The organism is Janthinobacterium sp. 35, from assembly GCF_002754575.1.
Classification (GTDB): Bacteria; Pseudomonadota; Gammaproteobacteria; order Burkholderiales; family Burkholderiaceae_D; genus Janthinobacterium; species Janthinobacterium tructae.
The window spans coordinates 1,374,087-1,489,429 of sequence record NZ_PEFN01000001.1; the positions used below are offsets into that span (position 1 = coordinate 1,374,087).

The following is a 115,343-nucleotide window of genomic DNA, read 5'->3' on the forward strand; positions in this document are numbered from 1 at the left end:
CCAGCTTTTCAAGCTTTGCTGCAACTCCTGCTGCGCTTCGTCCGCGTTCTCCAGCGCCTGATGCGTGGCAGCATAGCTGCCCAGCGAGCGAAACAATTCCAGACAGTTTTCCATCAGGCCCAGATATTCGCTGCGCGCCATGTGGCCACCATCGCCATTCAGCCGCTTCCAGGCCGAAATCAGCATGCCCTTGCCCGCGCGCATGGCCAGTTGCTCGTCGGTGCGCAGCTCGGCGCCCTCGCCGCGTGCTTCGCCTTGGCCATTGCGCCGGTCCTGCGTCAGCCATCCCAGGTTGAGCTGCGTGGAACCATGATCGCTGGCAATCTGGGCGTTGATTTGCCCATGCACATCGTCAAAGCGCAGCTGATTGCCTCGCGTGCCCTTGATCTCGCGGCTCTTGATGCCGGACAAATAGCGGTTACCCGGCAGGTCACCCGCCTTGCTCAAGGCAACCGGCTGCGCATTATGGTTGTACAACTGTCCCACGATGACAGGCCGATCCGGATCGCCGCCCAGGAAAGCCAGCAAGACTTCGCTGCCGATGCGGGGCAAGCCCAGGTAGCCGCATTGCTGCATGCTGCCAGGTCCGTTTCCCGCCCAGCTCGACGCGACACGCACCCAGGCCGAATCGGCATCCGAGTCGGAGGCGCCGGTGCCGCCTGCATGCTCATGGTCCAGCTTGCGCGTGGCGGGAAAGCGCACCTTGACCCGCCCCATCGCATCGCAATGGACTTCCCCATTCGCCGGCCCCACCACCATGGCGCTTTGCATGGTGACTGGCGGCAGGTCGATACGCGTGTCGTAGGCCGGCACGATGGCCACGCCGCGCCGCACTGCCGTCAGTTCAATATGCATGCGCAAGGGGCCACCGTCCACGGCAGCCGCCAGTTCGCGCTGCGGCAGCGATGCCTCATCGGCCAGCCAGCGGTTGCGCGCAAACAGGCGTGCCACCCGGGCGGCCAGCTCCCTGGGTAAATTATTTTGCGCTGCCACGTGCAGCGACGTGACGACAAAATCGCGCGCAGCCGCTGGCAAGGCGTCAATGTCCGGATGCTCGGCCAGCGTAAAATATTCACCCGGACACAGGTCGCGTACGCTGCCTTCGGCATGAAAGCAATGGCTCTCGTAAGCGTGCTGCTGCATGGCCAGCATGCCCAGCTGACACAAGGCATCATGATCCATGCCCGCGCGCGGCGGCAGCACGCGATAATCATCAAGGGTGGCGGCAATGGCATTGCCATGCATGCCTTGTGACCCCTGCCCCAACGCATCGGCGGTCATGAACGGCCGCGCGCGCGGATGTTCCTCGTTCCAGCTATGGCGCGTCACCTTGCCCGCCTGCAGCTTGCGCACTTCGTTCCACGACGTCAGGGTGTCGCGCTCTTCAGTTGCCCGGTCCGCGTGATAGCGCACGGTGTCCGCCATGTTTTTCCGCAAGCCATCGGCGTGGTTGAACAGCACCAGGGTATGCGCCGGCTCGGCATGTGCATTCGTATTGCCCTCGGCACGAAAAAACCAGGCGACGCCGCTGCGCTTGAGCAGGCGCCGTACGAAGGCCGCATCGGATTCATTGTGTTGCATGACAAACTCGCGCTGCGGATACGTCTGCGCCTCGAAGAAATCGGCAAACGCATACTGAAAGGCATGCGCCATTACCGTATTGCTGCGTATCCACTCATCGAGCAGGGTCTTGACGATTTCGATATCCGTGAGGCGCCGGAAGACGCGCGTATTGCAGCGTTTTTCCATGATGGCGAAGGCGTCCGTCAGCACCAGCTGGTAGCTGGCCAGCGCGCCATCGCTGTCACCGGCGCTCGCTTGCGTAACGAGGCCGCAGATACTGCGCAGCTGGCCCTGGTCAGTGACGATATCGAGTGCGGCGGGCAAGGCAATCAAACTACTGAGCGGCAAGTCGGCATGCGTCGAGACGCACAGCACGCGGTATTCGATGCCGCCGCAGATGGCCTCACTGCCGGCGATGCGCTGCGGTATCAACACACCGGCAGGCACCTTGGGCGAGATACCCAGGCGCAAGCGCAAGGGACGCTGGGTACCCGATATCAACTCGTCACCGTCCATGGCATTCTCCTCGTTCCTACATCAAGCTGGAGAACCGACAATGCCACGGGATGGCAGGGAAATACTTGATATTTAGTAAGAACCTGCCAAGGTTCCCATCACTTCCGTCAGCCTTTGCCGCCTGGCCAGCACGACGGGGCGCAATCGCTGCGCCCCCATTGCATAGGCTGCACATTCATCAACGCATCAGCGCTGGTAATGCTTGAAGAAGTTCCAGCTGATCACGGTGGCGTCCGGGCCCAGCTCATCGCTGAAGGGCCAGCCGGGAGGACCGCCGCTCCACGCGTGGTTCATGCCCTCGACCGTGTACTTTTGCGCGATGACGGCGCCGTTGTGCAGATACGTGTCGATGCTGTAACTGCGGCCGTACTGCACCGTCTGGCGCACGATGCTGTCGGCACGGTAGCGCACGCTGTCATTGTCGAGGCCATCGTCGCCAACATCGCTGGTCTGCAGGAATTGCTCGATGGTTTGCTCGCCGTTGACGGGGTTGACGACGATGTCGGCCGTGCCGTGGAACACCATCGTCGGCATCAGGCGGCGCGGCGAACCGGAGCAGCGCCAGGCATCCTTGCCGCGCACTTTCGGGTCGAACGCGCTGCCGTTGAACAGCGAATCGGCGGCCGTGAGCATGCCGATGGCGCCCTTGTACATGCCGCCCGAATGCACCATCACGGCGGCGAACACATCGGAATAACAGGCGGCCATGATGGAGGCCATGGCGCCGCCCGCCGAGATGCCCGTCACATACACGCGGCTGTCCTGCACCGCATACTTGCTCTTGACCTTGTTCAAGATGCCCATCAGCACGGCTGGCTCGCCCGTGCCCCGCTCCTGGTTCAGCGGCAACATGAAATTCCAGCAGCGCATGGGGTTGGCCGTGGCGTTCTGGCGCGGATAGACGACGATGAAGTTTTCGCTGTCGGCCAGCTGGTTGTAGCGGCTGACGGCGGCCATACTGTTGGGCTCGGAACCGCAGCCGTGCAGCATCAGTACCACGGGCAGCGGCGTGTTCGGATTGTAATTGCTCGGTAGCCAGACCTGGTATTCGCGCGAGCCCCACAGGCTCGCGTACAGGCCGAAATCCCACTGGCCAGCAAAGGCCGGCAGTGCAGCCAGCAAGCCGCAGGCGGCGATGATTGCGGATAAGAAGTGACGCAGTTGCTGATGCAGATGTGCCATGCCAGTCTCCTGATTCATTAAGGACAAAAACAGTGACAACGAACCGGCTTGACGCCGTCAAGCCGGCACTTCTGACCGGCGAGGCCCGACCCAACGGGTCCGGCCCCGGCAGTGAAGAACTTTAAAATTTATAGCCAGCCTTGGCGATGATCTGGCGCGGCGGGCCATAGAAACCGTCCAGGATGAAGACGGCGGGAATGTTGTAGCCATCCGTGCGGTAGCGCTTGTTGCCCAGGTTGCTGCCGTGCAGGCTGAAGGTCCAGTTCTTCGGCGCTTCCCACACGACGCCGGCCGTCCAGATGCTGTAGCCGCCTTGCGCCAGGGCTGGACTCAGGTCCGTGGTCGGGTAGACCTTGCTGCGGTAGCCGTAGCCGACCATGCTGCGCAAGGCGCCACCGAAGACGTCGCGGTCCGTGCGCGTCACATTCAAACCCACTTGCCGGGCTGGCGTATTGCTGAACTTTTGCGTATCCGCGATATTCTTGCCGCCGCTCATGAACTCGTCATAGCTGGCGTTCAGCAGCGCAAGGAAGCCGTTGACTTCCCACTGGCGGTTCGGCCGCCACGAGAATTCGAATTCCGCGCCTTTCACCGTCGCCTTGCCCGCATTCGTAAAATCTCCATAGAAGCCCGGCACGCCGCCCGGCTGCACATAGCTGGTAAACACGGACAACTGGATATCCTTGTAGCGGTTGGTGAACAGGGCCACGTTGGCGTCAAACGTGTCGTCGGGCGCCGCGTACTTCATGCCCACTTCCAGCGCGTCGAGTTTTTCATCCTTGTACGGCCGCGCCGAGTCTGGCACCACCAGATTGTTGGCGCGCACGTTGTAGCCGCCCGATTTAAAACCGCGCGACAGGTTGCTGTAGAAATTCGTCGTCTTCGACGCTTCGTAGCGCACGGAGATTTTCGGCGAGGTATTGCTGACCGACAAGGACTTGTCGAAGTCGGCCGCCGTCTGGATGGGCCGCGTAAAGCCCACGTCGGCAAAGGCGCGGTTGAGCACGATGGCGCGCTTTTCCTCGCGCGTGTGGCGCAAGCCCGCATTGATGCTCCACACCTTGCCCAGCGGCCAGGTCCAGTCCGTGTACAGCGCCGTGCTGTCCGTCTCCACCGTGCTGACGGCGGCCGTGAACTGGCGCCCCAGGAAGTTGTTGTAGATGCCGCCGCCGGCCGTGCCTTCGAAGCGGTACAGGCCGATCACGCCGGCGCCATAGTCGCCGCTGTACGAGGCCTGCAATTCCAGGCTTTTCTGTTCGTCGCGCGAGTCGCCGAACACGTCGGCAATCGGTTGCGGCAAACCGTCGAAGTCGATGGTTTGCTCGGACGTGCTGCGCCGCTTGGCGCCGATCACTTTCACGGACCACTCGTTCGACAGCGTGTAGTTGGCCACCAGCGAGCCGCCCCGGTTATGCGTGAAGTTGTTGCCCGGCATGCCGCTCTGGATGTCGTACGCATCCGTGCTGGCGGGCCGCTTGAGCGGGTCGAAGGCGCTCACGCCCATGCGCTGGAAGCCGCGCACGCCCGATTTGTCGTCCGTGGCGTCCAGGCTCAGCACGATGATAAGCGGAATATCTTGCGGAAAATAGCCGACGGACAGGCGCGCGGCAGTGCTGTCCTGGTCGCTGACCTGTTCGCCATTGAAGGTGTTGCGGCCGAAACCATCGCGGTCCAGCTTGGCGGCGGCCAGGCGCGCGCGCCAGGTGCCGCTCTCGTTGGCCAGGTTGAAGGCGGCCTTGAAGTTGCGCTGGTTGTAGTTGCCGATACCCACTTCCGCCGAGGCGCCGTTTTCCTTCGCCAAGGGGCGCGAAATATACTTGATGGCGCCGCCGATGGTGTTCTTGCCGTACAGGGTGCCTTGCGGGCCGCGCAGCACTTCGATGCGCTGAACGTCGAACACGTCGAGCAGCGCGCCTTGCGGCCTGGCCATGTAGACGTCGTCAAAATAAATGCCCACACCGGGGTCCACGCCCCAGACGGGGTCAGCCTGGCCCACGCCGCGAATGAAGGCCGTCAGGGTGGTATTCGTGCCGCGCGAAGCGTACACGGTCAGGTTCGGCACGCGCTCCTGCAAGTCGGCCAGGTTCTGGATATTCGCCCGTTCCAGGGCCTTGGCGGAAAACGCCGTGACGGCCAGCGGCACGTCCTGCAGCCGCTCTTCGCGGCGGCGGGCAGAGACCGTCACGGTTTCCATGCGTTCTTTCGCGTCGCTGGCTTCCTGGGCCGTGCTGGCAGCAGCGGGAGTGGCTTCCTGCGCCTGGGCCTGGGTGGCAAAGGCACCGGCAACGGCGAGGGCGGCGGGCATCAATTTCAAAGCAAGTTTCATAGCGTCTCCAATGTCAGGCTTGCTTACCACCAGGGAAAACGGCCGGATGCCAGGATCGCAAGACGTAACGGTACCGGCGCGCGCAATGCGAGCACCTGCCCTGCGATGACTGTTTCCCGGCCCTCGTCCCGTGCGGCGAGTGGCCTGTTTATTTTGAATGTGTGGCGAGGAAGGACTGCAACAAGGTATTCACACGCTGCGCCTGGTCCAGGGGCGTGGCGTGGCGCGAGTTCGCGATAATCTCGATCTCGCACTGCTGAAACTGTGCGGCAAAGGCCCGCTTGCTGGCGACGGGCGTGTAATCCTGGTCGGCCGCCATGATGAAGACGGGCATGGCCAGGGCCTGGAAGTGAATGTCGATATTCCAGTGGAAAATGGCGTCCAGCGCGGCCAGGTAGGCGCGCTTGTCCATGCCCGCCATCTGTGCGGCGAAGCGCTCCACGAGCGCTTGCTGTGCCGGATCGGGAAACAGCTTCTTGCCGATGATCTTGCCCATGGCTTTCAGGCCGAAGGTGGCAATCACGGTACGGCGCAGCCAGTAGGCAAACAGCAGCGCGGCCGGCTTGCGGCCCTGGAACGGCTGCGAGTTGATCAGGCACAAACTGGCCACCCGGCCGGGGGCGCGGTTGGCCATTTCCAGGCCCACCATGCCGCCCAGGGAAAAGCCGACGATGTGCGCTCGCGGCACGTCGAGCTGATCCATCAAGTTGAAGAGGTCGTTGGCGAAGTCGCCGATCTGCCAGTCGCCGTTGGGCGCGGGACTGCGGCCATGGCCGCGCAGGTCGGGCACGATCAGGCGATAGCTGCTGCCGAGGGCGTCGATTTGCGGGCGCCAGTCTTCGGCGCAGGAACCGAGGCCGTGCAACAAAAACACGGGCTCGCCCTGTCCCTTGCCCAGGTTGAGGTAATGCAATGGAACATCGGATGTCGTGTGACGCCGCATTCTGTCTCCTTGCTGTTGAACATGCTTTGTGTTCAGGTGCAGGAATATGTTTTCCTGCTGTTGGAAAACATAATACGGAATCCGAATTCCGATTTCAAGTTAAATCGCTAAATAGTTCAAGTCAGGTAATTTAAAGCAACACGCACCAGTTCATCTTCCAGTGCCGCGCCCGATAAAAAGGACAGCGAACCCGTCAAGGTGTGCTGGTTCAGGATGCCCAGCAGCACGGGCGGCACCACCATCATCGCCTGCGTGGGGTTCGGGTGGCGGATGCTGGCCGACTTGCTGGCCAGTACGGCGACCGTGCGTTGCGAGATCAAATGATTGATCTGGTGCACCCGGTCGCGAAATTGCGCATCCTGCGACGCGCGCGTGATCAAGGCCCGCAAGACGCCGCTGCGCCCGCCATTCACGGCCACGAACATGGCCACCATGGCGCGGATGAAGTCTTCCAGGCTGCGCCCTTCCCACTGGCGCAACTCCGTCAGGGTCTCGACCTTTTCCACCATATCGGAAAAAAAGCGCTGCAGCAGCAAGCGGCTCAGGGTGTCCTTGTCGCCCAACAAACGGTAAAAGGTGCCGACCGAGGTTTCCGCCAGCCTGGCCAGGTCGGCCACGCCGATTTCATCGAAACGGTTTTCCGCCAGCAACTGTTCGCCCACCAGCAGCAGGCGCTCGAACGCCTGCTTGCTGCGCGCCTGGGTGGGTTCCGGTGGAACGATCATCTGCGGGAAGGGCATCGGAAAAGAAGGCATGCGGCGTGGGCGTCTCGAATAGTGGAACCTGAGTTCCGTTATGGGTGCGCGTATTGTAACGCGGGAGACGGCCGATGGGGAGCGCCGCGTGGCGGCATCAAGTTCGCTACCGGCCCTGCCACTCCATGTAGACGTCGGCGCGCTGGTAATGGGCGTCGCCGGCGGGCCGCGCCACGTGGCTAAAACCGCTGCTTTCGTACAGGCGGATGGCGGGCGCCAGCTTGCTGTTCGACTCCAGGAACAACAGTTGCGCGCCGCTGGCCTCGAAGGCGTCGAAGGCCCGTTCGATCAGCCGGCGCGCGATGCCCAGGCCCTGGCATTCGGGCGTGACGGCCATCTTCGACAATTCGATGCTGGCGTCGCCGGCGCGGATCAGCGCGCAAGTGCCAACGATCTTGCCGTCCAGGCGCGCCAGGAAAATCTGTCCGCCGTCATCGAGGATCGAGCGTTGCGGATCGGACAGCACCTTGTCGTCCAGCGCCTCGACATAGAAATAGCGCTCCAGCCATGCGATATTCAGGCGCTTGAAGTCGGGTGCATATTGGGCGGCATAATCGATGATCTCCACGGCGGCCCGCTCGCGCTGGCGCCGGCAGGCGGCGATCGTCTCGCCAAAGCCTTGCGCCTGCAAACGCGCTTCCGCGCGGTCCAGGCTGGCCATCAGTTGCGGCGTGCCTTGCTCAAAGACCGTATCGACGGCCGCACGCACGTCATCCCACAGCGGCGCCATGGTGCGCAGCAAAGCGTGCCCGGCGTCGGACAGCGCCAGCAGGCGGCGCCGCTCATCCTTGGCGTCCGGCAGCTCCGCCACCATACCGGCGTCGAGCAGCTTGCGCCCCAGTTGCACCACCACCGGATGCGTCTGGCCGATCTGCGCGGCCAGGGCCGTGATCGCCGTGGGGCCGTTGTCGCGCAGCAGCAATAACAAGGGGAAACAGCGCGACGTCAGTTCGACGCCGGCCGCCAGATAACTGGTATCGACACCGGCATACAGTTGATCGGAAAGACGGCGCAGGCGGCTGGCCAGCATCAGGGAGCCGTAGGTTTGCAGGTTGGAGGACATGAGATCGGGATATATGTAAGTAGTTACGTATACCCTAACGTAAACCGGCTGTGCAGGTCAAGCGCGGGCTTACTTAGTCCTCATCATCGGCCAGCGCCTCCTGCAGCCTGGCCTGAAACACGGCCTCGACCACCTCCCCCAGCCCCGGCCACACCTGCGTCAGCCAGCGCTTGCCCTCCTCGCTCGGCGCCACATATGGCGCGTCGCGCGTGGCGCAGGCCAGGCCGATGGCGATGATCTGCGCAGCATCGTCCAGGCCACCCGCGATCATGGCGTCGATAGGCATGGCGATCAGCTCGGCGGTCAGATGCGGACGCAGCAGGCAAGCGGGCGCGATGATGGCGAACGATGCTTCCACGTAGCTCCAGCAATTGGTGGGCCAGTGGGCGTTTTTCACCTTGTCCAGGAAGGCAGCGTCACTGATTGCTTCAGGATGGGCTTGCGCCTGCGCATAGAAGGCGGCCAGGGCAACGAGTTGCGGCGGGGAAATCCAGGTGGGCATCAATCTTGATCCAGGCAAAGCCGCTCCACGCCGGCGGCAAAGGCGGACTGTAGCATGTTCAAGCGGCACGCTGAAACACGGCTGGGCCGGGCATACTGCCGGCATCGCTCTCGACCCTTTACTTGAGGAAATCCATGTCGGTCTACGCCGTTACCATTCCCTGCTTTGCACAGATGCTGCGCTCCCTGACGACGCTGTTAATTAAAGGCGAAGAACGCGCCCAGGCGCTGGGTTTCGATGCGCAACACCTGCTCGATGTGCGTTTGGCACCCGACATGCATACCTTGGCTGCACCCTGGCGCAGGAAGCCGTGCGTCGGCTGACGCAGCAAGCGCTACCCCAGCTCGTCACGCCCGCCAACCTGCGGCAAGCCGGGGCGCTATTTCCGGCGAAAAGCCTAAAAACGCTCGTCGCGCAGCGCCGGCATCACCAGTTCGCGCACGAACGAGGCATTCGACAGGCTCAGCAGCATGCGCACGACGGCAACGACGTCATGCACGGGGATCAGCTCGCCCTCGCCCCGTGCTGCGGCGTCCGCCAGCGGCACGGACAAGCCATCATAGGTATTCAGATAGCCCAGCTGCAACGCCGTCACGGCCAGTCCCTGCGCGCGGAAACCTTCGCGCAAGGCGTCGGCGATGCCGTTCAGGGCAAATTTCGAGGCGCTGAACGTCACTTCCGGGCGGCCGCTCTGGCGCAGGCCGGACGTGGACCCCGTGAGTATCAGCTGCGGCTTGCTGCTGGCCAGCAAGCGCGGCACCAGGCGCTTGAGCAGCAATATCGTCGCCGTGATGTTGGTATTGACCATGTCGACGATGGTCTCGTCCGCATCGCCGAGGAAAGCGTAGTCATCGCTGAAGGCCTTTTCTTCCCACACGCCCAGGTTGTAGATCACCGCGTCCAGCACGGCCGGCGCTACATGCGCGATGCGTTCGACAGCCTCGGCCGGTGCGGCCAGGTCCGCCGCGATCCATTGCAGCTGTGTGCCCTGGCCGGCAGGCAAGTCGGCGGGTTGCTGGCGCGATACGCCGATGACGGTATGTCCGTCAGCGAGCAAACCGTCCACCAGCGCGCGTCCCAGGCCCCGGCTGGCGCCCACGATCATGATGTGCATTGTGTGTCCTTTCCAATGAAGTCAACGCTGATGATAGCGGCGTTGTATTAAGCACAGCTGAGGCTGTTCCCCATACGCGCCGCATTTACTCACGCGACGGAAATGCGTATGCTAGATCTGGCAATCTCCGATAACACACAAGAACGAGACACATGCCTACTTCCAACACCGCCGCAATCAACGCCGCAAGCCGTCCCCTCACCAAGCAAGACTATAAAACCCTGTCGCTGGCCGCCCTCGGCGGCGCACTGGAATTCTACGATTTCATCATCTTCGTCTTCTTTGCCAACGCCATCGGCCAGCTGTTCTTCCCGCCGGAAATGCCGGAGTGGCTGCGTTTGCTGCAAACCTTCGGCATCTTCGCCGCCGGCTACGTGGTGCGTCCGCTGGGCGGCATCGTCATGGCCCACTTCGGCGACTTGCTGGGCCGCAAGCGCATGTTCACGCTGTCCATCCTGATGATGGCCGTGCCGACCCTGCTGATCGGCTTGCTGCCGACCTACGCCACCATCGGCCTGGCGGCACCGCTGCTGCTGCTCTTGATGCGCGTCTTCCAGGGCGCTGCCGTGGGCGGCGAAGTGCCGGGCGCCTGGGTGTTTGTGTCCGAACACGTGCCGAGCCGTTTCACGGGCTTTGCCTGCGGCGTGCTGACGGCCGGCCTGACTGTCGGTATTTTGTTGGGTTCGCTCGTCGCGACGGGCCTCAACACCGTCTACACACCAGCAGAAATCACCGATGGCGCCTGGCGCTATCCGTTCCTGCTGGGCGGCCTCTTCGGCTTTGGCGCCATGTATCTGCGCCGCTGGCTGCATGAAACGCCCGTGTTTGCGGAAATGCAGCAGCGCAAGGCGCTGGCCACGGAAATGCCCTTGAAATCCGTGCTGCGCAGCCACCGCGGCGCCGTCGCCGTGTCGATGCTGCTGACCTGGATGCTGTCGGCCGGCATCGTCGTCGTCATTTTGATGACGCCTGCCCTGCTGCAAAAGATCCACCACATTGCGCCGCGCACCACCCTGGTGGCCAATACCGTGGCCACGCTGTGCCTGGCCTTCGGCTGCATCATCGCCGGCATGCTGGCCGACCGCCTGGGCGGCAAGCGCGTGATCTTCACCGGCTCCGTGCTGCTGGCCATCAGTACATATATCTTCTACACCACCGTCGGCAGCCGCCCCGACCTGCTGCTGCCCCTGTACGCCATGACGGGCCTGTTCGTCGGCGTCGTCGGCGCCGTGCCCTACGTGCTGGTGCAAGCGTTCCCGGCCCAGGTGCGCTTCTCGGGACTGTCGTTTTCCTACAACTTGTCGTACGCGATTTTCGGCGGCCTGACGCCCGTGGTCGTGACCCTGATGCTGAAAAACAACGTGCTCGGTCCCGCCTATTACGTGATCGGCGTGTGCGTGGTGGGCATGCTGACGGCGCTGTTTATCAAGGATCAGCGGCAGACGGTAGGACGCTAGATTCGCGCAGCGCGCGGGGCCTGCCTCGTGCGCTGCAGCAGCTGCCCGGTAAGCGATCAAGAAAATAGCAACAGGAAGTCTTCAAAGGAGTTTGAAATCTTTCGCCAGTAATCATCGTCCCATACGATGACAGAAGGCGCACTCCGGGCGCCCCTGAAATCGAAACAGAATTGACTCCCGTCACCGGCCATGCCGAAACAAATGATTTCTGTAAAATCAACGATGTCCGAAATGGCTCCCGGGCCGGCACTGCCACTTCCAGGCTCTCCATAGCAGCCATCGCCGACGAAACACGCGCCAAGCTTCGCTGTCTGGGCAGTCAATTCGACGACATCCGTATAGATTTGAGCCAGTTCCGTCTGCAAGACGCCACCGAAAGAATCGAGCTCTTCTTTCAGTCTCAAATTACAAAATCCTTCCGCATCCCGATACCTTGCTGCAAAAGCAACATACTCGACGGGTAAATCCAAACCGTTCATCTGCATCGCTGACTTTACCTTTCACAATTGGATCATGATATTAAAACAAAATTGCTTCTACGCCACCTTCGGGTGGTTTTTTTCGTCCCGATATGTCGCGCTGCACCAAATTCTGAAAAGGCGTTTCACATCGCGAAATTTCAAACGGCGGACTCAGCCATTGTTGCTCTCACTTTTTGAAAATTCATTTCACATCCTGAAAAATCATAATTAAGCCATTGAAAAACAAAGACTTAATTTAAGTTATATGTCTTATATAAGACTTGAACATTGGCGCAAATCGGCCTACTATTTAGTCATGCAGTTTGCTTCGACAAGACGTTGTGGCGCACTCGGCGATTTTCTCAAACATAGCTTTTCTTTTTAGGAGATTCACATGTCCCAATATCAAGACGACATCAAAGCTGTTGCTGGTTTGAAAGAGCAACAAGGCAGCGCCTGGAACGCCATCAATCCCGAGTCCGCCGCCCGCATGCGCGCCCAGAACAAGTTCAAGACCGGCCTGGACATCGCCCGCTACACAGCCAAGATCATGCGCAACGACATGGCCGCCTACGATGCGGACCCATCCAAGTACACCCAGTCGCTCGGTTGCTGGCACGGTTTCATCGGTCAACAGAAGATGATCTCGATCAAGAAGCACTTCAACAGCACCGACCGCCGCTACCTCTACCTGTCGGGCTGGATGGTTGCCGCCCTGCGCTCCGAATTCGGCCCGCTGCCAGATCAGTCGATGCATGAAAAAACCGCCGTCACCAGCTTGATCCGCGAACTCTACACCTTCCTGCGCCAGGCCGATGCCCGCGAACTGGGCGGCCTGTTCCGCCAGTTGGACGCGGCCCAAGGTGCTGAGAAGCAAGCCATCCAGGCCAAGATCGACGGCCACATCACCCACGTCGTGCCCATCATCGCCGACATCGACGCCGGTTTCGGCAATGCGGAAGCGACCTATTTGCTGGCGAAACAGTTCATCGAAGCGGGCGCCTGCTGCATCCAGATCGAAAACCAGGTATCGGACGAGAAACAATGCGGCCACCAGGACGGTAAAGTCACGGTGCCACATGAAGACTTCCTGGCCAAGATCCGCGCCATCCGCTACGCCTTCCTGGAACTGGGCGTGGACGACGGCATCATCGTTGCCCGCACCGATTCGCTGGGCGCCGGCCTGACCAAGCAGATCGCCGTGACCAATGAACCAGGCGACCTGGGCGACCAATACAATTCCTTCCTCGACTGCGAAGAAGTATCGGCCGACGCGCTGGGCAATGGCGACGTCATCCTCAAGCGCGAAGGCAAGCTGCTGCGTCCAAAACGCCTGCCAAGCAACCTGTTCCAGTTCCGCGCCGGTTCCGGCGAAGAGCGTTGCGTGCTCGATTGCATCACCTCGCTGCAAAACGGCGCCGACCTGCTGTGGATCGAAACGGAAAAACCGCATATCGCGCAAATCGGCGGCATGGTCAGCGAAATCCGCAAGGTCATCCCGAACGCCAAGCTGGTGTACAACAACAGCCCATCGTTCAACTGGACCCTGAACTTCCGCCAGCAGGTATATGACATCATGAAGGCCGACGGCAAAGACGTGTCCGCCTACGAACGCGCCCAGCTGATGAGCGTGGAATACGACCAGACGGAATTGGCGATCACGGCCGACGAGAAAATCCGCACCTTCCAGGCCGACTCGGCCCGCGAAGCCGGCATCTTCCACCACCTGATCACCCTGCCGACCTACCACACGGCCGCCTTGTCGACCGACAACCTGGCCAAGGAATACTTCGGCGACCAGGGCATGCTGGGCTACGTTGCCGGCGTGCAGCGCAAGGAAATCCGCCAGGGCATCGCCTGCGTGAAACATCAAAACATGTCCGGCTCGGACATCGGCGACGATCACAAGGATTACTTCAGCGGCGAAGCGGCACTGAAAGCGGCTGGTAAAGACAACACCATGAACCAGTTCTAAGTTTTTGGTTTGGCTGTAGAGTGAGAAAACCCGCTTCGGCGGGTTTTTTTGCGTTTGCACGTTGCGTAGCGAGAGGGGGATTCGAATCGTTAATATAAATCAAGATACGCCCTACATTTTTCCTTACGAAGATTTATGTATGCCCCCAAACGTGCCCTGTGCAAAAGCCACTGCAGAATTTTTAAAATATAAAAGTTTAAGCAGGCAGCGAGGTCCACTGTCGCGCCGCCCCGGACGCCCCCCCCCAAAAAAACCAAAGGTACGTTACCTCAGCGTGCGAAGTACGCATTCGTGTTTTTGGCAAGGCAGGACCCGTGGTTATAACTGACGAACAGCCATTCGGATGAAGTCTGCCAACAATAATTTGGCAACCCAATCTTTTCCGTTCCAATCACCATGCAACTCGACAGTCCCGTCTAGAAAGCTCATCCGATCGGGCAGTGTCGCCATACCAAACGAGATGTGCTTCGCATGAATCAACTTGTTACACGCATCCCGAAAACGTAGACTCTTCTGCTCCTTGGCCCCTTCCCGTATAACTCCCACAGTGGTCTCAGGTCGATTATCAACTCGGGTCTCGTGAATGACATCCAACGGCCAATTGCCCCCGTCGAGAAGATTTCTCAAAACAACAGCAACCTCAATCAATAGCTTGCTTGCATGTGCAACCTCATGACGCACCCGAAGCTTGTCGAACTCGTCTCGATTATCTCCGGTCGATAGACGAGCGAGCCCCTCACTGCCGAAAACTACAGCGGCAAGGTCATAGAGCGACGAATAGATGAGCGGTCGCTCTATCAGCAGAGCAGTCGGGTAGGCTTGCATAGCTTTTTGATAGGCATTCTGCGTTTGGTCTAAGTTAATAAGCAGCTTTAAATGTCTTCGGGTGGCCGCAATCGGCGTATTAGTAAGGATACCATCTTACTAAAATGAAAAGCTCACCGTTTTCAACATCATTCGCTGGCTCGGAAGTGCGCTTAAGCGGGCTCCCCCTACGACCAGACTTGGCTCCAGGCTCGTTGCAGGGCTGCTTGCGTAGCGAATTCGTCTTGCGCAAGCCATCGGTAGCCGGTGGCTAGCTTGAGTTGCGGCTGCTCTTGGCGACATTCACTGATAGCGCCCCAGTTGTTCCAATCACGCCATTACGAGCCCCTCAAACTCCTCCCGTGTGAAGCCGGAGCGGCCGGGAGGGAATATTTTTTGTCGTAGCAATATTATGAAGTGTCCGCATCTATTCACAACCTTTTCATTGCAGCTAGGGCCTCTGCATATTTTTAACTATTTAAGCTTTAAGCTCAACGTCATATTTCCATAACCGCTTGAGTCCAATTGTCGTTTCTTGCGCGTAAGTGTCACATTCTGGTAGAAGCGGCGATACGGCTCCACGATACTGTCCTTCTAGAATCCAATACAATACAAAACCAAGTACCTGAACTTTAGTCGACAGTGGAGACAAGTAAATATTAGGTGGAGTGCCCGCTGAATCGAGACGTCTAACTATTTCAGACACAACCGTCGCAGTGGAAAATGGATTGTTGGCGGGCGCAAAAAATCTTTTCGTAATCCAAGCCTCATCAAGAGCCGGTGCAGCACTTCGAGCAGCCCTAACGGCACTTTGTTGAAACATATCGGGACTTAGTGATGGAAATCCTAACACCGGATATACTAACAAGTGTTCTTTATGATTGATTACCTCACTAATAAGCTTGTCATCGAATCCAACTCCAAGTATTAATGCATCAGGAGCTTGTTCATTTCTAGTTTGGCGCATTCCGAAAATAGTTCTTACAGTGCCTGATGTACTAGTGCTGAACTGAGTTGCTTCTTGCTTCGCGTAACTCTCAGGTTCAGAATACAGGACGGTAACTTGCGCTACACCGACTCGTGCGAGTCCTGACATTAATGAGATCAATACATGCCTCATAAATCCAGTGATGTCGACGCACAGAGTTTTTCCGTCCAAGGATCCTAAAGAAGCTAACAGCTCATATACCTGTTCAGCTTCGTTGTTGGCTTTTGGCACAACCATATCTTGATTTTTAGGCAATTGATCAGCGCTGTATCGATATTCAGGGTGGACCAACCATAATTTTCGATCAGCTGAAATCTGCTCATACACTTTTCGCACACGTGCACTAGAGTTGAATGCAGAAACAAAGATATCGTGGTGGGGAATGCCATCAATTTCGTCTGGCTGAAGCTCTTGCTGATAGTAAATTGAATAATCAATCATTTAGAATAACGCTGGTTGGCTGGTTTCCGTTCCAAGAGAGCGAATGACACTATTCCAGCGTAGATTCGCCGCCTTCAGAAGTGCGTCAAAGGACTCGCTCTTTCCCTCAATGAAAATGGCATCTAGCAGCTCTCGATTTAAGCTTATGTCCCCGCGGCGAACGACAGGAAGACGCCATCGAGGAGACAGCATTGCACTAAGTTGAATTTTTCTATTCAAAGTTTTAGTGTTTCTATCCGAGCGCCCGTCATGAACCTCATAAATAAGAGAGTAATTTAGTGCTGCATTCAAGACCTCGCGTGCACCCGGACTCAAGTCGTCCTCCGAAAAGCTGACTGCGAGGGGAGAAACTTCTGGGATACGTAGTGAAAAACGCGCAGTGCGCAAGAATTCCCCCAAACGCCTTGCAGCGTCTCTAGCTACATCAGACACACGACCGTAATTCGTATCGTTTTCGAAGGCGAAGCGTGCCGCTTCCACAGCTGCCTGAGTTTGGAGTTGGATAGAAAGAGGTCGACCATTGATAAAGTCGATTTCTTTAAATCGAGCTATTTCATATGCATGACCTAACACAATCAGTAAATTGCGAGGATTGCCCCACGACATACGAGTAAACACTTCAAATCCAGCGTACGGCACGCCAAGGGCGCGACGAGAGTCCCGACAAATTTGGGCAAAAAGATCGGCGGAGTAATGTCCGTACGCTGTTGCATAAGGACCTTTTGCTTGTCCACGGCTCTCAAAATACGCATCAGACATCTGCCTAATTGACTCTGCTAAGTGCGGTAGCCTGGTTCGCTTTGACAGTTTTTTACAGAATAGAACAATATTTAATTTTTGCAGCAGCGGCGGCAATCCCTGCGTCAACGTAGACGTAAGTTGCTGAGCCAAACCAGCCGTGTCAGCGTCTTTCAGCAAGGCGCGCAGCCCCTCGCTGAAGTTCTTCAGAGATAGTGGCACCGCGTCTGCGACACCAAGTAAATTGATGGCTTCGTTATAAAAGTTAGATTGATCTATCTCTTCAAAACATGATGCTGGCGAGAAATTTTCATTAGCAACGGCGCTCCCCATTCCGGCTAAAAGTAATCTCTTCCTAACGAACTTTGAACAAAATTCGGGATACTTCGAGTAATTCCTGAGTTTATCATCAAGGATTTCGGTCTTAAATTCCGCGTGCTCACGGTTCTCCTCACCGTCTGCTAATGTCGCCTTAGTCTTTCGAGCATAAAGCCGTCCGGTTACGCGAAATGTTGCTAAGCCTTCGCCATAGCGAATCAGCGTGTTAACCACCTGTTGCTGTGCTTCAGAGAAGTTTTCTATCTCATCAATTAGATATATTAAAGGGATATCTTCAAGTTTGACATGTAGTTTTCCCATTGCACGCGCAATCGGGATAGCGAACTTACCGATGGAGAACGGGACCCGAACATCTAACTTTCGCGTAAAGGCGGCGTTATTCACAGCATCGTCGACGCTACGTGTTTGCTCTAAAACCCAACGTTTAAGATCCACCACCGTCTTACAATTCGATAAATCTGCTCCTGCCAATTTAGTTTGGATCTCTTGAATGAACTCGACCTGATCGAACACTTCGCCCGGGGTACTGGCAATGACATCTGCTAAGGCATCGAGCACCGCCTGAGCTAAACAAAGCTCAAGATAAACGGAAAATAGCTGTTGCCATTGGAAAGTGTCAATGCCAGGGATTTCAAATCGAGGCGCATCAAGTCCTGATGCGCGAAGGAAAACAGCAAGGAATTTGCTCTCCGCGATAATGTCCAATCCTGATTTACTTTTTCCCCGCAGCTTTACGGCAGAGTATGAATAATATCGAAGGATATGTGTTTTTCCAGTTCCTTTTCCGCCCAAAATAAATTTTGATCTTGTCGAGGTCGGTTCAATAATGGAGTGAATCGCGAGGTGGCCGAGTTCTACCCAAAGATCGTTGATCAACTGATCCGTGATATCAGAAGCTTTTATAAGCGAAAATGGATTGGAATGTGCAATCATATTTTTTGATAATTCTTGGTATAGCGTAAGAAAACGGGAGCCCACTGCACATAGAAGTTTTCGTCCCAAAAAATAGGTGGAGCGTTGTCTGGAGTGTTGTGGGAAAAAGACAAGAGCAATTGACCATCTCTATATCCGAGTGGATCATGGACCGAAAGCTTTGCTCCATAGTGCTCAGCTATGCGCCGCATTATGTCGTGGTTAAACCATTTTGGAGGAGACTTGAAATAGCGTGAGGTTTTCTCAAAGGCCTTATAACTATCGTCTAAAAAGAACAGACACTGAGCGTTTCCGTTGAACAGATCTACTTCATTTGCTCTTTCCATCCCCTTTTTCGTTCCAAAAAGACACATGTAAATTAACTCGACGTCAGGAGCCTCCGCTCGTATACTTGGGAGGCAACCGCTTAAGTACTGACTAACCTGTGTACCTGATCCAACGAGATCATCAAAGAAAACATATCTTTTAATTTTTGTATCGCGCGGAACAAATCCAACGGTTTGCCCATTTCTCGCTTGGGGCTCGAAAGCAGAAGATAAGTCCGCGAATAAATTTTTCGACAACTGATTCTCTTGCCGAAAATAATAAAGCAAGTGCGCACCGCTCTCTGCCGGATTGCCGACCCCAAGAAATCGGGTCGAATGAAGCTCATCACGATAGAGATTGTCGAGCAGTAGAACATCCCTTGTATTATTATTGGCTCGCCGCAAACGCTGCTTCATAGGTGCTTCAAAATAATCTCTATAAAGCGAACGAAGCATTTCCCGAACGAGGCTGCGGCCAAAATACATAAATCGGCTCAGCGCATACAATGCATAAAGTTGCTCGTCCTCTCTGTCGACAACCTCGCCTTGAAAATTGTTTAGCCAGCGTTCAACTTGCGGCCACTGGATTTCATCATCCCAAGCGTGGCGACACAATTTTTGAATAGTGCTTTCGAGATCAGTACGCATGCTACTTGGCCTTTTTGTAAACCATAATGAATTCTTTAGCGATTACTGATGCGGTCTTATTTCGCTTGGTTAGCAGGCCTCGTGATTTAATTTGATCTATAAGAACCAACTCCTCGTGGCAGCCAAGATCTTGCATCACACTGGAAATGTATTCATTCGTAAATAAGGTGTTACCACATACTTCATTATTACCTATAACTATTACAATCCGGCCTCCAAGTGCGCACTTATCATACATCTCACTGAGCGCAGCTTTCATTTCCATTAAATATTGACGGGTAATATGGGCACGCAAAGTGTTTGTACGGCCCACCTCTGCCAATAACGATTCAAAATTTGAAGGTAGCGCATGCATACTTATCTCATTTCGATAAGCTGGCGAATGCTCCCTACCGATTGAACGGCCTTCAAACTCGGCTAATCTATCAGGAGGGACAAGCTCTAGCCAATTCAGCGAGAGGCTGGAGGAGCGTACGTATTTTTGTGCTGTGCCGTATGGCGGCGACGTTATGATTAATGGAATCCCGGCAGGGGGTATCTTGTTCGACGAAAGCGAGCGGGCGTCGTTACTAACCACTTCCACAGCTTTACGCCCAGGGTTTACTTTATTTGCAGCCTCGACCCGCGCAATATTAGCGTGACAAATGCGGAAAAACTCGTCTAAAGGGCGAGCGGTTTCAACCCATGCTAACTTTTCTAGAATGCGGAGATTTTGCTGTTCGCTAAACGCATCCTTCGTCCGCAACACTACGGGAACCGCTATTCCAGGATCAATTCGACTTACCTTGCGTGCAGTGGCCGAAAAGCACACGAGGAAAAATTCCTTAATTTGAGGGTCATCGTATTCTTTAATAGAACGGAGAAGTATTTCAAGCCGACGCTTGACATCTTGTGCGTACCACTTTTCACTGTTGACGACGAGAATCTCAGGCGCGGTGCGGAGACGAGCAGCACGCTCGACAATTCTTCGGGTGGCTTCTCTGAGCTGCTGCACATCGTAAGGAGTCGTCTTGACCCTGGTTAGCAATAATGCAAGTGGATTTGCATCTGCGACCAAGGCGTTGTGTCCGGCCAGCGATGCTTCCAATGCAACGGTTCCAGATCCGCAGAACGGATCCAGAACTTGCTTTGCTCCGCCATACATGTTGCAGCGAACGAAGAAATGCGCTATGTGAGGCAATAGCTTCGCTGGGTATGGGTGGATCTGATGCGTTAGCTGGTCCCCGGCTTTAAGCCAACTCACTAATTGCCTGAAGTTGACTTTAACCGGAAAATTATCCCGAGCGTAGGCACGCTTTAATTCTTCAATTAACAAGCTTGTATCGACGATACCAAGGTTGCTCTTGTGCAACTCAAGGTCTTGACGCGAAGTGAGAATGGTAGGTTGCATGTATGAGATAGATTAGCTATTGCACACATTTTACCTCAAGGAATTGAAAGAAATGCGACGAGATGTGTCAGATGCTACGCGATGGCAGGGTATGGGACGTTGTGACCGCTTGAACGCGCTGAATGCCTCTGCTGCATGTGCGAGGTCACGCAGCGTTTCAGAGCCGCTCGCCCACTCCTCCGGGGAAGCAACACTATTCGATTTCGCTCCGCGTGACGGCGTGACGGGGTCAGGTCCGCCATTCGGACACGGACTCAGGCACGGGTGCCGGGGTCACACGGGTGCCGGGGTCAGGTCCGCCAATTGGACACAGACTGATGCGCTGGGCGCCGTAGAAGCTTGCTAAGTCGAAACCTAATTGGAACCATGAACGCGCGCCTTCGGCGCGCGGGGCTGCCGCGCAGCGGCAGCAGTCAGTGGATTCGGAGAGGGCCGGGCCGGTAGGCCCGACCCTTCGAATCCCCCGCGCACGCCCCGTAGGGGGCGTGCTTCTCTCCGCGTACAGACGAAAAAAAAGCTACCCGAGGGTAGCTTTTTCTTTTTCGTCTGTGGCGGAGAGAGGGGGATACGTACCACCATCATCCTAAGCTCTTGATTACAAATACTTTTTTTCTTGTCAGCGTTAAAGTGTCCCAAAAATTCGGGTACCCCTTGTTGTGACACCTGTCATTGTAGCCATATCATCGGCATTTGTGTACTATTAAACTGTCTTCTTGTAGCTACCGAAGAACGGTCGTAGCCGTTCAAAACCTAGCCTACGGCACTTGACAAGCAGAATAATTTTTGTATGTTTTTCTCAAATGGAGAATTGCATATGAAATGGTGGAAAATACTTTTAACTCAACTGAGGATTCGTATGAACGGAATAGCGACTGTTGCCGGAACAACTTTGACGGCAAAAGATATTGTTAGCGCTTATGTCGTTACGCATAATGGTCGTAAAATCTGCATTGTTATTTCTACAGTAGATGGAGTGGTTGAAAGTTATCCGTACACTCCGGAATTGGAGAAAGGAGTGTTGCAGGCACTAAAAATAGATAAATTGGATGAGCAAGATTTTAGTATTGATTATTTGATTAATTTTTATAATAAAAATGAAAGATTAATTTCAGCCATGACTCCTTTTCTTGAAAAAAATAATTCTCATACGCCTAAATAATTCCGTCCATTCCAAAGGCATTCCCCGGAGTGCTTTTTTATGCCTGCTTTATTTTCGCAGAAAATTAAGTAGGAGCTCCCAGCCGGGTTCATGGGTTTAATATTTTAACGCAAGGCAGTACGTCAAGAAATTAATACATAAAAATTTTAAGGCAGAAATTTTAATGGTAGTAAAGAGGGAAATAGCATAGACATAAGCGAAGCCATGTCAAATTTATGGGTTTTATTTTAAGCCCCCGCTAGGACCTCAATCCACCCAAGTTAAGCATAATTGTCCTCAAGTTGTCTTGTAAGTCATGTATTTATGGGGCTTGTAAGCATTCGTTTGACGTGATCTTGATTGCCCCGGGCGATGTTGAAATGTTCGCCTGGCAATCAGGACAAGCGCGTCGGCGAGTAGGTGCACTGCTGCCAACCCAAGCAGCAACGAGGGCAAGAGCGGTTTGAGTATCGAGTGGACATAGGCGCGATTGATGCGCCTGCCAGGCGGCAAAGCATGATGCTGTTGGGCGGCACAGCAGGCTAGCGCCTGCAGGTTGTCGCACAGCACCTTGGCGGCCAGATCGAGCATGACGGCTTGCTGCGACAGGCCCGTCACGTGCTCCAGGTTGAGGCGATGCTTGAGGCGTTTGAAGGCTTCTTCGATGCGCCAGCGTTGGTGATACAGGTCGCCAAACAGCGCGGCCGGAAAGCCTTCAGCGTCGAGCAAATTGGTCATCAGGACACGCACCTTGCCGGTCGAGGCGACGTGGCGTATCAGGCGCACGGTCTGCGGCTCTCGCGTGCATTCATAGTCGTGGGCATCACGCTTGTCCGGTGCGCGCAAGGTGACGATCTGCTCTTGTAGCCCGGCTTGCAGAAACTGATTGACACACGTGTCGGGGTCAGGTCCGGCATTCGTACACGAACTGATGCATTGAGCGCCGTAGAAGCTCGCTCAGTCGAAACCTAATTAGAGCCACGAACGCGCGCCGCAGGCGCGCGGGGCTGCCGCGCAGCGGCAGCAGTTGGTCGATTCGGAGAGGGCCGGGCCGGTAGGCCCGACCCTTCGAATCCCCCGCGCACGCCCCGCAGGGGGCGTGCTTCTCTCCGCCTACAGACGAAAAAAAAAAGCTACCCGAGGGTAGCTTTTTCTTTTTCGTCTGTGGCGGAGAGAGGGGGATTCGAACCCCCGATAGAGTATTACCCTATACACGCTTTCCAGGCGTGCGCCTTCAGCCGCTCAGCCATCTCTCCTGAAGGCAATGCGCGCGTCTTGCTTGCTCACATTGTGTACTGCATATCGCTTGTCGCGAAGCCGCAGATTATAGCAAAGATTCTACAGACTGCCAAAGTTATTTACCCAGGGGTAAAAGTTTGACCAGGCCCGCCGGAAGGATGCGCGCCAGTGCGGCGCACGGCCCTTCCGGAGGCACCGGCCTGTCAATTAAGACGTTTCCTTCAACTGATCCAGAATCGCCGGGTTTTCCAGGGTCGAGACGTCTTGCGTGATCGTCTCGCCCTTGGCCAGCACGCGCAGCAGGCGGCGCATGATTTTGCCGGAGCGGGTTTTTGGCAGGTTGTCGCCGAAACGGATTTCCTTCGGTTTCGCAATCGGGCCGATTTCCTTGCCGACCCAGTTGCGCAGCTCCAGCGCCAGTCGTTTCGCTTCCTCGCCTGTCGGACGCGCTTGCTTGAGCACCACGAAGGCGCAGATCGATTCGCCTGTCGTGTCGTCCGGCCGGCCCACCACGGCCGCTTCGGCCACCAGCGGGTTGGCCACCAGGGCCGATTCGATTTCCATCGTGCCCATGCGGTGGCCCGACACGTTCAAGACGTCATCGATGCGGCCCGTGATGGTGAAGTAGCCCGTTTCCTTGTTGCGGATGGCGCCGTCGCCCGCCAGGTACATCTTGCCGCCCAGTTCTTCCGGGAAATAGCTGGACTTGAAACGCTCGGGGTTGTTCCAGATCGTGCGGATCATCGATGGCCATGGGCGCTTCACCACCAGGATGCCGCCCTGGCCGTTCGGCACGTCCTGGCCCGCTTCGTCGACGATGGCGGCCATGATGCCCGGCAATGGCAGGGTGCAGGAACCGGGGACCATCGGCGTGGCGCCTGGCAACGGGGTGATCATGTGGCCACCCGTTTCCGTTTGCCAGAAGGTATCGACAATCGGGCATTTCTCGCCGCCGATGTGCTTGTAGTACCACATCCACGCTTCCGGATTGATCGGCTCGCCAACCGTACCCAGCAAACGCAGGCTGCTCAGGTCGTAGTTGCTTGGATGGACTTTCGGGTCCACGTCAGCCGCCTTGATCAGCGAACGGATGGCCGTTGGCGCCGTGTAGAAGATGCTGACGTTGTGCTTCTTGATGGTTTCCCAGAAACGGCCCGCGTTCGGGTAGGTCGGGATGCCTTCGAACACCACTTGCGTGGCGCCCACGGCCATCGGGCCATACGCGATGTAGCTGTGGCCCGTTACCCAGCCGATGTCGGCCGTGCACCAGAACACGTCGTCGGGCTTGATGTCGAAACTCCACTTCATCGTCAGCGCGGCCCACAGCAGGTAGCCGCCGCTCGAATGCTGCACACCCTTCGGCGTGCCCGTCGAACCGGAGGTGTACAAGATAAACAGTGGATGCTCGGCATCGACCCATTCCGGCTCGCATTGCGCGCTCTGGCCTTCGACCAGGTCGTGCAGCCACGTGTCGCGGCCAGCTACCATCGGCAGGTCGCTGCCCGTGCGTTTATACACGATGACGTTTTTCACGCATTCGCAGCCGCCCAGCGCCAACGCTTCGTCGACGATGGATTTCAATGGCAGCTTCTTGCCGCCGCGCAATTGTTCGTCGCCCGTGATGACGGCCACGGCGCCCGCATCGATGATGCGTTCCTGCAAGGATTTTGCCGAGAAGCCGCCGAACACGACGGAGTGAGTGGCGCCGATGCGCGCGCAGGCTTGCATGGCAGCAACGCCTTCGACGGACATCGACATATAGATGATGACGCGGTCGCCTTTGGCGATGCCCTTGGCTTTCAGGCCGTTGGCGAACTTGCAGACTTTTTCGTGCAGTTCGGTATACGTTGCCTTGGTAACGGTGCCGTCGTCCGCTTCGAAGATGATGGCCGTCTTGTCGCCCAGGCCATTTTCGATGTTGCGGTCCAGACAGTTGTAGGACACGTTCAGCAGGCCGTCTTCGAACCACTTGTAGAACGGCGCGTTGTCTTCGTTCAGGGTGCGGGTGAACGGCTTTTTCCAGCTCAGGTTTTCGCGCGCCAGCTTGGCCCAGAAGCCTTCGTAGTCGCGTTCGGCATCGGCCACCATGGCGCGGTAGGCGTCCATGCCGGAAATCGTTGCCTGTGCGGCAAACGCTGCCGACGGTTGAAATACGCGCGACTCTTCCGGTCCCTGCTGCTCAGTGCCCTGCCCTTGGTTCTCTATAGCGGCCATGCTAGTCTCCAGTGTAGTAATTGTTTGTTAACACAATATTCCTGCTGTCTTACGGACGCCTTACATGCAGCGTTTTCCTCGATCCATTCTAACCATAATCGCCACCGGCGACGGGCGTCAAGCGTACGCCGCCCAGCATTCTGGATGGAAAAACTGATATCAAGTCAATTAGCTGGCGTCGCTTTGTGTTTCATCAAGGCCAAGAATCGAAATCGAGGGCATGCGCAGTGATCAGCAGCGAGTGTAAAATGTCGGGCATACCAAAAATTGGTATTTACCCCCAGGAAACTCCAGATGATCGACCACTCACAAAAGCCCTCCCATAGCAAACTGCATCCCCTGTCCGCCTTCATCTTCATGTCGCGCTGGCTGCAGCTACCGCTGTACCTGGGCCTGATCCTCGCCCAATGCGTGTACGTATTTCACTTCTGGGTGGAACTGTCGGACCTGATCGGCGCCGTGTTCGGCAATGACGCGGCCCTGCAGCACGTCCTGACGGCCGTGGCCGTACCGGGCGGCACCCTGCCGACCAAGCTCAATGAAGCGACCATCATGCTGGTGGTACTGGGCCTGATCGATGTGGTCATGATCTCGAATCTGCTGATCATGGTCATCATCGGCGGCTATGAAACGTTTGTCTCGCGCATGCACCTGGACGACCATCCGGACCAGCCGGAATGGCTGTCGCATGTGAATGCGTCCGTGCTGAAGACGAAACTGGCGATGGCCATCATCGGCATCTCGTCCATCCACCTGCTGAAGACCTTCATCAACGCCAACTCGTACAAGATCGAAGTGATCATCGCGCAAACGGTGATACACATGGTCTTCATCCTGTCGGCGATGGCGATTGCGTACACGGATCGCATTATGACGGTGACGCAGAACCAAGCCAGGGCGCCCCACTAAGTTCCGGCGCTCCCATACTGATTAGCAAACAGCATCAAAGTCTTACCCTTCTTATCCACCGCGAGAACACCATGACTGTCATAAAGCAAGAAGACCTGATCGAATCCGTCGCCGCAGCGTTGCAGTACATTAGCTACTACCACCCTGCTGATTACATCGAGCACCTGGCGCGCGCTTACGCGGCCGAGCAAAGCCCGGCGGCAAAAGATGCGATCGCGCAAATCCTGACCAACTCGCGCATGTGCGCGGAAGGCAAGCGTCCTATCTGCCAGGACACGGGTATCGTCAACGTCTTCCTGAAAATCGGCATGGGCGTGCGCTTCGAAGGCTTCTCCGGCACGGTCACCGACGCCGTCAACGAAGGCGTGCGCCGCGCGTACAACTTCGACGACAACAAGCTGCGCGCCTCCATCGTGGCCGACCCGCATTTCGACCGCAAGAACACCAAGGACAACACGCCAGCCGTGGTGCACATGGAACTGGTCGAAGGCAATACCGTCGACGTGAAAGTCGCTGCCAAGGGCGGCGGTTCGGAAAACAAATCCAAGATGATCATGATGAACCCGTCCGATTCGCTGGTGGACTGGGTCATGAAGACGGTGCCAACCATGGGCGCCGGCTGGTGCCCGCCTGGCATGCTGGGCATCGGCATCGGCGGCACGGCTGAAAAAGCCATGTTGATGGCAAAAGAAGTGTTGATGGAAGACATCGACATGTTTGAGCTGAAACAACGCGGTCCGCAAAACAAGCTGGAAGAACTGCGTATCGAGCTGTGCGACAAGATCAACTCGCTGGGCATCGGCGCGCAAGGCCTGGGCGGCCTGACGACCGTGCTCGACGTGAAAATCATGATGCACCCGACGCACGCCGCATCGAAACCGGTCGCCATGATCCCGAACTGCGCCGCCACGCGCCACGGCCACTTCGTGCTGGACGGCTCCGGCCCTGCCTACATGACGCCGCCGTCGCTGTCGTCGTGGCCGGAAGTGCACTGGACGCCGGACACGGAAAAATCCAAACGCGTCGACCTGAACACCCTGACGAAGGAAGAAGTCGCTTCGTGGACGCCGGGCCAGACCTTGCTGTTGAACGGCAAGATGCTGACGGGCCGCGACGCCGCGCACAAGCGCATCCAGGACATGCTGGCCAAAGGCGAAGAATTGCCGGTCGACTTCAAAAACCGCGTGATCTACTACGTCGGCCCGGTTGACCCGGTACGCGACGAAGCCGTCGGCCCGGCCGGTCCGACGACCGCCACGCGCATGGACAAGTTCACCGACATGATGCTGGAAAAAACGGGCCTGATCGCCATGATCGGCAAGGCCGAACGTGGCCCCGTCGCCATCGAATCGATCCAGCGCCACCAGTCGGCTTACTTGATGGCTGTGGGCGGCGCCGCCTACCTGGTGTCGAAAGCCATCAAGCACGCCAAGGTGCTGGGCTTTGCCGACATGGGCATGGAAGCGATCTACGAATTCGACGTCGTCGACATGCCGGTGACGGTGGCCGTGGATGCGAAAGGCACTTCGGTGCACAACACGGGTCCGAAAGAGTGGCAGGCGAAGATCGAGCAACTCAATAGCGTCAGCAAGATTCCCGTGACGGTCGCTTAAACAAGCTCTACCATAGACGCCGCGCGGCAACATCAGCGCGGCGTTTTTTTATCTTCAACGGTTCCCTATGACTTTTACTGCAAGCATTGCCCGCCCGGACGCGCCCATCGGCATTTTTGATTCCGGCGTGGGCGGCCTGTCGGTGCTGCGCCATATCCGCGCGCAGCTGCCGCAGGAAGATTTGATGTACTTTGCCGATTCCGGCTATGCGCCGTATGGCGACAAGACGGAACAGCAAGTGGTCGAGCGTTCGCTGGCGATCACCGCCTTCTTATTGCAGCAAGGTGCGAAAGCACTGGTGGTGGCGTGCAACACGGCCACCATCGCCGCCATCAAGGCGCTGCGCGCGCGCTACCCCGACCTGCCCATCGTCGGCGTCGAACCGGGCCTCAAACCAGCGGCGTCCATCAGCCGCAACGGCAAGATCGCCGTACTAGCGACGGAACGCGCCTTGCGCGGCGACAAGCTGCTGGCCCTGCGCGAACAGGTGAGCGCCGCCACGGGCGCCACGTTCATCTTGCAGCCCTGCATCGGCCTGGCCGACCGCATCGAGCAGTGCGAGCTGGGCAATGACCCGCAGGACGCCACCAGCGCCATGCTGGAACGCTACATCGCACCCATGCTGGCGCAAGGCGTCGACACCCTGGTGCTCGGCTGCACGCACTACCCGTTCGTGCAGGACGCCATCGTCCGCACGGTGCGCGCGCATACGCAGGAAACGATTACCCTGGTGGACACAGGCGACGCCGTGGCCCGCCAGCTGGCCCGCTTGCTCGACGCGGCAAGCCTGCGCCGCATCGACAACGAGGCGCCACGGCTGCAGGGCTACACGACGGCCAAGGTCGAAGCCTTGGCGAAAGCCTTCGCCGGCTTGCTGGACTTGCAGCCGCCCGTCACACACCTGTCCGTGTGAGCGGCGTGAGCAAAAGCGACCGTTTTCATGCAATCTTTCGATTCTTTAAAAAAGACTGCATTTAGATTTGCCACTTCGCCGAGTTCTTTGTATAATTCGGCACCTGTTCAGCAAAACAGCTAAACAGGTAAGTAAGACAGTGGTGGCTGTAGCTCAGTTGGTAGAGTCCAGGATTGTGATTCCTGTTGTCGTGGGTTCGAGCCCCATCAGCCACCCCACAGAATAAAGAAGAGCCCGGTTTTCGAACCGGGCTTTTTCTATTTCAGAGCAGGTTTTTATGGCGTAAATCAAACACCATGACTATCTGCACAGGATAGCGATGTTGCGCTCACCGACATGCTCACCTTGCCGATAAGTAAAAGTACAGCTGTCGATACTGTCGTCGAGCCGCATCGCCAAAGTCAGCTGACCCGTGCCGCCGTAACGACAGGCCAGCCATTTCCCCTCCGGAAACTTGCCATCGAGCCGATAAGTATCTACCCAACCTTTTTTCAAGCGCTTTTGCCGGAAGTCCGACAGCTCGCCCAACTGCTCCGGTGGCCCGTTCATCGGCGCCGCCGCATGCAGGTAAAGTGGCGAACCGACATAGCTGGTCCAGCCTTGCGGTACATCGGCAAGCTGCAGCGAGCCCTGGGAAATCGACACTGGGCAGGCAACGGGCGCGGCGCTGGCTGTCGATTGCAGGCACGATATGGCCAGCAGCGCCATTGCAGGCCAGCAGGTCCGTGCTGCCATTGTCGTTTTTGAGTATGCCATGACCAACCTCATTCAATCACGGAAAATGCATCGGCGTTATCGCTGGCGTGGATGTAATTACCGCGCTTGTCCTTGCCTTGCGAGCGTATCAGCCGCACCGAAATTTCGGTCTTGCCGTCGGCTTTCCATTGGTCTGCAATATAGATGCCGCCTATCGCCTGGCCGATGAACAAGGCGGCATGATTGCCATGTGGTCGGTTCGGGTAACGCCCCCTGACAAATGTGGCGATCGCGGTTCCCGGTTTGATGATGGCGTTCCCCAACACCGCTTCACCCTCGCGCCAGTTTGCCGTGACTGGCGCGCGAGCATAGTACTGCACCAAAGCGACGCAGTGGCGACTACCGACAACGGGCCTGCCTTTCAACTCGGCGACATTGGAATAAATATAGGGCATGAATCATCTCCTTGAGATAGATGTCATGCCACTCTATGCCGGATCAGGGGCGGCGCTTTTAAGCAAGCACAACTGTTTTTCCAATCCCAGGCGCATTCTTGCAAAAAAGCCGGCATGCAGCCGGCTCTCTTCGTCTTTTACTGCAGGATACCTACCCCGCCAGCACCGACTGCACCGTCGTCGCCAGGTCTTCCAGGCGCACGGGTTTGACGAGGAAGTGGCGGAAGCCCACGGCCAGCGCGTCGTCCATGTACATGGGCAGGCTGTGGCCGGTGACGGCGATCAGCACGGCGTTGGCCGTCTCGGGATTGTGGCGCAGGCGGCGGCCGATTTCGATGCCGCTGATACCGGGCATTTCGATGTCGAGGTAGACGGCGTCGGGCACGCACAGCTTGACTTGCTCGACGGCCATCTGCCAGTTGCGCACCACCACCGCGTGGTGGCCCAGCGCTTCGAGCAGCATGGCCAGCGATTCGCCCACTTCCTGGTTGTCGTCGACCACCAGCAGAGTGAGTTTGCGCGCAGCACTTGCCGGCTGGTCGTCCTGGCGGCGTTCCATGGAGGAACTGCCTGGTGTCGTTTCAGTTGTCTGGCTCATTGTACCTTCACGTCTGACGGCTGCAAAAACGGCAGTATACAAGAAGCGCGCGCAATGCCGTCGCACCCCAGCAATGCTGCCAAGCAGCAATCCAGGCGCCCCGCTGTACCGCGCCAGCAACACTTCCCCACCCCGCGCGGAGAAAGCCAGCCCTACGCAGTTTGCGCAATTGACGGATAAAATGAGAATCATTATCATTCTTATCCCCTTGCGCCGGATGTCCACGCCACGCTGTTGTCGCGCCGCCTGCTTGCCCGCGCAAACATTGTCACTACGGAGATCCATGCATGGCCGCCACACTTTCCACACTGCCGTTTTCGCTGCGCCCCTGCGCGCTGGCCATCGCCCTCGCCTGCCTGGGCACTTCCCTTGCCGCGCAGGCTCAGCAAGCCAACAGCGCCGAGAACGCCGGCCCCATCCTGGAATCAATTCAGGTCAGCAGCAACCTGCTGGGCACCAGCATGGCCGCCAGCACGAAGAATTTCGCGGGCGCCCGCACGGTGGTGCAAAAGGACGATATCGAGAACTCGGGCGCGACCAGCCTCAGCGACGTGATGCGCCGCATTCCCGGCGTGCAGATCAGCGACAACTCGGGCAGCGCCGGCAGCGCCATCGCCCTGAACATCGGCGTGCGTGGCCTGGCCGGACGCTATTCGCCGCGCAGCACGGTGTTGCTCGACGGCATCCCGATGTCGGTGGCGCCGTATGGCCAGCCGCAACTGTCGTTCGCGCCCGTCAGCCTGGCCAATGTCGAGACGGTCGATGTGGTGCGCGGCGGCGGCGCCGTGCGCTTCGGTCCGCAAAACGTGGGCGGCATCATCAACTTCAAGACGCGCCGCGTGCCCACCACGCCAGGCATCACGGGCGACGCCAGCGTGCGCTACAACGCTTACAGCGAAGTGGGCCACAACACGCAGGCCAGCGTGTTTGCCGGCACCCAGCTCGACAGCGGCCTGGGCCTGGCGGTGCTGTACTCGGGCATCCGCGGCAGCGACTGGCGCGTCGGCAGCGACGAGAAGGTCAACGACTTCGCCCTGAAATTGCGCTACGACCTGAGCCCGACCGCCGAGGTCTACGCCAAGCTGTCCTACTATGACGTGACGTCGCGCACGCCGGGCGGCCTGACCGCCGCCCAGTACAAGGCGGACCCGTTCCAGAACACGCGCCCCACCGACTACTGGAGCGGCGAGCGCAAGGCCTTCGACATCGGCTACCTGAATGCCATCTCCGGCACGCAGGAATTCGAGGTGCGCAGCTACTACTACAAGAGCTCGCGCGAAAGCACGCTGATCAGCGGAAAAAACCTGGGCCACCAGCCGCGCAACTATGAAACGACGGCCATCGAGCCGCGCTACACGCAGCGCTTCACGACCGGCAAGGTATCGCAGGACGTCACCATCGGCTACCGCTACCTGGCCGAACGGGCCGACGAAACCATCTACAACGTCGTCATCGCCAGCGGCGTGCAACAAAAGCCGACGCGCTTCGCCAACAATTCGACCGATGCGCAGGCCGTGTATATCGATGACAAGATCGCCATCGGCGCCTGGCGCATCACGCCGGGCGTGCGCTACGAGCACATCAAGACGGAACGCTTCAACCACTTGCCGGTCGACCAGAAGATCGAGTTGCTCAACAACAAGGCCCTGCCCTCGCTGAACGTGGCCTACTTGCTGAGCAACAACGTGACCCTGTTCGGCAACTACAACAGCTCGTTTGGCGCCGTGCAAAATACGCAGCTGAACTCGCAGTCAAGCAAGAACCCGCTGCAGCCGGAACTGGCGAAAACAGCCGAGCTGGGCGCACGCTGGAAGAGCGGCCAGTTGGCGGCCGAAGCGACCTTGTTCAACATCAAGTTCGACAACCAGATCCAGTCCGTCGGCAGCGGCGAGAACGCCGTCTTCTACAACGTGGGCGCCACGCATCACCGGGGCCTGGAAACGGCCGTCGATTACCATTTCGACCAATCCGGCCCGCTGGCCGGCGTGAACGCCTACGCCACCTACACTTACACCAAGGCCACCTTGCAGGATGGCGTGAACGCAGGCAATGACGTACCCTTCTATTCGCGCACCACGGACACCGTCGGCGCCCACTACCAGCTGGGCGCCTGGGGTTTTGATTTGTCGAGCAGCCACCAGAGCCGCCAGTTCGCCGACGAGGCCAACACCGTGGCGGAAAACGCGCCCGGCAACCTGGGCGTCATCCCGGGCTTTCGCACCTGGAACACGCAAGTAAAATGGAAAGTGCCGGGCCAGAAGGGCCTGGAGCTGGTCGCCGGCGTCAACAACCTCGCCGACAAGCGCTACTTCACGCGCACTTCGGACGGCAACCTGGGCAAGCTGGTGGGCGCACCGCGCATGGTCTATCTGCAGGGCCGCCTGGCGTTCTGACCATTGCCTGCGGCAGTGTCTATCGAATCGATATGCCGCCGCAGCCGCACCTACCCGCCAAAAAACCTGCCTCGTTGTTGTTGCGATGCAGGTTTTTTTACGCCCTGATGTTACAAAAATACTGCCATGCAAGAAGGTTCATAGTCGCGCTCGCCTCACATCACGGCAGTAATTGCTTCGCAATGGAAATTAATTGCATTACAGACACAAATAATTTCACAATTGCAAATATTTTTAGTCGGCCCTGGTGTTTGGTGTGAGTTTTGGTGATATCATTTAAATGTCATTTCAGAAATAAAATTATCCTATAATTAACTAAATTGGAACACCATGACAATGCCAGCCACCCTCCTGAAGATTGCCGCATTGGCCACCCTGGCCACCGCTGGCACAGCCAACGCCGCGACCGAACTGGTGGTCAATGGCAGTTTTGAAAACAATGTCATCTCCTCATCCTTCGCTACGCTCAGCAGCGTGACAGGCTGGACCTCGTCAGCCAACGGCAACTCGGCCTTTGAAATCCAGAAAGGCGCCACGCAAGGCGGCCTGGTCGGCTTCAACCCCGTCGCCGCCGCCGGCACGCAATACTTGGAACTCAACGCCGCGCGCCAGACGTCCGTATCGCAATCGATCGCCACCACGGCTGGCGGCACGTATTCGCTGTCGTTTGCCTATTCGGGCCGCCCGGATACGCCAGGCGGCGCGAGCAGCCTGATGAATGTCTACTGGGGTTCCACCCTGCTCACGCCAACGGCCCTGATCGGCACCACGAGCGGCGTGTGGCAAACCTACAGCCAGAACGTGTCCGCGCTCGGCTCGTCCACCCTGCTGCGCTTCGAATCGATCGGCCCGGTCTCCGCACCGACCTATGGCTCTTACCTGGACAATGTCTCGGTGATGACTGCCGTGCCGGAACCGGAAAGCTACGCCATGATGCTGCTGGGCCTGGGCTTGCTGGGTTTCATGGCACGCCGCAAGACTGCCGCCTGAATCCAGGGTCGTTGCGCAACAGCCGCTCCGCCACTTGGCCGGGCGGCTTTTTCATGGGCAAACGGGTACATTACCTCAGGAAATGTTGCAAGGAAGAATTAAATTGGCGCTACAATAGCGGGGCATCAAGCAATGCCAAGCATCGCACCGCCAGGGCCACTACCCCGCCCTGATTATCAGCACGCATTTTTTGAACAGGATGACTGGCGCTGCCGGGCCCGATTGCGCTCCCGGTACGGCCACCACACACGCACCATGTCTGCAGAGAAACCCATTACCGAAACCAGCTCCTACGGCAAGGATACGCCCGTGGGACGTCCCGACATCGATGGCCGCGCCGGCATTTTCGTGCCCACCGCGGAATTTGACCTCGACAACACCACCACCATCCGCAAGGGCGCAGGCATCGTCGGCTTCGGCAACCTCGATGGCACCCTGACCGTGTATTTCGAAGCGAACCGCTTCGACGAAAGCAATCTGCACAAGTGGGAACACAAGGCGCGCAAGGCGTATGACCGCATGGTCATGGGCGCGCCCACCGTGTCGAAGGCGAAGATCGATGCCCGCATGCTGGAACAGGTCGGCATCATCGATGGCATGGGCATCAATCTCAAGCATCCGGAACGCCTGACGCACTGGCTGGCGATCTCGAACGTGCCGGACACGGCGCCGGAAGAGCCCGTGGTGCGCTGGAAAAACCGCTAAGTAATCCTCAGACGGGAGAGCGAGGCGGGGTGCCAGGCACGAGGTGTTGTCCTACATCGCGGCGGACATTCATCCGATGCCCGAGAGCATCAATTCAACCTATGATGAAAGCCTGACCACACATTCCCCACCACTCAGGAGTACGACATGTCCCGCCTCATCCCGATCAGCTTTGGCGCCTTGCAAATAGGTCTGGCAGCGGCGGCGATGTATATCCTGTGCTCGGCGGATGTGCTGCACCAGAGTTCGGTATATTTCCACTAAGTAGGTCGTGGGAAATTATTGTGAAGTTATGACAAACAGAACCGGATGCTCTGCAAGGCGTCCGCTGCGACGCAGTGCGAGCACTGCTAGCAGCGGGCAACACCGCAGAGCGCCGGTTATGGAAGTCAGAAATCACAATAATTTATTACGCCCTACTTGGTAAAATGACAAAGCCGGGCAAGCAACGCTTGTCCGGCTTTGTCCTGCATGCAAGCGCAATAGATCAGCGGCGGCCGTGGTAGCGGCCATGCCCGCCCCAGCCGCCACGGTGTCCACCGTGGCGTCCAAAACCAAACATGAAGTCCAGCCCGATCGATACGGGTGGATTGTAATAATACGGTTGTGGCGCGTACACGGGCGCCGGCACATACACAGGTTGCTGCACGTACACAGGTTGCTGCTGCACGTAGACGGGCTCATTCGTGTATTCCACGCGCGGTGCGCTCATCACGCGGCCGGACTGCACCGGCTCGGACGAGACCGTATGCCATTCATAGGGATTGTAGGCCCCCTGCGGCGCGCGCGAACCGTAATACGCGGGACCGGGGGGCGCCACGGCGCAGCCACCCAAGGCGGCCAGCGAGATTACTGCCAACAGGGTTTTCATCGCAATTCTCCTAATGTGTACTATCAGTACTATAAGAAATTACGCCGGGCTTTGCTGCGCTTTTACCGATTGTTACACGCCGACGCACGCCGCAACATGCAATGTGGCAAAGCGGCCACAAGCAGGCCAGACGCCATGTTTCCTCAAATAAACGGAATCGCGCACGTGTCGATGGCCTTGCCGGCGGCATCGTAGCGCTGCACGCACACCTGGTAGCGCACGCCGTAATCGAGTTCGACTTGCTCGACCTTGCCATACTTCAATTTCCAGCTGGGCTGCACGCGCTGCTTGCCCGCCAGCGCGGCCACATCCTGCGGAATCGCCATCGCCGTTTGCGTCTCGCCCTGGCGCGCATCCTGGCGCCGCGCCACGTCGATCGATACGCTCACGGCCAGGTCGACCCCGCCATCCACATAGGCCAGCGTGGGAGCGCCGCGCTGCGCCCGCATCACGCCCCAGGCGCAAGGCTTGCCGTCCGCATCGCATTGCTTCAATTGCGCCAGCGGGAAATACTCAGGGGCAATCTTGCCATCCTTGATGGGCCAGCTGGTGCGCACGCCGTCGCGCTTGCCCGTCAGGGGATTGTCCCAGCTCAGGCTATTCACGACGGCCACGGTCTGCCCCGCCTGCAAGCCCGCAGGCGTGCCCAGCGATGCGCAAGCGGAAAGCAGCAAGCCGCTGGCGGCCAGGGAGGAAAGTGTCAGGATGCGCTGCATGGTAAGCCTCTTGTGATGGGATGTCCCGAAGGTATGTTTCGAGGGTAACAGAATCGGCAGCGACGGTGCCGTTGGCTGGCGCACATAACAGAACGGGCGGCGCCGTTGCAGGCGCCGCCCGTAGCGGAGTCGGCCATGCCGGGAGACGCGCTCCCGGCGACAGGTGGATCAGTCCAGCTTCCAGGCGTAATCGACCTTGGTCCAGGTTTGCGCTGCGGCGCCATCCTTGGTGCCCGGCTTGAACTTGCATGCGGTCAGGGCCTTGATGGCGGCCTTGTCCAGGTTCTTGAAGCCGCTGCTCTTGTCGAGTTTCGAATCGGCCACGCTGCCATCGGCATTGACCAGGAAGGACATCGACACGGTGCCCTGCTCTTCGTTCATCAGCGAGGCTTTTGGATAGTCGGCCTTGCAGTTCTTGGCATCGAACGACGCCGGCACCTCGGCCGCGAAGGCGGCGGAAGAAACGGACACCAGCAAGGCTGCTGCAACACTCATCAAACGCTTATTCTCAAACATGTGCTTCCCCATGATTATCAGATACGGTAATTACAACTTCCTGAGCGCTGTTGGTCGCGCTTAAAACTCTTCCCACTCGTCATTGCTGCCGGCGCCTGCCGCCTTGCGTGGCGCAGGAGCGGCTGCGGGAGCGGACGCTTCCGTCTTGCGGGTCAGCGACTTGACCGGGCGCAATACCGGTGCCGGCTTGCGCGCGGCCACTGGTGCGGCGGCCACGGGTGCCGGCACATACGCTGCCGGCTTCTCTTCGCCTTCGACCAGTTTGAAGATGCTGACCACATGGGCCAGTTCGGCCGCCTGGTCTTGCAAGCTTTGCGCCGCAGCGGCCGCCTGTTCCACCAGGGCCGCATTTTGCTGCGTCATGCCATCCATCTCGATGATCGACAGGCTGACCTGTTCGATGCCGGCGCTTTGCTCCTGGCTGGCACTGGCGATCTCGCTCATGATGTCGGTGACGCGGCGCACGCTGTCGACCACTTCGCCCATCGTCACGCCAGCCTGGCCGACCAGGCGCGTGCCCCGTTCCGTCTTCTCGGCCGAATCGTCGATGAGGATCTTGATTTCTTTCGCGGCGCCAGCGGAGCGCTGGGCCAGGTTGCGCACTTCCGAGGCCACCACGGCAAAGCCGCGGCCTTGCTCGCCGGCACGCGCCGCTTCCACGGCCGCGTTCAGCGCCAGGATGTTGGTCTGGAAGGCGATGCCATCGATGACGCCGATGATGTCGACAATTTTCTTCGCCGATTCATTGATCGAGCTCATGGTGTCAACCACTTGCGACACCACGGAGCCGCCCTTCAGGGCCACGTCCGAGGCGGTGGCAGCCAGCTTGTTGGCTTCGCGCGCATTGTCCGCATTCTGTTTCACGGTCGAGGTCAGCTCTTCCATGGCCGATGCCGTTTTTTCCAGCGCGCTGGCCTGCATTTCCGTGCGCGACGACAGGTCGATATTGCCGGCGGCGATCTCGCGCGACGCCGTGCCGATGGTTTCCGTGCCGACGCGTACCTGGCCGACGATGCCGACCAGGCTGTTGCGCATCTCTTTCATTTCCGCCAGCAGGCTGGAATTGTCCGAGCTTTGCGTATGGATGCCGATCGACAGATCGCCCTTGGCGATGCTGCCGGCAATCGAGGCCGTGTAGTCGGGTTCGCCGCCCAGCTGCTTGAGCAGGCCGCGGGTAATCACCAGTGCCGCCGCCACGCCCATCGCCACGGCCAGTACGCCGAGGATGATCATGAACAGGCGCGCGCTGTCGAACGCCTTGCGGGCATCCGATTGCATCTGCTCGTTCAACTTGTCTTCCAGAGTGGCCAGTTGCTCCAGCGCATCGATCCATTTTTTCTGTACCGGGCGGATCTCCTTGATCATCACGCGCGTGGCGCCTTCCGCATCGTTGGCCATCCACAGTGCCGACGCCTTGGCGATGGCCGGCATGGCTGCCGCCTCGTATTCCTTGATCGAAGCGAGCAAGGTTTTTTCTTCGGCAGTCGACTCGATGGCGAATTTCTCTTCGAGCTTTTTCTGCGTTTCCTGATAGGTGCTGGTCTGCGTCTTGATACGCGCCATTTCCGGCTCCATATCGCTCGCGTCGGTCATCAGGGTAAGGATGCGCAGCGAGGTGATGCGGTCGCTGACGTTGCCACGCATGTCGATCACCAGGCGGGTGACGACATTGTTGACATTGATCACGTGATCGAGACGTTCCTGGATTTGCGCCATGCGCGCGATGCCGAGGACGGTCACGGCCACCAGCAGAACCAGTACCAGGGCGAATCCCAGGCCCAGGCGGGTACCAACCTTCATTTTTGCTAAATTCATTTCGGCTCTTCGTAAATGAAACTATTGATAAGAATTTTTGCCCGGCACGACAAGACGAAGGCCGCGAGACACCGGTATCCGCCCTTACCCATTGGTATGCTGGCGGTATCCGGCCGCACGCAGCCTGGGGTACTTCCTGGTCTACAACAGCCCTGAAAATGCCAGTGACTGCGAATGCAAATTTGTTCCACAGGCTGAATTGTTGACACCGTTAATATGAAATCAACATCAAAAATTCACATGAGAAATATTTGTCTATAATCAATTATAGGTGTAAATTTTGCCTCAAAGCAAGCAATAAGTACCTGAATAAATGCCTGATTAACTTTCTTCGGGGAAATGGCAACAACGCCGTTTCTTGCCCCATAGAAATGCCCCACGACAGTGCGGGCGTGCGCCGAAACAGCGCATTTACAACACATGGCGTAGCCATATTGCATCGTTTTTGGAGAGGTACTCAGAGGAGGGGGTAGTGCGGACAATACCAGTGCGCAAGGGCACCGGTATAGACAAGTTGGATTAGCGGTCCCAGCTGCAACGCATCACATAGGCGTGACACTCTGTGCCAAAGACAAAGACGCTCCAGATGGCGCCCAATTGACTGGCCAGGCTGCCCTGACCCGATGATACCAGTTGATACCAGTGCGGCTCGCTGCCCAGCAGTTCGGCCAGTTCGCGCTCGAAACCGTCGAACAGACGCGCGTCGAGCGGCTCGCGGTCCGCCTCGCTCATCGGCAACAAGCGATCGAGCAGCCACTGGCGCGGCGTGCACAAGGCCCCGCTACATACCATGCTCTCGATCGGCTGCAGGCGCATGCCGTCCGGCTGCAGCTTCAGCGTGCGGCACAGCGCGTCGAGCGACGCCTGCGGCGCGACGGGCCCCAGATACTCGCACAGAAACAGGCTGCCATCATCCTTCAATGCTGTGACGGCCTGCAGGTAGCCATGCAACTGCTGTGCATGGGCGTGGACGTCGCCGCGCATCAGGCAGGCAGCGACAGGCGCGCGGCCGCTTCCAGCAGCAAACGCGGGTCGCCCGAGACCAGCTTCTTCGAGTCGGACAGGGTCTGGCGGAAACCGCGCGCGCCGGGCAGGTTTTGCATCAGGCCCAGCATGTGGCGCGTGATGCTGTTGAGCTTCAGCCGCCCCGCTTCCTTTTCCAGCTGCGCACTGATATACGGAATCATCGCTTCGAGCACCTGTTCGCGCGTTTTCACGGGCGTGTCGTCGCCGTAGTAGCGCTGGTCGAACTGCGCCATCACGTACGGGTTGTGATACGCCTCGCGGCCCAGCATCACGCCGTCGAGGTGCTGCAGATGCAGGTCGATCTCGTCCAGGGTCTTGATGCCGCCATTGATAATGAACTCGAACTGCGGAAAATCGCGCTTCAAGCGGTAGGCATAGTCATACTTGAGGGGCGGCACTTCGCGGTTTTCCTTCGGGCTCAAGCCTTTCAGGATGGCATTGCGCGCATGCACGATAAACGTCTTGCAGCCGGCATCGGCCACGGTGCCGACGAAGTCGCGCACGAAGTCATACGATTCGCTGTCGTCGATGCCGATGCGGTGCTTCACCGTGACGTCGATATCGACCACGTCGCGCATGGCTTTCACGCAGTCGGCCACCAATTGTGGCTCGGCCATCAGGCAGGCGCCAAACGCGCCTTTCTGCACGCGCTCGGACGGGCAGCCGCAGTTCAGGTTAATTTCGTCATAGCCCCACTGCTGGCCCAGCCTGGCGCTGGTGGCCAGGTCTTTCGGGTCGCTGCCGCCCAGCTGCAGCGCCACCGGGTGCTCTTCCTCGTTGAAGCGCAAATGGCGTTCCACGTCGCCGTACACCAGCGCGCCCGTCGTCACCATCTCGGTGTAGAGCCAGGTGTGGCGCGTGATTTCGCGGTGGAACTTGCGGCAATGGCGGTCGCTCCAATCCATCATGGGGGCAACGGACAGGCGGCGGGAAGGCAGGGTTGGGACGGTCACAATACGCTCACTACAAAAAAGGGATGCCAGAACGGCAAACCCGCTGCGTCGCATCACCGCAAGGTTATGCAAGCACAGCGGGTCTGGTTGGCGCGGCGACGCAGCGCCGCACCACTACACCACTACAACAATTACGCGTCGCGGCCGGCGCGCTTACGCTCGTTTTCTTTCAGGAAGCGCTTGCGCAGACGGATCGATTTAGGCGTGATTTCCACCAGTTCGTCGTCGGCGATGAATTCCACCGCGTATTCCAGCGACATTTGCACTGGTGGTACCAGGCGCACTGCTTCATCGGTACCCGACGAACGCACGTTGGTCAGCTGCTTGCCCTTGATCGGGTTGACGACCAGATCGTTGTCACGCGAGTGAATACCGATGATCATGCCTTCGTACACTGGATCGTTGTGGACCACGAACATGCGGCCGCGATCTTGCAGTTTCCACAGGGCGTAGGCAACAGCGGCGCCGTCATCTTGCGAGATCAGCACGCCGTTACGACGGCCAGCCATTTCGCCACGGGTGTTGTCGACTGGCGCGTATTCGTTGAATACGTGGCTCATCAAGCCGGTGCCGCGGGTCAGGGTCATGAATTCGCCCTGGAAGCCGATCAGGCCACGTGCCGGGATCAGATACTCAAGACGCACGCGGCCCTTGCCATCCGATTCCATGTTTTGCAGGTCGCCACGACGACGGCCCAGCTCTTCCATGACGCCGCCCTGGTTGACTTCTTCCACGTCGACCGACAGGTTTTCAAACGGCTCGTGGCGCACGCCATCGACCATTTTGTAGACCACGCGCGGACGCGATACGGCCAGCTCGAAGCCTTCGCGACGCATGTTTTCCAGCAGAATCGTCAGGTGCAATTCACCACGGCCCGATACTTCAAAGATCGTGTCGTCGTCGGTCGGCGCTACGCGCAGAGCAACGTTGGCTTTCAGTTCGCGGTCCAGACGGTCACGCAATTGACGCGAGGTCACGAACTTGCCTTCGCGGCCAGCCAGTGGCGAGTTGTTGACCATGAAGTTCATGGTCAAGGTTGGCTCGTCGACGGTCAGCATCGGCAGCGCTTCTGGGGTATCGACTGCGCACAGGGTCGAACCGATGCCGATTTCGTCGATACCGTTGATCAGGCAGATGTCGCCGGCGACAGCTTCGTCTACCAGCACGCGCTCCAGGCCCTTGAAATTCAACACCTGGTTGATGCGGCCTTTGATCGGCGTGGCGCCTGGACCGTTGATGACCAGCACGTCCTGGCCGACCTTGACGGTACCGCGGTTGACGCGGCCAATGCCGATCTTGCCGACGTACGACGAGTAGTCGAGCGAGGTGATTTGCATCTGCAGCGGGCCTTCCGGATTGTCATCACGGACAGGCACGTGTTGCAGGATCGCATCGAACATCGGCTTCATGTCGCCGCTGCGTACGTCTTCGGTCAGGCCGGCATAGCCGTTCAGGCCCGAAGCGTAAATGATAGGGAAATCCAGTTGCTCGTCGGTAGCGCCCAGTTTGTCGAACAGTTCGAACGTCTGGTTGATGGCCCAGTCCGGACGTGCGCCTGGACGGTCGATCTTGTTGACGATGACGATAGGCTTCAGACCCAGTGCCAGCGCTTTGCGCGTGACGAAACGGGTTTGCGGCATCGGGCCTTCTTGTGCATCGATCAGCAGCAGAACCGAGTCGACCATCGACAGAACACGTTCCACTTCGCCGCCGAAGTCGGCGTGGCCTGGGGTGTCGACGATGTTGATGTGGGTGCCTTCGTACTCAACAGCGCAGTTCTTCGACAGAATCGTAATGCCGCGCTCCTTTTCCAGGTCGTTCGAGTCCATGACTCGGGTGTCGACCGCTTGGTTTTCACGGAAGGTGCCGGATTGGCGCAGCAGCTGATCCACCAGCGTGGTTTTGCCGTGGTCAACGTGGGCGATAATGGCGATATTACGAATTGCGCGTTTTGTATTTGACATGGTCGTAGTAGTTACTGAAAAACTGCGGAGTGCGTACAAGGTGTACGAGATACCCGAATGCTAATCTATTTCCGGAACCGCGTAGTATAGCATGTTGCGTTGCAACGCTATCTAAAAATGCTGGCGGCTCCCGCAGTCGGGGACGATTTGTTTAAAAAAGCGACACTGTTTAACGAATGTATGCCGGGGTCAGACCCTCAATACCGCCAACTCAGAGGCTTGCGCCAACGGTCGAGGGGGGTCTGACCCCAGCTTTTATTGATGTGCCGTGGCAATGAGACGCTCCGGCGCCAGGATGCTGTATTCCTGCAACTGGCCCGTGCCCAGCAGCTTGCTGTCGTGATACACGCGCACCCTGCCCGGTTCGGCTGGTACGGCGACCTCTTCCTTGCCCAGTGCGATGCGCTGGCCATGCAGGAAACGCTTGGCCAATTCTTCGGTCAGCTGGACGGCGGAGAAACTCGACAATAATGCATCGACGGGCGCAAGCAAGCTCAGCGGCGCGGCATGCGCCGTCAGCTCGTCCAGGGTGACGACGCCATCCAACGTCAGGCTGCCCACCTGCGTGCGGCGCAAGGCGTTCAAATGACCGCCACAACCGAGGGCATGGCCGATGTCTTCGCCCAGCACGCGGATATACGTGCCCTTGCTGCACATCACGGACAATTTCAGGAACGGGGCTTCATAGCCGAGGAACTCGAGCTTGTGGATGGTCACCGGGCGCGCTTCGCGCTCCAGGGTGATGCCGGCCCTTGCATACTCATATAAGGGCTTGCCGTCGCGTTTCAAGGCCGAGTACATGGGCGGCGTCTGCAAAATCGGCCCGCGAAACTGCGCCAGCACGGCTTCGATCTGTTCTTCGGTGACGTTGACGTCGCGCGTTTCCAGCACCTCGCCCTCGGTATCGCCCGTATCCGTCGTCTGCCCCAGATGCACCAGGGTTTCGTAGGTTTTATCGGCTTCCAGCAAGTCCTGCGAGAACTTCGTGGCCTCGCCAAAGCACAGCGGCAGCAAGCCCGTGGCGAACGGATCCAGCGTGCCCGTATGGCCCGCTTTTTTCGCATTCAGCACGCGCTTGGCCTTGATCAGGGCATCGTTGCTGGACCAGCCCACGGGCTTATCGAGCAGCAAGACGCCGTCGACCAGGTCGCGCACCCGCTTGATGCCCGGTGGTTTCTTCGGACCTGCCACTGTTATTGCTCGTCCGCTTTGTCTGCAGGCTTTTCGTCCGGCTCGGCGTCGGCCGCGCGCGTGGCGTTGGCCTTATCGATCAGCAAGGACATTTCCATGCCGCGCGACGTCGAGCTGTCGTGCACGAAATGCAGCATCGGCAAGGTATGGATGTGCAGGCGCTTGCCCAGCAAGCCACGGATGAAGCCAGACGCGGCCATCAAGCCTTCGGTGGTGTTCTTGATGGCTTCCTTGCTGTCTTTCAACATCGTGAAAAACACCTTGGCATGCGCGTAATCGGGCGTGATCTGCACTTCGGTGATGGTGATCATCGTGCCCACGCGCGGGTCTTTCAATTCGTAGGCGACGATTTCAGCCAGATCGCGCTGGATCTGGTCGGCCACGCGCAAGCCGCGCGCTGGCATGGTTTTGCTATGTTTAGCCATGATTTTATGCTGTCCTAAGTGCCGCAGGGCGCATGAGTCAAACGGTTGCCCGTTGACCAATGCGCCCCACGTGTTTGCGCGGACATCACTATGTCCGCGCCAATACTGCTGTGATTACAGGGTACGAGCGATTTCCTGGACTTCGAACACTTCCAGGGTGTCGCCAACCTGAATGTCGTTGTAGTTGCGCAGCGACAGGCCGCACTCCAGACCGGCGCGAACTTCTTTCGCATCGTCCTTGAAGCGTTTCAGGGAGTCGATCTCGCCGCTCCACACCACGATGTTGTTGCGCAACAGGCGGACGGAAGAAGCACGCTTGACCACGCCATCGGTGACCAGGCAACCGGCAATCGCGCCCACTTTCGAGACCAGGATAACCTGGCGGATCTCGACCTGGCCGATGACGGTTTCGCGTTTCTCTGGTGCCAACATGCCCGACAACGCCGAACGGATCTCGTCGATCGCATCGTAAATGATGTTGTAGTAGCGAATGTCCACGCCATTCGACTCGGCCAGCTTGCGTGCCTGGGCATCAGCACGGGCGTTGAAGCCGATGATGACCGCTTTCGAGGCGACTGCCAGGTTGACGTCCGATTCCGTGATGCCGCCGACTGCCGCGTGAACAACTTGTACGCGCACTTCGGAGGTCGACAGTTTCTGCAACGAACCAACCAGCGCTTCTTGCGAACCTTGCACGTCGGTTTTGATGATCAGTGGCAAGTTTTTCACTTCGCCTTCGGCCATCTGGTCGAACATGTTTTCCAGTTTCGCAGCTTGCTGCTTGGCCAGTTTCACGTCGCGGAACTTACCTTGACGGAACAGACCGATTTCACGCGCCTTGCGCTCGTCCGCCATGACGACGACTTCTTCACCGGCAACCGGCACTTCCGTCAAGCCCTGGATTTCGACCGGAATCGAAGGACCGGCTTCAGCGATGGACTTGCCGTTCTCGTCCAGCATGGCGCGAACACGGCCATACGAAGAGCCAGCCAGAATCACGTCGCCGCGTTTCAATGTACCGGACTGCACCAGGATCGTCGCAACAGGACCACGGCCCTTGTCCAGACGCGCCTCGACAACCAGGCCGCGCGCAGGCGCATCGACCGGTGCCGTCAGTTCCAGCACTTCGGCTTGCAACAGCACTTGTTCCAGCAGATCGTCGATACCTTGGCCCGTTTTGGCCGACACCGGCACGAATGGCGATTCGCCACCGTATTCTTCCGGCACGACTTGCTCGGCGACCAGTTCCTGCGTCACGCGGTCCACGTTGCCACCCGGTTTGTCGACTTTATTGATCGCCACCACCAGCGGTACGCCGGCTGCTTTCGCATGGGCAATCGCTTCTTTCGTTTGCGGCATCACGCCATCGTCGGCGGCAACCACCAGAATCACGATGTCGGTTGCCTTGGCGCCACGGGCACGCATGGCGGTAAACGCTTCGTGGCCCGGGGTGTCGAGGAAGGTGATCATGCCGCGTGGCGTATTGACGTGGTAAGCGCCGATATGCTGCGTAATGCCGCCCGCTTCGCCGGAGGCAACCTTGGCGCGACGGATGTAATCGAGCAGCGAGGTCTTGCCGTGGTCGACGTGACCCATGACGGTAACCACCGGTGCGCGCGGCTTCGACTCGAAGTGCGCGTGTTCGCCCACATCGGCCAGCAACGCTTCCGGATCATCCTGCTCGGCGGCGAACGCCTTGTGGCCCATTTCTTCCACCAGAATCATGGCGGTTTCCTGGTCCAGCACCTGGTTGATCGTGCACATCTGGCCCAATTTCATCAAATGCTTGATGACTTCGGATGCCTTGACGGACATTTTGTGTGCCAATTCGGCCACGGTGATCGTTTCCGGTACGTGCACGTCTTTGACGACGGCTTCCGTAGGCGCCTGGAAGTTCGATTCACGGTCGTCATGGTGCGTCGGGCGACGGCCCTTCGCGCCACCGCGCCAGCTGTCACGGCCGCCTGGGCCGCTATTGCCGCGTGGCTTCGGACCACCGGTGGTGCCGCGTTTTTTCGCGTCATCGGACCAGGTGGACGACACATTCGCCGACTTGATGGATTTCTTGTCTGCAACAGCAGGCTTCTTGTCGCCCGGCTTGTCGCCAGGTTTCTTGTCAGCAGGCTTGTGCAGGGTGCCTTCCGGCGCCTTCGGCTTGACCGGAACCGGTACGGGTTCCGGTGCCTTGATGGCGCGGCGTGGCGCGTTCATCATGGCCTTGATCTGGGCAACTTCGTCGGCAACAGCCTTGCGTGCACGGTCCGTGGCTTCCGCTTTGTCAGCGGCTTCCTTGGCGGCAACAGCAGCGGCGGCAGCTTTCTTCTTCGCTTCTTCAGCGGCAGCAGCTTTTTTCGCTTCGGCAGCGGCGTCGTCAACGACAGGCGCAGCGGCGCTGGCAACAGGCGCAGCAGCAGCCTTGGCAGCCGCTTTCTTCGCTTCCGCGTCAGCTTCTTTCTTCGCAGCCAATTCAGCCTGTTGTGTGGCTTTCGCCTGGGCTTCTTTTTCCGCGTCGAGCTTGGCCAGACGTTCTTGCTTTTCGCGCAGATCAGCTTCCTGGCGGGCGATCAGTTCAGCCTGTTTACGGGCATCTTCTTCACGGCGCGCCACGTCGGCGGGATCGATCACCGGTGCGGCAGGCGCGACCGGTTCTGCTGCGACCGGCGCAGCTTCGTCACGCTGGACGAAAGTGCGTTTCTTGCGCACTTCCACCTGGATCGTGCGCGACTTGCCGGTGGCGTCAGCTTGCTTGATTTCAGTCGTTTCCTTGCGGGTCACGGTGATTTTTTTCTTTTCTGTGTCAGCCGCTGCGCCGTGTGTGCGGCGCAGATGATCCAAAAGCTTGTCCTTATCATCTTTCGACAATGGATCTGACGTCGAACTTTTCTCGACGCCGGCAGAACGCAGCTGCGTCAGCAGCAAATCTGCAGGCATCTTCAGTTCGGTGGCAAATTGGGCTACGTTGTTACTCGCCATTCAGTCCTCTTTTCTATGTGTCGCGGAGATGATAAAGATACTCAAATTAAGCCTTTGCGGATTCGGCCAGACTCCATGCCCTGGCTTGCAACGCCTTGGCACGATCGTCATATTTCGAGTCAACCAACTTCATCTCATCGTCGGTCACATCTTTAAATTCACTTGTAATCAGTTCACGCGCACGGTCCGCAGACAAGGCCAGGATTGCGCCAAATTCGTCGTATGCCAGTGCTGCAAATGCTTCAACGGTCTTGATACCAGCCAGACCCAGCTTGCCGGCGGTAATGCGGTCCATGTCTTCCAGACCCACCAACGCCTCGTCCATGCCTTCCAGCCCCTCTTCCGAAGCAATCGCTTCGGTCACGAGCGCATCACGCGCACGGGTACGGAGTTCATTGACGGTATCTTCGTCAAACGATTCGATTTCCAGCATTTCGGAAATTGGCACGTAAGCGATTTCTTCCAGACTGGCGAAACCTTCTTCTACCAGAATATCGGCCACTTCCTGGTCGACATCGAGCTTTTCCATGAACAGGATGCGCACGGCAGCCGTTTCCTGGGCAGCTTTGTCAGCCGATTCTTCGGCCGTCATGATGTTGATCTTCCAGCCGGTCAGGTCCGAGGCCAGGCGCACGTTCTGGCCGGAACGGCCGATCGCGATTGCCAGGTTTTCTTCGTCCACGACGACATCCATCGCGTGTTTTTCTTCATCGACCATGATCGACGACACGTTCGCCGGCGCCAGGGCGCCGATGACGAACTGCGCCGGATCTTCCGACCACAGCACGATGTCGACACGTTCGCCACCGAGCTCGCCGGTCACAGCCTGCACGCGCGAACCGCGCATGCCGACGCAGGTACCGATCGGGTCGATGCGCTTGTCGGCCGTGTAGACGGCGATCTTGGCGCGCACGCCGGCATCGCGGGCTGCGGATTTAATTTCCAGCATGCCTTGCTCGATTTCCGGCACTTCCAGTTCGAACAGCTTCATGATGAATTCTGGCGCGGTGCGCGACAGGATCACTTGCGGGCCGCGCATATTGCGGTCGATGCGCAAGATGAAAGCACGCACACGGTCGCCGATACGCAGATTTTCTTTCGGGATCATCTGGTCGCGTGGCAGACGCGCTTCGATCTTGCCCGATTCGACGATGGCGTCGCCGCGTTCCATGCGCTTGATGGTGCCGGTGACGAGCGAATCGCCGCGTTCCAGGAAGTCGACCAGGATCTGTTCACGTTCGGCGTCACGCACGCGCTGCAGGACGACCTGCTTGGTATCCTGGGCGAAACGGCGGCCGAATTCAACGGATTCGATCGGCTCTTCGATGTGGTCATCGACTTCGATATCGGAAATCTGTTCTTTTGCTTCGAAATGCAGGATCTCCTGATCCGGCAATTGCAGGCCCGCTTCATCAGGCACCACGTGCCAGCGGCGGAACGATTCGAATTCGCCCGTTTCGCGGTCGATCGAAACGCGGATGTCTACCTCACCCTCATACCGTTTCTTCGTGGCTTGCGCCAACGCGAATTCGAGGGCGCCGAAGACGACATCTTTATCGACGTTTTTTTCGCGCGCCAGCGCGTCAACCAATAATAAAACTTCGCGGCTCATGCTTTGCGTCCCTTAAAAACCACCTGCGGCACCAAGCGTGCCTTATCCACATCCGCGAGCGTAAACTCCAACATCGCCGGACCATCCTTACCTTCAAATTCCAACGACAATTTATCGCCCACGGGTTCTTGCAAGATCCCCTGGAACGATTTCCGGTTGTTCGTACCCGGCATCGCCACATTCAGCTTGACGATGATTTCCTGGCCTGCGAAACGGACAAAGTCTTCCAGCTTGCGCACCGGACGATCCAGACCCGGGGAAGAAATCTCGAGACGCTCGTAAGGAACGTTCTCTACCGTCAACACATGCGATAACTGGTGACTCACCGTGGCACAGTCTTCGACCGTGATCGGACCTTTTTCAGCGGCATCGGCGGCGCTGAAATCAATAAAGACGCGCAGCATTCCGCGCTCGGCACGTTCGACATCAACGAGCTCATAGCCCAGACCTGTAACTGTCTTTTCAATTAATCCCAACTGCTGCAAGAAATTCTCCAGAAATAAGGCCCGTTTTCGGCATGACAGCACCGCATTGAGCGCCGACAACATGCAAAAACACGCATTCAAGTCATATATGGCCCCTTGCGGAGCCATGACAAACGGTTCAACAAAAAAAAAATGGGCATCTGCCCATCTTCCTGTATTTCCCCAACCAGATAAGCACTCCCCGCCAAACAACCCTGCGGAGAACTTTTATTAGGCTGCAGATTATAACCTCTTATTAACTTCGCCGCAATGCCGCGCACAAGGAGAGGCCCGGCTTACAACAGTTACAAGAGCGCGCACCCGCAGCAGATTAGCGGGCGCGCAAGAAGAAATCCCCTGATTTAACCTTTGCTGCGACGGCGCGGCATGCCATCCATGCCGCCACGGTCCATGCCGCCACGCGGCTGACCAGCTGAACGCGCTTGCCCACCTGCACCGCCCGCATTACGGCGCGGACCCGTGTTGGCAAAGCCGAAGGCCGTTTGCAGCGGATCGGGCTGGCGCGGAGCGCGCTGCGGCGCGCGGCCTTCAGCACCGGCCGGACGTCCCTGTCCCTGGCCTGCCGCACGCGGCGCACGACCCTGGCCCTGGCCTTGGCCTTGCGCACCGTCGAACGATGCCGACGAACGCGGCTGACCGCCCTGGAACGGACCTTGCGGCTGGCCACGGCCAGGACCACGCGCTTCGCCTGGACGGCCGGCGCCACCTGGGCGACCCTGGCCTTGCGGACGGGCAAACTGGCCTTGCGGCTGGCCACGGCGCGGTGCGACCGGGAATGGATCGGCGTTGCGGTTGCTGACATCTATGCGGTTGCCATTCGGCTCGTCATCGCGGTCCTTGCGTTCGACCTTGCGCGCTTCGCGGCCCTTGGCGGCGCCAGCGGCACGGGGGTCGCCCGATGCCGGCATTTTCTTTTCAATACCGTAAGCGGTCAACAGATCGCGCACGGTATTTTCTTCCATCTCTTCCCAACGGCCGCGTTTCAGGCCGCTCGGCAGGGTCATGGCGCCGTAGCGGGTACGGATCAGGCGCGAAACGGTCAGGCCGATCGCTTCGAACATGCGGCGCACTTCGCGGTTACGGCCTTCGCCGATCACCACGCGGTACCACTTGTTGATGCCTTCGCCGCCGCCATCGGCGATCTTCGAAAATTGCGCCAGGCCGTCTTCCAGCTCGACGCCGGCCAGCAGCTTCTGGCGCATGCCCTCTTCCAGCTCGCCCAGGGTACGCACGGCGTACTCGCGGTCGATGCCGTAGCGCGGGTGCATCAGGCGGTTGGCCAGGTCGCCGGAAGTGGTAAACAGCAGCAAGCCTTCCGTGTTGAAGTCGAGGCGGCCAACGGCCAGCCATTTGCCGGCTTTCATGGTCGGCAGGCGGTCAAACACGGATGGACGGCCGTCCGGGTCGTTGTGGCTGACGATTTCGCCGGCCGGCTTGTGGTACACCAGCACTCGTGGCGGCTTCTTGCTGACGCGGCGCTGGATCAACTTGCCATTGATGCGCACGTGGTCGCTCGGCAGGATGCGCTGGCCGATATGGGCTGGCTCGCCATTCACGGACACGCGGCCCGACATGATCAAGTCTTCCATGTCGCGGCGCGAACCGAGACCGGCTTCGGCCAGCACCTTGTGCAGCTTCGGCGCGTCGTCGTCGGACGTCAGGTCGCGGCGCACGGCCACTTTCTGCACGCGGCCCGTGCCGCCTTCTTCGCTGTCGAACGCGTCGGAGGTGACGAACGAGAAGACCGCATCAGCGTCACTGAGTTTACCGGGCACAGCCTGGCGGCCCTTGCCCTTTTTACGGCTCTTGCCGGCATTCTTGCCGGCGCCCGGCACATCGTTGCGCGGACCGCGCGGCAGGCGCGGACCGGACACGAGGTTGCCTTCGGCATCGAACACATCGGCGACAGGCGCGGCGGCCTGCTCGGCGGCAGGCGCTGCTGCAACGGCTTCGGCTGCCTGCGGCGCTTCGGCGCGCGGCGGCTGGCGCAGTGCGCGTTCCGCCTGCACGCCACGCATCTGGCGCGGACCACGGGTCGGACGTGCTTCGGCCGGCTTGTCAGCGACGACTTCCGGCGCGGCTTCCGCCTCGGCGGCAGCGGCCTTGGCGGCGGCGCGGGCGCGCGGCGGACGCGGCGCCGGGGCAGCAACTGCTTCGGCAGCGGCTTCCGCAGCGTCGGCGACGGCCTTCAGGGCCGGCTTGGCGCGGGTTTTCTTGACGGCTGGTGCAGCTTCTGCGGCAGAATCGCCTGCAGCAGCGGCAGTGACGGGCGCGTCGGCGGCCACGTCGGCTTTGGTGCGGCGCTTCGGCTTGGCAGCGACGGCATCGCCGGCGGCAGCAGCAGCGGTTGCAGCAACCGCGTCGGCTTCGATCTGGGCCTTGGTGCGGCGCTTGGGCTTGGCAACGATGGCTTCGTCGCTGGCGATTACTGTCTCGGGTGTGTTCGGATTATTCATTCTTCGTTTCTTGGCTGTGCTGACCTGGCGCAGCGTCAACCGTTAGTTCTGGCGCAGGGTCGTGAGTGTAGGCTTCGTCCGTGGGCGAAGCATCGGGGCCGGCATCAAGGCTTGCTGTCACATCTACATCTGTCACAGCCGTATTGTTACCTGCACCAAGCTGGGGGACAAGCTCATTGCTTGCCTTGTCAAAATTTTCTTGCAGGGCCGCTTCCAGGGCTTCGAGCCCATTGCCCTGCATGTCACTGATTTGCTGCAAAGGCGGCAGCTGGGACAGCGAATGCAAACCCAGGTCATCCAAAAACTGCTTGGTGGTGGCCAGCAAGGCCGGCCGTCCCACCACGTCGCGGTAACCGATGGCATCAACCCAGCCACGGTCTTCCAGCATCTTGATCGTCTGCGAATTGACGGCAACGCCACGGATTTCCTCGATATCGCCGCGCGTCACCGGCTGGCGGTAGGCGATGATGGCCAGGGTTTCCAGGGTCGCCCGCGAATACTTGGGCGGCCGCTCGGGCGTCATGCGATCCAGATACATCTTCATTTCCGGGCGGCTTTGAAAGCGCCAGCCCGAAGCCAGACTGACGATCTCGATGCCGCGCCCTTCCCACTCCTGCCGCAATTCTTCCAGCAATTGCTTGATCGTGTCGGCGCCGACGCCGACGCCACGCACGCGACCGTTCTCGTCCGCATCGACGAACAGCTTTTTCAGGCTGTGGATCGTCAGCGATTCACGAGCGCACAGCAACGCGGTTTCGAGGACTTTTTTAGCCTCAATTGTATTCATAGCAATTCTGTGCGGATGTGTATTGCAATTCGTAGGCAGAGAAAGAAATCAAAAACGTTCATTTCAACGTAACAGATGGCAGACATCGATGATGACGCCGTGCTGGGTTACAAGTTGAGGCTGTTTTTCCGACGCCTTGGCCGATGCGCGCAAAGCGGGATTAAAGCGGATGCAGTGAAAGTCCTGCCATCCATGGTGCTGGCCTTAATTAACCTTCACTAAGTAACCAGCAATGAAACGATCTCCGGAGCAGCTGCTTTTCCCGTGGCGAAGATTCAGCCAGACAGGAGAGCGACAGTCGTCGTTTCATCCAACGATGCCAATTGTACCTGATAAAAAGCGGAAAAGCGCAAAACCGGGCAAAACACGCGTTTTACCCGGTCCTGGCGCGACACATCACCCACTGCCCGCATCACAGGGAGGCGAGTTTCTCCGAGAGAATGGCCGATGCACCCAGGAAAGCCGGGTACTGCGCCGTGATGACGAAGGTCGGCACTTGCGACACATAATTGGCGAAGCGGCCCTTGCGCTCGAAGCGGGCGCGGAAGCCGGAGCGGTCGAAACGCGCCCCCAGGCGTGGCACGATGCCGCCGCCGATATAAATACCGCCGAGCGCGCCCAGGGTGACGGCGACGTTGCCCGCCACCGTGCCCAGCATGCAGCAGAACGCCTCGATGACGTCGTCGCACAGCTGGGATTCGCCAGCCAGCGCGCGGCGCGTGATTTCCGCCGCCGGCAAGGCTTCCGCCGGCACGCCCGCGCGGTCGGCCAGGGCGCGGTAGATCAGTTCCAGGCCATCGCCGGAAATCAGGCGCTCGGCCGAGACGTGCTCGTATTCGCGCCAGGCAAATTGCAGGATGCTCACTTCCACTTCATTGAACGGTGCGAAGCTGACGTGGCCGCCTTCGCTTTGCAGGGCGATCCAGCCGCCGTGCGAAGGAATCAGGCCCGACACGCCCAGGCCCGTGCCGGCGCCGATCAGGCCGATGGCCGTGTTCGGACGGGCCGTGCCCGCGCCCACCTGGTGCTTTTGCTCGTTCGACAACTGCGGCAAGGAACGCGCGAGGGCCGTGAAATCGTTGACCACGTCCAGGGTCGTGAAACCGCACTCTTCGCGCATGGCGCGGATCGAGAACGACCAGTGGTGATTCGTCATGCTGAGGAAATCGCCGTCGACCGGGTTGGCGATGGCGATCACGGCATGGCGCACGGCTTGCCCGCCGGCGGCCGCGATGTGCGGCAGGGCCAGATAGGCTTGCAGCGCGGCGGACAGGCTCGGGTAATCGGCACAGGGCAGCACTTCGACCAGGGTGATGTGGCCAGCGGCCACTTCCAGGGCGAAACGGGCATTGGTGCCGCCCACGTCGGCCAGCAGGCGCGGTCCATCGGCAAAGGCGGAAGTCGGCAGTACGGGAGAAGACGAAGCGCTCATGATTTTAAATGATGAAGTGGGACGCATGGGACGCCAAGCTTAAAGGATGAATGCGCCCGGAGGCAAGCAAAGTTTGTAGTTTAAGTACATCAAAACCAGCCTTTATTGGTAGTTCCACTCCAAATGCAACAGGCAGGGCCAAAATTACTCAAGAACAACGCTTTATAGTAAGTACTTGCACACGGCAAGCGCGCGAAAAGCATGCTGCATAGCAGCAGGAATCGCCTTGCAAGCAAAGTATGCCGGAGTTTGCGCAAAGCCGCTTTGTACGGGACGGCGCAGGCCTGGCGCTGCCGTCCTGGTCGCTTGGAAAAGGCGTTTTCGTATTATTACTACCGGTTTTTACGGCTCAGGAGGGCATGCCTTCGCCCAGCAGGCTGGCAGGCGCCGGCTGGTCCGAGCGGTAGGCGGCATTCCACGCATCGAGGCCGCCATGCAGGGGCTTAGCCCGGTGAAAGCCGTGCTGGTGCAACAGCTTGGCCACTTGCGCGGCCGTCACGTCGTTGGGACAACTGCAATACACGATGATGTGGCGGTCCTTGTCCATGGCGATCATGGCGGGCACGGGTTCCTTGCCATTGAAGAACAAGGCGCCCGGCACGGCCGGTTCCAGCGCTTGCGCCGTGGCGCTGCGCGCGTCGACCATCAGCGGCTCTTCGCCCTGCTCTATGAGTTCGAGCAATTCATCGATACCGATGCGCTCGATCTGCAAGGCTTGGCGGAAACGCCGGCGCTCGAGAAATTTATACAGCAGGAACAAGCCCAGCAAGGTGGCCAGCATCAGCAAGGCCGTGCTGCCCATGGTGCTGAGCAAGTCGAGCACCTGCTGCACGCTGGCATGGAAAATCACGCCGACGACGATGCCCGTGCCGCTCCACAGCAAGGCGCCCAGGCCCGCGTACAGGAAGAACAGGCCCGGCGGCGTACCCAGCGCGCCCGACATGGGCGCGGCCACGGTATTGAAACCCGGCACGAACTTGGAAACGATCAGGGCTTTCGGGCCCCAGCGCTTGAATTTGTCTTCCGTCTGGCTGACGCAGTAATCGGGCGACAGCGAGATACGGCACAACAGCCGCAGGATGCGCTTGCCAAAATGGCGGCCCGCGCGGAACCACGTGAAGTCGCTGATCAGGCAAGCACCGAGCGCGGCGGCCAGCACCAGCCCCCCATTCATGTCGCCATCGACGGCCAGCGCCCCCGCCACCACGAGGATGGGAAAGGCGGGAATCGGCAAGCCGAGTTGCTCCACCAGCACGATGCCAAAGACAATCAGGACACCGTAATGTTCGAGCAGGTAAATGAGGTTGGGCATGGCCGCTATCTTACCGTAAAAAGCCCCCTACAATTGCACGCCCTTGGGTATGGCGCTCAGCAGGGTGCGCGTGTACGGATGCACGGGATTGCGGTACAGCTCATCCGAATCGGCCAGCTCCACCACCTGCCCCTTGTGCATCACCATCACCTGGTCGGCGATGTATTTGACCACCGACAAATCGTGCGAGATGAAGATGTAACTGAGGCCAAATTCATCCTGCAAGTCCTGCAGCAAATTGAGTACCTGCGCCTGCACCGACACGTCCAGCGCCGAGACGGATTCGTCGCACACCAGAATTTCCGGCTGCATGGTCAGGCAGCGGGCAATCGCGATGCGCTGGCGTTGCCCGCCCGAGAACTCGTGCGGATAGCGGTGGAATGCCTGTTCCGGCAAGCCCACCTTGTCGAGCAGCCAGTAGGCCTTGGCGATGCGTTCCTGGTCGTTCGCGCTGATCTTGTGGATGCGCATCGGTTCGAGCAAAATCTGTCCCACCGTGAAACGCGGGTTCAAGGACGCATATGGATTCTGGAAAATGATCTGGATGCGGCGTTTGTACGGCAAATATTCCTTGTTCGGCATGGCGATCAGGTCCTTGCCGTGGAACATGGCCGTGCCACCCGTCGCCTGGTGCAGGCGCAATAAGGTCAATCCCACCGTCGTCTTGCCGGAACCGGATTCGCCCACCACGCCCAGTGTTTTTCCGCGCGGCAAAGTGAACGACACGTCCTTGACAGCCTGGAATTCGCGCTTGCCGAACAGGCCGACACGCGTATAAAAGCTTTTACTGAGGTTATTCACCACCAGCACCGGTTCATCACCGGGCGTGTAGCCGCGCGTGCGCTGCTTCATGTCGATGCCGGGACCGGCCTTGCCGTCCATATAGTCGGCGATGACGGGCAAGCGCCACGGGCGCTCGTCCAGCGACGGACGGCAATGCAGCAGGGCTTTCGTGTAGCTGTCTTGCGGCGCTTCAAACACTTGCCGCACTTCGCCCGTTTCGCGCACTTCGCCGTGGCGCATGACGATCACCTGGTCGGCGATCTCTCCCACCAGGCCCAGGTCGTGGGTAATGAAGAGCACGGACATCTGATGTTTCTTTTGCAGCGCCGCGATCAAGTCCATGATCTGCTTCTGGATCGTCACGTCCAGCGCCGTCGTCGGCTCGTCGGCAATCAGCAGTTTCGGTTCGCAGGCGATCGCCATGGCGATCATCACGCGCTGCTGCTGGCCGCCCGACATCTGGCTCGGGTAGGCGTCGATCTTGGTGGCCGGATCGGGTATGCCCACTTCGTCGAGCAACTCCAGCGTGCGGGCGCGCGCCTGCTTGCGGTTCATGCCCATGTGCTGGCGCAACACTTCGGCGATCTGGAAGCCGACGGTAAACACGGGATTCAGCGACGACATCGGCTCCTGGAAGATCATCGAGATATCCTTGCCGCACATGGTGCGCCGCTCGGCGATCGACAATTTGAGCAAGTCGCGCCCGCCAAAGTGGATGCTCGAGGCGGGAGCTATGATGGTGTTATCCGGCGGCAACAAGCCCATCACGGCCAGGGAGCTGACGGACTTGCCGCTGCCCGATTCGCCCACCAGCGCGACGGTGCTGTTGCGCGGCACGTTGAACGAGATGCCCTTGACGGCTTCGAACGTGGTCTTCTTGTCCAGGCGGAAGGTGACGCGCAGGTCGCGCACTTCCAACAGGTTATTCTGGTCCATGAGCAACTCCTATTTCACTTTGGGGTCGAGCGCATCGCGCAAGGCATCGGTAAACAGCGAGAACGCCGTCACCAGTACGGCCATCGCCGTGGCGGCGGCTGTCAGCTGCCACCATTTGCCCAGGATCAGTTCATTTTGTGCTTCGTTGAGCATGCTGCCCCACGAGACGGTGCCCACCGGCACGCCAAAGCCAAGGAAACTCAGAATCACTTCCGCCTTGATGAAGCCCACCACGAGGATCGACATTTGCACCAAGGCCACGTGACTGACGTTGGGGAAGATGTGGGAAAACATCTTGCGCCAGTGCGAGGCGCCGATGGCGTCGGCCGCCATCACGTATTCGCGCGCCTTGTGCTTGATGTATTCGGCGCGGATCAAACGGTATGGCCCCGTCCAGCCCGTCAGCCCCAGGATCAGCACGATGGTCAGCACGCCCTTCTGTTGCAGCACGGCCGCCACCGTCAAAATCATCAGGATCGATGGAATCGACGTAAAAATGCTGTAGAACCAGTTGAAGAAATCGTCGACGATGCCGCCGAAGTAGCCGGACACGGCGCCAAAAATCGTGCCCAGCACGACGGCCAGCAAGGCTGCCACCAGGCCCACGATGATCGACGTTTCGCCACCCTTGATGGTTTTCTGCACGATGTCGTGGCCCCACTTGTCGGCGCCGAACGGCAGGGTTGCCGCCTTGTGCGTGACGAGTTTCTTGGCCTTGCCCATGCCGGCGCGCAAGGCCGTCAAGTCGTCGGCCAGCGGGTCGGTGACGCCGTACATCTCGACGCCAGCCGAGGGATTACTGCCCATCTGCGCGCGCAGTTCGGCGATATCGTCGGCCAGCGGGTCGAGCACATTGACGGGTGTGGGCGCGCTGCGCTCGTCCGTCAGAGGAATGGCGCCATCACCGGACGCGGACGCATCCTTGTCGGCGCCGATGAAGGTGGGCGGCGCATAGCTGACGGCCACTTCGTCTTCCCAGTTCGAGGCGAGCAGGCCGCTGGCGGAGGCCAGCACCAGCAGGAAAAAGGCGCCGACCACGGCCAGCGATACCATTGCAATCTTGTCGCCGCGCAAACGGCGCCACGCCAGGGCCCACAGGCCGGGCGATGTATGAGGTTTCGACATCGTCTCTTTCTACTTCAGTTGTACGCGAGGATCGACCGCCTGGTACAGCAGGTCGGTGAGCAGGTTGAAGAGCATGGTGGCGGCGGCAACGTACACGGTGATCGCCTTGATCACCGGAAAGTCGCTGCGCTCGACCGCCAAAATCACTTCACGCCCGATGCCGGGGATGCCGAAAAAGCGCTCGAGCAGGAAAGCGCCGATCAGCAGGGCCGGCAAGTTCGACATCACATAGGTGATGATGGGGATGCCGGCGTTGCGCAGCACGTGGACCCACATGATGCGGCCTTCCTTGAGACCCTTGGCGCGCGCCGTGCGCACGTAATCCTGGTTGGCCTCGTCCAGCACGAAGGTGCGGAACAGGCGCAGGGTCGGCGCGATCGAGACGGCCAGGCCGATCAGAATCGGCAGGGTCGAATAGCGCAGCAGGTTTTCCCAGAAACTGTCACCCCAGCCCTGCACGGGGAACAGGCCCAGCTTGTAGGCAAAGCCGTACTGGAAGACGATGATGTAGACGAGGATGGAAATCGACATGCCCACCGTGCAGGCGATCATCACCATGCGGTCCGTCAGCGAACCGCGCACGAAGGCGATGGCCAGCGCCAGCGCCACGCCAAAAAACGTTTCCAGCACGGTCAGCGGAATCAAGACCATCATCGACGGCCCCAGACGCGAGGTGATGATGTGCGACACGGATTCGCCCGTGGCCCAGCTCTGGCCGAAATCAAACGTGACGATCTGCTTGATGAAGATCCACAGCTGCACGTAATACGGCTGGTCGACACCGAGCTGGCGGCGGATGTTGGCGATGCTTTCGGCACTGGACATCTTGCCGGCCAGGATGTAGGCGGGGTCGCCACCTACCCAGTTGAACAGGATAAACACCAGCAGGACGACGCCCAGCATGGTGGGCAGCATCTGCCACAAGCGGCGCAGGATATAAGCGAACATAATGATTCCTTGTTGTTATAAGCGCTGCTTATTTGTTGGCCGGTGCCGCTGGGGCTGGCGCGCCAGTGCTGTCGATATCCATGAAGGCCCATTCCTGGAACAGGATCGGGTGCTTCTTGTAGCCTTGCACCGACTTTTGCGCCAGCATGTTGCGGTAGCGCGCATAGCCGATCAGGGCGCCCGCGTTCACTTCCAGGCGGCGCGCCATCTTGTGGAACAGCTCGTCACGCTCGGGGCTGGCCGGCATGGCCTGGCTGGCCGCGTACCATTTATCGTACTCGGGGTCCTGGTAGCAGCCGTTGTTGTTCTGGTGCGTGTTCGGGCCGTAGAACAGCTGCATGAAGTTGTCGCCGTCCGGATAGTCGGCCAGCCACGGCGCCGTGCGCGTCTGCATCTTGCACTGCTTTTCCGTCTTTAAAATGTCGGAAAAAATCATGCGGTCGTTTTCCATGCGGATGCCCAGCGAGTTGTAGGTCTTGCGCCACATTTCCGCCTGCAGCACGCCGTTGGCCTCATTGCGCGAAGCGTAGCGGATCAGCAGCGGCTTGCCGTCCGGCAAAGTACGCCAGCCATCGGCGCCCTTCTTGTAGCCGAATTTATCCAGCAATTTGTTTGCCAGCACGGGATCGTATTGCAGCAGCGATTTGTAGTGGGGATCGTAGCCGACCACGCCCGGTGGGATCGGATAGTCGAGGCGCTTGGCCTGGCCATTCCAGATGATGCGGATTTCCTCATCGATATTGTGCGCCATGGCAATGGCGCGGCGCAGGGCGATCTTTTCCTTGCTGAAGCCACCGAGGGTCGGATCTTCCATATTCCAGTAGTAATAGCTGATCTCGGGATCGAGCAGGCGCGACAGTTGCACGCCCTTTTCCGCCAGCTCGGGACGCAGCTTGCCGTTGAGCAGCGCCTTCGGCGCCAGCGGGCCGTCGAGCCAGAACACGTCCGTGCCACCGCTCTGGAACGACAGCCAGCGCGACTGGTCTTCGATCATGACGGAAATTTCGATGCGGTCGATGGCGGGAATGCGCTTGCCCTGCATCTGGCGCACGATGCGCTGGTCGTCCGGGTCGTCGCCGGCCATGAAATTCCATGTCTCGGGCAAGTGCTGCGGATTGCGGTTCAGGACGATGCGGTTGCCGCGCGTCCATTCACCGAGCGTGTAATAGCCGGTGCCGACGGGATTCGAGCCTACCTCGCCCTTCACGTCGCCGTATTTGTCCACCACTTCGCGCGCCACTGCGGCCGTCGGCACGTAGGCGAGGATCATGGGAAAGTTGAAATCGGTCTTGGTCAGCGTGATGCGCAGGGTGTACGGGTCGAGGATTTCCAGGCCGGCCACCTTCTTGTTGTAATCGAGCTTGTTCGACTTGGCCGCTTCCTTGGCCAGGTCGTCCAGGCCCACTACCTTGCCTTCGAACAGCCAGCTGTGCGGCGAGGCCAGGCGCGGGTCGAACAATCGCTTCCACGAATACACATAATCGGCCATCGTCAGTTCGCGGCGCTTGCCGCCGAACGCGGCGTCGGGCGTAAACAGGATGCCTTTTTTCAGGCGGATGGTGTAAGTCTTGCCGTCGGCCGACACTTCCGGCATGGCGGCGGCGGCGCCCGGCACGACCTTGACGGGGCGCGCCAGGTAGTCATACGTGTACAGGGTGTCGAAGACGGCCTGCGTGATGTGGTTCGAATACAGGTCGCGCGCGGTAGCCGGATCGAAGCCCGTCTCGGCGGCCGGCAGGATATAGCGCAAGGTTTTTACCGGCGCGCCCGCAGCGGGGGCGGCATCGGCGGCAACGGCCGCCAGCGGCAGGGTGGCCAGGCAGGCGAGCAGCGCCACGCGCCGCATCCATGGTGACTTCATGTATTACCCTTCATCTCGATTATCCGTCGCACCGTATTGGTGCGCCTGTACTGGCTTCCCCCTGGGATACAGGAGTCCACCGCCAAAACCAGTCCATCCTCGCAAGATCTGTGCCTTGTTTGCAGCCGTCTCGACTGCCTGAAAAACGCGTAACGATAACGCAGTTTCCCCCTCACCGACAAAGAGAAATGCAGGGGCCGCCACTCCCGGCCCGCTGCCCGCCCGATTTTGCTGCATTGCACCACACCCGGTTTTCATCGGCAAGGCAAAAACCGATCGGACATCTACGCTGCAGTACAGCATTCAGTGCCGGGGCGCACGCTACGCAGCAAAAAACAGTTTCAGCGGGGAATACACCACCAAACGAGGACACTTTGTTTTAAATCATGATCACTGAATGGACGTCGTTGTTTAAAAACACAAAGTACAACACCCTGTTGACAAAGAGTTTTGTTAATCATTACATTCAATCAATTGAAAAGAGATAAATCATTTCACATTTTCAATATTCTCGGACGTGCTTACCGGCGCGGCCGTTCTTGCCCTTTTAGCCAACCGCTTTATCAGGAGTCTTGAACATGATTAGAGAAATATGCTTGTCCCGCTCCATCCGTTTGATCTGCGCCGGCGGCCTCGCCGCCGGCATCCTCAGCCAGCCGGCACTGGCCCAGGAAACCGGTGAAACGACCGGCATGCAGCGCGTAGAAGTCACCGGTTCCTCCATCAAGCGGCTGGTTTCGGAAACAGCCACCCCTCTCTCCATCTTCAAGGCCGAAGACTTTGCCAAGCAGGGCCTGACGACAGCCCAGGAAGTGCTCAGCAAGATACCCTCGAATTCCTCCAGCATGGGCAGCGGCAATGCCGTCGGCGGCAATACCAGCGGCTTGCCCACGGGCGGCCAGGCCAGCGCCGACTTGCGCGGCCTGGGCGGCGACAAGACCCTGGTGCTGCTCAATGGCCGGCGCATCGCCAACCATCCGTATGACGGTGCCAGCGTCGACCTGAACATCATTCCCATCGCCGCGCTGGAGCGCGTCGAAGTGCTGCGCGACGGCGCCTCGGCCATCTACGGCACGGACGCCATCGGCGGCGTCATCAACTTCATCACCAAGCGCTCGATCAATGTCACCAACATTACCGCCGAAGTCATCGCGCCCGAGCACAAGGGGGCTGGCGAACACCGCATCAACCTGTCGACGGGCTTCGGCAAGCTCGATACGGACGGCTACAATATTTTCGGCGTGGTCGATTACCACAAGCAAAATGTGCTGACCTCGCAAGACCGCGATTTTTCCCAGACCGGCGTCTTTCCCGAGCGGGGCGTGAGCGTGACCAAAGGTACCAGCGGCACCACCTTCCCAGGCAACTATTTTGATGCGGCCGCAGATGGCGGCAAGGGCCTGGCCGGCAATCCTTACGCTGCCGCAGGATGCAGGCCGCCGCTGGCCATCCCCTCCGGGAGTGGCACTTGCCGCCAGGATTACACGCGCCAGATCGACGACCTGCCGGAACAGGAACAAGTCGCCTTCTTCGGCAAGGGCGCCTTCAAGCTGGGCGGCGGCCACCTGGCCACGCTCGAATACTTGCATTCGGAAAACAAGGTGAAGGCGCGCACGGCGCCGCCACCGCAAACGGGCTTGATCTTGCCCAATACCAGCAAATACTATCCGGGCAATGCGGGCGGCGTGCCGGCCCAACCGGGGTTGTCGGGCCAGCCGCTAAGCGTCAACTGGCGCCCCGTGGAAGCAGGCCAGCGGCAGATCGATTCCACCGGCAAGGCGGACCGCCTGGTGCTGGCGCTCGAAGGCGAGCTGGCGGGCTGGGACTACAAGACGGGCCTGAGCCATGCGATCAGCAAGTCGTCCGAGAAATTTACGGGCGGCTACGTGCAGGATGCGGGTTTTGCCGCTGGCGTGCTCAATGGCATCCTGAATCCCTTCGGCGAACAGGATGCGGCCGGCAAGGCTTACCTGGACAGCACCGCCCTGCGCGGCGAAGTACAGAGCGCCAAGGTCACCACCACGGGCTTCGACATCAAGGGCAGCCGCGAACTGATGCAACTGGCCGGCGGCCCGCTGGCTATCGCTCTCGGCGGTGAACTGCGGCGTGAAAAAGCCGACTTCAATGTCAACCGCGATATCGCCAGCCAGGCCACCAGTTCCGGCCTGTCCGGTTCGCTGTCCAAAAGCGGTTCGCGCACCATCCAGGCCGTCTTCGGCGAAGTCAACTTGCCGCTGATCAAGGACCTGGAAGTGCAGCTGGCGGCCCGCTTCGACCATTACAGCGACGTGGGCAGCACCACCAATCCCAAGCTGGCCCTGCGCTACCAGGCCAACAGCGCGCTGGTGCTGCGCGGTTCGGCCAGCACGGGTTTCCGCGCACCGACCTTGTTTGAAAAGAACGCGCCGCCGTCGAAGAACGATACCAATGACTCCTACAACGACCCGATTCTGTGCCCGGGCGGCGTGCCGCAGCCCGGTGCCAATCCCCTGCGCGATTGCGACTTGCAGCAATTTAAGCTGCAAGGCGGGAATGAAAAGCTGAAACCGGAAAAATCCACCACGTTTGCCTTCGGCCTGGTGCTCGAACCGGTCAAGGAAGTCACGGTCGCCATCGATTACTGGAACATCCACCTGAAAGACAAGATTTCCTCGCTGCCAGAGCAATCGATCTATGGCAACTACGAGAGATACAAGGCCTTGTTCCTGCGCAATCCCGACGGCTCGCCTTTCGCCATTCTCGACCTGAACGACAACCTCGGTGAAGTGAAAACCGACGGCATCGACGTCAGCCTGAATGCGCGCCTGGGCCGTGGCGCCTACGGTGATTTCAGCCTGTCGGTCGACGGCACCTGGACCCACAAGTATGACTACCAGAACGAGCGCGGCGGCGAATTCATCGCCAACGTGGGCCGCTATGCGGACAACAATCCCGTCTTCCGCTGGAAGCACACGGCGGCGCTGAACTGGCGCATGGGCAACTGGGGTGCCACCGTGTCGCAATCGTTCAAGTCCGGCTATACGGACCAGAACAATGTTGCCGATCAATACAAGCACGATGTGCCGTCCTACAGCCTGCTTGGCGTGTCGGGCAGTTATGCGTGGAAGGGCTTGTTGCTGACGGCTGGCGTGAAAAACCTGCTGGACAAGGAACCGCCGTTCTCAAACCAGGGCACGATGTTCCAGAAAGGCTATGACCCGCGCTACACGGATCCGATCGGGCGCGCGTATTACCTGCGCGGCAGCTATACGTTTTAAGGGGAATTTTCAGGTCGATGGATAAAACAGGCAGCGCTGGCAACAGCGTGCCAGCAACAGAAAAGCGGCGCCGTCAGCGATGATGTGCGCCGTTTTATTTTACCCATCTGAGCACGGCTGACAAGGGTTCACGATACTTTATTACTGAAGGATTATAAAAAAAACAGGAAAATGTTGCATTTCATCCAAAAAGTCCGCACGAAATTGACAATCTGAATCGTGAATGTTTTGATGAGGACCCTGAAAATTTACAGAATTTTCATTGGTGGATTTTGAAATAAACAAATAAATTGCTAGCAGACAACAAGTTATTTCAAAATAAATGCCATCTTTATCACAATACCAAGGAATTTCAGATGATGATAGAAAATGTAATGTCGCGCTCCTTGCGCCTGATGTTTGCTGGCGGCATGGCCCTGAGCATGCATGCCGCGTATGCGCAAGAAACAACAGATGGCACCATGCAGCGCGTGGAAGTCACCGGTTCTAGCATCAAGCGCATCGCTTCCGAAGCATCGCTGCCGGTGCAGACGTTCAATCAAAAAGATATCAAGAAAACGGGCGTCACCACGGTCACCGATTTCATCCAGCAAATCCCGGCGATGCAGGGCTTCTCCGTGGCTGCCGATTCGGTGGGCGGCGGCGGCGGTGGCGTCACCACGGCCTCGATCCACGATATTGGCGCAGCCTACACGCTGGTGCTGCTGAACGGCCGCCGTCTTGCGCCATCCAATTCAGGCACCACCATCGACCTCAATTCCATTCCACTGGCCGCCATCGAGCGCGTGGAAGTGCTGACGGACGGCGCCTCGGCCCTGTATGGCGCCGACGCCATCGCCGGCGTGGTCAACTTCATCCTGAAAAAAGGCACATCGCCGCTGGAAATCAATGCCAAGTATTCGCGTCCTGAAGAAAAAGGCGGCGCCAGCAACTCGATTTCGATCAGCAAGGGCTTCGGCGACATCGATGAAGACGGCTACAGCATCTTCGTGTCGGCCAGCCATGACGAACAAAAGTCGCTGAAAGCCTCGCAGCGCAGCTTCGCGAAAAGCGGCATCATCAATTTCAACGATCCGAAGACCGGCAAGGCACTGCAATTCATCAACGGTTCCTCGCGCTCGGCGCCGGCCAATGCCAGCGTCAACTACAACCGTACCGATGCGAACGGCAATGTGGTGATCAATCCAGAAACGAACAAGCCGTTTGTCGACAGCGTCAACCTGGCCAATCCGTATGCAATGGCCAATGGCGGCAAGTGCGCGCCTGGCAATATGGACTTCTACGGCGACGGCAACTGCTATTTCGACTCGCCGTCGACCATTGAAATCAATCCGGAATCGAAGCGCGACTCGCTGTTCAGCTCGGGTAGCGTCAAGCTGGGCAAGACCGGCTGGCAGGGCTTCTATGACTTCGCCTACACCGAAGCGAGCATCAAGGCCAGCATCGCGCCTTACCCGGCCGATTTCTCCATTTCCCCGACTTCGCCACTGTTCAGCAAGTACCTGGCCTCGCAATTGACCCCGACGCAACTGGCCAATGCCGTGAGCGGCGTCGCCAAATACCGCCTGTCGGAAATGGGCAACCGCGTGTACGACTACGGCACCAAGGCCACCCACCTCGTCGGTGGCGTGGAAGGCAGTGCATTCGGCTGGGATGTCAACACGGCCGTGACGTACTCGAAAAACAAGCAAACACAAGACTACGTCAGCGGCTTCCCGCTGTCCGACAAGTTCGACGCGCAAATCGCCGCCGGCAATATCGACCCGTTCGCCTACCCTGTGGGCACCATGCCGGACGCCATGCGCCAGGCATTGATGGGCACCGGTTTCAGCGGCACCTACAACACGCAAACCGTGGAAATGAAAGGCGTCGATGGCCGCGCTTCGCGTCCCGTGTTCTCGCTGCCAGGCGGCACCGCCATGCTGGGCGTGGGCGCCGATTACCGCAATACCTCGTACAAGGTGCAACAGGCGGACGTCGCCAAACAGGCGCAGATCCTGTTTGACAATGCGCAAGTCGACAGCGAATACGCACGCGACAATGCGGGTGCCTATGCCGAACTGATGCTGCCGATTTCGAAAAAACTGGAAGTGACCGGTTCGCTGCGTTATGACCAGATCAGCGCCATCGACGACAAGCTGACGGGCAAGACGGTAGGCAAGAAAGAAAACGCCACCACCTGGAAAATCAGCGGCAAATACTCGGCGACCAAGAACCTGATGTTCCGCGCCGCCGCCGGCACCGGCTTCCGCGCCGCCAGCATGCAGGAAATCGCCGGTCCGCTGGAAGACTGGGGCGTCACGGGCGGTAACTACCAATGCCCATTGACGGCAGCGAACGGCATGGGCGGCCATCCGCTGGCCGGCTACTGCAGCGGCGTGGGACGCCAGCAGTTCGAAGCCTTCCAGGGCGGCAATCCGGAATTGAAACCGGAAACGTCGAAGCAATGGAGCATCGGCACCGTGTTCGAGCCGATCGACAGCCTGTCGATGTCGTTCGACCTGTGGAACGTGCAGATCAACGACCAGGTGACCTCGGTCTCCGAAGGCTTGATCTTCAACAATCCAGCCAAGTACGCCAACCTGTTCACCACCAAGCACATTACTTCGACGGGCCTCGACGTACTGGCCGTCAAACTGCTGCCTATCAACATCGGCAAAGTGGAAAACCGCGGTATCGACTACGACTTCACCCACAAGATGAAGCTGCTGGACGGCCGCCTGACGAGCCGACTGATGGGTACCTACCTGCTGCGCTCGCGCTACACGACGCCAGGCACCAATGATCAATGGGAAACCAGCCTGAATCGCTACGGTTCGAACGACAAGGTCAGCTTCCGCAACATCATCCGCGCCACCAGCACGTATGAGACGGCCAAGTTCACGCATACGCTGAGCGCCAGCTACCGCAATGGCTATACGGACAAGGAACAGACGGCTGACGATTGCGCCGTGATCGTGGCCGGCAGCCCTGGCGAATGCTATGGCGTCCAGCTGGAAGTGCCGAGCTACACCACCTTCGACTTCCAGACAGCTTACCGTCCGCTGAAGAACGTGGAAATCACGGGCGGCATCCTGAACCTGTTCGACCGCAATCCGCCGTTCACCTTGCGTAACACGGGTTCGCATCAAGTGGGCTACAACCCATCGTACTCGAGCGCCCTGGGCCGCCAGTTCTACCTGAGCGGTTCCTACAAGTTCTAAGCTCAGCGTGAGCTGAAAACTGAAAAGCCCGGAAAGCTTTAGCTTTCCGGGCTTTTTTTCATGCTGCGCGCCACCTTATTCCGCGTCGCCCTGCAGACGGCGCAGCTTGACGGCCGCCGCCAGGTTTTCCAGCACGGCCACGCTGGCGCTCCAGTCGATGCAGCCATCCGTGACGGATTGGCCATAGATCAATTCCTTGCCCGGGATCAAATCCTGGCGTCCTGCCACCAGGTGCGATTCCACCATCACGCCGACGATGCGGCTGTCGCCGCCGGCCACCTGGCTGGCGATGTCGGCACACACGGGGATCTGGTTTTCCGGTTTCTTCGAGCTGTTCGCATGCGAGGCGTCGATCATCAGGCGCGCCGCCAGGCCTTGCGCGGCGATGGCCTTGCAAGCCTCGTCCACGCTGGCCGCGTCATAGTTCGGGGTCTTCCCGCCGCGCAGAATGATGTGGCAATCCTCATTGCCGTTGGTCGAGACGATGGCCGAGTGGCCGCCCTTCGTGACGGAGAGAAAATGGTGCGGCTGCGAGGCGGCCTTGATGGCTTCCACGGCGATTTTTACATTGCCGTCCGTGCCATTCTTGAAGCCGACCGGGCACGACAGTCCCGAGGCCAGCTCGCGGTGCACCTGCGACTCCGTGGTGCGCGCGCCGATGGCGCCCCAACTGATCAGGTCGGCGATGTATTGCGGGCTGATGACGTCGAGGAATTCCGTGCCAGCCGGCAAGCCCAGCTCATTGATATCACGCAACAGTTCGCGCGCCATGCGCAAGCCGTCGTTGATGCGGAAGCTGTTGTCCATGTACGGGTCGTTGATCAGCCCCTTCCAGCCCACCGTCGTGCGCGGCTTTTCGAAGTAGACGCGCATGACGATTTCCAGTTCGCCGGCGAAACGCGCACGCTCCTTGACCAGCAGGCGCGCATATTCCATCGCCGCCTTGGTGTCGTGGATGGAGCACGGCCCGATCACCACCATCAGGCGGTCATCCTGGCCGTGCAGGATGCGGTGCAGGGCGATACGGGCGCTGGCAGCGGTCTGTTCGGCTTGCTCCGAGCAGGCGAATTCGCGGATCAGGTGGGACGGCGGGGTCAATTCCTTCATTTCGCGAATGCGCAAATCATCGGTGCGGGGCATCATTTTCTCCAAAATTTAAGGAAGGGTAAAACATCTGGGTAAAAAAAAACCGCCATCAGTGGCGGTTTTTTAGAATTTGCTGGGATCTCGTTTTTTGCTGCTACGTGAACCGACCGCTACTCCACCGCCTTTGGGTTGGAATTGCTAAAGTAAAAATAAGCGGTAAAAAAGTGGCGAGAGAACATGCGAGTCATCCATAAGTGATGAACGACTATAAACCTAAATTGCAAGGGTTGGCAAGCATATTTGTCGGCAAAGCCGCATGCCGCTGCCGTTTTACACGGCAAAGTGCGTAAAAAAGCATAAAAAGTTGCGCGCCGTGAGACCGGTATGGTCAGTCCAGTGCTGAGTCCGTCGTGGCGCGCACACCACACAACGCCCATTGCCGCGACGGCAAGCGACACACTACTGATCAAGATCTAATCCCGGGCAGACCGGACGGACAAGACTCAAGGACGCATCGGCGACCTTTGATTGCCTGACCTTTCCGGAGAACACAATGAGCCCTACCCCCTTGCTTCAGCCCGCTGCCTTTTCGCCACCACGCCTGGGCCTGGCACTGGCCAGCGCACTGCTGAGTCTACCCGTCCTGGCACAGGACAATGCAGCACCCGCACCCCTGCAGCGCGTGGAAATCACCGGCTCGAACATCCGCCGCGCCCAGGCTGAAACAGCGTCGGCCGTGCAAACCCTGAGCGCGGCCGACATTGAAAAATCGGGCAAGGCCAGCGTGGCCGAACTGCTACAAACCCTGGCCGTCGATAACCAGGGTTCCGTGCCCACCACCTTCGGCAACGGCTTCGCCAGCGGTGCTTCAGGCATTTCGCTGCGCGGCCTGGGTACGGCCTCGACGCTGGTGCTGCTGAACGGGCGCCGCGTGGCGCCCTACGGCCTGGCCGACGATGGCCAGAAGGTGTTCGCCGACCTGAACATCATCCCCCTGGAAGCGGTGGAGCGCGTGGAAATCCTCAAGGATGGCGCCTCGGCCATCTATGGTTCCGACGCCATCGCCGGCGTGGTCAACGTCATCCTGCGGCGCGACTACCAAGGCACGGCCATCAAGGGCAATTACGGCAAGACGAAGGACTGGGACGGGCGCGACGCGCGCGCCACCATCACACACGGCTTCGGCGACATCGACACGGACCGCTACAACGTGCTGCTGAACCTGGAATACAGCGAAAAAGGGGCCATCTGGAACCGCGACCGGGCCGGACGCGGCGCCGTCGGCCGCAGCGACTTGCGCGACCTGGGCTTCAGCGCTCAGGAAGCACTAGGCGGCACGGGCGCCATCACCACCAATAACGCGGCCGGCAGCGCCATCAACGGCAATGTGCGCAACCCTGATACGCTCGATTACTACAACCGGGGCAACCTGGCCGGCGCGGGTTTTACGCGCACCTTCCCCGGTGCCGCCTGCGGCAACTTCACGCATCACCCGCAGGGCGACCCGGGCGGCGGTTGCCTCATTGACGCGGCACAACAATACGGGCAAATCCAACCCAGCCAAAAACACATCAATTTCTTCGGCCGCGGCGCCCGGCAATTGACGCCGGAACTGCAAACCTATGCCGAGCTGAATGTTTACCATAGCGCTTCCACAGCGGCCACGACGCCGGCAGGCATCAATGGAACGATCATTTATCCTGGTGGCCCCATCAGTACTGCCAGCGTGTCACTCGGTGCAGACCATCCTGACAACCCGTACTTCGGGCGCACCGCGCGTCTGCGCTACCTGGCGGCCGATGTCGGCCCCCGTATTTCTGACGTCGACTCAACCTTTATCCGCTTCGCCGCCGGCATCAAGGGCACGCTGGCGGGCTGGAATATCGACAGCGCCCTGCTTTATTCGCGCAACAAGGTATCGAACGAAAGCAGCGGCTATCTGCAACGCGACGTGACTTTCGCCCTGCTCAACCCCAGTGCCGCCAACGTGGCGGCAGCCAGTGCCAACCCGGCGTATGCCGCCCTGCCTCCCGGTAGCGTGTGGCGCATCGCAGAAAATGCCGGCCTCAATTCCGCCGCGCTGTATGCCGCCCTGTCACCGCGCATTTCCAGTGCAGGCAAGACGCACATCGCGCAAATCGATTTCAAGGCCAGCCGCGATATTGGCAAGCTCGATGGAGGAGGGCTCGGCGTGGCTGTGGGGGCCGAGTTCCGCCACGAATCGACCGAACTCCAGCCCACCACCGGTACCGAACGTGGCAACATCATCGGTTTGGGCTACTCCGCTTACAAGGGCAGCCGCAACGCTACAGCCTTGTATGCCGAAGTGCTGGCACCCGTGCTGAAAAGCGTGGAACTGTCGGGCGCCCTGCGCGCTGACCATTTCACCGATGTCGGCAATTCCTATACGCCGAAGGTGGGCGTGAAATGGACGCCGATACGCGAACTGGCCATGCGCAGCACCTTCGCCCGGGGTTTCCGGGCACCCAATGCAGCAGAAAATGGCGTCGGCGGCCTCGCGGCGTTTTCTGTTGGCACCGATCCTGTCCGCTGCGCACTGGGCGTCGAAGCAGCATGCGACCCCAGCAACATCGCTGTCATTACCAAAAGCAACCCGAACCTCTCGCCCGAACGTTCAAAGAGCTATTCCATCGGCGCCATCTGGGATCCATTGCCACGGACAAGCATGTCGTTCGACCTGTGGGAAATCCGGCGCAAGAATGAAATCAACCAGGAACAGACCGATATGGCCATACTCGCCGGCCATGTGGCACGCGACCCCTCCACGGCGACCGGCATTCCTGGTGATCCGGGCGCCATCACGGCCGTCCTCGGCAGCTATGTCAATTCCGCACAAACGACGGTGCGCGGTATCGATATCGACGCCCGCCAGCGCTTCAATCTGGGCAGCGGCTATGGCAACCTGGTGTTCGACCTGAAGTGGACGCATCTGTACAAATGGCTGCGCACGGAACAGGACGGCACGCGGCGCGATTTTGCCGGTACGCATGGCAATTGCGACATATCAAACTGCATGGGCACGCCGGCTGACCGCATCAACCTGGGAGCGACCTGGGAACGCCAGAACTGGCGAGTCAGCGCCAACGTCAACTACCGCGCCCACCTCGACAATGTATTGTTCAAGCATGACCCGGACGGCTGCGCCACGCACTTTGCCGACGGCACGGACGCGCCGCGCGGCTGCCGCATCGCCTCGTTCACGACGGTGGACCTGACGGCCCGCTGGCTGGCCACGCCCAAACTGGAAGTGTTTGCAACGGTGCAAAACCTGTTCGACAAGATCGCCCCGCTCGATCCGCTCACGTATGGCGCCACGGGCTACAACCCGCTCGACTACGCGGGAGCGGCAGGACGCTTTATCAGTGCGGGGGTGAAGTACAAGTTCTGAGAAATCCAGCAACCGTGTTGGCACGGCCGGTGGTGTTGGCGTGATGGTGGTGTCGGGTTACGCGCTTTGCGCTAACCCGACCTACGCGCGCGCCATGTCAGAAAAAAGTAGGTCGGATTAGCCCGGAGGGCGTAATCCGACAACCTTGTTGGCCGCGCAGTATCCAAAAAATCAGGCTGTGCCGCCGACGGTAATGCCATCGAGGCGCAGGGTTGGCTGCCCCACGCCCACGGGCACGCTCTGCCCCTCCTTGCCGCACACGCCCACGCCCGAATCGAGGCGCATGTCGTTGCCGATCATGGAGACGCGATTGAGCACGTCCGGACCATTGCCGATCAGGGTCGCCCCTTTGACCGGATAGCTGAGCTTGCCGTTTTCGATCATGTACGCTTCGCTGGCCGAGAAGACAAACTTGCCGTTGGTAATGTCGACCTGACCGCCGCCAAAATTGACGGCATACAAACCATTTTTCACGGAAGCGAGGATTTCACCCGGGTCCTTGTCGCCGCCCAGCATATACGTGTTCGTCATGCGCGGCATGGGCAGGTGGGCGAACGATTCGCGGCGCGCATTGCCCGTCACGGGCATCTTCATCAGGCGCGCATTCATCGTGTCCTGGATGTAACCTTTCAGGATGCCATCCTCGATCAGGGTCGTGCACTGCGTCGGGTTGCCCTCGTCGTCGATATTCAGGGAGCCGCGCCGGCCAGCCAGGGTGCCGTCGTCGACCACCGTGACGCCCTTGGCCGCCACGCGCTCGCCGATGCATCCGGAAAACGCGGACGAACCCTTGCGGTTGAAATCGCCTTCCAGGCCATGGCCAATCGCCTCGTGCAACAGGATGCCGGGCCAGCCCGGTCCCAGCACGATGGTCATGGGGCCGGCGGGCGCGGGGCGCGCTTCCAGGTTCACCAGGGCCGAGTTGACGGCGTCTGCCGCGTATTGTTCCAGCACGGCATCACTGAAATAGTCATAGCTGTAACGCCCGCCGCCACCAGCCGAGCCCGTTTCGCGGCGGCCATTCTGTTCCGCGATGACGGTCAGCGAGACGCGCACCAGCGGGCGGATGTCGGCCGCCAGCACGCCGTCGCTGCGCAGCACCAGCACCACGTCGTACTCGCCGGCCAGGCCCGCCATCACCTGCACGACTCTGGGGTCTTTCGCCCGCGCCATTTTTTCCACGCGCTCAAGCAATTGCACCTTGGCCGTGGCGTCCAGCGAGGCGAGCGGGTCGTTGGGCAGGTACAGCGAACGCCCACCCTGCGCAAGCATCTGGCCCGCGATCTTGACTCTGCCGGCGCCCGCGCGCGCGATGGTACGCGTGGCCGCTGCCGCCTCCAGCAAGGCCCGCTCGGAAATATCGTCGGAATACGCAAAGGCCGTCTTGTCGCCGGACACGGCGCGCACGCCCACACCCTGGTCGATGGAAAAACTGCCCGTCTTGACGATGCCCTCTTCCAGGCTCCAGCCTTCGCTCCTGGTCGACTGGAAATACAGGTCGGCATAGTCGACCTTGTGCGTAAACATCGTGCCCAGGGCTTTGAGTAGCTTGTCTTCGTCCAGGCCGAACGGCGTGAGCAGGATCTCGCGCGCCACGGCCAGGCTGGACAGATTGGGTTCAAATGGCTTCATAACTCTTTCTCACAATTCAATTCACATCGTCCGATGCGCGAGCGCTGGCAAGGATTCGCGCACGCCAGCCAAAAACAGCAGGTCGATCTCGCCGCTGACCACGCCCTCGCCTTCGGGCAACACGGCTTTCACTTCGCCCCACGGGTCGATCAGCATGCTGTGGCCCCAGGTGCGCCGGCCGTTCGGATGCAAGCCGCCCTGCGCCGAGGCCAGCACATAGCACTGGTTTTCGATGGCGCGCGCGCGCAACAGCACTTCCCAGTGGGCGCTGCCCGTCGTATAGGTAAATGCGGCCGGCACGACGATCAGCGCGCAATCGCCCATGGCCCGGTACAGCTCGGGAAAGCGCAGGTCATAGCAGATGGACAGGCCGACCCGGCCGAACGGCGTCTCGATCGCGCGCACTTGCGCGCCGGGCACGATGGTGCGCGATTCATTGTACGACTCGGTGCCGCGCGTAAAACCGAACAGGTGGATCTTGTCGTAGCGGCCGGCCGGCTCGCCCTGCGGGTCGTACACCAGCGTGGTGTTCAAGACTTTGCCCTCCTCGCCGGAGATCAGGGGCAAGGTGCCACCGATCAGCCAGATGCCGTGCTGGCGCGCCATCTGCGCCATGCCATCCTGGATCGGTCCGCTACCGGGCTGTTCCGCATGGGCCAGCTTGTCCGTTTCCTGCTGGCCCATGATGGCCCAGTATTCGGGCAACACCACCAGTTGCGCGCCAGCGGCGGCAGCCTGCGCCACCAGGCGTCGCGCCGTGGCCAGGTTGTCTGCCACGGACGGCGAAGAAATCATTTGTACTGCTGCGACTGTATGCATCATTGCCACCTCTTCTCCATTCGAACGCCTCGCCTATTTCGCCACCGCCTCCCCGCTTGCGGCGGCAGGCACGGCGACAGGCTCCAATTTACCACCATCGAGCTTGGTCACGACGGGCGACTTCCACGGGCCGGCAATCTGCATGTGATAGGTGAGCGCCTTCATCACGGGGGCACGCAGGAACAATTGCGCCAGGAAACTACCCAGGCCGATAACGGGGTTGACGGCCAGCGCATACACGAGCGGCCCCGTGCCCAGGTTAAATTCGGGGATCACCACCACGTGCAAATTCGTCGTTTCATTGGCGATGTCGGCCTTGCCATCCATCAGCACGGTGGCCGCCACGCCGTGCATCTTGAGGTTGTCGGTGCTCACCACGCCCCGCTTGATGCTGGCGTTGGCCGTGATGCCGTCGAAGGCCAGCCCTTCGGAAAACACATCGTGGAAATCGAGTTTCAGCAAACGGGGCAAGGCTTGCAGGCTGAGCACGCCCAACAGCTTGGCCGCGCCCGGATCCTGCTTGAGGAACTGGCCCGACTCCACATTCATCTCGATCTGCCCCGACAGGGTGGGAATGTCGAGCGAATACGGCAAGCCGTTCCAGGCGATGTCGCCGCTCAGGCGCCCCTTGCCGCGACGCACCGTGTCGGCAAAACCGAAGCGGTCGAGCAACTTGCCCGCATCGACGATATCGAGGCCGAAACGCAGGCTGGTCGTGCTTTGCCCATCCTTGATGACCCATTTGCCATTGCCGCTCAGCGCGCCATCAGCGTTCGATAGTTGCAGCTTGCCCACGCGCCACTCGCGCCCGCCCGCCGCCATGGTGTTATAGGCCTGCAACTCCAGCCGGCCGATCTTCTTGTTGAACAGTTCAAATTGCTCGGCGATGATATCGAGCGACGGAATCGACTGGGCGCCGCTCTTGCCTTCCAGTAAGCTCTTCACATCGTTGGCGGCCGATTCCGGAATGATCAGCGACGACAGGCGCGCCGTCATCTTGCCCAGGCCGGAAGGCGTTTCCAGCCACGTCACATAGCCCGACACTTGTTTCGCGTCAATATTGGCTTGCCACACATCCTTTTGATGCGTGGCGCCCACCACCACGTTTTCCAGCTTGCGCTCGCCCAGCATCAGTTCGCTGGCGCGCGCCGCCATCATGTCCGGCACCACATATTGCGCGATGTCGGGTGCGTCGTCGGCGTTGCCACCGGCCTCGGCCGGCGCCGTGGCGTTGCCGGCGATTTCACCGCCGACAGCGATCCAGCTGTCCACGTCCAGGGTTTTCATATTCACGTTGAGCATCATGCCGCTGTCCGGTTCCGGCGCCGGCACGTTCACGCCGATGCCGCCGCGCACCAGGCGCCAGGCATCCTTGCCCTGCTTCTGGCGCTGGTAGCGCGCGGCGATGCCAGAGCCCAGCGCGATGCGGATGTCGTCCGTGCGCAGGCCTGCCGCATTGGCCGCGTTGCCCGTCAGGGTGAATTTCACGGGCAGGCTGTCGCCGGCCGCCTTTTTCAGGGGCGCGGGGAAATCCAGGCCCAGGCCCGTCAGCGGCGACTCGACATTGACCACCACCTGGTGGTCGCGCGCCGTGATCAGGCCGCTGTAGCGCGCGCCGCCGTTCAAATGTTTCGCCAGGCGCTGCAACACGGGCGCCGGATACGTCTTGCGCAAGCCGTCGATGGTCATGTTGCCGGCAATTTTCACCTGGATGGAATTGTCCGCTTGCGAGCCGCCCGAGATGGCCAGCGGCCCGCCCAGCAGGCTGCCATTCAAGCCATTCAGGTTGACGCCCTTCTCGTTGAATTCGATCTTGCCCTGCGTGCCCAGCACGGGCGGCATGTCGTGGAACAGCACCACGTCGTTGCCCCCCAGCTGCAAGCTGCCCTGCACTGTCGCCTCGCGCATGCGCTCGATCGGCAAGTGCAATTTGAGGGCCAGCCTGGCGTTGCCCGTCGCCGTCGTTTCATCCGTGAAATGCTCGATCCAGCCCAGCACGGGGCTGGCCGTCACGTACTTGAGGAATTCCTGCATCGGGCCGGCCGCATTGCCCTCGATATCGAGCAAGGTGTCGAACACGGTCAGGTCGGGGATCACGGCTTTGACATTCGTCAAAGCCACGCCGCCCGTGGTGGCCGTGTCGCCGCGAATTTCCATGCGCGCACGCTCGAAAACAAAGCTGCCCTTGATTTTTTCCGCCTGCGGCCACAACGGCGCCTTGCCCGCCAGCGGGCCGTTTTCCGCCAATTCGCCCGGCGCATAATTGAGGATGCCATTCTCGAGCTTGCCGGCCACGCGGAAGTCGCCGCGATTGCGCTGGGCGGCATTGCGCTGGGCGGGCGTGTCGGCCTTGAAGGGGAAATGCTCGAGTTCGCCGCGCAGGCGCAGGCTGACATCGCGCGCCACGCCGCCTTCCAGCGCGCCCGTCAGCCAGTGGCGCAGGTGCTCGGGCGTTTGCAGCGGCAGATAGCGGCCGATGGTGTTGATCTGGAAATTGTCGATCGTGCCCGTCAAGTCGACCTGGCCCAGGTTCTTGCCGTCGAGCGGCATGCGGTGCGTGCCCTGCAGGGCGACGCGCAAGCCTTGCTGATCGAAGTCCAGCTTGTCCAGCCCGACTTGCAGCATATTGCCCGCTTCAAAGGTCCAGCGCGCCTGCATGGCGAATTGTTCGAACGGCAAGGCCGGCTCGCTCAGGTAGGTGGGGAACTGCAACACCAAATCCTGCGCATCGATGGCAATGCTGCCGCCCTTGTCATTGGCGTCGATGCTGCCGGTCAAGTGGTCGAAGCCGGGAATGGCCGGTGCTGCCGCCTGCGCAGGGCTGCTCGCCGTCTTCGCCACGGCCAGGCGCGCCGGCTGCGCATTCAGGCCCAGATCGATGAGCTTGCCGCGCAAGCGGTAACTGGCGGGCGTGGCCATCTCGCCTTCCCATTGCGCTGAAAAATCCTGCAAACGCCCGCGCGGCGCCAGGGCGTCGAGGCGCTGGCGCTGCTGCTCGCCCAGCGGCAGCTTGTCGGCCAGCGCGGCCAGGGTGTGCAAATCAAGCGACTTGGCCGTGATTTCCGTGCGCGCCGGCTTGCGTTTGGTGGCAGCGATGTAGCGTTCGGACAAGGTCGTGGGCGGCAGGCTGAGGCCATCGCGCGTTTCCACCGCGAAATTCGTCAACTCCACCTGGTGCCCATTCGCGCCGAAGGTGGGTTTGCCGTCCGGCACCTGCGCCGACAGCTCTTCCTTTGCCGAAATGCGCCCGCTGACCGACAGCAAGTCGAGCGGCGCGATATGCTCGCCCAGCTGCGCCTGCACATCCGTCAGACCCACATCGGCCGTGAAGCCGGCCAGGCGCGCGTGATCCAGGCTCAGCCAGGCGCGCAGGGCGCCCTTGCCCTGGCTTAATTCAAACGGGTAGTCGAGATAGCGGCGCCAGGCGGCCAGGTCGGCGTTTTTCAGGTCGGCGTACAACTCGCCCTTCCACATCGACACATCCGAGATGCGCGTGCTGAAAGGGGGATGGCTGAAGTGAGCGCGCACATCGATGGGCGCGGCCAGACTGGCAGGCGGGGTGGCCTGCAAGCCCAGCCGGTGGCTGCGCCAGTGGTTGCGCAGCAGCAAGTTGACCTGGCTTAAAGCCAGCTCCGGCGTGCCGCGCGCTTCGTCGGTCCAGCGCACCTTGCCGTCGCGAATGATGATCTCATGCTGCGACAGCAGCCAGTCGGCACCCTTGCCATCGCTGCCTTGCGTACTGTCGACCAGCACGCCTGCCACATACAGCTTGCCATCCTTGCTGCGCCGTACGTCCAGGTCGGGCCGCGTGATTTCCAGCGTATCGAAGCGCACGGAACCGAGCACGCTCCACCACGACACGGTGGCCGAGATGCTCGGCAGGCTCAGCGCCTGGCGGCCCGTCTTGTCGCGCAGGCTCACGTCGCCGAGGAAGAGATTCGGCCGCACGCCATGCCAGGAGGCATAAATACGCGCGATACTGACAGGGTTGCCCAGCGCGCGACTGGCCGCCTGCTCGATATCGCCCTTGTAGTAATCGATATTCGGCAAGATGGCGTAGCGCAGGAACAAAAACAGCACGGCGAAGGCGAAATACGCCAGCAGCACCAGTTTGATGGTAAAACCCAACACATGGTGGGTGGCCAGATTGGCCATGCGATAGGCGGCACGCAGCCGCTGCCAGCGCAGGGCCAATGGCACATGTTCTGTCACGCTTGCTTCTGGCGGTTTTTGCATCAATAAGCTAATAAACTGGCCCGGCGTCAAATAATGGCAAAAATCGTCTGCATTCGTGGTGCGCGCCTGCATCCTTGCGCTTGCTTCTGAGCAAAGCCTCCCTTACCATCGTCCGGAAGAGCATGCACTGCCGGCGGCATTCGCGCCAGCGGCACAATTTTACCGCATCCCCCGCCGTTCACAGCCAAGTTAAACAAGAACCATGCAAGCAGCATTCACGAGACCCTTACCGACACCATGAGCACACAGCCTTTGATCTCCGCCTCCCGTTTCTACCAGCGCTGGCTGAGCGCCGCCCCCGAGCGCGCCGCGCAGATAACGCAACTGGTGCGCGCGCCGCTCGACGGGCTCGATTTTGCCGCCGCGCTGGCCGACCAATCGAACGCCGCCACGCCGCCGCTGCCGGCCGAGCGGGCCATGCGCCGCCTGCGCAACCTGCTTGTGTGCGGCCTGATCGAGCGCGATCTTTGCGGCCAGGCCGACTTGAACGAAGTCGTCACGGCCATGACGGGCTTTGCCGATTTCGCCATCCGCACGCATGTGGACGCCATCATGGCCGAGATGGTGGCCTTGCACGGCATGCCCGTCGGCGAAGAGTCGGGCGAGGAACAGGCATTGATGGTGCTGGCGATGGGCAAGCAGGGCGGCGGCGAGCTGAATGTCTCGTCGGACATCGACCTGATCTTTGTCTACCCGGAAGATGGTGACACGCAAGCTACCCAGCCGGGCCAGCGCAGCCTGTCGAATCACGAGTTTTTCATTCGCATGGGCAAGAAGCTGATCGCCGCCCTGGCCGAAATCACGCAAGACGGTTTTACCTTCCGCGTGGACATGGCCTTGCGTCCGAACGGCAACTCGGGTCCGCTGGCCGCCAGCCTGGGCATGGTGGAGCAATACCTGATCGTGCAGGGCCGCGAATGGGAACGCTACGCCTGGGTCAAGGCGCGCGCCGTGACGGGCAAGCCGGAAGATATTGCCTCGCTTGACGCCATCGTGCGCCCGTTCGTCTTCCGCCGCTACCTCGATTTCGGCGTCATCGATGCCATCCGCACCATGCACGGCCAGATCCGCGCCGAGGTCAACCGCCAGGAGCGGCTGCACCCGGACCGCAGCAACAACGTCAAACTGGGCCGCGGCGGCATCCGCGAAATCGAATTCCTCGCGCAAGTGTTTCAATTGATACGCGGCGGGCGCGACGCGGAGCTGCGCGAGCGTTCCACACGCGCCACCCTGCGCACGGTGGCAGACAAGGGTTTGCTGGAACCGGCCATCGTGGAGCAATTGCTCGGCTCCTACACGTTCCTGCGCAACCTGGAACACCGGCTGCAATACCTGGACGATGCGCAAACCCATACCCTGCCCGCCAACGAGGCCGACCGCCTGGTCGTGGCGCAGATGATGGGCTTGCCCGACACGCCTACCCTGCTGGCCCAGCTCGAAGCGCACCGCGTGTTTGTCGCCGGCCAATTCGACGAAATGTTCAGCGACAAGAGCAGCGGCACGCCGCCGGCCGACACGGGCATCGACCCGCAGACGTCGAACGACTGCGCCGCCTCGGACCAGCAGGAAGCCATCGAGGCGCGCTTCGCCGCCCTGGGTTTCCACGAACCGGCCGCTTGCGCGCGGCGTTTGCTGGCCACATGGCAGGCGCCGCGGCTGCAATCCTTGCCCGAGGCGAGCCGCACGCGTCTGGTGGCCCTCGTCAATTCCGCCCTGCCCCTGATCACCGATTGCTCCGTTTCCAACGGTAACGCCAGCCAGCTGGCCACCCTGGGCCGCCTGCTCGACTTTTTGGAAGCCATCGCGCGCCGCTCGGCCTATTTGTCGCTGCTGACGGAATATCCCCATACACTCGAGCGCGTGGTGCGCATGGTGTGCGCCAGCGGCTGGGCCGCCACCTTCCTCACGCAGCACCCGATCCTGCTCGACGAACTGTTAGACGAACGCATCCGCAATACGGTGCCGGATCCAAACGCGCTGGCGCTGGACCTGCAGCGCCAGCTCGACGACGCGCCCGGCGACACGGAGCGGCAGATGGATATCCTGCGCGAAACACACCATGCGCAGCTGTTCCAGTGCCTGGCGCAAGACCTGGCGGGCGACCTGAGCGTGGAAAAGCTGGCCGATTACCTGTCGCAGCTGGCCGACATCATCGTTGCCGCCACCGTCCAAGCCGTGTGGCAAACCTTACCGACGCGCCACCGCGACGTGCCGAAATTCGCCGTCATCGCCTACGGCAAGCTGGGCGGCAAGGAACTGGGCTATGTCTCCGATCTCGACGTCATCTTCCTGTTTGACGACGATGACCAGGAAGCGCCAGGCCTGTACGCCAAGCTGGCGCAGCGCTTCATCACCTGGATGACCTCGCACACCTCGGCCGGCATCCTGTTCGACATCGATATCGCCCTGCGCCCCGATGGCGCCTCGGGCATGCTGGTTTCCAGCGTGCAGGCATTCGAGCGCTACCAGGGCAGCGCGGCCTGGGTGTGGGAGCACCAGGCGCTCACGCGCGCGCGCTTCTGCGCCGGCGACGTCGCCATCGGCAAGCACTTCGAACGCATCCGCGACACGATCTTGCGCAAGGAGCGCCCGGAAAACGGCCCGCTCAAGGGCGAAGTGGTGGCCATGCGCAAGAAAATGCTGGACGCCCACCCGCCCCGCCCTGGCAGCTTTGATTTGAAACAAGATCCGGGCGGCATGATCGACATCGAGTTCATGGTGCAATACCTGGTGCTGCAGCATGCGGCGCAGTATCCGCAGCTGACGGCCAACTCGGGCAATATCGCCCTGCTGCGCCTGTGCGGCGAACTGGGGCTGATCGACCCGCAGCTGGCCGCCCTGGTGGCCGACGCCTACCGCGCGCTGCGCAAGCTGCAGCACCAGTTGCGCCTGCAAGGCCACGACCTGGCCCGGGTGGAACCGGAAAGAGTGCGCGTGCATGCGGACAACGTGATGCGCCTGTGGCACACGATCTTTCCCGCAACGATTGCATAAGCCCGGCGGCGGCGTATGATACGTACAGGCAATTCCACTTCCCAGTAGTGCCGTACAACAGGCCGCGCCGGAGTTGCCTATCATCCCAGGAGACAGCGTATGAAGACGAGTGTAAAAACGGGCATCCACGCCCTCGTTGCCAGTTTCATCCTCTGCGCCATGCCGGCAGCGGCATGGGCCGCCCCCAAGGGCAGCGCGGACGAAGCCATCGCCATGACCAAGCGCGCCGTGGCCATGATCAAGGCCGATGGCAAGGAAAAGGCCTTTGCCGCCATTGCCGATCCCGCCAACACCAGCTTCCATGACCGCGACCTGTACATTTATGTGTACGACATGAATGGTGTCACCCTGGCGCACGGCAACAATCCCAAGATGGTCGGCAAGAACCTGATCGACCTGAAGGACAATGAGGGCAAGGCCATCGTCAAGTCGCTGATCACCACGGCCAATACGCCGGCCGGACGCGGCTGGGTAGACTTCAAATGGCCCAATCCGCTGACCAAGGTGGTCGAGCAAAAATCCGGCTACATCGAACGGGTCGACAATATGATCGTCGGTTCCGGCATCTATAAATAAACCACGGCAAGAGGAAACCACGCCCGCATGCCGCTCCATTACCTGTCCCGCCTGAGCGGATCGGCACGCGATACGCAAGCCAACCTGCAGCTCGGTTGTGTGCTGGCGCTGGTGGCCGGCGCCGTGAATGCGGGCGGCTTTCTCGCCATCGGCGGCTATACTTCGCACATGACGGGCATCGTTTCCGGCATGGCGGACGACCTGGCGCTGGGCAATATCACGCTGGCCCTGGCCGCGCTGGGCGCCTGGCTGGCCTTTGTCAGCGGTGCGGCCGTGACGGCCATCATGGTGAACTGGGGCAAGCGGCGCCGGCTGCATAGCCAGTTTGCCGCCAGCCTGCTGCTGGAAGCGGCCCTGTTATTGCTGTTCGGCCTGACGGGCAATTATCTGGCCACCATGCCCGACGTGCTGGGCCCCGTCACCATCTTGCTGTTGTGCTTTGTCATGGGTTTGCAAAACGCCATCATCACCAAGATTTCGGGCGCCGTCATCCGCACCACCCACGTGACGGGCCTGTCCACCGATATCGGCATCGAACTGGGCAAGATGGCGTATTACAATCGGCGCCACCTGCCGGACCGGATGGTGAAGGTCAACCGCGGCAAGCTGAGAACGCACAGCCTCTTGATCAGCTGCTTTTTCATCGGCGGCGTCAGCGGCGCACTTGCCTTCAAGCACATTGGCTTTCCGGCTGCCACCATCCTGCTCGCCGGCGTGCTGACCCTGCTGTCGGGCGTGCCCGTGCTGCGCGACCTGCGCGTGCTGTGGCGCTTTTACCGCCGGCGCTTGTAGGGACACCTAACAAAACCTACTGCGCGTCGCGCTTTGCGGCCGGCGATGCTCACCGTGCTCAAGCACGGTTGCGCTTCTCGGCCACAACTCACTGCCGCTCGCTACGGTTTTGTTAGGCGTCGCAAATTCACAAATGAAAAAAAACGCCCCGAAGGGCGTTTTTTGCAGGCTAGCCAGGAATTACTTGGCCGACATCAGTGCAACGGTGGTGTCGAGCATGCGGTTCGAGAAACCCCACTCATTGTCGTACCACGACGATACTTTCACCAGACGGCCCGATACCTTGGTCAGGGTCGAATCGAAGTTCGACGAAGCCGGGTTATGGTTGAAGTCGATCGATACCAGCGGTTCGGTCTGGTACGTCAGGATGCCTTCCAGGGCGCCTTCCGATGCGGTTTTCATCAGCGCGTTGACTTCTTCCACCGTGGTGTCGCGCTTGGCGATGAAGGTCAGGTCGACCAGCGAGACGTTGATGGTCGGCACGCGGATGGCGAAGCCGTCCAGCTTGCCATTCAGCTCAGGCAGCACCAGGCCAACGGCGGCAGCAGCGCCCGTCTTGGTCGGGATCATGCTCATGGTGGCCGAACGGGCGCGGCGCAGGTCTTCATGCATCACGTCGGACAGCACCTGGTCGTTGGTGTAGGCGTGCACGGTGGTCATCAGGCCCGTTTCGATGCCGATGGCGTCGTTGAGCGGCTTGACCAGCGGTGCCAGGCAGTTGGTGGTGCACGAGGCGTTCGAGATGACGGTGTCGGTCGATTTCAGTACCGAGTGGTTGACGCCGAACACGACGGTCGCATCGACGTCCTTGCCGCCTGGTGCCGAGATGATGACTTTTTTCGCGCCGCCCTTCAAGTGAGCCGAAGCTTTCTCTTTGGTGGTGAAGAAACCCGTGCATTCCAGCACGACGTCCACGCCCAACTCGCCCCATGGGATTTCAGCAGGATTGCGCTGTGCAAACACGCGGATCGAATCGCCATTGACGATCATGTTATCGCCTTCGACGGTAACCGTGCCCGGGAACTTGCCGTGCGCGGTGTCGTAGCGGGTCAGGTGGGCGTTCGATTTGGCATCGCCCAGGTCGTTGATGGCAACGATCTGGATGTCCTGTTTCTTGCCGCCTTCGTAGAAAGCGCGTAATACATTACGGCCGATGCGGCCGTAGCCATTGATTGCAACTTTGATCGTCATACTCTGCTCCTGATTAAAAAAGAAGGTACATGCACGCCCCCGGCGAGCACATCGCCAGGACCGTTAAAAATCAATATTAGCCAGCGATAACGGCTTTCACCTTGGCGACAACGTTCTCGACCGTGAAGCCGAAATGCTTGAACAGCACGCCGGCAGGCGCCGATTCGCCGAACGTGTCGATACCGACCACGGCGCCTTCCAGGCCCACGTATTTGTACCAGAAGCTGGTCACGCCCGCTTCGATGGCCACGCGCGGCACGCCCTTCGTCAGTACGCTGGCCTTGTAGGCGGCGTCCTGGCGGTCATACACGTCGGTCGACGGCATCGACACCACGCGCACGTTGATGCCTTCCGAGGCCAGCGCGCTGGCGGCAGCGACAGCCAGTTCCACTTCGGAACCGGTAGCGATCAGGATCGCCTTGGCATCGGCCACATCGTTCAGCACATAGCCGCCGCGGTAGATATTTTCAATTTGCTCGCTGGAACGCTCCTGGTACGGCAGGTTCTGGCGCGAGAAAATCAGGGTCGACGGGCCATCCTTGCGGCGCACGGCGGCGCCCCAGGCAGCAGCCGACTCGACGGTGTCGCACGGACGCCAGTTGTCCAGGTTCGGGATCAGACGCATCGACGAGACGTGCTCGACCGATTGGTGCGTCGGGCCGTCTTCGCCCAGGCCGATCGAATCGTGGGTGAACACGAAAATCGAACGCAGTTTCATCAGCGCGGCCATGCGCAGGGCATTGCGGCTGTAGTCGGAGAACGTCAGGAAGGTGGCGCCGAACGGGATGTAGCCGCCGTGCAGGGTGATACCGTTCATGATGGCGCTCATGCCGAATTCGCGCACGCCGTAGTTGATGTGGTTGCCTGGCTGGCCCGAACGCACGGCCACGCACTCTTTCCAGTTGGTCAGGTTCGAACCGGTCAGGTCGGCCGAGCCGCCGAGGAATTCCGGCAGCGACGACGCCAGCGCCTGGATGGCGTTCTGGCTGGCCTTGCGGGTGGCGATGTTTTCTTTCTTCTCGACGCAGGAAGCGATGGCGGCGCTCAGGGCCGCTTCGAATGCCTGCGGCAACTCGCCCTGCATGCGGCGGGTCAGTTCAGCGGCTTGCTGCGGGAATTCGCGGGTGTAGGCGGCGAAGCGCTCGTTCCAGTCCGCTTCCAGCAGGGCGCCTTGTTGCTTGGCATCCCAGGCTGCGTACACGTCGACCGGCATCTCGAACGGTGCGGCATCCCAGCCGATGTATTCGCGTACGGCAGCGATTTCCTTGTCGCCCAGCGCGGCGCCGTGGACCTTGTCGCCGCCTTGCAGGTTCGGCGAACCCTTGCCGATGATGGTCTTGCAGCAAATCAAAGTTGGCTTGCTGGCGGTCTTGGCGGCGGCGATGGCGGCAGCCACGGCGGCAACGTCATGACCGTCGACGGCGCGGATGACGTTCCAGCCGTACGCTTCGAAGCGGGCCGGGGTGTCGTCCGTGAACCAGCCTTCGACTTTGCCGTCGATGGAAATGCCGTTGTCATCGTACAGGGCGATCAGCTTGTTCAAGCCGAGGGTGCCGGCCAGCGCGCACACTTCGTGCGAAATACCTTCCATCAGGCAACCGTCGCCGACGAAGGCGTAGGTGTAATGGTTGACGATGTCGTGGCCAGGCTTGTTGAATTCAGCAGCCAGCAATTGCTCCGACAGGGCCATGCCGACGGCGTTGGCGATGCCCTGGCCCAGCGGGCCGGTGGTCGTTTCCACGCCTGGCGTGACATCGACTTCCGGGTGGCCCGGGGTTTTCGAATGCATCTGGCGGAAGGCCTTGATGTCATCCATCGACAGGTCGTAGCCCGTCAGGTGCAGCAGCGCGTAGTGCAGCATCGAGCCGTGGCCGTTCGACAACAGGAAACGGTCGCGGTTCTGCCATTTTGGATTCGCTGGATTGTGGCGGTAGTGACCACTCCACAGGGCAACTGCGATCTCGGCCATGCCCATCGGCATGCCTGGATGGCCGGAGTTGGCCTTTTGTACAGCGTCCATTGCCAGTGCGCGGATCGCATTGGCCATTTTGGTAGTCGGGAGCGTAGTTGTCATGATGGTGTGGGTCAGTCGCGAGTTTGGGATTCGTTTGCAACAGCACGGACAAGAAAGAACCCAGGCCGGCTGCTTTATGTAGTCAACTATTTTACCAGACTGGGGGGCTGCAAATTAGAATTGCGGCGTACTGGCCCGCCAAATGGCTATACTTTGACGTCTTTCCACCCCACTTACCCCCGTTGAGGATTTGCATGCCGCGTTTTTTCTGCCCCCAGCCGCTCGTCGCCGGCGCCACCGTCTCCCTGCCGGAGGCTGTCGCCCACCATATCCAGGTCGTTCGCCTGGCGCCGGGCGACGTCATCACCCTGTTCAATGGCGAAGGCGGCGAAGTGCAAGCCAGCCTGGTAGCGGTGGCCAAGCGCAGCGTGACGGCGGAAATCCAGGCGCACGTGGCGCGCGAAGCGGAACTGCCGTATGCCGTGACACTGGCGCAGGCGTTGCCGGAAGCATCGAAAATGGACTGGATCATCGAAAAAGCCATCGAACTGGGCGCGGCCGGCATCGTGCCGCTGGCGGCGCAGCGCTGCGTGGTGCGCCTGTCCAGCGAGCGAGCCGAGAAAAAGCTCGCGCATTGGCAAGGCATCATCGTCTCCGCCTCGGAACAATGCGGGCGCAACCGCCTGGCCCAGCTGGCGCCCTTGCAAGACTTCAATAGCTGGAGCAGCCAGCAAGATTTGCATAAGCGCATCATCCTGACGCCGCGCGCGCAGCAGTCGCTGGCCGACTGGGCGCGTCACCAGCCGCCGCAAGCGATCACCGTGATGGTGGGACCGGAAGGTGGATTTACCGAGGCGGAAGAAAAAGCCGCCATCGCAGCTGGCGCCATCGGCTTGGCGATGGGGCCGCGCATCCTGCGCACGGAAACGGCGGGATTGACGGCGCTGGCCACGCTGGCGGCATTGTGGGGCGGGATGTAGTAAAGAGCAGGCAGCGGCGCCACAATGAAAAAGCCACCCGGCAATCATATCGGGTGGCTTTTTTTTGGTAGCGGCATCACGCGCAGGAAATCCGCAGACATAAAAAAACCGGCCCCTTTCTTGACAGGGGCCGGCTCCGTGACATCAAGTGCCTCGCGGCACTTCAAGGTCAAGCTTGCTTAGAACTCGTAACCTGCCGTGAAGCGGAAGGAACGACCGGTCTGGATCGACACTGGCTGCAGGTACGTCGGGCTTACCGTGCCCAGCGCGCTTTCGCCTTGCTCGTTGATCGCGGTGACATTACGCTCATTAAACATGTTCAACACGTCAACTTGGAAGGTCAAACCTTTTTTCCATTTTGGCTGGTATTGAACCTGTGCGCTGATTTCCTTGGTCCAGCCCAGACGGCCCAGGGTGCCGCGCGGGTTCAAGACGCCGTTGCAGTAGAACGAAGCAGCGCCGTAACCGACGGATACGCTATCGAGGTCGCCGTTGTAGTAACCGAGGCAATTTTTAGGACGGCCCGATTGCAGCAACATGTTACCGCCAACGCGCCATTCTTCAGCCACTTGATACGAACCGAACACTTTGAATGTGTGGCGGCGATCGTTTGGCAGGTAGCCGTTCGAACCTTCCATCAGACCTGGGTAATCCCAGTCTTGGCTGATACCGGCATCATCCTGACCGATGTCGGACTTGACATAGCCTTCCGTATTTCCCTTGCTGTAGGCCAGCACATACGAACCTTGCAACGTCCATTTGCCATCCCATGGACGCTCAAACGTCAGTTCCAGTGCCTTGAACGTACGCTCTGGTTTAGGGAAGTTCAAGGCCGAGCCTGGAATCACGACCGGTGTGAAGCCTTTGCCATTATCAAAATCGATATTGGCGGTCAGGTCACCACCTGGGTTGTACAAGAAGCAATGACCAACGGTATCGGCGATGGTTTGTGCATCGGCGGCGCTGTAGCCGTTTGCCGATGCCCATTTGCCGGCGCCTTCATCGTTACACATGTCGTCCATCACGCTTTTCAGCTTGCGGTAGGTCAGCTTGGCGCCAACCACCCAGCGGCTTGGCAGCGCTTGCTGGATACCGAGGATGTACTCATCCTGAAACATCGGCTTGATTTTAGGATCGACGACCGATTTCGGATCGCCAGCCTTGCCATCGGACACGACCAGGCGATTGCCCAATTTCTGCCCCATCGCAGGCAACGCCGTCTTGTCGCCGGCAAACGAGCCGCCGAACGCGTAGTAATCGCTATAGTCAAGCTCAGCACCAGCCAGACGTACGTTGGTGTTGGACATCACAGGAATGTAGTAGCGGCCGGCATTGGCGAACACTTTGGTGTCCGAATTGCCCTTCACGTCCCAGACCAGGCCCAGGCGAGGAGCCCAGGTATTTTTCACATCGATAAACGTGGCGCCTTCGGCGTTCATGTTCTTGAACGACTCGTTACGCACGCCGATCGAAGCGACGACGTTCTTCGTCACTTGCCAGTTATCTTCCAGGTAAAAAGCCGAGTTTTTGGTTTCGAACGAACCGCCATTCTCGAAGTGACGCACGGTCACGACTTGTTGCACTGCACCCGTGTTGTTGACATAACCATTGCTGAGTTTGCCGCCAGCGTTCAGGTTGGTCACTCGGTAGTTGTCGCCACCAGGGTAGAAAGTACCGTCGGTAACCTTGTAGGTCTCGTTATCCATACCGAAACGCAGGCCGTGGTCGCCGAAAGTCCATTCTGCGTCGATACGATACGCTTTGCGTTCGTCGTTTGCCTTCGGGTCGGTGATCGACGTCTGGGTGGCACAACCATACTGCTTGATTGTCGAAGTACGGCGATCGGTAATGTATGGGCAGGCAGAGGACGACACATCGGACTTGCGGTTGTAGCGGCCGAGGCCAACCAATGCCGACACGGTCAGGTCATTCGTGACCCAAGACGTGTATTTACCGATGTAGTTTTCACCGCCGGTGGTGTACTCGTCATTGCCTTGGAACTCGCCCTTTTCCTTGCCATAGGCGGTTGGCGAAACCCAGGTCTTGACCTTGTCCTTGGTCTTGTCGCTAAACGCCGTCAGTTCCAGCAGGTTGGAATCGTTGATGTTCCAGTCCGCTTTCAGCAAGTACTTTGGCGAGTTCGACGTCGTCGTATCCTGGCGGTTCGAGTTATACGTCTTGCGTTCGATATCTGCGCCTTGCACCAGGCCAAAAATGAACAGCTTGTCCTTGATGACCGGACCACCCAGCCAGATGTTCGATTGCAGGTCATCCGTGCCACCCGGCTTCTCGACCAGGTTCCACTTGCCGGTGCTCGGGCTCTTCTCGGCATAGACCGCCGATGCCGACGTCGATTCTGGCGAGTAGATGACGTTGACGCCGCCTTTCCACTCATTGGTGCCACGCTTGGTGGTCACGCTCAGCACACCACCCAACGAACGGCCGTACTCGGCGCTGTAGCCACCGGTTTTGACTTGTTGCTGACCAATTGCATCAAACGGAACCTGGTTGAAGGCTACGCCGTTGAGCGAGTTGGTGACGTTAAAGCCGTTGATGTAGTAAACGTTTTCAGCCGGCGATGCACCGCCCAGGGAAGGTACGTTACCGCCGCGCAATGCGGTCTGGCCGATACGGGCATCGCCCTTTGTCGCGCCAGGAGCCAGCAGCGCCACGGCTGTGACATCACGTGTTACAGGAATGCGGTCGATCGCAGCCTTGGTCAACACCATGCTCGATTCAGGCGACTTGACATCGATGCGGCTGGAGCGCGTACCCGTCACGGAGACGGTCTGTATCGCGCCAAAGTCCGCGCTCGCGCCAACACCCGCCGACACGAACACAGTGGCTTCTTCCACGGTGCCAGTCGGAGTCGTGGCTTTCACTTGATACGTACCTGGTGGCAACTGTGGCACGGAGTAGCTACCATCTGACGAAACCTTGATGGTACGGGTCACACCGATTGCCTTATTTTCAAGCACCACTGTAGCGCCGGCAGGCGCCTTGCCCGAAATCGCACCGGTTGTATTGGACTGCGCGTAGGCTGCTGGCAGCACCACCATCGACGTGACCGTCGCGGTAAATGCTATCGACAAGGCATGCGCCAAGACTGTTTTTCTCAACATTTGGTTTCCTAATTATTAGAATTTAAGCGCCTCTGATAGAGTGGCTTGTTTAATTTTTAAGCACTAAATCATGTTTAATACGTTTTTGTTTCCGATTTTAGTTTTTGAATCATTGATATTTCCCCCTGCCACTGGTGGGACAGGTTTTGGAAGAAATCCAACAGTCTATCCAAGCGATATATAAAACCATAGCGCGCCAAGCAGTGTCAATACGGGATGTAAAATGATGCAAGGAAACAACAAAATAGCACCAAGGAGGATGTCCAACTTGGTGCAGGCACGCACGAATTTGATGCGTTGCAATAAAATCGAATATCAATAGCTAAAAACCGCACTTGGCAATTAAAAATATTGTCGTCCGCAGAGCCAGCGCAGCATCGCTTGCGGATTTGCTGCAATGCAGTTTGACCAACCTCTCCACTGCGGCCCGCCTGCACATCCTCGTTGCGAAAATACAACGATGGTGAAAATTACACTAGGAAACAAAGATTTTTTCCGTTATATTTTGAATATAGAAATCTAAAAAATAAGTTTACGCTTTGATCAAAAAAACGATAAACCCCAGGATTGCAGCGGCATAATTCTATTCGTATATTTTTTCCAGATAAGTAAACTCGTAATTTTAAAAAGAGCCTCATTCGTTTTATCTTCATAGTCGATAATCTGGATCACATCAAACGCGAATATAAACCGGAGACCTTTTCCACATCACATGGAAAGCAGGGCCCGAGTTAATCACGACATTTATATTCCGCGCACTCTTTTTAAATCCATGCACACCCTCCCCTGAGCCGCAGCACGCCATTGCGGCCGCGAAAAATCGTAGCTCCTCAGCAACAGAATTACCCAGAACACGCCAGCACTGTGCGCTGACGGTAAAATAGCGCCTTGCGCGCGCATGGTTGGATTGATGCGGCGCGGACTCTCCGCTAACTACGGAGCCCGGCAATTTTTGAAAATACACACCATGTTGCGACTCAACGAAGTAAAACTCCCCCTCGAACACGACGATGCAGCCCTGCCCGCCGCCATCCTGGCGCGCCTGGGCATCGCCGCCGCCGATTTGCTCGGCTTTACCGTCTTCAAACGCAGCTACGACGCGCGCAAGCGCAGCGCCGTGGTGTTGATTTACTCGCTGCATGTTGACGTCAAGAATGAAGCGGCCGTGCTGGCGCGCCTGGGCCACGATATCCACCTGATGCCCGCACCCGACACCGACTATAGATTCGTCGCCGGCGGCGAACAGCTGGCCGGCCACACTAGCGAACCGCGCCCCATCGTCATCGGCACGGGTCCCTGCGGCCTGTTCGTGGCGCTGATCCTGGCGCAGATGGGCTTGCGCCCCATCATCCTGGAACGCGGCAAGCAGGTGCGCGAACGCACGGTCGACACCTTCGGCTTCTGGCGCAAGCGCGAACTGAACCCGGAATCGAACGTCCAGTTCGGCGAAGGCGGCGCCGGCACTTTTTCTGACGGCAAGCTGTACAGCCAGATCAAGGATCCCAAGCACTATGGTCGCAAGGTACTGACGGAATTCGTCAAGGCCGGCGCGCCCGAGGAAATCATGTATGTGAGCAAGCCGCACATCGGCACCTTCCGCCTGGTCAAGATGGTGGAAGAAATGCGCGCGAATATCGAGCAGCTGGGCGGCGAATACCGCTTCAGCAGCAAAGTGGTCGATCTCGACATCGTGCCCGGTGCCGACGGCGGCCAGGTGCGCGGCGTGGTGCTGGACAATGGCGAGACCATCGCCAGCAACCACGTGGTGCTGGCCATCGGCCACAGCGCGCGCGACACCTTCGAGATGCTGCACCGCCGCGGCGTGTACATCGAAGCCAAGCCGTTCTCGATCGGTTTCCGCGTGGAACACCCGCAATCCTTGATCGACAACTGCCGCTTCGGCCCCAGCGCCGGCCACCCGATTCTGGGTGCGGCCGACTACAAGCTGGTGCACCACGCCAGCAATGGCCGCTCCGTCTACAGCTTCTGCATGTGCCCGGGCGGCACGGTGGTGGCTGCCGCCTCGGAGCCAGGCCGCCTGGTGACGAACGGCATGAGCCAGTACTCGCGCAACGAGCGCAACGCCAACAGCGCCATCGTCGTCGGCATCACGCCGGCCGACTATCCGGGCGACCCGTTGGCCGGCATCGCCCTGCAACGCGAGCTGGAAGAGCGCGCGTTCGCCCTGGGCGGCGGCAACTACGATGCGCCAGGCCAACTGGTGGGCGACTTCGTGGCCGGCCGCGCCTCGACCGAATTTGGCAGCGTGGTGCCATCGTACAAGCCGGCAGTGCACTTGACGGATCTGGCGCCGGCCCTGCCCGAGTACGCGATCACGGCCATGCGTGAAGCGTTCCCGGCATTCAACAAGCAGATCAAGGGCTACTACAAGGCCGACGCCGTGCTGACGGGCGTGGAAACGCGCACGTCATCGCCGATCCGCATCAAGCGCCGCGACGACAACCTGCAAAGCCTGAATACGCGGGGCCTGTTCCCCGCAGGCGAAGGCGCCGGCTATGCGGGCGGCATCCTGTCGGCGGCCGTCGATGGCATCAAGGTGGCAGAGGCGGTGGCGCTGTCGATGGCAGCCGCCTGAGGCCGGCACAGCAGATCAGGCTGCCAGCGGTAGCCTGATCTGTATGTGACAGCCGGGAGTGCAATCGATGGCGCACACCTGGCCGCCCAGTTGCTGCACGATCGTATAGACGATGTGCATGCCCAGGCCGGAGCCGCCCTGGCCCCGCTTGGTGGTGAAGAACGGTTCAAACATGTGTTCGCGCACGGCGGGCGCCAGGCCGACGCCATCGTCGGAAAACTCCAGCAGCAGCCAGCGCAAGGCCGCGTCATCCACGTCCGCCTCGATGCGAGCGCGTATCGTGATGCGCCCCGGCCCGCCCTGCGGATAGCCGTGGCGGGCGCTGTTCATCAGCAGGTTCGAGAGGATTTGCGACAGTTTCCCGGCCGCCAGGCGCACCTGGCAATCGGGTGCGATATCGAGTTCCACGCCCAGCGCCGCCTTGCGCAGTTCAGGGCTGTGCGCCGACACCAGGCCGTGTACATAGTCGTGCAGCGCCAGGTCGGCCACGTATTCGCTGACCTGGTCCACGGCCAGCTGCTTGAAATTGCCGATCAGGTCGGCCGCGCGCGCCAAGTTGCGCTCGATCAAGGCCGCCGCGCCTTTGAGCGATTCGGCAATGTCGATCAGTTCGGCGCGGCTGACCTTGGCGCCGCCCAGCAGCTGCACCAGCTGGTCGGCATAGCTGCCCATGCTCGACGCCGCCGTCAGCGCCACGCCGATAGGCGTGTTGACTTCATGCGAGACACCCGCCACCAGCGAGCCGAGGGCCGCCATCTGTTCCTGCTCGATCAGGTTCGCTTGCGCCGCCAGCAGCGATTCGGTACGCACGCGCACGATTTCTTCCAGCTGCTGCGTGCGCTCCTGGTGCTGCAGCTCGGCCGCGCCGCGGGCCGAGAAGATCGACAGCAGCAGCAAGGCCAGCAAGCGCTTGTTTTCATCGATGGGACGCGTGTCGATGGCCGACAGGATGCCCAGGGTCTTGCCTTCGGTATCGATCAGCGGCATGCCGACATAGCTTTCCGCATGCATGTCGACCAGCAGGCTATCGAATGGAAAGCGACGCTGGATGTCGCTGCCATGAAAACACATGCTTTGGCAGGTTACGTCCTGGCAAGGCGTGTGCTGCAGGCTGTATTCGATATTCGGCTGGTAGCCGTCGCCACCCCACAGGGCCAGCGTGCGGATGCCTTCGCTGCCATCGTCCATGTGCACCAGGCGCCCGGCGATCACATAGTGCACGTCGAGCGCTTCGGCCAGGTCCTTGACGAGGATGCGCAGGAAGTCGTCGCCACGGGCGTGCGCCGTCGAAGCAGTAATCGAGCGCAGGGCCGCTTCCGCCAGGGTGCGTCGCTGCTCGGGATCGAACAGGGGTTCTTGCGAATTCACATCAAACAACGGAATACTCATGAATGCTCCTGCGCAGCATTGGAAGCGCCAGCCAACCTGCCGGCGTGGCAACCCTCAGCCATGGCCCGCCCGAGCGGACCTGCCGCGATTGTACCCCTGGCTATTGTTTAATAATACAGATACGCAGGAATTTTTTACAGCCAGCCGGAACGCTTGAACAAGTAATACATATAACCGCAGACACAACTCATCAGTCCCACGGCCACGGGATAGCCGTATTGCCAGTCCAGCTCCGGCATGAACTTGAAGTTCATGCCCCACACGCCGGCAAACGCGGTAAATACGGCGAAAATAGCCGCCCAGGCCGCCAACTGCTTGTTCACTTCGCTCTCATCGATGGCCACCATCGACAGATTCACCTGGATGGCCGTGCTGATGGTGTCGCGGATGGTGTCGAGCGTACCGTTGATGCGCGCCAGGTGGTCGTGCACATCGCGGAAATACTCCTGGGTATCGTGGCACAGCGGCGGCACCCTCCCGCCGTGCAGCTTGCCCACCGCTTCCATCAGGGGCGCCACCACGTGACGCAAGACCATGACTTTGCGTTTCAATTGATACAGCCGTTCGATATTGTCGCGCTCGGTGCCACGGTCGAAGATGCGGTCCTCGATCAGTTCCAGCTCCGATTCCAGCGCGTCGAGCACGGGAAAGTAACGGTCGACGACGGCGTCCATCAGCGCGTACAGCACGAAGGCCGAGCCCTGGCGCAGCAAGTGTGGTTCGCGCTCGGCGCGCGCACGCACGCCAAGAAAACCTTGCGAGCTGTTGCTGCGTGACGAGAGCACGTAATTGGCGCCGACAAAGATGTCGACTTCACCCATGACCAGCTCGTTCTCGACCATTTCCACGGTTTTCACCACGGCGAACAGGGAGTCGCCATATTCCTCGATCTTCGGACGCTGGTGACCGCGCTGCGCATCCTCGACGGCCAGTTCATGCAGGCAAAACTCGTGCTGCATCTGTTTCAGCTCGTCCGGCGTGGCGTCGAGCAGGGCTACCCAGACGAAACAGTCGGGGCGCTCGACGTAATCGCTGATATCGTCAATCGGCAAGTCGGCCAGTTTTTTGCCATCCTGATAGGCCACGCAGTTAATCAGCATACAGTTCCACAATGAAAGTTAAGACCGGACGAAACAGTCCGGCAGGCGCCAGCTTACCTTATCGCCTGCTGTGGGTGTTGTGGCGCGCAAGAAACAACGGGAGGGAACGCGGACGAGACAGACGTCCCGTCCGGAAGATAGATCAATCGTCCTTGGCGCCGTCGATGCCCAGTTCGGAGATCTTGCGGGTGATGGTGTTGCGGCCGATGCCCAGGCGCACGGCGGCGTCGTTCTTGCGCCCGTGCGTATGCTTGAGCGCCGTCTTGATCAGGGCCGACTCGAATTGCCGTCCCAGCACGGCCATGACTTCCTGCTGCCCGGCGCCCAGCATGCCGGCCGCCTGTAATTCCAGCAGGCCGATCCAGCCCGGCGGCGTACCATTGGCGGGCGCGGCCGCTTCGAAGACCTGGCCGCCGTGCGGATGGGCAACGGCGGCCGGCGCAGCCTCGGCCGCCGCTGCAGTGGCCGCGCCATCGCTCTGCCCCTGCGTCAATTCCAGCGGCAAGTCCTTGATTTCCACCGTCTGGCCCGGCGCCATCACGGTGATCCAGTTGCACAGGTTTTCCAGCTGGCGCACATTGCCGGGCAAATCGAGGCTGCTGAGAAATTGCATCGTCGGTTCGCTCATGCGCTTGGCTTCCACGCCCAGCTGGCGCGCGCTTTGCACCAGAAAGTGGCGCACCAGGATGGGGATATCCTCGCGCCGCTCCCGCAAACTGGGCAGGCGCAAACGGATCACGTTCAGACGGTGATACAAGTCTTCACGGAACAGGCCGTCGCGCACGCGCTGCTCGAGGTTCTGGTGCGTGGCCGTAATGACGCGCACGTTGGCCTTCATCGGCTGGTGCCCGCCGACGCGATAGAAATGGCCATCGGACAGCACGCGCAGCAAGCGCGTCTGCAAGTCGAACGGCATGTCGCCGATTTCATCGAGGAACAAAGTGCCGTTCTCGGCTTGCTCGAAGCGGCCCCGGCGCGTCGTCTGCGCGCCCGTAAATGCCCCGCGTTCATGGCCGAACAATTCGGACTCCAGCAAATCCTTCGGGATCGCCGCCGTATTCAGGGCAATGAAGGGCTGCGCCGCGCGCGGACTGTGCTTGTGCAGCGCACGCGCCACGAGTTCCTTGCCGGAACCGGATTCGCCCGTGATGAGCACCGTCACATTCGATTGCGACAGACGGCCGATGGCGCGGAACACTTCCTGCATGGCCGGCGCCTGGCCGAGGATTTCCGGCGTTTCCGACGGGCCCGATTCGACGCTGGTCTCGCGCAGGCTTTCTTCCAGCGCGCGGCGGATCAGCTCGACAGCCTTGTCGATGTCAAACGGCTTGGCCAGGTATTCGAAGGCACCGCCCTGGAAGGCCGCGACGGCCGAATCGAGGTCGGAAAAGGCCGTGATGATGATGACCGGCAAGCCGGGAAAGCGCGACTTGACCGTCTGCAGCAATTCCAGGCCGGAGGCGCCCGGCATGCGGATATCGGACACGAGCACTTGCGGCGTGTCAAATTCCAGTGCGGCGATGGCGTCGCGCGCATTGGCAAAACTCTTGGTGGCGAGATTTTCCCGCGCCAGGGCCTTTTCCAGCACCCAGCGGATTGATTCGTCGTCGTCAACTATCCAGATTGGCTTCATTAGTGTGTGCGTCCCGCAATGGATTTCATGGGTGGGATACTGCCTCGCTTATGGCAAGGGGAGAACGATCCTGAAATCGGTGTATCCAGGCCGGCTTTCGCACTCGATCACGCCCAGGTGCTGTTGCACGAAGGTTTGCGCCAAGGTCAGTCCCAGCCCGCTGCCGCCGTCCCTGCCCGACACCAGCGGGTAGAAAATCCGGTCGCGGATCTGGGGTGCGATGCCCGGTCCATTGTCAATGATATGCAAGTCTAATGCCAGGTTGTAGCGGACCTTGGCCAGGGTCACCTGGCGCGCCACGCGCGTCTTGAAAATCAGCTCCGCATCGCCCGCCTCGATGCGCTCGGCCAGCGCTTGCGCCGCGTTGTGCGCGATATTGAGCACGGTCTGTATCAATTGTTCCTTGTCGCCACGAAACTCGGGGATCGAGGCGTCGTAATCGCGCGAAATGGTCAGTCCGCTGGGAAACTCGGCCAGGATCAGGCTGCGCACGCGCTCGCACACTTCGTGGATATTCACGTCGCCCACGATGTGCGGGCGGCGGTGCGGCGCCAGCAGGCGGTCGACCAGGGTTTGCAGGCGGTCCGCTTCCTTGATGATGACTTGCGTGTATTCGCGCAGCTCGCTCAGGTGCAGGGCCGGCAATTCCAGCTCCAGCAGCTGGGCCGCACCGCGGATGCCGCCCAGCGGGTTCTTGATTTCATGCGCCAGGTTGCGGATCAGCTCCTTGTTGACCTGGCTCTGGTCGAGGATGCGCTCCTCGCGGTCGAGTTTTAATTGCTGCACGTTTTCGCGCAGCTCGATCAGCACGCCGTCGCGCGGCGCCTCGAGCGCGCTGACGATGCTGTGCACGCGCAGCGGCTCGCGCCCCAGGCGTTCCAGGCTCAGGTCCTGGCGCAAATCGGAAAACTTGTGTTCAAGCGCCTGTGCGCAAATCCCGGCCAGCTCTTCGGGGTTGAGGAACAGCGCCGTCAGCTTTTGCCGCGACAGGGCCTTCAATGAGCTTTCCAGCAGGTTTTCCGCCGCCGCGTTGGCATAGCTGATGCGGCCATCGCCATCGAGCAGGATCACGGCCGAAGCGAGCAAATCAAGGCCGGCCAGGTGGGCGGGACGGCTGGAATGGTTGTCTATTGTCATGTGCTTTACCGAATATTCGCAATCTCGCGTTTCAGGGCCTCGACGTTCTGCTGCGTCCGGTTGATATTCTCTTTCAACTGCGCCGCTCTTTCCTGATACTTGGCATAGTTGCGTTCATTGCCCTGGCGTTCAGGCTGGCCCTCGTTGAACTCCAGACGCTGGGCCGCCAGTTTCTGCTCTTCGCTGCGCAATTCATCTTGCAGGATCTGGCGCCGGTCCAGGTCGCGCGCCCGTTGCTCGGCGCCATCGACCTTGGGAAACGCGCCAGCGGCGGGCGCCGCCGTGGCCACCGCCTGCGTGGCGGGCCGCGCAGGCGCACCGGCTAGCGGCGCCGTCTTGCGTGGCGGCTCCGTCATGGCGCCCGGTAAATCGAGCAGCTGGCAATGCGTGCCAGCCCGCTTGTCCGTGTACGTCTTGTGTCCTTGCGCATCGGCGCACACATATGACTGCCCGTGCGCCTGTGCCGCCGCGCCCAGCAATCCTGCCATCAGCGCCATTCTGTAATGCTTGGTCAATCTTCACTCCTGTCGGCTCGTGCCGCATCGTTCCTGGGCCGACTATACAACACCGCCCAGTGGCGCCATAACAAAAAACGCGGGCAAGACCATCGCCTCACCCGCGTTTTTTATTCACTACCGGCAAGTTGCCGGCGTGGCGCCATTACAGCGAGTAGTACATGTCGAACTCGGCAGGATGCGTGGTCATGCGCATGCGCTGCACGTCCTGCATTTTCAGTTCCAGGTAAGCGTCGATCATGGAATCGCTGAACACGCCGCCACGGGTCAGGAACTCGCGGTCCTTGTCCAGGGCTTCCAGTGCTTCTTCCAGCGAAGCGCACACGGTAGGGATCAGTGCGTCTTCTTCTGGCGGCAGATGGTACAGATCTTTCGAGGCGGCTTCGCCCGGATGGATCTTGTTGGCAACGCCGTCCAGACCAGCCATCAGCAGTGCGGCGAAGCACAGGTACGGGTTCGCCAGTGGATCCGGGAAGCGCGCTTCCACGCGGCGGCCTTTTGGATTGGCCACGTGCGGGATACGGATCGAGGCGGAACGGTTTTTCGCCGAGTACGCCAGTTTCACTGGAGCTTCGTAGCCTGGTACCAGACGCTTGTACGAGTTGGTGCCCGGGTTGGTGATCGCGTTCAGTGCCTTGGCGTGCTTGATGATGCCGCCGATGTAGTACAGGGCGAAATCGGACAGGCCGGCATAGCCGTCGCCAGCGAACAGGTTTTTGCCATCTTTCCATACGGATTGATGCACGTGCATGCCCGAACCGTTGTCGCCAACGATAGGTTTCGGCATGAAGGTGGCGGTCTTGCCATAGCTGTGCGCCACGTTCCACACCACGTATTTCAGGTTTTGCGTCCAGTCGGCGCGCTCGACCAGGGTCGAGAAGCGGGTACCGATTTCATTCTGGCCTGCGCCAGCGACTTCGTGATGATGTACCTCAACCGGGATGCCCAAGGACTCCAGGATCAGGCACATTTCCGAACGCATGTCCTGGAAGCTGTCCACTGGTGGCACAGGGAAGTAGCCGCCCTTGACGGTAGGACGGTGGCCGCTGTTGCCGCCTTCGATGTCCTTGCCGGTCGACCACGAACCTTCGTCCGAACCGATCTTGACGAAGCAGCCCGACATGTCGATCTTCCAGCGCACGCTGTCGAAGATGAAGAATTCTGGCTCAGGGCCGAAGTAGGCGGTGTCGCCCATGCCCGACGATTTCAGGTAGGCTTCGGCGCGTTTCGCGATCGAGCGCGGGTCGCGGTCGTAGCCCTTGCCGTCCGACGGTTCGATCACGTCGCACTGCATGAACAAGGTCGTTTCTTCCATGAACGGGTCGATATTGGCCGTGTTTGGATCCGGCAGCAAGATCATGTCGGACGCTTCAATGCCTTTCCAGCCAGCGATCGAAGAACCGTCAAAGGCGTGGCCCGACTCGAATTTGTCCATGTCGAAGTGCGACACGGGAACCGTCACGTGCTGCTCTTTACCACGGGTATCAGCAAAGCGGAAATCAACGAATTTGACTTCGTTTTCTTCTACCATCTTCAAGACTTCTGCGGCTGTCATTGCCATGCGTATCTCCTAAATGAATGTGGGGTGAGCCGACCTTAATGCGTCTGGGCTGATGAAGCGAAGCAAACATTGCGTGCCACCAAAACTCATAAGGATCATAGCAGATTCCATGCCAGCTTCTGAAGAGACCTGGCCGCCAGGGGCAAAACCCGGCTATCCCAATGAAAGTTTTCCCGCCCGTGATTTCCAGGCAGTGTTTGCGTCACATCAAGAATGCACTATGCAAGTGCAAAAAACGAATAACGCACCATTGTCGTGCATTTTTCTTTGATTTCTGAAAAATGCCTCATTGTGGTGCGCACGCGATGCACCATGGTTTCCCGTTTGCGGGGCGCGGACGGCGCACTATAATCGACCACACCACCCCACTTTCATCGAGGACGCCATGACTACCGCCGCCGACATCCTGACCACCGCCCGCAGCCGGGCCAATGAAGGCACGCCGTATGCCGGCGCCGTCACACCGCAGGAGGCATATGACTTGCTGCAGCGCGATGCCGCTGCCAAGCTCATCGATGTGCGCACGAATGCCGAGCGCGACTGGGTCGGCCGGGTCGACATCGCCGACACCCAGCACGGTGCGGTGCAGTGGGCCACGTATCCGGGCGGCGTGCCGAATCCCGACTTCCTCGCGCAACTGGCTGCCCAGGCCGGCAAAGACGAGGTGCTGCTGTTCCTGTGCCGCTCCGGCGTGCGGTCGCGCCATGCGGCCAAGCTGGCGACCGAGCACGGCTACGTGAACTGCTTCGACATCCTCGAAGGCTTTGAGGGCGACAAGGATGCCGACGGCCACCGCAAGCAGATCGGCGGCTGGTGCAAGGCGGGACTGCCGTGGCTGGGCGCCTGACGCTGGCCACCTGACTATCTGAAGCGTGTTTGATCTGGCGGGCCACCCTGCGGCCCGCCATCGGCTACAACCATCCATGCGCGCCCGATTTTTTCAACTGCGGCGCAAATTCTCCTTGCGAACGTGTACCTTATATAGTACAACGTAGAGGTGCGTCATGGATGCTTCCGGCTTGCGGCAGATTACCCTGCTGTTCTATGCGAACGGCAATGGCGGCGAACCCGTGCGCGACTGGCTCAAATCGTTGCCCATCGAAGAGCGCCAGGTGATCGGACAAGACTTGATGCATGCGCAATGGCGCTGGCCCGTCGGCATGCCCCTCTGTCGCCACTTGGGACAGGGCTTGTCGGAAGTACGCAGCAGCTTGCCAAGCAACCGCATCGCCCGCGTGCTGATCTGCCATCACGGCGATTGCCTGGTGGCACTGCACGGCTTTATCAAGAAAACCCGCGCCACGCCCGACGACGACCTGGCGCTGGCCCGCAAACGATTGAAGGAACTGACATGAACGCCACCGCACCGCACCTCGGCAGCAGTCTCGACGACTTCCTCAAGGAAGAAGGCATCTTCGAGCAAACGCAAAACCGCGCCATCAAGGAAGTGATCGCCTGGCAACTGACGCAGGCGATGCAGGAACAAGCGATGTCGAAGACGCGCATGGCGGCGCTGTTGCAGACGAGCCGCTCGCAGCTCGACCGCCTGCTCGACCCCAGCAGCGATGTGACCCTGTCCACCCTGGAGCGCGCTGCCGCGCTGGTGGGGCGCAAACTGTCGATCACCTTAGTTTGACTTAGTTTGATTCCGCCGGCTGGTGCTCGCCCATCAAGGTCAAGATGCGCTTGCGCACGAAATTGATGTGGCTACGCAAGCCATACAAGCCATCGGCAAATGACAGGGGAATCGAGATCTGGTTGACCATTTCTTCGATCTGGTCGAGCCGCGTCAATTGCGCCGCATACACTTGCGCGCGCTGCTCTGGCGGCACATCTTCCAGCGCCTGTTCCACCGTGCGCAGCTGGCCATACCAGCGGTACACGCGCGAGCGGATGCGCCACACGTACAGCGGCGGCACCACGCGCGACAGCGGCAATATCAAGGCACCGAGCGCCACCACCAGCACCCACATGCGGTCGAAGAAATTGGCCAGCCAGAAACTCATGTAGCGCTGCAGCACCGGCGCGCCATCCTTGTAGAACTTCAGCGCTTCGGGCGCGACGGGAATTTCCGTATAGCGCGCGGACGGGAACTGCCCCTGTTGCTGGAACCAGCCCGTGCCGCCGTGAATACTGGCCGCCGCCTGCACGAACAGGTCGATCAAGGCCGGATGCAAGTCTTCGCGCGCGACCAGGGTGGCGGTCGGTGCGATCAGGTGGTAATCCTGCGCGGGGATGTTACGCCCCAGGTCGACGATACCGCGTGGCAAGACCACATGCGTGAGGAAAGGCAGGCGCCGCGTGTACGCCTCCGCTTGTGAAAAATCAAACAGCTTGATGCCCGGCGTTTGCAGCAGCATCTGGATCAACGGCGCTTCCGGCGCCGAGCTGAACACGAGACCATCGATGCGCCCTTCCAGCAACTCCACCGTGGCGGGCGTGTTCTGCAAGTCGCTCACCGTCAGCTCGTTCGCTTCGACACCATTGACGGACAGCAACTGCCGGAACAGGCTGGGCACGCCCGTGCCTTCCGGTCCCAGGTTGATCTTCATGCCCTTCAATTGCGTCAGTTCCGTCACCGCCTTGTCTTCGCGCAGGAACAGCCAGACGGGTTCCGTAAACAGGCTGCCCAGGGATATGAGGCCATGGCGCTCGGCATCGGCGTGCTCCGTCGAGCCGCTTTGCACGAAAGCAATATCGGTCTTGCCGTTATTGAGGCGCTGCAGGTTTTCCTGCGAGCCCAGCGACGGCTGCAAGGTCACCTTGATACCGTGCCTGGCCAGGGTGGCTGCGTATTTCTTGCCGAATTCCTCGTACGCGCTATTGTCCTGTCCCGTCGACAGGCTCACCTGGCGCGGCGGCGCCGGGTCAACCAGCCAGTAAGCGAGCGCGCAAAACGCGCCGACCAGCAGCAAGGTGGGACCGGCGGTGGCGAGAAAATCGCGCACGGAAAAGCGGCTGAACGCGAGGATTTTGGACATGTGGTGGCGCATAGGTTTCATGGGTGGCTACGATGCCAAGAAAACCTCAACTATGCAAGGCACTTTCACCGGCGCGGCATGGCCAAATCCGCTACAGTGGCAGATCGATCCCTCTCCTACGGAGCCCCGCATGCTGAAAATTCTTGGAAAAGCCGCCTCGATCAATGTCCGCAAAGTCTTGTGGACGTGCGAGGAACTCGATCTGCCGTACGAACGCGAAGACTGGGGCAGCGGCTTTCGCAGCACCGACGACGCCGCCTTCCTGGCCCTGAATCCCAACGCCATGGTGCCCGTGCTGGTTGACGGCGACCTGGTGCTGTGGGAATCGAACACGATATGCCGCTACCTGTGCGCCCAGGCTGGCCGCGACGACTTGCTGCCAAGCACGCCCCGCGCCCGCGCGGAAGTGGAAAAATGGATGGACTGGCAAATGGGCGACCTCAACAACAGCTGGCGCTACGCCTTCATGTCGCTGGTGCGCCACAGCCCCGCACACCAGGATGCGGCGCAGCTGGCGGCCGGCATTGCCGGATGGAACAAGATGATGGGTATCCTGGAACAGCAGCTGCAGCGCACGGGCGCCTTCGTCTGCGGCGAACAGTTCACCTTGGCGGATATCGTGCTGGGCCTGTCCGTCAAGCGCTGGCTGATGGCGCCGATGCAACGCCCCGACTACCCTGCCATCGCTGCCTACCATGCGCGCCTGGCAGATAAAACGGCCGTGTTTGCCGGCTAAAAAAACGCCGGCGTGAACGCCGGCATTTTGCTACCACTGCCTGCTAATTGGTGCACTGCCTGGCCACGCCTTCGGCCGGCGCAGGCGCCTCGATCAGCGGCATCAGGCTCGGCGCCAGCGACACCAGCAGTTGCACCGGCAAGGCGCTGGTGAAATCGTAGTTCTTCGATTCCGGTCCGCGCACATACGCCGTCATGCTGCCATAGAAGCGCTCGCCGATATTGAAGACGAACGTGGCCGAGCGGTTCACATAGCGCGACTCGATCAGGCGGCCACCGGCGCCATACACGTCGAAACGCTGGTCGCCCGTGCCCGTCTTGCCGCCCATCGGGATCGGCACGCCGTCGGCGCCGACAAACGCCGTCTTGGCCCGCTTGGCCGTGCCGTCCGACACCACTTCGCGGATGGCCTTGGCCACGGCTTTCGCCACGTCCGGCGACAGCACTTGCTCCGCTTCCACCTTCGTGCTCCGCTTGACCGTGGTGTCATACGGCGTATTGGCGGCGAAATGCATGGAATCGATGCGCACGCTCGGTTTGCGCACACCATCGTTGATGATGATCCCCATCAACTCGGCCAGCGCGGCGGGACGGTCGGCCGACGCGCCCAGGGTCGTCGCATACGACGGCACCAGCGAATCGAACGGGTAGCCCATCTTCTTCCACTGGCGGTGGATTTCCAGGAAACCTTCCACTTCCAGCAAGTTGGCGATGCGGCGGTCCTGCGCATGCTTGCGGTGCGTATTGAACAGCCATTTGTAGACTTCCTGGCGCTCCTTCTCGCTGGCCGCCACCATCTGCGACAGGGTGGAGCCTTCATGCTGGCGCAGATACGCCACCATCCACAGTTCCAGCGGATGCACATTGGCCAGATAACCGCGGTCGGCCAAGGACCAGTTTTCCATCGCGTACTGCTGGTACAGCTTGGCGACGCGCTCGGGCGGCACTTCGTTTTGCGACGGCAAGTTGGCATTGAGGAAATCGCCGAATTCCGCCACCGTGCCTTTCGGATTGACGGTGCGGAAGATATTTGCCAGGCGCACGGGGGTCGGGCGGATGCTGGCCAACAAGATCTTTTCCTGCTCGTCGACGCTCTTGCCGCGATACTTCTGATAGAAGCGGTGCAGGAATTCGCGCCCTTCCTTGTCGGCAAAACGGCTCAGGTACTGGGCGCGGCGCGGATCGTCCGCGTCCGCCAGCAGCGAGGCCGAGGAATCGGGACGCGAGAACATGTAGTAGCGGGCCACGTCGCGCATCAGGCGCACGAACACCAGGTTGGTCGACTGGCGCAGCGCCTGCTGCACCGTCATGATGCGGCTGTCGTCAAGCTTGGAGAAGTTGCCGAAATGATGCAAGCCGCCGCCCGTGAAGAAGCCTTCACCCGGATTGCCCGAATACTGGCGTTGCATGGCGGCCGCCAGCATGGCGGGCAAGTTGCGCGCCTCGCCCAGCGGTAGTGGTTTCAGATAGGCAATCGCCCACTGCGACAGCATGTCCTTCGGATCGACGGCAATCTTGCCCAGCTCGGCCGCACCCATGCCGCTGTAGCGCTGGCGCAGCTGGTCGATGATGTCCAGATACGTGACCAGGGTGCGCAGCTTGGCCGTCGAACCGAGGTCCAGCTTGGCGCCCTCGTTGATGTCGAGCGGCTGGTCAAAATTATCCGTTTGCACGCGCAGCAAGTTGGCTTGATCGCCCTTTTGCAGCAGGGTAAAACTGTAGACCACGTTGGCCGGGTCGCCATTGCCCAGCATGCCCTTGCCCGTCAGCCCAGCCGCTTTCGCCACTTCCGGGTCGCGCAGCTCGCGCAAGACCTTGGTAACAGCATTTTGCGCCTGCGCGTCGAGCGTGCTGACCACTTTCAAGTCGAGGCGGTCGAGGTTGTACAAGCGCGGGTCGCCGAGCATGCTGGCCAAATGGTTGCGCACGGCATTCGAGGCCTTGCGCGTGACGAACGAGGTCGATGCTTCCGATTGCACGCCCGAGGCCGACGACGGGCGCAGCTTCTCGGCGATGGCCGCATCGCGCAGCTGCGGCGAAATCACGCCCGCTTGCGCCAGCAGGCGCAGATGGCTGTTGGTCAATTCTTCCAGGTCGGCGCCGCCGGCCACCAGGTAATGCGAAGGGCGGCGCTGCGCGATCAGCAAGCTCAGCGCCTGCTTGTAGGCCAGCGCACTGTCCGGCTGGTCCATATTACCCTTGAGCAAAGTTTTCACCTCGGCAAACGGCCGGCCATACCAGACCCACATGCCATCGCCAATGCCGTTGACTTCGCCAAAGCCGCTTTTGGCCGACAGCGGTACGGTATTGAGGTAATTGACGACGATCTTGCGCCGCGCTTCCATGGTGTTCTCGCCATCCTGGTACGAGCGCAGGCTGGCCGAAATCATCTGCAGCAATTTATCCTGCATGGAACTGGTGCGGCCGTCTTCCGAATGGCGGTATTTTTCGATCTGCGTGGCCAGGGTGCTGCCGCCACCACCGCGGTGGCCGCCGAACAGGTTCAGCACCTTGTCGAAGACGGCCTTGCTCAGGCGATCCCATTCCACGGCGGGATTGCGCTCGGGCGTGCCCGGGTCGAGCAATTCGCGGTTTTCGATGAACAGCAGGCTTTGCACCAGCGCGGGCGGCGCGTCGGCAAAGCCGTCGAACATGCGCTCGGGATAGCTGGCCGCGAACAGGGGCGCGGCGCGGCAATCGAGGATGGTCAGTCCGGCGCGGTTTTTCTCGTGATACGTGGCAAAGATGCCCCGGTCGACCAGCTCCACCATCTTCGGCGACATGCGCGCCTGCGCCGTCACTTCATAATCGCGCGCATTGAGCTTGGTGATGAAGTCAGGCAGGCTGGCATAGCCGAGGCGCTCATCGTATGGGCCGTGCTGCGGATAGCGAATGGCGCCCGCCGGCGCGGGGCCAGGCTCGACCTTGAACGTCAACTGGCGGTCCAGACGCGTGAAAAACTCGGCCTGCAGGGCCGAGGTGCGCACTTCGCGCATGACGAACCACGCCACGCCGGCGATCAGCGCCAGCACGATGATGGCAAAGATCGGCCAGATGCGCGAACGGCGCTTCTTCGGCGGGCTCGCCGGCGGCGGCGCCTCGGCAGCTGGATCAGAGGGGGGCCGCTCTTGCGCGGCCAGGTTGACGCCTGTGTCTTTCATGGGATGCTGGGGTAAGGTTGGGTTTGGACGGCGCAGAAAATACGGTAGCAATACCGCTCCGCACAGGATAAGACGAGGGCCGGCCGGGGCCGGTCACTACAGAGCTTGCTTAACATGATGTCCATACCGGTGAATCAAAAAAACACGCTGCTGCACAGGCAGGCAACCCCGCGTTTGACACGCCAGGCTCCTGTTCACCATTCCACCACATCGGCATGAAAACGACTGGCGAGCGCACACAAAAATCTTGCTTCATCAAAGATTTTCGCAAAAAAACAACGTCTGGGAACGTACGCTTGCGTACTAAGAGCCACCCCTTTAAAGGTGTACATTGACAGCCCCGTCTTTTAATACCCGTGCCGTTGATACGTGGCGTCTGGCAACAGCACCGGCCACGTAGCCTTTTTTCGTTGTTTTTTTCGGGCCGCGAGGGTGTTTGCGCAGCGTTTTTGGTTTGGCGTAAGCGGCAATCTGAAGCAGTAATTTGCTCAGCTCTGATGCACACATGGCGTCGTAGCGCCGCCATGCTTTGGTTGGCACAGCCATCACCATGCCGGCATAGTGCGCTCGTACCTCCACGGCCACATAAAACGGCGATAGCTCAATGCCGCTGGCAACCAAGTCATGCGCGGTGCTTACCGCGCGCTGCAAGACAGTCAGCACGTTATAGGCCAGGATCGCGGTGCCGAACGCGAACAGGGCTGCGCGCGGGTGTCCGAGAGTCTTGACTTCACTGTGCAAGACCGATTCGAGCCGCTGGAACATTGTCTCGATCCGCCAGCGCTTGCTGTATAGGCGAGCAATGGCACGTGCGCTGAAATGCTCTTTTGGTAGATTCGTCAGTAATCGGAGCATCATTTCGCCATCGTCAGTGGGCTTGTAAAGTTGCAGTTCAATACGACGTAATGCTACCTTCTGTCCTGTAGCTCCAGGGATGGCAACGCACTGTTCAAAGACGGCGCCGGTCGCGATTCTCCCTCGATATGTCAGCTCGTCGAGCGGTGCCGGATTGGGCGTACGACCGTGCTCACGCACGATGAAGGCACACCCACGGCGATCCCATTCGGACAGGATCATGCGCGTGCTGAAGTTGCGATCAGCAATCCACAGGTCGCCCGGATGCGAACGCTCTAGTAGCGGCGGCATCACGGCGCGTTCCTGCGAGTGTGCATCTTCGCAAGGCTCCATATCGACGACCAGGCCCGAATCAGGGTCATACACCACAAGGGACTGGCCAGGCAATGCGGCGCCGCGAAAGGCGCGTAAAGGCTTCAACCGCTTTTCGCTTGCAGGCAAATGGTTACCGTCCACGATTCGGGTGCGGTAACCCGGAACCAGCGGTGCATTCCCCTGCAAAAATGGCGTGATCACATCTCCAAGGCGCTCGACGCTGCCGGTGACCAGAGCCCGTACCAGGTTCGGCTCGGTATGCTTGACCTTGTCATATAAAGCTTGCACCGAAACAGGCAAATCAGGGTAAGCCTGCGCTGCAGCGTGAAGCGATGGCCGCAGCCCAACTGCGACCACGGACATCAGTTCGACTGTCGTCGAGAACAGTAGCTCCCTCTGGTATTGGGCGCCACGTTCACGCTCGAAAAGTGCATCGACCCAAGCAGGGTCGAGGGCACGTTGCAGCGCCAGCCTTGCCATTACAGTCAGCGGGCTGATTTTTGCGCAGTGCGATACCACAGCATTCATCATCATGGCAGTTTCCTCCTGTCCCAGTTAGATGATGTTTGCGACAAAGAGTGCAGGTTTTATCTCATCTGTGACGACGCACCTTTAAAGGGGTAGTACTAAGAGCCTATCCCAGTAGATGAATACATCCCCTGCTGGCGCCCCTCAGAAGCGGGGACTGCGTTGATCGTCGTTGCGTGGCTCGCCACGCGTCCTCCTCACGCCTTGTCCGCGCTCCTGATGCGCTGCCAGCAGAAGACGCTCCCTACCGGGATAGGCTCTAAGATGCAAGGCGGGCTGGACGCCAGCGAAAAAGCCGCCGGCGCCGGGCTGGCAGAGGCTCAGATGGTGGTGTATTCCGCCTGCAGGGCATCGAGCGCGGCGCGCATGTCCGCAAAGGCGGCCGCCGCTTGCGCGGGTTCGCCCTTCACGCCCAGTTCGATATGCCGGCGCGTCTGCGCATCGCCCACGCTGGGCAGGCTGAACACCTTGATCAGCGGAAACTCCGTTTCCAGACGCACCATCAGCGGCGTCAGCAGGGATTCGGCCGTTTCGTACACAAGCAAGGCATGTTCCGCATGCGGCACCTGGTTGAACAAATGGCTGTAATGCGTGTCGAGCACCCATTCGATCATGGGCCAGGACATGACGGGAAAGCCTGGCACGAAATAATGCTCGCGCACGGCAAAGCCGGCAATCTTGTTGTACGGATTCGGAATCAGCTCGGCGCCTTCGACAAATTCCGCCATTTTCAGGCGGTGCAGGTTTTCCGGCGAGTTCAAGTCGGCCGGCACGCCCGTCTCTACTCCCATTTCCGTGATGCGCTGCTCGATATTGAGCTTGCCTTGCGGATGCAGCAGCAGCGGCAAGCCCAGCGCATCGGCAGCCGCCTGGCGCGTATGGTCGTCCGGCGTGGCGCCGATGCCGCCAAAGCTGAAAACGATGTCGCCGCTGGCAAAACTGCGCTTGAGCAAGGCGACCAGGCGGGCAGGCTCGTCGCCCACGTATTCCGCCCAGCTCAGCTGCAAGCCACGCTGCTTGAGCATGCTCACTACTTTCGGGAAATGCTGGTCAGTGCGCTTGCCCGACAGGATTTCGTCGCCGATGATGATCAATCCGATAGCCATGGAACTTCCTCGTTCGATTCGATTAGTGAAGGTCAGGCGTCCGCTGGCGCCACGTCGGTCATGCCGCGTACACCCCGCAAACGCGACAGTGCTTCCAGGCAGTAATACTGGAACCACAGACCCGTAAAGATAAAGATCAGTACATACAGCCAGATGGCGAACGCCGCCAGGAAGGGGAAGAACACCACCGACATCACGCCGCCCATCCACAGCATGCCCGGCACGGCGCCGGCCGCGCCGGAGACCATGCCGATGGCCAGCAGGGGCCAGCGCTGCGTGCGCATGATGGCGTGGCGCTCTTCCACGCTGGCGTAGTCGGCCATGGCGTCATACGCCATCACGCGGTAGGTCAGCCAGCCCCACAGCACGGCTTGCCCCACCAATGCGGCGGGTGGAAACGCGTACAACGGCAGCATGATGACCCAGACGACGATGAACAGCAGAAAGGTAGCCAGGGAAGTGCCGACGCTGCCAGCCAGGCTGCCGCCGTGTTTCTTGTCCAGTTGCGGAAAATGCCGCCCGCCAATATGGCGGCCGATGGCCGGCATGGCGAACAGACCCATGAAAATGAGCGCCGTCAAGATCATCAGCGGCAACAGCATGAACATGGCGATCAGGGGCACGATCACGGCTTTCAGCACGCCGAGGCCAAAGGTAGCCAGCACCTGCCCGCTGGTGCGGAAGAAATCGTACTGCGTAAACAGCGCATGCAGGCTGTCGATCAGCGGCTGCAGGCCCACATACAGTAGGGCGCCCCACAGGATCAGCGAGAGGATGAAGGGCGCGACGCTCAACAGCAGTATCTTGCCGTGCAATTGCGATAGCAAGGCGCGGCCATACGAATTCAACACATTACGCATCAACGGCGTCCTTTTCGTTTGATTCCTGCAAATTCCACCATGCGGCGCAGGCCCAGCCATTGCTGCTGCCAGAAGCCGCGGCCATACTCGCGTCCGGGGCGGCCCACGCCATCGCTGTCGATGCGGGCCAGCTGGTCGCGCACGCCCGTACGCGCATAGCCCGCCGAGAAATTCGCGGTGCCCAGCAGCATATCCCAAATCGGCAAGACCACGCCGAAGTTGCAACCGCCCATACTGCCCTTGCCTTTCGACTCGTGCCCCACGCCGATCGCGTGGTGCGTGCGGTGGAAACGGGGCGAGATCAACAGCCGCTCGCCGATGCGGCCGAAGTGTATCCTCACATTCGCATGCTGCAAGCTTTGCAGAATGCGCGAAATCGACACCAGCAGCACATATTGCCCAGGCGGCACGCCGATGCCCAGCGCCACCAGCGCCATCACCACGTCGCGCAAGAAATCATCGAGCAGGTGGTTGCGGTCATCGCTCCACAAGTTCATGTTTTGCTGGCTGTGATGCAGGCTGTGCAAGCCCCACCACCAGCCGAAATGGTGCGAAGCACGATGGTAGCAATAGTCGACGAAGTCCAGTATCACAAAATAGATGATAAAACTGAGCAAGGGACTGATGCCGGGCAACAGCGACTCCAGGTTGAATGGATGGATATTATCGAAACGTAAAGCGCCGGCCAATGCATCCATCAGCGGATCGAGCGTGAAGAAGACCAGCACGGAAAACAGGCCGATGCGGTGCAGCACGGTATACAGAAAATCGTTCCAGCGGGCGCGCGGGTCGCTCATCTTTTGTGCGGGAATCCAGGCTTCGAGCGGACGCAGCACGAGAAACAGCAGCACCAGTTCGCACAGGCCGATCAGCAGCCATTCCGTGCCCTCGAACGCCTCTTCCGTGAATTCGCCAAAGCCCAGGTGGTAGACGAGCGGATTGACGATGGTCTGGAACAGCCAGCCTTGCGCCACGCCAAAGGCGTCGACCACGGCATCGATGGCGGGCGTGACAAAGCCGAGGATGTCGGCGGCGGTCATGGCTGGCCCTTCTTCTGCGCGTAAGCGGGATGCTCGCGCAAGGTGGCAAAGCAAAAACCCTTGTCTTGCAAGCCGGAAATCAAAGCATCCAGATTGGCGGGCGCCCACGCATCCTTGCGCGACCAGATGCCCATGTGCGCAATGAAAATATCGCCGCTGCGCAAGTTGGCCAGCGCCTTTTTCAGCAGCATGGCGTTCGGATACTTGTCGCTGGGCAGCTCATCACCCGAGTAGCCCGCCGGCGCCCAGCCCGCATGCTGGTAGCCGCAGGCGCTGCCGGCGGCCAGGGTGCGCGGCGAGGTATAACCACCCGGCGCGCGCCAGAACGGATCGAGCTTGTGCCCGGTCAACTCCTGGAAGCGCGTATCGACGCGGCGCAACTCCGCGCAGAACTGTTGATCAGTGAAGGAGGCCAGCTTGCCGCCGTCCTTGCCGAACTGCGGCTTGACCTGGATCAAGCCGTTGGCCAGATCCTTCTTCCAGTACACATGGTCAAACGTATGCGTGCCGAACGCATGGCCTTCGGCGACGCGGGCTTTCCAGTATGGCGCCCATGACGGATCGAGCGAATAATCGCCGCGCGTGGTCTTTTCATTGGCCAGAAAGAACGTCGCCTTCACATGGCGTTGATTGAGCACGTCGGCAATCAGCTGCGCTTGCGACTGGCTACCCGTGTCGAACGTCATGTAGAGGGTGCCCTTGCAGGCGGCCGGGGCGGCAGCAGGGGTAGCAAAGGCGGTGGCAGATGCGGCTGGAGCGACAGGTGCGGCGCCATGCGCGGGCGACAGCATGGTGCTGGCGCACAGCAGCATGGCGGGCACGCCGCCAGTCAGAATAAGACGCTGCATCATCACATGCGCGGCGAATGGGTGGCGAAATACACGCCGTGGGGCGAGCGGCCCACCGGTATCATCTTGATCACCTTGCGCGTGGTCAGGTCGATCACGGCCACTTTCTTGATCCAGCGCAAGGTCACCCACATGGTCTTGCCATCGGGCGTGATTTCCATACAGTCCGGGCCACCTGGCACATTGATGGTGCCCACGTTTTCCAGAGTTTTCTGGTCGATGATATTGATCGTGTTCGACACGCGGTTCGAGACGAACGTCATGCGATTGTCACCGAGCGCGCGGAAATTATGCGTGCCGGCGCCCGCCTTGATGCGCTTGACGGTCTTTTGCGTGCGCCAGTCGATCACTTCCACGTAATCGCTACCCATGATGCCCACCAGCAAATGCTTGCCGTCGGGCGTCATCGTGATGCCGGCCGGCGCCGGGCCGACAGGCATGGTCCATTTCACCGTCTGCGTGGCCAGGTCGATGGCGCTGACCTGGTTGCTGCCCTGCTGCGTAATGAAAGCCATGGTGCTGTCGGCCGTGAAGGCCATATGGCTGGGCAATTTTGGCAATGGGATGCGCTTGGCCAGGGTCAGGTTCTTGCCGTCGTAGCGGTACAGGTCGATGCGGTCCAGGCGCAGCGAGTTCGAGATGAACCATTTCTGGTCCGGCGAAAAGCCGATCTGGTACGGGTCGAGGATATTGCTGATGCGGCGCTGGATCTGGCCCGACACGGGGTCGAGGAAAATCAGCTCATTGCCCACGGAACTGGCGACGATCAGCGACTTGCCGTCCGGCGTTTCCATCAGGTGATGCGGTTCCTTGCCGACGGCAAAGGTGGACAGGGGAGCATAGGTTTTCTGGTCCAGCAGTTGCACCGTAGCATCACGGGAATTGAGCACCACCACCACTTCGGCTTGCGCCGTCGATATTGCGGAAACCAGGCACAGCGAGGAAAAAACAAGGCGGCGTAGACTGCGGAACATGGAAGAAATCACTGTTAAATACAAAACAGGCATTTTACGTGGAACACTGTATTTATTGTGTGAAATCCCCCTTAAATGCTGGCGGCAGCCACACATCGCCGTCATTTGCCCTTTTTCCCTGTCCCGCGCCTGGAATGGCGCTTTGCAACTCATTGCTCTACAATCTTAAGCTTTCATCGCCTACACAAGGATTATCATGACCACCACCACTACCGCTTCCGGCCTGCAATACATCGATACCGTCGTCGGCGAAGGCGCTGAAGCGCAAGCCGGCAACAATGTTGTCGTGCATTACACAGGCTGGCTGCAAAACGACGACGGCAGCGCCGGTTCGAAATTTGACTCGAGCAAGGACCGCAACGACCCATTCGAATTCCCGCTGGGCGCCGGCCGCGTCATTCAAGGCTGGGACGAAGGCGTGCAAGGCATGAAAGTGGGCGGCAAGCGCCAGCTGATCATCCCGGCAGCACTGGGCTATGGCGCACGCGGCGCCGGCGGCGCGATTCCACCGAACGCCACCCTGATTTTCGACGTCGAACTGCTGGGCGTATAAAACTGCCAGGCAGTCCAGACACTGCCTGCCGCCAGACGCCGTCCTTGAGACGGCGTTTTTTTTGAGTATCCCCTCTAATGCACGGCGCGCTTTTTTCACTATGATGTCAGGCACTGCAGCACGCACGGTGGCCACTCCGCCGGGCCTGCCGCACTTTTCCAGCGATTCCATCAGCACACAGGAGCCATCATGAGTTTACAAGAGCAATTCGAACAAGCACAGCTCGATTCCAAGACCCTGTCCGAGCGTCCGGACAATATGACCTTGTTGAAAATCTACGCCTTGTTCAAGCAAGCCTCGAGCGGCGACGCCACGGGCGAGCGTCCTGGCATGACCGACTTCGTCAACCGCGCCAAGTTCGACGCCTGGGCAGCCCTGGCCGGCACCTCGAAGGAAGAGGCGCAACAGCAGTACATCGACTTGATCGAAGACTTGAAGGATTAAACGCGAGCAACGCCTGTTTTTCAGAAAAATCAGCCAAAAATGGCTGAAAACTCACGAAAAATCACCAAAACGGGCGAAAGCGGGTCCAAAACGCAAAAATGGCTACCAATACGGTAGCCATTTTTTTGATGCTGAAACAGCTGTGGATTTACTTCTTGGCGGCCGCCAGCGCTTGCGCGATCCAGCCGTCAAACTTTTGCTGGTGGTACTTGATCCAGCCGGCCGTATGGCGCGCGATATCGGCTTGCGTGCTTTCGCCGCGGCGCATGCGCTCGTTCTGCGCATTGATATCGGCCACGGGCAGTTGCATCACCTCGAACAGCTTGGCGGCGGCCGGATTTTTCTCCGCCCAGGCCTTGTTGGACACGATGCGCGCCGTGTTGACGGCAAAGCCGTAATCGCTGCCCTCGTCGAGGCGGGTATTCACCTTGTCCGGATTGGCCGAGAACGGCACTTTCAACCAGACCACGTCCTTGCCCGGCACCAGCACGCCACTCACCCAGTACGGCGTCCACGTGTAGTACAGGATGGGTTCGCCGCGCTTGTAGCGGCCCAGGGTATCGGCGATCAGGGCCGCATAGCTGCCCTGCACGTGCGTCACCGTCTTGCGCAATTTATACGCATCCATGTGCTTCTCGATCAGCGCTTCGCAGCCCCAGCCGGGATTGCAACCCGTCAAGTCGGCCTTGCCATCGCCATCATGGTCGAACAGCTTGGCCAGGGTGGGATCGCGCAACTGGTCGATATTCGTGATGTTGTACTTTTCCGCAGTCGCCTTATCGATCAGATAACCTTGCGCGGCAGGCCCCGCATACTGGCCGGTGCGCAACAGCTTGGCGTCGCCGCCCGCATTGTTATAGAAATCCTTGTGCATCGGGTCCCAATGCACGGCCATGAAGGTGGCGTCGCCGTTGGCGATGGCGATATGCGCGGTCGGGTATTCCACTTCCTTGATCGGCTGCACGTCATAGCCCAGCTTTTCCAGGGCCTTGTCGACCAGCATGGTCTGGAAGGTTTCTTCCGCGATCGAGCTTTGCAGCGGCTGTACCTTGACGCCCTTGCCGGGCAGCGCGTCAGCGGCGGTGGCCGGCGTTTGCGCCATGGCCAGGCTGGTGGTCAGGGCCAGGGCGGCGATCGCCAGGGCGGAAAACAGCTGGAACTTGCGTTGCGATTTTTGCGTCACTTTAAAATTATCAATTTGATGCATG

85 protein-coding genes and 2 tRNA genes (1 of these 87 only partly in view) are annotated in these 115,343 nt (G+C 59.9%); 25 read left to right on the top strand and 62 right to left on the bottom strand.

The annotated features are described in order from the left end of the window. From CLU93_RS06230 to CLU93_RS06260, 7 genes are all read right to left on the bottom strand, one after another. On the bottom strand, positions 1–2,079 hold the 5' portion of the coding sequence (locus tag CLU93_RS06230) for a type VI secretion system Vgr family protein (RefSeq protein WP_099760415.1). Its footprint begins 717 nt before the window's first position; the window shows 2,079 of its 2,796 coding nt (coding positions 1–2,079); its start codon is at positions 2,077–2,079; the stop codon falls past the left edge of the window. 186 nt (positions 2,080–2,265) lie between these two features. Further along, positions 2,266–3,261, bottom strand: a complete 996-nt coding sequence (locus CLU93_RS06235) for an extracellular catalytic domain type 1 short-chain-length polyhydroxyalkanoate depolymerase (protein WP_099760416.1) — start codon at positions 3,259–3,261, stop codon at positions 2,266–2,268. Positions 3,262–3,382: 121 nt separating this feature from the next. Next, complete coding sequence (locus tag CLU93_RS06240) at positions 3,383–5,587, bottom strand: TonB-dependent receptor (protein ID WP_218968326.1); 2,205 nt, start codon at positions 5,585–5,587, stop codon at positions 3,383–3,385. Positions 5,588–5,735: 148 nt separating this feature from the next. After that, entirely contained in the window at positions 5,736–6,530 is a 795-nt protein-coding gene (locus tag CLU93_RS06245) for an alpha/beta fold hydrolase (RefSeq protein ID WP_099760417.1), read from the bottom strand. Positions 6,531–6,646: 116 nt separating this feature from the next. Further along, the gene (locus tag CLU93_RS06250) at positions 6,647–7,285 is read right to left on the bottom strand and encodes a TetR/AcrR family transcriptional regulator (RefSeq protein ID WP_207780977.1); all 639 of its coding nucleotides are present in this window, start codon (positions 7,283–7,285) and stop codon (positions 6,647–6,649) included. A 106-nt stretch (positions 7,286–7,391) separates the two neighbouring features. Continuing rightward, positions 7,392–8,348: a bifunctional helix-turn-helix transcriptional regulator/GNAT family N-acetyltransferase gene (locus tag CLU93_RS06255; RefSeq protein ID WP_099760419.1), complete on the bottom strand. Its 957-nt coding sequence runs from the start codon at positions 8,346–8,348 to the stop codon at positions 7,392–7,394. A gap of 73 nt (positions 8,349–8,421) precedes the next feature. Then, a complete protein-coding gene (locus tag CLU93_RS06260; protein ID WP_099760420.1) occupies positions 8,422–8,850 on the bottom strand; it encodes a hypothetical protein in 429 nt (142 codons plus the stop codon). Positions 8,851–8,984: 134 nt separating this feature from the next. Here CLU93_RS06260 and CLU93_RS06265 point away from each other — a divergent pair, with 134 nt between their 5' ends. Continuing rightward, complete coding sequence (locus tag CLU93_RS06265) at positions 8,985–9,173, top strand: DUF1993 family protein (protein ID WP_099760421.1); 189 nt, start codon at positions 8,985–8,987, stop codon at positions 9,171–9,173. A gap of 74 nt (positions 9,174–9,247) precedes the next feature. On the opposite strand, the gene CLU93_RS06270 is transcribed toward CLU93_RS06265, so the two are convergent. After that, positions 9,248–9,964, bottom strand: coding sequence for an SDR family oxidoreductase (locus CLU93_RS06270; RefSeq protein WP_099760422.1), 717 nt, complete (start codon positions 9,962–9,964; stop codon positions 9,248–9,250). A gap of 152 nt (positions 9,965–10,116) precedes the next feature. Here CLU93_RS06270 and CLU93_RS06275 point away from each other — a divergent pair, with 152 nt between their 5' ends. Beyond that, positions 10,117–11,421, top strand: coding sequence for an MFS transporter (locus CLU93_RS06275; RefSeq protein WP_099760423.1), 1,305 nt, complete (start codon positions 10,117–10,119; stop codon positions 11,419–11,421). 56 nt (positions 11,422–11,477) lie between these two features. On the opposite strand, the gene CLU93_RS06280 is transcribed toward CLU93_RS06275, so the two are convergent. Next, positions 11,478–11,900, bottom strand: coding sequence for an SMI1/KNR4 family protein (locus tag CLU93_RS06280; protein ID WP_180287817.1), 423 nt, complete (start codon positions 11,898–11,900; stop codon positions 11,478–11,480). Between the two features lie 376 nt (positions 11,901–12,276). On the opposite strand from CLU93_RS06280, the gene CLU93_RS06285 reads away from it, so the two are divergent. Beyond that, entirely contained in the window at positions 12,277–13,857 is a 1,581-nt protein-coding gene (locus tag CLU93_RS06285; protein ID WP_099760425.1) for an isocitrate lyase, read from the top strand. A 318-nt stretch (positions 13,858–14,175) separates the two neighbouring features. On the opposite strand, the gene CLU93_RS06290 is transcribed toward CLU93_RS06285, so the two are convergent. The 5 genes from CLU93_RS06290 to CLU93_RS06310 all read right to left on the bottom strand — a co-directional run bounded on the left by CLU93_RS06290 (position 14,176) and on the right by CLU93_RS06310 (position 20,404). Continuing rightward, on the bottom strand, positions 14,176–14,682 hold the full coding sequence (locus CLU93_RS06290; protein WP_099760426.1) for a hypothetical protein: 507 nt from the start codon (positions 14,680–14,682) through the stop codon (positions 14,176–14,178). Positions 14,683–15,139: 457 nt separating this feature from the next. Further along, a complete protein-coding gene (locus CLU93_RS06295) occupies positions 15,140–16,090 on the bottom strand; it encodes a hypothetical protein (protein ID WP_099760427.1) in 951 nt (316 codons plus the stop codon). Beyond that, complete coding sequence (locus tag CLU93_RS06300) at positions 16,091–18,100, bottom strand: ORC-CDC6 family AAA ATPase (protein WP_143451713.1); 2,010 nt, start codon at positions 18,098–18,100, stop codon at positions 16,091–16,093. It lies immediately after the preceding gene. Continuing rightward, on the bottom strand, positions 18,097–19,053 hold the full coding sequence (locus CLU93_RS06305) for a phosphoribosyltransferase-like protein (RefSeq protein WP_099760429.1): 957 nt from the start codon (positions 19,051–19,053) through the stop codon (positions 18,097–18,099). Before CLU93_RS06305 ends, CLU93_RS06300 begins: the two co-directional genes overlap by 4 nt. Before the next feature lies 1 nt (position 19,054). Further along, on the bottom strand, positions 19,055–20,404 hold the full coding sequence (locus CLU93_RS06310; RefSeq protein WP_218968327.1) for a hypothetical protein: 1,350 nt from the start codon (positions 20,402–20,404) through the stop codon (positions 19,055–19,057). A gap of 853 nt (positions 20,405–21,257) precedes the next feature. Between CLU93_RS06310 and CLU93_RS27840 the strand changes: the two genes are divergently transcribed. Then, the gene (locus tag CLU93_RS27840) at positions 21,258–21,602 is read left to right on the top strand and encodes a hypothetical protein (protein WP_143451714.1); all 345 of its coding nucleotides are present in this window, start codon (positions 21,258–21,260) and stop codon (positions 21,600–21,602) included. A 276-nt stretch (positions 21,603–21,878) separates the two neighbouring features. Here CLU93_RS27840 and CLU93_RS06315 read toward each other — a convergent pair whose 3' ends face one another. From CLU93_RS06315 to acs, 3 genes are all read right to left on the bottom strand, one after another. Continuing rightward, complete coding sequence (locus CLU93_RS06315) at positions 21,879–22,427, bottom strand: transposase (RefSeq protein WP_257224898.1); 549 nt, start codon at positions 22,425–22,427, stop codon at positions 21,879–21,881. A gap of 319 nt (positions 22,428–22,746) precedes the next feature. Next, positions 22,747–22,837 (bottom strand) — tRNA-Ser (locus CLU93_RS06320). A gap of 190 nt (positions 22,838–23,027) precedes the next feature. Further along, positions 23,028–25,034 carry an acetate--CoA ligase gene (gene acs, locus CLU93_RS06325; RefSeq protein ID WP_099760431.1) on the bottom strand — a complete coding sequence of 669 codons (2,007 nt, stop codon included), beginning with the start codon at positions 25,032–25,034 and terminating at the stop codon, positions 23,028–23,030. A 294-nt stretch (positions 25,035–25,328) separates the two neighbouring features. On the opposite strand from acs, the gene CLU93_RS06330 reads away from it, so the two are divergent. The 4 genes from CLU93_RS06330 to CLU93_RS06345 all read left to right on the top strand — a co-directional run bounded on the left by CLU93_RS06330 (position 25,329) and on the right by CLU93_RS06345 (position 28,687). After that, complete coding sequence (locus CLU93_RS06330; protein ID WP_099760432.1) at positions 25,329–25,943, top strand: YqhA family protein; 615 nt, start codon at positions 25,329–25,331, stop codon at positions 25,941–25,943. 71 nt (positions 25,944–26,014) lie between these two features. Beyond that, positions 26,015–27,556 (top strand): fumarate hydratase, encoded by a 1,542-nt coding sequence (locus CLU93_RS06335; protein ID WP_071079163.1) that lies wholly within the window; start codon positions 26,015–26,017, stop codon positions 27,554–27,556. Positions 27,557–27,623: 67 nt separating this feature from the next. Continuing rightward, positions 27,624–28,469: a glutamate racemase gene (murI, locus tag CLU93_RS06340; protein ID WP_099760433.1), complete on the top strand. Its 846-nt coding sequence runs from the start codon at positions 27,624–27,626 to the stop codon at positions 28,467–28,469. 142 nt (positions 28,470–28,611) lie between these two features. After that, positions 28,612–28,687: transfer RNA gene (locus CLU93_RS06345), tRNA-His, on the top strand. An 82-nt stretch (positions 28,688–28,769) separates the two neighbouring features. On the opposite strand, the gene CLU93_RS06350 is transcribed toward CLU93_RS06345, so the two are convergent. The 3 genes from CLU93_RS06350 to CLU93_RS28165 form a co-directional block, all read right to left on the bottom strand. Then, the gene (locus tag CLU93_RS06350; RefSeq protein WP_143451715.1) at positions 28,770–29,225 is read right to left on the bottom strand and encodes an STY0301 family protein; all 456 of its coding nucleotides are present in this window, start codon (positions 29,223–29,225) and stop codon (positions 28,770–28,772) included. 8 nt (positions 29,226–29,233) lie between these two features. Continuing rightward, positions 29,234–29,620, bottom strand: a complete 387-nt coding sequence (locus tag CLU93_RS06355) for a BPSL0067 family protein (protein ID WP_070291164.1) — start codon at positions 29,618–29,620, stop codon at positions 29,234–29,236. A 151-nt stretch (positions 29,621–29,771) separates the two neighbouring features. Continuing rightward, positions 29,772–30,218: a response regulator gene (locus CLU93_RS28165; RefSeq protein ID WP_180287818.1), complete on the bottom strand. Its 447-nt coding sequence runs from the start codon at positions 30,216–30,218 to the stop codon at positions 29,772–29,774. Positions 30,219–30,505: 287 nt separating this feature from the next. On the opposite strand from CLU93_RS28165, the gene CLU93_RS06365 reads away from it, so the two are divergent. From CLU93_RS06365 to CLU93_RS06375, 3 genes are all read left to right on the top strand, one after another. Then, entirely contained in the window at positions 30,506–32,611 is a 2,106-nt protein-coding gene (locus tag CLU93_RS06365; RefSeq protein ID WP_099760436.1) for a TonB-dependent receptor family protein, read from the top strand. A gap of 330 nt (positions 32,612–32,941) precedes the next feature. Beyond that, the gene (locus CLU93_RS06370; RefSeq protein ID WP_099760437.1) at positions 32,942–33,601 is read left to right on the top strand and encodes an FxDxF family PEP-CTERM protein; all 660 of its coding nucleotides are present in this window, start codon (positions 32,942–32,944) and stop codon (positions 33,599–33,601) included. Between the two features lie 255 nt (positions 33,602–33,856). After that, positions 33,857–34,306, top strand: a complete 450-nt coding sequence (locus tag CLU93_RS06375; protein ID WP_071079168.1) for a hypothetical protein — start codon at positions 33,857–33,859, stop codon at positions 34,304–34,306. 487 nt (positions 34,307–34,793) lie between these two features. Here the strand turns inward: CLU93_RS06375 and CLU93_RS06380 are convergent, their stop codons facing one another. The 20 genes from CLU93_RS06380 to CLU93_RS06475 all read right to left on the bottom strand — a co-directional run bounded on the left by CLU93_RS06380 (position 34,794) and on the right by CLU93_RS06475 (position 60,493). Beyond that, positions 34,794–35,177 (bottom strand): hypothetical protein, encoded by a 384-nt coding sequence (locus CLU93_RS06380; protein ID WP_099760438.1) that lies wholly within the window; start codon positions 35,175–35,177, stop codon positions 34,794–34,796. Positions 35,178–35,320: 143 nt separating this feature from the next. Further along, on the bottom strand, positions 35,321–35,893 hold the full coding sequence (locus CLU93_RS06385) for a hypothetical protein (RefSeq protein WP_099760439.1): 573 nt from the start codon (positions 35,891–35,893) through the stop codon (positions 35,321–35,323). A gap of 168 nt (positions 35,894–36,061) precedes the next feature. After that, a complete protein-coding gene (locus CLU93_RS06390; RefSeq protein WP_071079328.1) occupies positions 36,062–36,409 on the bottom strand; it encodes an energy transducer TonB in 348 nt (115 codons plus the stop codon). Between the two features lie 60 nt (positions 36,410–36,469). Continuing rightward, positions 36,470–38,209 (bottom strand): methyl-accepting chemotaxis protein, encoded by a 1,740-nt coding sequence (locus tag CLU93_RS06395; RefSeq protein WP_099760440.1) that lies wholly within the window; start codon positions 38,207–38,209, stop codon positions 36,470–36,472. Positions 38,210–38,743: 534 nt separating this feature from the next. Then, positions 38,744–39,208: a hypothetical protein gene (locus tag CLU93_RS06400; protein WP_099760441.1), complete on the bottom strand. Its 465-nt coding sequence runs from the start codon at positions 39,206–39,208 to the stop codon at positions 38,744–38,746. After that, positions 39,208–40,158 carry a tRNA dihydrouridine(20/20a) synthase DusA gene (dusA, locus tag CLU93_RS06405; RefSeq protein WP_373629873.1) on the bottom strand — a complete coding sequence of 317 codons (951 nt, stop codon included), beginning with the start codon at positions 40,156–40,158 and terminating at the stop codon, positions 39,208–39,210. The genes CLU93_RS06400 and dusA overlap by 1 nt, the downstream gene beginning before the upstream one ends. A gap of 176 nt (positions 40,159–40,334) precedes the next feature. After that, positions 40,335–42,167, bottom strand: coding sequence for a translational GTPase TypA (typA, locus tag CLU93_RS06410; protein ID WP_099760442.1), 1,833 nt, complete (start codon positions 42,165–42,167; stop codon positions 40,335–40,337). 255 nt (positions 42,168–42,422) lie between these two features. Further along, on the bottom strand, positions 42,423–43,358 hold the full coding sequence (truB, locus tag CLU93_RS06415) for a tRNA pseudouridine(55) synthase TruB (RefSeq protein WP_099760443.1): 936 nt from the start codon (positions 43,356–43,358) through the stop codon (positions 42,423–42,425). A gap of 2 nt (positions 43,359–43,360) precedes the next feature. Next, positions 43,361–43,783: a 30S ribosome-binding factor RbfA gene (gene rbfA / locus CLU93_RS06420; RefSeq protein WP_034782531.1), complete on the bottom strand. Its 423-nt coding sequence runs from the start codon at positions 43,781–43,783 to the stop codon at positions 43,361–43,363. Positions 43,784–43,897: 114 nt separating this feature from the next. Continuing rightward, complete coding sequence (gene infB / locus CLU93_RS06425; protein ID WP_099760444.1) at positions 43,898–46,756, bottom strand: translation initiation factor IF-2; 2,859 nt, start codon at positions 46,754–46,756, stop codon at positions 43,898–43,900. A 46-nt stretch (positions 46,757–46,802) separates the two neighbouring features. Then, on the bottom strand, positions 46,803–48,368 hold the full coding sequence (nusA, locus tag CLU93_RS06430; RefSeq protein WP_099760445.1) for a transcription termination factor NusA: 1,566 nt from the start codon (positions 48,366–48,368) through the stop codon (positions 46,803–46,805). Then, a complete protein-coding gene (rimP, locus tag CLU93_RS06435) occupies positions 48,365–48,853 on the bottom strand; it encodes a ribosome maturation factor RimP (protein WP_071079329.1) in 489 nt (162 codons plus the stop codon). The genes nusA and rimP overlap by 4 nt, the downstream gene beginning before the upstream one ends. Before the next feature lie 341 nt (positions 48,854–49,194). After that, positions 49,195–51,309, bottom strand: a complete 2,115-nt coding sequence (gene rluB, locus CLU93_RS06440) for a 23S rRNA pseudouridine(2605) synthase RluB (protein WP_099760446.1) — start codon at positions 51,307–51,309, stop codon at positions 49,195–49,197. After that, positions 51,302–52,096 carry an SMC-Scp complex subunit ScpB gene (gene scpB / locus CLU93_RS06445; protein WP_099760447.1) on the bottom strand — a complete coding sequence of 265 codons (795 nt, stop codon included), beginning with the start codon at positions 52,094–52,096 and terminating at the stop codon, positions 51,302–51,304. Before scpB ends, rluB begins: the two co-directional genes overlap by 8 nt. 412 nt (positions 52,097–52,508) lie before the next feature. Then, positions 52,509–53,528 (bottom strand): glucokinase, encoded by a 1,020-nt coding sequence (locus tag CLU93_RS06450; RefSeq protein WP_099760448.1) that lies wholly within the window; start codon positions 53,526–53,528, stop codon positions 52,509–52,511. A 349-nt stretch (positions 53,529–53,877) separates the two neighbouring features. Then, complete coding sequence (locus CLU93_RS06455) at positions 53,878–54,840, bottom strand: VTT domain-containing protein (RefSeq protein WP_071079180.1); 963 nt, start codon at positions 54,838–54,840, stop codon at positions 53,878–53,880. 27 nt (positions 54,841–54,867) lie between these two features. Beyond that, positions 54,868–56,559 carry an ABC transporter ATP-binding protein gene (locus tag CLU93_RS06460; protein WP_099760449.1) on the bottom strand — a complete coding sequence of 564 codons (1,692 nt, stop codon included), beginning with the start codon at positions 56,557–56,559 and terminating at the stop codon, positions 54,868–54,870. A gap of 9 nt (positions 56,560–56,568) precedes the next feature. Beyond that, positions 56,569–57,684 (bottom strand): ABC transporter permease, encoded by a 1,116-nt coding sequence (locus CLU93_RS06465; protein ID WP_099760450.1) that lies wholly within the window; start codon positions 57,682–57,684, stop codon positions 56,569–56,571. Between the two features lie 9 nt (positions 57,685–57,693). After that, positions 57,694–58,632 (bottom strand): ABC transporter permease, encoded by a 939-nt coding sequence (locus CLU93_RS06470; protein ID WP_070219240.1) that lies wholly within the window; start codon positions 58,630–58,632, stop codon positions 57,694–57,696. Between the two features lie 28 nt (positions 58,633–58,660). Then, positions 58,661–60,493 carry an ABC transporter substrate-binding protein gene (locus CLU93_RS06475; protein ID WP_257224900.1) on the bottom strand — a complete coding sequence of 611 codons (1,833 nt, stop codon included), beginning with the start codon at positions 60,491–60,493 and terminating at the stop codon, positions 58,661–58,663. A gap of 578 nt (positions 60,494–61,071) precedes the next feature. Between CLU93_RS06475 and CLU93_RS06485 the strand changes: the two genes are divergently transcribed. Together CLU93_RS06485 and CLU93_RS06490 are read left to right on the top strand one after the other, a co-directional pair. Further along, positions 61,072–63,750, top strand: coding sequence for a TonB-dependent receptor (locus CLU93_RS06485; protein WP_099760453.1), 2,679 nt, complete (start codon positions 61,072–61,074; stop codon positions 63,748–63,750). 356 nt (positions 63,751–64,106) lie between these two features. Next, positions 64,107–66,953 carry a TonB-dependent receptor gene (locus CLU93_RS06490; protein WP_099760454.1) on the top strand — a complete coding sequence of 949 codons (2,847 nt, stop codon included), beginning with the start codon at positions 64,107–64,109 and terminating at the stop codon, positions 66,951–66,953. Between the two features lie 75 nt (positions 66,954–67,028). Here the strand turns inward: CLU93_RS06490 and aroG are convergent, their stop codons facing one another. After that, a complete protein-coding gene (gene aroG / locus CLU93_RS06495) occupies positions 67,029–68,093 on the bottom strand; it encodes a 3-deoxy-7-phosphoheptulonate synthase AroG (RefSeq protein WP_099760455.1) in 1,065 nt (354 codons plus the stop codon). A gap of 499 nt (positions 68,094–68,592) precedes the next feature. Between aroG and CLU93_RS06500 the strand changes: the two genes are divergently transcribed. Further along, positions 68,593–71,448 (top strand): TonB-dependent receptor, encoded by a 2,856-nt coding sequence (locus tag CLU93_RS06500; protein ID WP_099760456.1) that lies wholly within the window; start codon positions 68,593–68,595, stop codon positions 71,446–71,448. A 171-nt stretch (positions 71,449–71,619) separates the two neighbouring features. Here CLU93_RS06500 and tldD read toward each other — a convergent pair whose 3' ends face one another. The 3 genes from tldD to CLU93_RS06515 are packed head-to-tail and all read right to left on the bottom strand — an operon-like array spanning position 71,620 to position 78,135. Continuing rightward, a complete protein-coding gene (gene tldD / locus CLU93_RS06505) occupies positions 71,620–73,080 on the bottom strand; it encodes a metalloprotease TldD (RefSeq protein WP_099760457.1) in 1,461 nt (486 codons plus the stop codon). 21 nt (positions 73,081–73,101) lie between these two features. Further along, the gene (locus tag CLU93_RS06510) at positions 73,102–73,902 is read right to left on the bottom strand and encodes a carbon-nitrogen hydrolase family protein (RefSeq protein WP_099760458.1); all 801 of its coding nucleotides are present in this window, start codon (positions 73,900–73,902) and stop codon (positions 73,102–73,104) included. 30 nt (positions 73,903–73,932) lie between these two features. Then, positions 73,933–78,135 (bottom strand): YhdP family protein, encoded by a 4,203-nt coding sequence (locus CLU93_RS06515; protein ID WP_180287819.1) that lies wholly within the window; start codon positions 78,133–78,135, stop codon positions 73,933–73,935. A 237-nt stretch (positions 78,136–78,372) separates the two neighbouring features. On the opposite strand from CLU93_RS06515, the gene glnE reads away from it, so the two are divergent. The 3 genes from glnE (at position 78,373) to CLU93_RS06530 (ending at position 82,497) form a co-directional block, all read left to right on the top strand. Continuing rightward, positions 78,373–81,129, top strand: coding sequence for a bifunctional [glutamate--ammonia ligase]-adenylyl-L-tyrosine phosphorylase/[glutamate--ammonia-ligase] adenylyltransferase (glnE, locus tag CLU93_RS06520; protein ID WP_099760459.1), 2,757 nt, complete (start codon positions 78,373–78,375; stop codon positions 81,127–81,129). Between the two features lie 99 nt (positions 81,130–81,228). Continuing rightward, positions 81,229–81,705, top strand: a complete 477-nt coding sequence (locus CLU93_RS06525; protein WP_099760460.1) for a cache domain-containing protein — start codon at positions 81,229–81,231, stop codon at positions 81,703–81,705. 27 nt (positions 81,706–81,732) lie between these two features. Beyond that, positions 81,733–82,497, top strand: coding sequence for a YoaK family protein (locus CLU93_RS06530; RefSeq protein ID WP_071079191.1), 765 nt, complete (start codon positions 81,733–81,735; stop codon positions 82,495–82,497). Between the two features lie 180 nt (positions 82,498–82,677). Here the strand turns inward: CLU93_RS06530 and gap are convergent, their stop codons facing one another. Continuing rightward, positions 82,678–83,688 carry a type I glyceraldehyde-3-phosphate dehydrogenase gene (gene gap / locus CLU93_RS06535; protein WP_099760461.1) on the bottom strand — a complete coding sequence of 337 codons (1,011 nt, stop codon included), beginning with the start codon at positions 83,686–83,688 and terminating at the stop codon, positions 82,678–82,680. 76 nt (positions 83,689–83,764) lie between these two features. Then, positions 83,765–85,762 (bottom strand): transketolase, encoded by a 1,998-nt coding sequence (gene tkt / locus CLU93_RS06540; RefSeq protein ID WP_099760462.1) that lies wholly within the window; start codon positions 85,760–85,762, stop codon positions 83,765–83,767. Positions 85,763–85,956: 194 nt separating this feature from the next. On the opposite strand from tkt, the gene CLU93_RS06545 reads away from it, so the two are divergent. Continuing rightward, positions 85,957–86,682, top strand: a complete 726-nt coding sequence (locus CLU93_RS06545) for a 16S rRNA (uracil(1498)-N(3))-methyltransferase (protein ID WP_099760463.1) — start codon at positions 85,957–85,959, stop codon at positions 86,680–86,682. A gap of 179 nt (positions 86,683–86,861) precedes the next feature. On the opposite strand, the gene CLU93_RS06550 is transcribed toward CLU93_RS06545, so the two are convergent. Next, positions 86,862–89,804, bottom strand: coding sequence for a TonB-dependent receptor (locus tag CLU93_RS06550; RefSeq protein WP_099760464.1), 2,943 nt, complete (start codon positions 89,802–89,804; stop codon positions 86,862–86,864). Positions 89,805–90,771: 967 nt separating this feature from the next. On the opposite strand from CLU93_RS06550, the gene CLU93_RS06555 reads away from it, so the two are divergent. Beyond that, positions 90,772–92,400, top strand: coding sequence for an NAD(P)/FAD-dependent oxidoreductase (locus CLU93_RS06555; RefSeq protein WP_099760465.1), 1,629 nt, complete (start codon positions 90,772–90,774; stop codon positions 92,398–92,400). Between the two features lie 15 nt (positions 92,401–92,415). On the opposite strand, the gene CLU93_RS06560 is transcribed toward CLU93_RS06555, so the two are convergent. The 6 genes from CLU93_RS06560 to glnA form a co-directional block, all read right to left on the bottom strand. Continuing rightward, positions 92,416–93,789 carry a GAF domain-containing sensor histidine kinase gene (locus CLU93_RS06560; protein ID WP_099760466.1) on the bottom strand — a complete coding sequence of 458 codons (1,374 nt, stop codon included), beginning with the start codon at positions 93,787–93,789 and terminating at the stop codon, positions 92,416–92,418. 134 nt (positions 93,790–93,923) lie between these two features. Continuing rightward, positions 93,924–94,889, bottom strand: a complete 966-nt coding sequence (gene corA / locus CLU93_RS06565; RefSeq protein ID WP_071079199.1) for a magnesium/cobalt transporter CorA — start codon at positions 94,887–94,889, stop codon at positions 93,924–93,926. Positions 94,890–95,031: 142 nt separating this feature from the next. After that, on the bottom strand, positions 95,032–96,522 hold the full coding sequence (gene ntrC, locus CLU93_RS06570) for a nitrogen regulation protein NR(I) (protein WP_099760467.1): 1,491 nt from the start codon (positions 96,520–96,522) through the stop codon (positions 95,032–95,034). 48 nt (positions 96,523–96,570) lie between these two features. Beyond that, positions 96,571–97,659 (bottom strand): nitrogen regulation protein NR(II), encoded by a 1,089-nt coding sequence (gene glnL, locus CLU93_RS06575; protein ID WP_099760468.1) that lies wholly within the window; start codon positions 97,657–97,659, stop codon positions 96,571–96,573. 5 nt (positions 97,660–97,664) lie between these two features. After that, a complete protein-coding gene (locus CLU93_RS06580; protein ID WP_306594695.1) occupies positions 97,665–98,174 on the bottom strand; it encodes a DUF4124 domain-containing protein in 510 nt (169 codons plus the stop codon). A gap of 145 nt (positions 98,175–98,319) precedes the next feature. Beyond that, on the bottom strand, positions 98,320–99,735 hold the full coding sequence (gene glnA, locus CLU93_RS06585; protein ID WP_071079202.1) for a type I glutamate--ammonia ligase: 1,416 nt from the start codon (positions 99,733–99,735) through the stop codon (positions 98,320–98,322). A gap of 385 nt (positions 99,736–100,120) precedes the next feature. Here glnA and CLU93_RS06590 point away from each other — a divergent pair, with 385 nt between their 5' ends. The 3 genes from CLU93_RS06590 (at position 100,121) to CLU93_RS06600 (ending at position 101,371) form a co-directional block, all read left to right on the top strand. Further along, positions 100,121–100,582, top strand: coding sequence for a rhodanese-like domain-containing protein (locus tag CLU93_RS06590; protein ID WP_099760469.1), 462 nt, complete (start codon positions 100,121–100,123; stop codon positions 100,580–100,582). 157 nt (positions 100,583–100,739) lie between these two features. Further along, on the top strand, positions 100,740–101,090 hold the full coding sequence (locus CLU93_RS06595) for a type II toxin-antitoxin system RelE/ParE family toxin (protein ID WP_099760470.1): 351 nt from the start codon (positions 100,740–100,742) through the stop codon (positions 101,088–101,090). Beyond that, positions 101,087–101,371 (top strand): XRE family transcriptional regulator, encoded by a 285-nt coding sequence (locus CLU93_RS06600; RefSeq protein ID WP_099760471.1) that lies wholly within the window; start codon positions 101,087–101,089, stop codon positions 101,369–101,371. Before CLU93_RS06595 ends, CLU93_RS06600 begins: the two co-directional genes overlap by 4 nt. Position 101,372: 1 nt before the next feature. Here CLU93_RS06600 and CLU93_RS06605 read toward each other — a convergent pair whose 3' ends face one another. Then, entirely contained in the window at positions 101,373–102,716 is a 1,344-nt protein-coding gene (locus CLU93_RS06605; protein ID WP_099764267.1) for a TAXI family TRAP transporter solute-binding subunit, read from the bottom strand. 130 nt (positions 102,717–102,846) lie between these two features. Between CLU93_RS06605 and CLU93_RS06610 the strand changes: the two genes are divergently transcribed. After that, the gene (locus CLU93_RS06610) at positions 102,847–103,452 is read left to right on the top strand and encodes a glutathione S-transferase family protein (protein WP_099760472.1); all 606 of its coding nucleotides are present in this window, start codon (positions 102,847–102,849) and stop codon (positions 103,450–103,452) included. Positions 103,453–103,495: 43 nt separating this feature from the next. Here the strand turns inward: CLU93_RS06610 and CLU93_RS06615 are convergent, their stop codons facing one another. The 7 genes from CLU93_RS06615 to CLU93_RS06645 form a co-directional block, all read right to left on the bottom strand. Beyond that, on the bottom strand, positions 103,496–106,612 hold the full coding sequence (locus CLU93_RS06615; protein WP_099760473.1) for a transglycosylase domain-containing protein: 3,117 nt from the start codon (positions 106,610–106,612) through the stop codon (positions 103,496–103,498). A gap of 318 nt (positions 106,613–106,930) precedes the next feature. Then, positions 106,931–108,262: an IS4 family transposase gene (locus CLU93_RS06620; RefSeq protein ID WP_099764268.1), complete on the bottom strand. Its 1,332-nt coding sequence runs from the start codon at positions 108,260–108,262 to the stop codon at positions 106,931–106,933. 368 nt (positions 108,263–108,630) lie between these two features. After that, a complete protein-coding gene (locus CLU93_RS06625) occupies positions 108,631–109,416 on the bottom strand; it encodes a competence/damage-inducible protein A (RefSeq protein WP_099760474.1) in 786 nt (261 codons plus the stop codon). 32 nt (positions 109,417–109,448) lie between these two features. Continuing rightward, positions 109,449–110,276, bottom strand: coding sequence for an EI24 domain-containing protein (locus tag CLU93_RS06630; RefSeq protein WP_099760475.1), 828 nt, complete (start codon positions 110,274–110,276; stop codon positions 109,449–109,451). Next, a complete protein-coding gene (locus tag CLU93_RS06635) occupies positions 110,276–111,316 on the bottom strand; it encodes a sterol desaturase family protein (RefSeq protein WP_099760476.1) in 1,041 nt (346 codons plus the stop codon). Before CLU93_RS06635 ends, CLU93_RS06630 begins: the two co-directional genes overlap by 1 nt. Next, positions 111,313–112,128, bottom strand: coding sequence for a polysaccharide deacetylase family protein (locus CLU93_RS06640; protein ID WP_099764269.1), 816 nt, complete (start codon positions 112,126–112,128; stop codon positions 111,313–111,315). Before CLU93_RS06640 ends, CLU93_RS06635 begins: the two co-directional genes overlap by 4 nt. Before the next feature lie 38 nt (positions 112,129–112,166). Further along, positions 112,167–113,138: a YVTN family beta-propeller repeat protein gene (locus CLU93_RS06645; protein ID WP_099760477.1), complete on the bottom strand. Its 972-nt coding sequence runs from the start codon at positions 113,136–113,138 to the stop codon at positions 112,167–112,169. A 196-nt stretch (positions 113,139–113,334) separates the two neighbouring features. Between CLU93_RS06645 and CLU93_RS06650 the strand changes: the two genes are divergently transcribed. Then, positions 113,335–113,691, top strand: a complete 357-nt coding sequence (locus tag CLU93_RS06650; protein ID WP_010395194.1) for an FKBP-type peptidyl-prolyl cis-trans isomerase — start codon at positions 113,335–113,337, stop codon at positions 113,689–113,691. A gap of 189 nt (positions 113,692–113,880) precedes the next feature. Beyond that, positions 113,881–114,135, top strand: coding sequence for an acyl-CoA-binding protein (locus CLU93_RS06655; RefSeq protein WP_034782468.1), 255 nt, complete (start codon positions 113,881–113,883; stop codon positions 114,133–114,135). Between the two features lie 148 nt (positions 114,136–114,283). Here CLU93_RS06655 and proX read toward each other — a convergent pair whose 3' ends face one another. Next, positions 114,284–115,342, bottom strand: a complete 1,059-nt coding sequence (gene proX / locus CLU93_RS06660; RefSeq protein WP_099760478.1) for a glycine betaine/L-proline ABC transporter substrate-binding protein ProX — start codon at positions 115,340–115,342, stop codon at positions 114,284–114,286. Position 115,343: the final 1 nt, after the last annotated feature.

Excerpts from the sequence above, each read along its gene's own strand:
- CLU93_RS06590 (WP_099760469.1), top strand. The coding sequence starts at position 100,121 with ATGACTACCGCCGCCGACATCCTGACCACCGCCCGCAGCCGGGCCAAT.
- CLU93_RS06635 (WP_099760476.1), bottom strand. The coding sequence starts at position 111,316 with ATGACCGCCGCCGACATCCTCGGCTTTGTCACGCCCGCCATCGATGCC.
- murI (WP_099760433.1), top strand. The coding sequence starts at position 27,624 with ATGACTTTTACTGCAAGCATTGCCCGCCCGGACGCGCCCATCGGCATT.
- CLU93_RS06265 (WP_099760421.1), top strand. The coding sequence starts at position 8,985 with ATGTCGGTCTACGCCGTTACCATTCCCTGCTTTGCACAGATGCTGCGC.
- CLU93_RS06455 (WP_071079180.1), bottom strand. The coding sequence starts at position 54,840 with ATGCCCAACCTCATTTACCTGCTCGAACATTACGGTGTCCTGATTGTC.
- rbfA (WP_034782531.1), bottom strand. The coding sequence starts at position 43,783 with ATGGCTAAACATAGCAAAACCATGCCAGCGCGCGGCTTGCGCGTGGCC.
- tkt (WP_099760462.1), bottom strand. The coding sequence starts at position 85,762 with ATGACAACTACGCTCCCGACTACCAAAATGGCCAATGCGATCCGCGCA.
- CLU93_RS06380 (WP_099760438.1), bottom strand. The coding sequence starts at position 35,177 with ATGAAAACCCTGTTGGCAGTAATCTCGCTGGCCGCCTTGGGTGGCTGC.
- glnA (WP_071079202.1), bottom strand. The coding sequence starts at position 99,735 with ATGGCAATGACAGCCGCAGAAGTCTTGAAGATGGTAGAAGAAAACGAA.
- glnL (WP_099760468.1), bottom strand. The coding sequence starts at position 97,659 with ATGACAATAGACAACCATTCCAGCCGTCCCGCCCACCTGGCCGGCCTT.
- CLU93_RS06330 (WP_099760432.1), top strand. The coding sequence starts at position 25,329 with ATGATCGACCACTCACAAAAGCCCTCCCATAGCAAACTGCATCCCCTG.
- CLU93_RS06350 (WP_143451715.1), bottom strand. The coding sequence starts at position 29,225 with ATGGCATACTCAAAAACGACAATGGCAGCACGGACCTGCTGGCCTGCA.
- CLU93_RS06245 (WP_099760417.1), bottom strand. The coding sequence starts at position 6,530 with ATGCGGCGTCACACGACATCCGATGTTCCATTGCATTACCTCAACCTG.
- CLU93_RS06335 (WP_071079163.1), top strand. The coding sequence starts at position 26,015 with ATGACTGTCATAAAGCAAGAAGACCTGATCGAATCCGTCGCCGCAGCG.
- gap (WP_099760461.1), bottom strand. The coding sequence starts at position 83,688 with ATGACGATCAAAGTTGCAATCAATGGCTACGGCCGCATCGGCCGTAAT.
- nusA (WP_099760445.1), bottom strand. The coding sequence starts at position 48,368 with ATGAGCCGCGAAGTTTTATTATTGGTTGACGCGCTGGCGCGCGAAAAA.
- CLU93_RS06295 (WP_099760427.1), bottom strand. The coding sequence starts at position 16,090 with ATGATTGATTATTCAATTTACTATCAGCAAGAGCTTCAGCCAGACGAA.
- CLU93_RS06390 (WP_071079328.1), bottom strand. The coding sequence starts at position 36,409 with ATGTTTGAGAATAAGCGTTTGATGAGTGTTGCAGCAGCCTTGCTGGTG.
- rluB (WP_099760446.1), bottom strand. The coding sequence starts at position 51,309 with ATGAATAATCCGAACACACCCGAGACAGTAATCGCCAGCGACGAAGCC.
- CLU93_RS28165 (WP_180287818.1), bottom strand. The coding sequence starts at position 30,218 with ATGAGCCAGACAACTGAAACGACACCAGGCAGTTCCTCCATGGAACGC.
- CLU93_RS06365 (WP_099760436.1), top strand. The coding sequence starts at position 30,506 with ATGGCCGCCACACTTTCCACACTGCCGTTTTCGCTGCGCCCCTGCGCG.
- CLU93_RS06475 (WP_257224900.1), bottom strand. The coding sequence starts at position 60,493 with ATGAAGTCACCATGGATGCGGCGCGTGGCGCTGCTCGCCTGCCTGGCC.
- infB (WP_099760444.1), bottom strand. The coding sequence starts at position 46,756 with ATGGCGAGTAACAACGTAGCCCAATTTGCCACCGAACTGAAGATGCCT.
- CLU93_RS06370 (WP_099760437.1), top strand. The coding sequence starts at position 32,942 with ATGACAATGCCAGCCACCCTCCTGAAGATTGCCGCATTGGCCACCCTG.
- CLU93_RS06470 (WP_070219240.1), bottom strand. The coding sequence starts at position 58,632 with ATGTTCGCTTATATCCTGCGCCGCTTGTGGCAGATGCTGCCCACCATG.
- CLU93_RS06595 (WP_099760470.1), top strand. The coding sequence starts at position 100,740 with ATGGATGCTTCCGGCTTGCGGCAGATTACCCTGCTGTTCTATGCGAAC.
- CLU93_RS06280 (WP_180287817.1), bottom strand. The coding sequence starts at position 11,900 with ATGAACGGTTTGGATTTACCCGTCGAGTATGTTGCTTTTGCAGCAAGG.
- CLU93_RS06600 (WP_099760471.1), top strand. The coding sequence starts at position 101,087 with ATGAACGCCACCGCACCGCACCTCGGCAGCAGTCTCGACGACTTCCTC.
- CLU93_RS06450 (WP_099760448.1), bottom strand. The coding sequence starts at position 53,528 with ATGAGCGCTTCGTCTTCTCCCGTACTGCCGACTTCCGCCTTTGCCGAT.
- CLU93_RS06650 (WP_010395194.1), top strand. The coding sequence starts at position 113,335 with ATGACCACCACCACTACCGCTTCCGGCCTGCAATACATCGATACCGTC.
- proX (WP_099760478.1), bottom strand. The coding sequence starts at position 115,342 with ATGCATCAAATTGATAATTTTAAAGTGACGCAAAAATCGCAACGCAAG.
- CLU93_RS06270 (WP_099760422.1), bottom strand. The coding sequence starts at position 9,964 with ATGCACATCATGATCGTGGGCGCCAGCCGGGGCCTGGGACGCGCGCTG.
- CLU93_RS06355 (WP_070291164.1), bottom strand. The coding sequence starts at position 29,620 with ATGCCCTATATTTATTCCAATGTCGCCGAGTTGAAAGGCAGGCCCGTT.
- CLU93_RS06610 (WP_099760472.1), top strand. The coding sequence starts at position 102,847 with ATGCTGAAAATTCTTGGAAAAGCCGCCTCGATCAATGTCCGCAAAGTC.
- CLU93_RS06465 (WP_099760450.1), bottom strand. The coding sequence starts at position 57,684 with ATGTCGAAACCTCATACATCGCCCGGCCTGTGGGCCCTGGCGTGGCGC.
- CLU93_RS06460 (WP_099760449.1), bottom strand. The coding sequence starts at position 56,559 with ATGGACCAGAATAACCTGTTGGAAGTGCGCGACCTGCGCGTCACCTTC.
- CLU93_RS06500 (WP_099760456.1), top strand. The coding sequence starts at position 68,593 with ATGAGCCCTACCCCCTTGCTTCAGCCCGCTGCCTTTTCGCCACCACGC.
- ntrC (WP_099760467.1), bottom strand. The coding sequence starts at position 96,522 with ATGAAGCCAATCTGGATAGTTGACGACGACGAATCAATCCGCTGGGTG.
- CLU93_RS06605 (WP_099764267.1), bottom strand. The coding sequence starts at position 102,716 with ATGTCCAAAATCCTCGCGTTCAGCCGCTTTTCCGTGCGCGATTTTCTC.
- CLU93_RS06235 (WP_099760416.1), bottom strand. The coding sequence starts at position 3,261 with ATGGCACATCTGCATCAGCAACTGCGTCACTTCTTATCCGCAATCATC.
- CLU93_RS06305 (WP_099760429.1), bottom strand. The coding sequence starts at position 19,053 with ATGCGTACTGATCTCGAAAGCACTATTCAAAAATTGTGTCGCCACGCT.
- tldD (WP_099760457.1), bottom strand. The coding sequence starts at position 73,080 with ATGAAGCCATTTGAACCCAATCTGTCCAGCCTGGCCGTGGCGCGCGAG.
- CLU93_RS06385 (WP_099760439.1), bottom strand. The coding sequence starts at position 35,893 with ATGCAGCGCATCCTGACACTTTCCTCCCTGGCCGCCAGCGGCTTGCTG.
- dusA (WP_373629873.1), bottom strand. The coding sequence starts at position 40,158 with ATGATGGATTGGAGCGACCGCCATTGCCGCAAGTTCCACCGCGAAATC.
- CLU93_RS06510 (WP_099760458.1), bottom strand. The coding sequence starts at position 73,902 with ATGATGCATACAGTCGCAGCAGTACAAATGATTTCTTCGCCGTCCGTG.
- corA (WP_071079199.1), bottom strand. The coding sequence starts at position 94,889 with ATGCTGATTAACTGCGTGGCCTATCAGGATGGCAAAAAACTGGCCGAC.
- CLU93_RS06645 (WP_099760477.1), bottom strand. The coding sequence starts at position 113,138 with ATGTTCCGCAGTCTACGCCGCCTTGTTTTTTCCTCGCTGTGCCTGGTT.
- CLU93_RS06490 (WP_099760454.1), top strand. The coding sequence starts at position 64,107 with ATGATGATAGAAAATGTAATGTCGCGCTCCTTGCGCCTGATGTTTGCT.
- CLU93_RS06485 (WP_099760453.1), top strand. The coding sequence starts at position 61,072 with ATGATTAGAGAAATATGCTTGTCCCGCTCCATCCGTTTGATCTGCGCC.
- CLU93_RS06615 (WP_099760473.1), bottom strand. The coding sequence starts at position 106,612 with ATGAAAGACACAGGCGTCAACCTGGCCGCGCAAGAGCGGCCCCCCTCT.
- CLU93_RS06620 (WP_099764268.1), bottom strand. The coding sequence starts at position 108,262 with ATGGCAAGGCTGGCGCTGCAACGTGCCCTCGACCCTGCTTGGGTCGAT.
- CLU93_RS06400 (WP_099760441.1), bottom strand. The coding sequence starts at position 39,208 with ATGCGCGGCGACGTCCACGCCCATGCACAGCAGTTGCATGGCTACCTG.
- CLU93_RS06545 (WP_099760463.1), top strand. The coding sequence starts at position 85,957 with ATGCCGCGTTTTTTCTGCCCCCAGCCGCTCGTCGCCGGCGCCACCGTC.
- CLU93_RS06655 (WP_034782468.1), top strand. The coding sequence starts at position 113,881 with ATGAGTTTACAAGAGCAATTCGAACAAGCACAGCTCGATTCCAAGACC.
- aroG (WP_099760455.1), bottom strand. The coding sequence starts at position 68,093 with ATGCCCCGCACCGATGATTTGCGCATTCGCGAAATGAAGGAATTGACC.
- CLU93_RS06560 (WP_099760466.1), bottom strand. The coding sequence starts at position 93,789 with ATGAGTATTCCGTTGTTTGATGTGAATTCGCAAGAACCCCTGTTCGAT.
- CLU93_RS06300 (WP_143451713.1), bottom strand. The coding sequence starts at position 18,100 with ATGATTGCACATTCCAATCCATTTTCGCTTATAAAAGCTTCTGATATC.
- CLU93_RS06285 (WP_099760425.1), top strand. The coding sequence starts at position 12,277 with ATGTCCCAATATCAAGACGACATCAAAGCTGTTGCTGGTTTGAAAGAG.
- CLU93_RS06640 (WP_099764269.1), bottom strand. The coding sequence starts at position 112,128 with ATGCTGCTGTGCGCCAGCACCATGCTGTCGCCCGCGCATGGCGCCGCA.
- CLU93_RS06555 (WP_099760465.1), top strand. The coding sequence starts at position 90,772 with ATGTTGCGACTCAACGAAGTAAAACTCCCCCTCGAACACGACGATGCA.
- typA (WP_099760442.1), bottom strand. The coding sequence starts at position 42,167 with ATGTCAAATACAAAACGCGCAATTCGTAATATCGCCATTATCGCCCAC.
- acs (WP_099760431.1), bottom strand. The coding sequence starts at position 25,034 with ATGGCCGCTATAGAGAACCAAGGGCAGGGCACTGAGCAGCAGGGACCG.
- scpB (WP_099760447.1), bottom strand. The coding sequence starts at position 52,096 with ATGAATACAATTGAGGCTAAAAAAGTCCTCGAAACCGCGTTGCTGTGC.
- CLU93_RS06630 (WP_099760475.1), bottom strand. The coding sequence starts at position 110,276 with ATGCGTAATGTGTTGAATTCGTATGGCCGCGCCTTGCTATCGCAATTG.
- CLU93_RS06375 (WP_071079168.1), top strand. The coding sequence starts at position 33,857 with ATGTCTGCAGAGAAACCCATTACCGAAACCAGCTCCTACGGCAAGGAT.
- CLU93_RS06290 (WP_099760426.1), bottom strand. The coding sequence starts at position 14,682 with ATGCAAGCCTACCCGACTGCTCTGCTGATAGAGCGACCGCTCATCTAT.
- CLU93_RS06255 (WP_099760419.1), bottom strand. The coding sequence starts at position 8,348 with ATGTCCTCCAACCTGCAAACCTACGGCTCCCTGATGCTGGCCAGCCGC.
- CLU93_RS06260 (WP_099760420.1), bottom strand. The coding sequence starts at position 8,850 with ATGCCCACCTGGATTTCCCCGCCGCAACTCGTTGCCCTGGCCGCCTTC.
- CLU93_RS06515 (WP_180287819.1), bottom strand. The coding sequence starts at position 78,135 with ATGCAAAAACCGCCAGAAGCAAGCGTGACAGAACATGTGCCATTGGCC.
- CLU93_RS06525 (WP_099760460.1), top strand. The coding sequence starts at position 81,229 with ATGAAGACGAGTGTAAAAACGGGCATCCACGCCCTCGTTGCCAGTTTC.
- CLU93_RS06395 (WP_099760440.1), bottom strand. The coding sequence starts at position 38,209 with ATGAAGGTTGGTACCCGCCTGGGCCTGGGATTCGCCCTGGTACTGGTT.
- CLU93_RS06250 (WP_207780977.1), bottom strand. The coding sequence starts at position 7,285 with ATGCCTTCTTTTCCGATGCCCTTCCCGCAGATGATCGTTCCACCGGAA.
- CLU93_RS27840 (WP_143451714.1), top strand. The coding sequence starts at position 21,258 with ATGAAATGGTGGAAAATACTTTTAACTCAACTGAGGATTCGTATGAAC.
- CLU93_RS06275 (WP_099760423.1), top strand. The coding sequence starts at position 10,117 with ATGCCTACTTCCAACACCGCCGCAATCAACGCCGCAAGCCGTCCCCTC.
- CLU93_RS06625 (WP_099760474.1), bottom strand. The coding sequence starts at position 109,416 with ATGGCTATCGGATTGATCATCATCGGCGACGAAATCCTGTCGGGCAAG.
- CLU93_RS06550 (WP_099760464.1), bottom strand. The coding sequence starts at position 89,804 with ATGTTGAGAAAAACAGTCTTGGCGCATGCCTTGTCGATAGCATTTACC.
- glnE (WP_099760459.1), top strand. The coding sequence starts at position 78,373 with ATGAGCACACAGCCTTTGATCTCCGCCTCCCGTTTCTACCAGCGCTGG.
- CLU93_RS06240 (WP_218968326.1), bottom strand. The coding sequence starts at position 5,587 with ATGAAACTTGCTTTGAAATTGATGCCCGCCGCCCTCGCCGTTGCCGGT.
- CLU93_RS06530 (WP_071079191.1), top strand. The coding sequence starts at position 81,733 with ATGCCGCTCCATTACCTGTCCCGCCTGAGCGGATCGGCACGCGATACG.